The organism is Pseudomonas sp. NPDC089758, from assembly GCF_044748705.1.
Lineage (GTDB): Bacteria > Pseudomonadota > Gammaproteobacteria > Pseudomonadales > Pseudomonadaceae > Aquipseudomonas > Aquipseudomonas putida_X.
In genome coordinates, this window is record NZ_JBIVGN010000005.1 from 1 (window position 1) to 109568 (window position 109568).

Genomic DNA, 109568 nt, shown 5'->3' on the forward strand with positions numbered 1-109568 from the left:
CACAGTCTGTACTGCGTCAACAGTCAGAATCCGGCATTTAGTCCCACCACCCCTTCAAGTCTAACCATACAAGCCGGCTTGCCGGCGATGAGGCCCGTGCAGGCCACACAAAAACCGCTTTAGAAATACCCAGATTGTCTGTAGCCTTCGGCGTCCGATAATAATCCGCGCCCGCAGAGGGCCGTGGCGGCTTGCCTGCCGTCCGGCGCCCTTAGCCGATCTGTCAGGGCCGGGTGATACACTCGATTTGACGCGCATGCGCGCCTGCAGGTCCAGCGATCATGACCCAGATATCCGAACGCCTGTTGGTTCAGGCCCACCTCGACGCCAAGCAGCCCAACCCGCTGACAGCCGAGCAGGAGGCCGAATACCGTGCGGCCATTGCTGCCGAGCTCAAGGCGCAAAATGCCGTGCTGGTTGCCCATTACTACTGTGACCCGGTTATCCAGGCGCTCGCCGAAGAGACCGGCGGTTGCGTGTCCGACTCGCTGGAAATGGCCCGTTTCGGCAAGAACCACCCCGCCCAGACGGTGGTCGTCGCCGGTGTGCGCTTCATGGGCGAGACCGCGAAGATCCTCACCCCGGAAAAGCGCGTGCTGATGCCGACCCTGGAAGCCACTTGCTCGCTCGACCTGGGTTGCCCTGTCGAAGAGTTCTCGGCCTTCTGCGACCAGCACCCCGAGCGCACCGTGGTGGTGTATGCCAATACCTCTGCCGCCGTCAAAGCGCGGGCCGACTGGGTCGTGACCTCGAGCTGCGCGCTGGAAATTGTCGAAAGCCTGATGGACAACGGCGAGACCATCATCTGGGGCCCGGACCAGCACCTGGGCCGTTACATCCAGAAGCAGACCGGTGCCGACATGCTGCTGTGGGACGGTGCCTGCATCGTCCACGAAGAGTTCAAGTCGCGCCAGCTGGCAGACATGAAAGCGCTGTACCCCGATGCGGCGATCCTGGTGCACCCGGAGTCGCCAGAGGCAGTGATCGAGCTGGCCGATGCGGTAGGTTCCACCAGCCAGCTGATCAAGGCGGCGCAGACACTGCCCAACAAAACCTTCATCGTCGCCACCGACCGCGGCATCTTCTACAAGATGCAGCAGCTGTGCCCGGACAAGGAATTCGTCGAAGCCCCCACCGCCGGTAACGGCGCGGCCTGCCGCAGCTGCGCGCACTGCCCGTGGATGGCCATGAATACCCTGGAGCGGGTGCTGGAGTGCTTGCGCAAGGGGACTAATGAAATCTTCGTCGACCCGGCGCTGGTGCCGAAAGCCATCAAACCCTTGAACCGCATGCTGGACTTTACCCAGGCTGCTCGGCTGAAGCTGTCGGGTAACGCCTGAGGTTCAATCGCCGGCCCCTTGCTATGGACTGCCCCCAAGAAGTTGGACACCAATCCGACCCTTGGGGGAGCCACTGTCTTGCTCAACTTCTAAAAGCTGGCGCGATCCCTGTGGGAGCCGGCTTGCCGGCGATTGGGCTGCGAAAGCAGCCCCTTACCGCCCCATCATCTCCTGCACCATGCGCTGCTGCTCCATGATCTCGCGCTGACGCTGGTCGATCTGTGATGCCAGTGGGAAGTTGCTGCCGGCACGACGCTTGGCGTAATCCAGCTGCTGGATCGCCTGGTCGAAGTCCCCCACCAGGGTAAAGTACTCTGCCCGCGCCCGGTGCAAGCCAATGGTATTGCCCGCCAAGCCACGCACTTCGGCCATTTCGTACCAGACATCCGGGTCATCCGGGCGGTTCTTGATCAGGTCGTTCAGCACCTTTTCGGCCTCGGCGGGCTTGTTCTGCTTGATCAGCAGGTCGGCACGCACTTGCTTGAGCGGGTAGTTGCCCGGATACAGCCCTTGCATGCGCTCCGCCCGCTGCTGCGCATCGGCCAGGCGGTTGTTGGTGATGTCCAGGTCGATCTGCGCCAGGTTATAGGTGATGTCATTGGGCGCCTTGGCCAGCAGTGGCTTCAGGTTCTCACGCGCTTCGTTGAGCTGGCCGCCTTTGATCTGCGCCAGGGCCAGGCCATAGCGGGCAGCGTCCAGCTTCGGATCTTCATCCAGCTGCGCGCGGAAGCGTTTGGCGGCCAGGCCCGGTGTGCCTTCATAGATGAGGGCCACGCGGGCGCGGATCAACTGATAACGCTGGCTGTCCTCGACGCCGCCCTTGGGGGCCTGTTCGGCCCGGTTGCGGGTGTCGGCGATACGCGATTCGGTGACCGGGTGAGTCAGGAGGAATTCCGGTGGTTTGGCGTCGTAGCGGTACTGGCGCGCCAGGCGCTCGAACATGGTTGGCATGTTGCGCGGGTCGTAACCGGCCTTTTCCAGGTTCTGGATACCGACCCGGTCGGCTTCCTGCTCGTTCTGCCGCGAAAAGCGCCGCTGCTCCTGGATCGCCGCTGCCTGAGTGCCGGCAATCATGCCGATGCCAGCATCACCGGCGCCCCCAGCCGCCAGGACGATACCGGCCAGCAGCGCCGCCATCATCGGCAGCTGCATGCGTTGTTGGGCCTCCACGCCACGGGCGAAGTGGCGCTGCGACAAGTGCGCCAGTTCGTGAGCCAGTACCGAGGCGTATTCGCCCTCGGTCTGGGCGTTGAGGAACAGGCCGCCGTTGACCCCGACGATACCACCCGGGGCGGCGAAGGCGTTCAGCTCGCGGCTGTCGATGAGGATGAATTCCAGGCGCCGGTCCTGCAGCTGGCTGGTTTCGGCCAGGCGGTACACGGTGGTTTCGACGTAGTCCTTGAGCTGGGGGTCGTTCAGCTGGTTGACCTGGCCACGCAGCAGGCTGAGCCAGGCACGCCCGAGCTGGTGCTCCTGCTGCGGCGAGACGATCGCGGAACTGGCGTCGCCCAGTGAAGGCAGGTCGCTAGCATGGCCGGGAACGGCCATCAGGCAGGCCAGCGTCAACAGGGTAGGGCGCAGTAGATTCATGCACGAAGCTCGCGTCGGGTCAAAGCCCCTACTGTAGCCGGCTCACACGTTGGCGACCAGTGGCGGTATGCTAGCCAGCCTGTTACCAAAGACGTCTGTTCCACGTTTGGAGACCCCCTGATGACCAGCACCCTGACCTGCGACGCCGAACTCGACGCCAGCGGGCTGAACTGCCCCCTGCCTCTGCTCAAGGCGAAGATGGAGCTCAACCGACTGGCCAGTGGCGCGGTGCTGAAGGTCATTGCGACCGACGCAGGCTCCCAGCGCGATTTCCGCACTTTTGCCCAGCTGGCCGGTCATACGCTGCTGCATGAAGTGGCCGAGGCCGGCACCTATACCTACTGGCTGCGCAAGGCCTGACCCAACCAAGGATCGTCAATGTTCAAAGTGCTTCGCGACTGGATAGAGCGCTACTTCTCCGATGAGGAGGCTGTGGCGCTGGCGGTCCTGCTGTTTCTGGCCTTTACCGCGGTCCTGACCCTGGGCGGCATGCTTGCGCCGGTGCTGGCGGGCATGGTGCTGGCTTTTCTGATGCAGGGGCTGGTCAATGCCCTGGAGCGCCTTCGGGTGCCGACGCGGCTGGCGGTGATGGTGGTGTTCGCTCTGTTCATGAGCGCGCTGGCGGTGTTCCTGCTGGTGCTGGTGCCGTTGCTTTGGCATCAGTTGATCACGTTGTTCAACGAGTTACCGGGCATGCTCGGCAAGTGGCAGTCGCTGCTTCTGCTCCTGCCTGAGCGCTACCCGCACCTGGTGTCTGACGAGCAGGTGCTGCATGCCATCGAATCGGTGCGTGGCGAGATCGGCAAGTTCGGCCAATGGGCGCTGTCTTTTTCGCTGTCGAGCCTGCCGCTGCTGGTCAGTGCCATGATCTATCTGGTGCTGGTGCCGATTCTGGTGTTCTTCTTTCTCAAGGACCGGGAGCAGATCGGCCGTTGGGTCAGTGGCTACCTGCCGCGCCAGCGGACCTTGCTGAACCGGGTTGGCAATGAGATGAACCGGCAGATCGCCAACTACATCCGCGGTAAGGGCATCGAGATTCTGATCTGCGGTATTGCCACCTACATCGCGTTCATCAGCCTGGGCCTCAACTACGCGGCGTTGCTGGCGTTGCTGGTAGGCCTATCGGTGGTGGTGCCTTATGTAGGGGCGGTGGTGGTGACCGTGCCGGTGACGCTGATCGCGTTGTTCCAGTGGGGTTGGGGGGATCAGTTCATCTATCTGATGACGGTGTACGCCATCATCCAGGCGCTCGATGGCAACGTGCTGGTACCGCTGTTGTTCTCAGAGGCAGTGAGCCTGCACCCGGTGGCGATCATCTGCGCGGTATTGCTGTTTGGCGGGCTATGGGGCTTCTGGGGGATCTTCTTCGCCATCCCGCTGGCGACGCTGATCAAGGCCGTGCTCGATGCCTGGCCGCGGCACGAACCTGCCGTGGCGCCCATGCTGTGAGCTGAAGCGGCACGCTTCGAGCGGCAAGCTTCGAGCTGCAAGCTTCGAGCTGCAAGCTGCAAGTAAAAGCAGATGGCGGTGTCCATGCGATCCGCTTTAGCTTGAAGCTTGAAGCTTGAAGCTTGAAGCTTGAAGCTCAGCGCTGGTTCAGTGCCTGGGCCGCTGCCAGGACGGCATCCACATGGCCTGGTACCTTCACGCCACGCCACTCCTGGCGCAGTACGCCATCCTTGTCGATCAGGAAGGTGCTGCGGTCCACGCCCATGTATTCCTTGCCATACAGCTTCTTCAGCTTGATCACGTCGAACAGCTGGCACAGGGCCTCGTCCTTGTCGCTGATCAGCTCGAACGGGAAGCCCTGCTTGGCCTTGAAGTTTTCATGCGACTTGATGCCGTCGCGCGACACACCGAACACCACGGTGTTGGCCGCCTCGAACGCTGCGTGCTGGTCGCGGAAGCCCTGGCCTTCGGTGGTGCAGCCTGGGGTGCTGTCCTTCGGGTAGAAATACACGACTACCTGACGGCCCTTGAGCTCGGCCAGGCTGACGGACTGGCCGCCGGTGGCCTGGGCCTGGAAGTCGGCGACGGGTTGGTCGAGTGCTACTGCCATGGATGCATTCCTTAAACGGGGTTCTGTGGGCGCCAAGGCTCGATCAGCGCGTCCAGGTTGAGGGCGTCGGCAAAGTCGAGGAACTGGTCGCGCAGCCAGCTGATCTGGGTGCCGGCCGGCAGGATCACGGTGAACTGAGCGTTGAGCATGCTGCTGCCGGTCTGCGGTGCCAGGTAGGTGTCGCAGGTCATGGCTTCGAGCTCGACACGGTGGTCGAGGAAGAACTGGCACAGCTCGTTGATGATGTCCGGGCGGTAGGCCGCACTGACATAGGCCACATACGGCAGGGCCTGCGGGCGCACTTCCTGGTCGGCGCTGCGCACCACGTCGAGGGTCAGGCCGTGCTTCTTGCCCAGGCCGGGGAGGGTGGACTCAAGGCGTGCCAGGGCATCCCAGCTGCCACCGACCTGCAATACCAGGGCGCTGGTCTCGCCATGGCGGCTCAGGCGCGAGGTGACGACCGCGCAGCGGTTCTCGAAGGCAGCGCGGCTGAGGACGTTGGCCAGCTCCATGGGGTTGGGGCCCAGGGCACTGATGACAAGGAATTGTTCGCGGACGGTGGGGGTGGACATGCAGCATTCCTAAAGCGATGAGCGGTCGGCACAGGACGGGCGAAAGCCTCCTGTCGGCAGGGCCCGGGGCTCGCATGCGAGGACGTGGACGCTGGCCGGGGAGCAAGGTCGACGGCCCGGCGGGCCGCGCTGCACCGATCAAAGGGTCAAGGGTAGCGAAATAAGGCGCCGAGGGGAATGCTCCACCCGCCTGCTTCGCTTGTGCAAGGCCGATGCCCCCAGTACCATTACCGCTCTCTTTTTCCGGCAGGAGCGTTTACATGATTGCGGGCAGTATGGTGGCATTGGTCACACCCATGGATGCACAAGGGCGTCTTGATTGGGGCAGCCTCGGCAAACTTGTAGACTTCCACCTGGAAAACGGCACTCACGCGATCGTCGCCGTCGGCACCACCGGCGAGTCGGCCACCCTGAGCGTCGAAGAACACATCGAGGTCATCGAATTCGTGGTCAAGCGGGTCGCTGGCCGCATTCCGGTCATCGCCGGCACCGGTGCCAACTCCACGTCCGAAGCCGTGCACCTGACCCAGAACGCCAAGGATGCCGGCGCTGACGCCTGCCTGCTGGTGGTGCCGTACTACAACAAGCCGACCCAGGAAGGCCTGTACCTGCACTTCAAGCACATCGCCGAAGCCGTCGACATTCCGCAGATCCTCTACAACGTACCCGGCCGCACCTCCTGCGACATGCAGGCCGAGACCGTGATCCGTCTGTCGACCGTGCCCAACATCATCGGCATCAAGGAAGCCACGGGCGACCTGGCCCGTGCCAAGGCCATCCTCGATGGCGTCAGCGAGGACTTCATCGTCATGTCCGGCGACGACCCGACTGCCGTCGAGCTGATCCTGCTGGGTGGCAAAGGCAACATTTCGGTCACTGCCAACGTCGCCCCGCGCGAGATGGCCGACCTGTGCGAGGCCGCCCTTGCGGGCGATGCCGAGAAGGCCCGCGCGATCAACGAAAAACTCATGCCGCTGCACAAAGACCTGTTCTGCGAAGCCAACCCGATTCCGGTGAAATACGCGCTCGTCGAAATGGGCCTGATGCAAAAAGGCATTCGCCTGCCACTGACCTGGCTGAGCGAAGGTCGTCACGAAAAAGTCCGTACTGCCTTGCGCCAGTCCGGCGTACTGGTTTAATCGAGGAAGTACACCGCATGAAGCGACTGGCTGGTCTTTCCGCGCTCGCCCTGATCATTTCCAGCACCAGTGGGTGTGGCTGGCTGTGGGGCGAGGATGGCTATTTCCGCGACCGCGGCAGCGATTACCTGCAGGCGCACCCGACTGCACCGATGCAGCTCCCCCAGGACGTCAGCAACGTCAAGCGCCTTGACCCGCTGCTGCCGATCCCGCGCAACGTCGCCGACGACACCGCCAAGGGCGAGTTCGAAGTGCCGCGTCCGCAACCGCTGTCGGCTGGCGCCGACGTCAGCGATTTCAGCCTGCAGCGCAGCGGCAGCAGCCGTTGGGTGCTGGCCCAGCGTTCGCCGGCCGAAGTCTGGCCTGTAACGCATCAGTTCTTCGAAGACAATGGCTTCCGCATTGCCGAAGAGCGCCCGCAGACCGGCGAATTCACGACCACCTGGCAGCGTTTCGACGAACTGTCGGCATCGCTCGGCCAGCGTCTGGCGAGCACCACCAGCAGTGGTGACAGCGAAGTGCGCGTGCGTGTGCGCATGGAGCCTGGCGTACAACGCAATACCTCCGAGGTGTATGTCGTCAGTATCGAGCGCCCGGCGGGCAGCACTGCCGAGCCTGAGTTCCCGTCCACGTCCAGCAACACGGCCGCCGATGCGCTGCTGGTCGACGAAATGCTCGCCAGCATGAACCGCAGCGCCGAGAAGGGCGGTTCGGTGTCCTTGCTGGCTGCGCGCGACTTCGATGCGCCGAGCCGCGTCAGCCTGAGTGAAGACGGTAGCGGCAACCCGGTGCTGTTCCTCGGCGCCGACCTGGACCGCGCCTGGTCCGGTGTGGGGCGTGCCCTGGAGCAGGGCGGTCAATGGCGTGTGGAAGACATCAACCGCAGCCTGGGCCTGTACTACATCAACCTGTCTGAGAAGCCCGACGACAAGCAGAACCAGCCTGGCTTCTTCAGCCGGATGTTTGGCAGCGAGCCAACCAAGGAAGAGCTTGAGGCCCGCGCCGAGCGTTACCAGGTGCGCCTGAGCAAGGTTGGCGAAAGCGTGCAGGTTACCGTCGAGAAGAACATCAACACCGTGGCCCCGCCCGATGTCGCTCGCCGCGTGCTGAGCGCCATTCAGGACCACCTGGGTTAAGTGCGCTTCGCGGTACTGGGAAGCGGCAGCCAGGGAAATGGCACGCTGATCGCCAGTGGTGACACGTTCATCCTGGTCGATTGCGGGTTTTCACTGCGTGAAACCGAGCGGCGCCTGGCGCTGCTCGGGGTGCAGGCGTCTCAGCTGAGCGCCGTGCTGGTCACCCACGAACATGCCGACCATGTGCATGGGGTGGGGTTGCTGTCGCGGCGCTACAATGTACCGGTCTACCTCAGCCAGGGCACATTGCGCGGCATGCGCAAGCCGGTGGAGGCGGCCGGTTTTCTTGCTTGTGGCGACAGCCTGCATATCGGCAGCCTGCAGGTGAGTGCGGCGCGGGTCGAGCATGATGCCTATGAGCCGCTGCAGTACGTCATCAGTGACGGTCGCCGTCGCTTTGGCATGCTGACCGACCTGGGGTCGTACGACGCGCTGTTGCTCGAGCGCTATCAGGGCCTGGATGCACTGCTGATCGAGGCCAATCATTGCCGCGACATGCTGGCGCGCGGGCACTACCCGTACTTCCTCAAGCAGCGGGTCGGCGGCATGCAAGGACATTTGAACAACCACCAGGCCGCGCGCCTGGTGGACGAGTTGGGGTGGAGCAACCTGCAGCACCTGGTGCTGGCCCACCTCAGCAGCAAGAACAACCTGCCACATCTGGCCCGCCAGTGCTTCGTCGACACCCTTGGGTGCGACCCGGACTGGCTCCAGGTGGCGAATCAGGAACACGGGCTCGACTGGCGCGAAATCGCCTAGCCCACCCACTCAAGCAAGCGGAGCCCAATCATGGAAAAACGCGAAGAACTCTACCGCGGCAAGGCCAAATCGGTTTACAAGACCGACGACGCCGACCGCTTGATCCTGCTGTTCCGTAACGACACCTCGGCGTTCGACGGCAAGCGCATCGAACAACTGGACCGTAAAGGCATGGTGAACAACAAGTTCAATGCCTTCATCATGCAGAAGCTCGAAGAAGCCGGCGTGCCGACCCAGTTCGACAAGCTGCTGGGCGACAACGAGTGCCTGGTCAAGAAGCTGGACATGATCCCGGTCGAGTGCGTGGTGCGTAACTATGCCGCCGGCAGCCTGGTCAAGCGTCTGGGCGTGGAGGAGGGCATCAAGCTCGAGCCGTCCACCTTCGAACTGTTCCTGAAGAACGACGAGAAGGGCGACCCGTTCATCAACGAATCCCACGTTGTGGCGTTCGGCTGGGGCACTGCCGAGCAGCTGGCAGAGATGAAGAAGCTTTCGCTGAAGGTCAACGAAGTACTGAACAAACTGTTCGATGACGCCGGCCTGCTGCTGGTCGACTTCAAGCTGGAGTTCGGTGTATTCCACGGCCAGATCGTCCTGGGTGACGAGTTCAGCCCGGACGGCTGCCGCCTGTGGGACAAAGAAACCCGCAAGAAGATGGACAAGGACCGCTTCCGCCAGGGCTTGGGCGATGTGATCGAAGCTTACGAAGAAGTTGCCAAGCGCCTGGGCGTGCCGCTGTAAGCGGCGCATTCACGCAAGCGCCTGATACCACGCGATTTTTTTGAAAATAAAGGTTTGCGTTTTCAGAATTCGCTGGTATGATGCGCGGCATTGGAGAGATGCCGGAGTGGTCGAACGGGACGGATTCGAAATCCGTTGTACTGGCAACAGTACCTAGGGTTCAAATCCCTATCTCTCCGCCATACGCGAAGTAGCCGAAGCCCCCGAAAACGTTGATGTTTTCGGGGGCTTCGTCGTTTTAGGGGTGTCGGTTAGGGCAGATTTAGGGCAGATTTGCGGCCCATTAGGCCGCCTTAGGGCGGTTCAGTCCGCTGCAAAGCCCATCATCTTGGAGACGATATCTGCCATGCTTTTGGTGTCCTTCGAGATCCAGCGGCCGTAATGCTTGCGCACCATGGTCGTGTCGCTGTGGCCGAGTTGACGGGCGACCCACTCAATCGGGACGTAGCTCGACAGTGCTTGGCTCGCGAACGTGTGGCGTGCCTGGTTGGCGCCTCGATGGCGAATGCCCGCTTTCTCAAGGTGGGCGGTGAACCAGTTGCTGACGGTCTTGCCGTTCCACAGCAGGCCGCTTGTGGAGCTGCGGAATAGGAAGCGGACCCGCTCATGCTTCTTCGTGATGTTGTCTCGCTGCACTACCGTGATGTGCGTGGGCTCTGCAGCCTTCGCTTCAGCAACGATCATGGTCAGCAGTTCCAAGGCCGGCGCGATCAGTTCCACCGTGCGGATGCGCGAGCGCTCCTTCGGTACCTTGAATTCCCCTGCGACCAGAGCGCGTCGAATTGTCAGAGTGCCGGCCACCAGGTCGACGTCCTCTACGCTGGCCGCGATCAACTCGGACAGAGACAGCCCGGCCCAACAGTTGAAGACGATCATCCGGCTGTCTGTCATACGCCCAGGGTCTGCAGCAGCTATCCGCTCGATTTCGCTCCGGGTGAATGGGTCGGCGAATTCGCTGTCACTGTCGGACTGGATGTTCTCGATTCGCTCAAGGGGGTTGAGTTTGATGATCTCGTCGCTAAATGCGTCCCCCCACACCCCCCGTATAATCGTGAATACGTCATTTACGGTTTTCGGTTTGAGGCCATTAGTGAGTAGCTCGGCTTGGAATAATTCAAGCTCGCTCTTGGGGATGCTGGCGATCGTTCTACCTGCGAATTTCTTCCTAACGTGTTCGGACTTGCTCTTGTAATTGATAAATGTACTGTGGGCCTTTTTGACTTTGGCAACTTCAAGCCACTGCGCTATCCCTTCATCTACAGTCCTTTTGGCTGGCTCATTGGGAAGTTCCTGTCGAGCTTTGAGCCAAACCGAATCGGGGAAGTGTGCCGCGTAGTCGAAGCGGTTTTCCTTGATCTCCGCAAGTATCGTTCTGCGTTTATTGTCTGCATAGGCGATGGCGGCCTTGTTGATCTTGGCAACATTGCGTAGAGGCTCTCGGCGGCGTTCGCCTTCGTACATGAAGGCGATCCGCAGGTGGTTACCGTTGATGTCGACGCCCTTGGGTAGGGCGTCAACACCAGTTGGAAGTTTCACGCTCATGTACGGCCGGCCATCCAGTTCTCAATCTCTACACGGTTGTAGACAATCACATTGGCTGGGTCGGTGCGCCATTGCTTCTCTTCCAGCCAGATTCCCCGGTCACGGTACTTGCGTACGGCTTCAGTGCTCAGACCAAAGATTGGGAACAGCAACTCTTTGCGGATCCACACTGCTGGGGTTATCAAAAGTTGCACGGCATCGGAGGTCAAGTTGCTTGCTTCGTGGATGGGTTTAATTTGTGGCTTAGCCATTTGATGATTCTCCGATTCACCGAAGTGGTTGCGGGCGCTGAGGCTGCTGACGTTTTTTCGCGGCCACGTTGGCCATGTAGGATTCCCATTTTTCGCTTTCGCGCTGTTGCCGGATCTGGCTACATTTCGTGTGTCGACGGGTCGACCTGCCTTTGCCGCATATGTCGCATATAGCGGGCAGGTCGAGGCTGTGCGAGGCCATGGGTGGCCGGATGCGCTCAGTCATAACTCACTGCCTCGCTGCCATTGTTGATAGCGTCCAGCGCGGCTTGGTCAAGCAAGCGGTGCATTTGGTTAGTGCCTTGCTCGTCCTCGCGCTGCAGTTCGTGGATGATTTCCTGTATCAATAACGTGCCGTTCAGGATGCTGACTGGCTCGCCTCTGTAGTCGACCGGCCATTCCGGTGCACAAGTGACTGCGTGCAATAGGCACTCGGTGGTGATGCGGATAACCAGTTGGTCGCCTTCGACTGCCACCGTAGGCAGCGCGTCAGTCAGGTCGGCAGTTCGCTCAGCCGTTGGAGGGGGGATGCGATTCAGATCGTCTTCTGCTGGCTGTATGGCAATCGCAGTTGCGACGCCAAGTGACTGCTGGCGATCGAGGCGTTCGATCTCCGCGAGGATGAGTGCGCCGGCTTTTACGAGCATTGTTCGTTGATCGGTCGGTTTCCATTGATCTCGATGCCATGGCCAAGATGGAGGAACGGTAGTTACTTTGAAGTCCTGGATGTTGCAGGTTTGAGCCCAGAACGCATATGCACCTGCTGCGTCGGCCAGCTGGCCTGCGGTGTATTGGTCGTCACCTTCCGTTGTATACCCTTCGGTTTCGAGCTGGCGTCGCCGCTCCGCGAGAACAGCTTGAACGGCCGTGTCGCTTGGGCGCGTGGAGATGTTGAGGTCGGGCTTGCAGCCCTCCGCTGTGTCGAGGCTGCGGCATGGCGCTGCACCGGCGCAGGGGACGCCAGAGAGCAGGATGCTGTTGTCGGGCTTACAGCCCTCGGCGTTTATCTGGCGGTGGCGCTCGATCTCGGCGATCAAGCCCAGTACCGTCGCGGGCGGTACTGCCGTGCCGTAGTCATTCAGGGCTACGACGTCATACTGATTGGCGGCCGCAGCCGTGGCGAGTGTCTTCAGTTTGATAATGTCGATGGTCATGCCGTAGTCCTTCGGATGATGTTGAAACCAGCTGCCTGGCGGGTCTTGGAGCACTGGTCGTGATTGCCCTTTACGCGAGCCTTACCGCAGATGTCGCAAATAAACGACATGGCGGGGCGAAACATGGGCTGCATGCCCTTGCGCATACGGGTGGTGGGGGTATAAGTCGATGTGTCGATCACAGCGAATACCTCTCATGGATTCGGCGAGCGTTCGGGCTCAAGGCCAGGTGCTCAAGGTTTGTGGCGCTGTCTGCACTCGGCAGCGTGACTGTCACAGGGTGGCGGAGGCTGGTGCTGCTGTGATGCAGCTCGACCAAGGCAGCGATCAGTGCCACTGCGAGCGCAAGGCTGATCGCTTGCCAGGTGCGTGTTGGGTTAGGCACGTTGGCGGCCCTCATTGAGCTGGCTGAGCACCTGCTTGCTAGCTAGTTCGAACAGTTCGTTGGCGGATACTGGCGTGACGGATTGCTCGCAGTTGTGCACGGCGTCAAACCGAGTGCGGTACAGCCCGGCCTGGCCGAGCCAAGCGACGGCGCTGTGTTCGGCATTGGACACTGGGCAGCCGTGGGCTTCAGGGACAGTGCCTTCGTGGGTGCGCCTGCACTTCCTGCAGTGATACAGGCCACCGTCGTTGGCCTCGCTCATGTACCAATCATGGCGGTGCGTGCTCATGCGGCCTCCATGGGGCTTTCATGAACCCAGCTGCTGTCGCAGAGACCGTAGGCGCTGGAGCAGGCGGAGCTGTCTGCTTCTCCATCGCTGGCGATCAAGTCGTACTGGATCCCGCCGCGTGTGGTGCGGGACCACTCGACTGTTTGGTGGATGTTGGCAATGGCTACTAGCTCCGCGGGCGTCATGCCATTGGTGGACCCCCGCTGATGCTTGGCATTTGCTGCCGCGAAGAACGTCGCGCCACCACTTTTGCTTGCCTGACGAACCAGGTCCTCCCAATAGGCGATCCGCTCGATGTGCTCGGGAAAGCGGGCTGCGATCTCACGCAGCTCACCTTTGCGACAGTTGATGCAAGGCATGCATCCAACCCTTCCCATGCCTTGGCTATACAGGGGGTTTGGTTTGATGCCTTGATGCTTGTGTGCCTCGAAAACCGCTGCGACAGGCCAGTCGAGTATGGGACGGTAGTTGTAGAGCCCGCCCCCGACTGCATCCAATTCGGGAAGGTAGCGTCGGACGTCCGACTCCTCTCGGCGTACCCCTTGCCAAGACAGGACCATGTTTCTGCCGTCCAGCAGGGGAAGCATTGCCTGCTCGACGATCACATTCCGCTTGAGCTCTTCGGTGCAGAACTGAGCTTTCCGTGAGGGGAAGCGACCTTTCCAGAGGCAAAGGTCCAGAAACGGTATGCCTGTTGGTTGAAGCACCTGCAGGGCGCTCTCGATGAGGTTTTCGGCGACACCCTGCTCGCGCCACTTGGTGGAGATGAAATCGCGCTTGCGCGCGATCTGCTGGGTAAAGTCTGCGCGTAGTGTTTGGATCGGTATGCCGGTGACCGAGGTCAAGTAATCAACGTACTCCAGCGTGAGCTCGTGCTCATTGCCCGTGTCGGAGAAAACGCCACTTAGATTGGGGACTTCAAGGGCTCGGGCGAGTAGTAGCGTGGCGGTACTGTCCTTACCGCCCGAGACGCTCGCGATGTTGAACTGCTGGCCGTCGAGCTGATCGACCGCGTAGCCCTGGCCGTTCATCTTTACGGCGGTCATGCTGTCGCTTCCTGTTGGCGGGTGATCTGCATGGCCTGGTCGAAGGTTATCACGCGGCCATCGAAGTACCAGGCGGGATTGTCAGCGTTGGTCAGCACCAGGGTGTCCAGCAGCGGTACAGGGGCGCCAGCGTCCCAGTTGTCGAGGATCTGGCTAAGGCCGAGCGCTTTTGCGATGGCTGGGGCGTTGGTGGTCTTGCCGCATCCGGCGGGACCGTGAACGAGGCAGCTGCGAGGGGTCTTAGTAGTCATGCTGCAGCTCCTGCTGTAGCTGCGCTGGTCGGGGTGCTGCGCAGTTGGGCGTGGATGCGCTTGGCCAGATCGTCAATGACGTCGGCTTGGGCACCTGCTCGCGTTGCCTCGGCATCGGTCTTCAAGGCTTTGAAAGTGCGCTCAGCCAGGCGCATCGTGGACGAAGCGCTGACCAGCTTCTCGTAGTCCGCCTTGGTCACTGCGAGCCCTGTGTACGACATGATTCGGGCTTCAAGCTCCCTGATGCTTGCCTTGAGCGCAGTGATGCTCGCTCGGCGCGCGGCAAGCTCCAGATTTCCGGTTTGCTGAGTGCGCAGCAGCTCTGCGCGGAGATCGTCCAAGGCCTGTATGGCTTCCTTGAGTTGCAGGCTCAAGGTCTGGTCGTGGAAGGTTTTACCGGCCTCGAAGCCTCGGGCATAAGCAAGGCGGCGTGCTTTGGCGATCAGGAAAGGAAGGATGATCAGGGTGACCATCCAGCCGATGCCAGCGGCGAGTGCGTACTGATGAGGTTGCATGTGCTGTGCTCCTTCGTGGCCCGCCACCTTGCGGGGTGAGAGTCGGCGGCGGGCAGAGTGCCCCTGTTGGCCGGGGCCGCCTGGTTCAAGCGGATTGATTAGTGCGCTCTGCCTGGCGATCCAGATATGCGGCCAAGTTCTGCAGGTAAACCACGTGCTGGGCCTTCGCCGAGTTGTGTAACTTGCTCAGCTGCAGATCGATCTGGCCTTTGTTGATGAGCTCCCTCAGCCGTCGGTCTGTACCGATGTGAGCGAAATAGCGCTCCCTCACGGCGGACAGCGTCGGGCAAGGGGTGGCGAACTCACTGCGCAGTTGTTCTAGCGTGCTCATGCGCATTTCCCGAGGCCTTCGGGGCCGGGCTGAAGCTTTCCGCGCACTGCTGCAGCGAGGTGTTCTTTGCAGGCACCCGTGACGGCGACACAGACATCCCCTTGCTCGTTGGTCACTACGGCGCCAAGGGGCAGTTCGCGGTTGACTGTGGCGATGACATAGGCGGTTTGGCCGGTTTGGAGCACTTCTTCCACACTGACCTGCGCCTCCAAGAGTGCGAGTGCTTCTTCCGACTGGGCGCCAGAGTCAGCCCTGCCATTGGCCAGGTCCTGCAGAAAGTCTCGCAATGATTGGCACTTGGTCGAAAGTGCGCGAGGAAGGCTCAGGCTGCTGAGGAGCGGCCCAAGTGTCACCTTGATGCGGTGGTGAGTAGTGTCGTTCTCGATCTCAAGCTGAGCGTCAAGCGACACTTCCGGGCGCTGCAGTTTGCAGGTCGCTGAGCCGCCTTTGTCCAGGGTGTTCTGCAGCAGCATGATCTGGCGGAGAGGTATGTGGAACTCGCTCATGCTGCACCTCCGGTGGCCGTTACTGCATGGGCCTTACCATCCTGGGTGACGACCAACTGCAAGCCGGTGCTGCGCTGGAATGCCTGAATCTTTGCAAGGCTGCTGCAGGCGGTGGGGTGGATCAGGATCGCGACCGATCCTTTGTGCTGTGCTGATTTCATTCTTCCGTGTCCTTGATGTGAGAGAGGGGCACGGGGGTGAAATTAGCAAAGGCTAATTAATTGAGCAATAGCAAATGCTAAATTATCGAAGTGTGGCTACGCCCCAGCAAATGCCGGTAGGGCGCAGCTCGGGAGTTCGTTAGAGCTTCTTCGCGTTCCAGGCCAGCAGGACGCGGGCTTGGATGTGCATGCGCTCGATCATCGATTCATCGATGGTAATCGGTGGGTAGATGGGGTTGTCGGAGATCATTCGCAGCTGGCCTCCGGTAAGGCGCTGCAGGCGTTTGATGTAGAGATCGCCCTCAAGGGTGAAGACATATATCGCGTCTGTTTTCACCTCGGAAATCCCACGATCCACAAGCAGAGCGTCGCCGTCGGCGAACGTACCAGACATGCTGTCGCCATCTCCTGTGATGATGGCCAAGTTGTCTACATTCGAGAAGCTCAGGCCCTGCATCCTGAGCCAGTCGAGGTGAACCGTCATGTCGCGAATGACTTCAATGTGCATACCTGGGGCTGCCTTGCCATGCCCCATAGACGCCGCGATATCGAGGTGCGGAATCAGCACGAAGTTCTTGTCCTTTTCCGCCCTGGTGGGCAGGCGAACCACGTTGTCTGGGGCTGCGGTGGATGGCTCCTCGGATGGAGGAGATGTCAGCGTCCCTGCTGCGAGCCCAATCTTGAGCTCCAGATTTAGCGCAGCCTTTTCCCCCAGCTTGCGATGGCCGTTGAGCAGTTGTGACAGGTACGACGCGTCTAGGTCGTGAGCCTCAGCGAATTCCTTCTGGCTCAGTGCACCCATGATCGTACGGAGGGAGGCGATACGCCTTTCGTTGATATCCATGTGTCGATGATTGCTTTCCGTTAGCAAACAGTAAATTACTACTTGCTATTGCCTTGCGAATTAGCAATTGCTAATCTCGCCGGCAATGGAGGTGTCTATGACGCTTAGCGAGTACTTGAAGACGATGGACAAGGAAGGGCTCGAGGCTTTCGCGAAACGTTGCGGAACGTCTGTTGGGCAGTTGAAACAAGTCGCCTACGGCAACCGCCGCGCTAGTGCGGGATTGGCTGTTTGCCTGGATCGAGAAACGGAAGGGGCGATTCGTTGTGAAGCGCTGCGACCGGACATTGATTGGGCGTATTTGAGGCAAGCAAAGGAATAAGGTGCTGGACCAGGGACTCTCACCTCCCTGGCCCAGCGACGACGACGCACAGCACAGTACGGTCGTAGCTGTAGGATAGGTCCTACCTCATTCTCTGGCTACACCGTAAACCGAGGATTTACGGTTATGAGTCGCATTGATCTACTGCCGGATGCAGGTCCGGTTCTCGCCTTGCGGCAGGCGCTCTACCGCGCCGGTCGCGACTATCACGGCGGTATCACAAAGCTGGCCTTCGATATGGTCATGGACGTGGATGCCCTGCAGAAGAAACTTCACCCTACCGAAGAGCGCCGCTGGCCAAGCCCGGACGAGATCGAAGAAATCGTCCGCTGGACCGCTGACCCGCGTTTGCTTGATGCCTTGGTCCGTCCGGCCGGTGCCGTCTGGTATCGCCCGGAGCCGGTCCCAGCGACTAATGAAGCGCTGCAGGCAGTAGCCAAGCTCCTTGAAGAGTCCAGTGAGTTCGTCGGTAGCCTGCACGAAGGCGCCGCCGACAATGTCTGGACGGCTGGTGAAGTGGTCGACCTCGAGCAGCGCGGGATGGATGTTATCCGTCAAGTGCTAGCGATCATGGCGGGTGCCCGCCAAGCTATGGAGGATGAAGCTCATGGCTGATGTGATCGATGTGGCCAACGATCAAGCCGACTATCATCTGCAGGTAGCCCTTCAGCGCCGTATTCGCCCAGTGACGAAGCCGAGTGCGCAGTTTTGTGAAGACTGCGATGAACCAATCCCGGAGGTGCGTCAGCTGCTGGTGGCGGGGTGCGAGACTTGCATCAGCTGCCAGGAGCTGCGGGAGCGTCGGAGATGAGTGATCGCCCATCCTCTACCACAGCTGATTGGGCGCGGCGCTACATTGATGCCTTCGATCTTGCCCTGGTTCCCATTGAACCAGGTGAGAAGGGTCCGAAGGGTGCCGGCTGGAACAAGCCTGGTGGCTATTTCACGGATGCCTCGAAGGCTGAAGCGTTCTGGACTGCGAGCCCGAATCACAACCTTGGTGTTGTGCTCGGGCCGAGTCGTGTCTGCTCGCTCGACGTTGATGACGTTGAGCTGACCCGGCAGGTCTTGCAGCAGATCCTTGGGCTCGACGTTGACGCGCTCGCTGATGCGTTTCCCACCTCAGTAGGCAACCCTGAACGATTCCGCGTGATGTTCCGTGTTCCTGAGGGTGTTGACCTGACTCGCCACGCCTTGGTGTGGCCTAACAAAAACGACCCCGATGGCACCATCTACAAGGGGCTCATGGCGCAAGTGAAGGCCGCGCAGGACGAAGGCGATGCTGCCCGCGAGGCGGCTTTTCGCATGGCGGCTGAGCCCTTCAAGAAAGTGACGGTATTCGAGCTGCGGGGCGGGCTGGTGCAGGACGTCTTGCCGCCATCCATTCACCCAGGCACTCGTAAACCCTACACGTGGCGTACACCTCCGACTGCTGAGGGGCTGCCCGAATTGCCGGCTGACCTGCTGGGCATCTGGCAGGGTTGGGACGAGTTTAAACAGAAGGGGGAGGCTGTTTGCCCTTGGAAGCCGAAGGCGGCAGCACCTGCGGCTGCAGCTCGTCCCGTGGCCAGGCCATCACCAGCTGCTGCACGATCTGGTGATCGGCTCCCCGAAGTCATTCCCGAATTCAACCGCGTCCATGACATCGCCACGATGATTGAGGCGCACGGTTACAAGCACATCGATGGGAAATGGTTGAGCCCCCACAGTAGCTCCGGGATGCCCGGCGTCACTATCACTGAGGGCAAGCTGTATTCGCACCATACCTCGGACCCGCTGGCGAATGGGCACAAGAACGATGCGTTCGATGTGTTCTGCATCCTGATGCACGACGGCGATCAGAAGGCTGCGACCAGGGCGGCTGCTCAAATCCTTGGCATTGACGCAAAATCGCGCCCGCCGACACCGCCGCCATTGGGTGAACGTCCCCGTACCCCATTGGTGGTTGAGCAGACCGACCAGCCTATAGTCATCGAGAACGGCGCTGTAGACCCTCCCCAACCCCCATCGGACGATGAAGCCACCAGCCCGGCCGGCTCCTCGGCTACCGGGGGGGCAGGGGGTGGCGCCCTGGATATTGACGGCGCGATGCGTCGCTTCGCCCTGGTCGAAGGCACCACCAGCGTGTGGGACTTAGACAAGGGTCGGTCGATGAAGCGGACAGGCTTCGAGGCCTTGATCGGCAAGCCACTTGCGAAGGAGTGGATGGAGCGGACTGACAAGAAGCTCATCGCCACAGAGCAGGCTCAGGAGCTTGATCAGGCCAGGCGTTTGTCGACCAAGAAAGGCGGCGCGTTGAAGCTCGACCCCATCGAGCGGTACGTGTACATCGACGGCACCAAGGACGTGTGGGACAGGGAGAAGAAGCGTCGTGTCGCTGAGGGGGCCGTGAAAATGGCCATGGGGGAAGAGTACAAGTGGTGGCTCAACAGCCAAGATCGTCGCGTCGTGGATGTTGACCACATCGTATTCGACCCCACTATGACCAAGGATCCCAACCTCTACATCAACACTTTCGAGGGGCTCCCTTTGGAGCCTGTCCGTGATGACGCCGCGTGCGAAAATTTGCGCTGGTTGATTTCGTTTCTCTGCAACCATGACGAGGAAGCCTTGAGCTGGCTGACGAAGTGGTTGGCATACCCGCTGCAGAACATGGGGGCCAAGATGGATACGGCGGTCCTTATGCATTCCATCATGGAGGGCTCAGGCAAGAGCTTGTTGTTCGCGGACATTTTCGGCCAGTTGTATGGCCAGTACGCCGCGACCGTTGGCCAGACCCAGCTGGAGGGTAGCTTCAACGCCTGGCAAAGCCGGAAGTTGTGGGCTGTGTTTGAGGAGGTCGTGAGCCGGGATCAGCGCTACAACCAAGTTGGCAAAATCAAGCACATGATCACCGGCAAAACCGTACGCATGGAATCGAAGTTCATCAACGGTTGGGAAGAGGCCAACCATATGAATGCGGTCTTTCTGAGCAACGAAATCATGCCGTGGCCTATCAGCGAAGATGATCGCCGGATGCTTGTGATGTGGCCCTTGCAAACATTGCCCGTAGATCGCCAAAAGGCTATCGGTCGGGAGCTGAGCAACGGTGGAGTGGCGGCACTCTACGGTTGGCTGCTCGATGTCGAACTCGGAGACTTCAACCAGCGGACACGTCCTCCTAAGACCGAGGCGCGACAACGTTTGGTCGCGCTCAGCCGTACGGCATGGCAAACTTTCCTTCACCTCTGGCAAACTGGAGAGCTTGGGCGAGGTCTATGGGGGTGCTGTCTCGCAACCGACTTGTACGCGCTGTTCATCGAGTGGTGCTCGCGTAACAAGGAGCACGCCATGAGTCAGACGAAGTTCTCACTCATGCTTAGTGCTACGGTCGATAAAACGCGCTCAATTCCATGGACGGAGGGGAATAACCGCCGATTCGCGGCGTTCTTTTTCCCTGATGATCCCGAGGCTTCCCTGCCCCCATCGTTCAATGCGGCCGAGCTGGGGCAAGCTGTTATCACCTGGCGCAGCAAGGCGAAACTTGCAGGGTGGAACGTCGACGCTTGGGAACACGTGAAGGGGGTCGCTGCATGAGACCAAGAACCCCTGTGTTGGGTGTGTTGGGTTTGTGTTGGGTCTGTTTGAGCAACCCAACACGCGTAGAACCCGCTAAATTCAAGGCTTCCCGAGCCCTTGTGTTGGGTGTGTTGGGTTTGCGCGCACGCGCGCGTGCGGGCGACTTATTTCTCATGCTTCGTCGGGCCAACAAAAAAACCTATGCGAGAACTCAAAAACCCAACAAACCCAACACACTCAACACACCTACTGATAAAGCATTGAATTTATTAGTTTTTATCTGTGTTGGGTTTGTGTTGGGTTGGCTGATTGTGTGTTGGGTATGGAATTCGGAGGAGTGGCGATGACGGTGGAAGCGGGATTGCGCATTCAGCTCCTGGTGCAGATGGCCCAGCACCAGGCGGAAATGGCGGAATTGATTGATCCAGCCGAGCGCCTGCGTCTGGTTGGCGCTCTGATGCAGCACTGGGGCGAGCAGCGGCGTCAGCTTGGTTTGGGAGCCAGCCTTGGCAGCCAAATGGGGACGATCATGGAGTGGAAGGGATCAGCGCCTCGCACTGGCTCTTCTGGTGCGCGGATTCTGATGGCGGGTGCTGGTCTGGATCACGCCGCCTCTGAAGTAGATGCAGCTGTTGCTGAATTGGCTCGCGGGAACGACCGGGCGGCAACGCTGGCCAAGTTGGCCGCACTGCGTTACGTCCACCAAGTCACGATCAGGGAGCAGATGCGCGAGGTCGGGCTTGCCGAGCATGCTGATCGCACCTACCGGAACTGGGTCAAGTCACTGCACCTGCAGGTGTTTGCCGTGCTGGCTGCCCGCTCCGGCCGTGTTCGGCAACAGACCGTTCGTCGGGTAGGAATGCGACTTGCGTGCAACATCGATGCTACATAGGCGCCACATTGCGGAGTACCGAAAATCACCCCTTTTCGGTTTTTCCGGTGGCATGTAAAAAGGCCCCACGATATCAAAAGTGCGCTTAGGCGCTTCCCCCACAAGCACCGTGCTGCGCTACCCGCTCCGACCTGTCGGCGCACCGAGAACCCTGCCACCTGGCGGGGTTTTCTGTTTCTGGCGCCGTGCTTTGCCAATGAGGCTTACATGAACAGCGAGCAACAAGCGTTAGCCGAACTGCCGATCTGGATGGTGATCGTGCTGTCCCTGGTCGGCGGCGTATCGGGAGAGATGTGGCGAGCAGACAAGGCGGGTGCTCGCGGTTGGGGGCTGATTCGTCGGCTGGCCCTGCGCTCGGGTGCCTGCGTCACCTGCGGTTTGTCGACCAACATGCTGCTGTACGCGCTGGGCGTTTCGGTCTGGGCGTCTGCTGCCGTAGGTTGCCTTACCGCCATGGCCGGTGCCGATGTCGCGATCAACCTGTATGAGCGCTGGGCTGCGAAGCGTCTGGGCTTGGAGCAAGCCCCACCGGCAAACGGCGAGGTAGGGCAGTGACCCGGCCTGGGGTCGGGGTGGGGGCCTGTCGGCATTTGCCGATTTTTGGGTCCTCCCCCAGGGCCGCCCCCTACACGGGTGCGCAGACTCGCGGTTTCCCTGCAGCTGAAATTCCTGCAGGGATGTCCGTCTTTTCAAGGACTTAGTGATGGGCAAGACAGTCAGCAAGGTCGAACTGGGCGAGATCATAGGCCGAGACGAACGAACGCTGAGCCGCTGGCAAAAAGATGGGATGCCAGTAATCGAATTCGGCCTGGGGCGTGGCAACGAAAACCAGTACGACACCCAGGCGGTGGTCGAGTGGTTGATGCGTCAAGCCGCGTTGAACGGCAAGAAGGAATCAACACGTGATCGCCTCGACCGTATTCGTGGCGACCGCGAAGAGATCGCGCTGGCCCGTGAACTCGGTGAAGTTGTGATCGAGGCAGAAATGGTTGAGCGCTTCGAGGCGGTGATCACTGCCGCGAAGATCGAGCTGCTCAATACCTTTCCTGATGAGCTGGCGGCGACCTTGTCGGCCAAGTACGGCGTGCAGGTCGATGACCATCTGATCCGCGAGCCCATCGAATCAATACTGAGGAGGTTGTCCGCGTATGACGAGGATGACGATCTCGCTGGGGATCCTGACGAGTCGGACGACGAGGAGGGCTCTGAAGAAGTCGGCGAGTAAAGCGATGAGTCGGGTTTGCCGCAAATGGGCGCCCCCACCGAAAATGACCATCATCGAGTGGGCCGACAGATTTCGCTGGCTTGCCCCGGAGGAATCGGCAGCACCAGGTAAGTATCGCTTCGACATTACTCCGCACTTGATCTGGCCGGGTGGTCCGCTCGAGGCGCTAGACGATCCCAACGTCTCCGAGATCGTTGGACGTAAGTCGGCTCAGGTGGCCTGGACGTCGGGGGTGCTGGGCAACGCCATCGGCAAGTGGATTGACCTTGAACCATCTCCCATCTTGATCCTGTTCCCCAAGGCCGAAGCGGCGAAACAGTACGTCGCGGAAAAGCTGGAACCGATGATCGAGGCCACCAAGCGGCTGCGCAAGAAGGTGGATCTGCGAAGTCGCAAGCTGCAGCAACGGCAGGACTTCAAACGGTTCCCCGGCGGCTTTCTGAAAATGGTTGGCTCCAACAGCCCGGCCAGCGTGAAGTCCACGCCGGTTCCAAAGGTCGCCATCGAAGAGCCCGACGACTGCAATCTGAACCTGCGGGGGCAGGGGGACAGCATCAAGCTGGCCAAAGAGCGCCTCAAGACATTCCGTCGGTCGAAGATCATCATCGGCGGCACCCCCACCATCAAGGGCTTGTCGGCCATCGACGCGGAGCTGGAACTGTCCGACAAGCGTGTCGGTCTGGTGCCGTGTCACGGATGCGGACAGTCGCACGCGCTGAGCTTCGATCATCTGCACTGCGACGAGGACGACCATTACTTTCACGAGGTGTACGGCAAGCGGCGCCCGGAAACGGCGTACTACGCCTGCCCGCACTGCGGTGAGATTTGGGATGACCACCAGAAGAACGACAACCTGAAGCGTGGACGTTGGGAGGCTACTGCCGAGTTCCGAGGTATCGCCGGGTACATCCTCAACGAGTTGTATGCGACGTTCCACGGCTCCCGCTTCGAGGTGCTGATGGAAAAGAAGCTGCAGGCCGAGCACGCCATGCGGCTGGGAAACATCGGGCCGATGATCGCCTTCACCAACAGCTCGATGGGCGAGAGCTACGAGTTCAAGAGCGACGCGCCCAAGACCGACGAGCTGGAGAAGCGCGCCGAGCCTTATGCGGAGCTTACTGCCCCCAACGGCACGCTGCTCATTACGGTTGGCGTCGACGTCCAGGGCGACCGTCTCGCCCTAGTCATGGTTGGCTGGGGAAGGGGCGAAGAGTCCTGGCGTTTGTACTGGGGCGAGCTGCCAGGCAACCCCATTGATCCCCATGACCCTGTGTGGAGTGAGCTGGACAAGATCGTCGCAACGCCGATCCCTACCGAAAGCGGTGCGCAGCTCGCCGTCTCGGCTGTCAGCATCGATAGCTCCGACGGCAACACCAGCGATGCGGTGTACACCTACGTTCGAGATCGCCAGCGCTTCAACATCATGGCGATCAAGGGCGCGTCCATCGACAGCCGGGACCGGGAGATCTTCACCAAGCCGGCCCAGTCGGCGGACACCAGCCAGGACAACACCAAGGCGGCGAAGTACGGCCTGCGCGTGTTCATCGTCGGCACCCATAAGGCCAAGACGCTGATCGATGGCCGGATGAAGCTCAAGGGCGCGGGGCCAGGGCGGATGCACTGGTATAGCGAGATCCGCTCGGACTATTACGAGCAGGTGACCAACGAGGTGCTGGCTCCGCACCCACGCAACCCCAGCAAGATGGTCTGGCAGAAGAAGGCCGGCCGGCGTAACGAAGCCCTGGACTGCGAAGTGTATGCCTTACACGCGGCGCGCAGCATGAAAACTCACCTGCTGCGTGATCACGAATGGGACCAGCTCGAGCAGCAATTGCTTCAGCCCACCCTCTTCACTACTGAGCAGGCGGTGGCGCCGGTTCCTCGCCGTGCGGTTACACGCGGCAGGGGTACCCGCAGCCGCGTCAGCTAATCGAGGTTCAACATGACAGATGCACAACAACGCCTCGACGAGGTCAGGGCGGCGATCTCTCGCGTCCTGAAGAACGGGCAGCGCTTGCGCCGGCAGGACCGTGAGGTCCAACTGGCCGAGCTCAACAGCTTGCGCTTGCTGGAGAAACAGTACGCTGCTGAGGTCGCATCCGAGGCAGCAGCTAGGCAAGGCCGTGGCCGTAGCCGCGTTTCCTACGTGGGGATCTGACCATGTGGCCGTTCCAAAAGCAGGATTCGGCTGCTGAGCAGCTGATGAAGGAAGCAATCCGCATGGCCAGGGCTTCGGTCGACGGGCAGCAAATCGTTGCCCAAGGCGGCGGCGGTGGCGTCGAAACTCGCTGGCGGGGTGCTTCGCGGGTGCTGCGCAGCGTTGCTAGCTGGATACCTGGTCTGGGTAGCCCCCGGCGCGATTTCAACCACAGCGAACGCCGCATGCTGGTGGCTCGTTCCCGTGATGCCATGCGCAACCACCTGATCGCCCGTGCGGCGATTACACGGTTACGCACCAACGTAGTGGGTACCGGGCTGGTCTGTCGTGCCCAGGTCGACCATGAAGCGTTGGGCCTCACCGAAGAAGAAGCTGAGCAACTCAACGCTCAGCTGGACCGGTTGTGGTCTCTGTATGCCGATGATCCACGGGAGTGCGATGCAGAAGCATCGCTCAACCACTATCAGTTGCAAGCTCTGGTGCTTGTCTCGTCAATGGTGGCTGGCGACGTGTTTGTTGCCAGCCCCGACCAAGAGCGGCCTGGGTGCATCTTCAGCACGCGGTTGCAGTTGATCGAGTCCGACCGTGTCGGCAACCCGAACGGCGGCATGGACCGGGCAGACCTGGTGGAGGGCGTGGAGTTCGACGGGCTGGGTGCACCAGTGGCATACCACGTCTGCACTGGCTACCCCGGCGAGCATCTGCTGGGTAAGTCCCTGCAGTGGGAGCGGCTGACGGTGTTCGGCGCTGAGACCGGGCGCCGGCGGGTGCTCCACGTCATGGCTGACAAAGAACGGCCCGGCCAGAAGCGCGGGGCGCCTTACCTGTCACCGGTGCTGGAGCCTTTGCAGAAGCTGGAGCGGTACAGCAGCGCCGAACTGATGGCGGCGGTGATCTCGGCCATGTTCACCGTGTTCATCAAGAAGAGCGACGGTTTCAACACCAACAACCTGCCCATGTCTGCGCTGACGGAAGAGCAGCCAGGCGGTGATGACACTTCCGACGGTGCCATTGCGTTGGGCGAAGGCGCCATCGTTGATTTGGGCGTCGGTGAGGAACCGATGATCGCAAACCCCAGCCGGCCAAATGCGCAATTCGACCCGTTCTTCACCGCTGTGGTGAAGGAAATCGGTGCAGCGCTGGAGCTGCCGCTGGAGGAGTTGCTGTTGCATTACAGCAGCAGCTACAGCGCCGCCCGGGCAGCCATGCTGCAGGCGTGGCGTTTCTACAGCCTGCGCCGCTGGTGGCTGGCCTGTGACTTCTGCCAGCCGAGCCGCGAACTTGTCATTGACGAGGCGGTAGCCAGGGGCTTGGTGGACTTGCCCGGTTACAACGATCCGGCCAAGCGCAAAGCTTACTGCCAGGCCATCTGGATTGGGCCTGCCCGTGGCGCGATTGATGAACTCAAGGAAGCCAACGCTGCCGGCAAGCGCATCGAGATCGGCGTGAGCAACGAAACGCTGGAAACAGCGGCGATGACTGGCGAGCCCTGGCAGCAGGTGATCCGGCAGCGCACCCGTGAGGTCAGCTATCGCCGCGAGCACAACATACAGGCGCTGCCGAAGAGCGGGCTTGAGTCTCCGCCAGAACCCCAACCCAAAGAGGATTAAGCATGCCTCGAGCACTTGAGCTGGCTGCCTCGCAGCCCTGGCTGATGATGCCCGACGCCTTGGACAACCTGCTGACCATCTCCGACCGCATGGGCGATCCGGTGGCGCTGGCGACCAAGCGCGGCGAGCGGCTGGATGAAACCCGGCGCGTCACCATGCGCGGCAGTGTGGCGGTAGTGCCGGTCGTAGGGCCGATCTTCCGGTACGCGAACTTGTTTACCGAGATCAGCGGTGCCACCAGTACCCAGGTGTTGGCTACCGATATTCAGCGCGCCCTGGACGACCCCAAGGTCAAGTCCATCGTGCTCAACATCGACAGTCCTGGTGGTGTTGCCTCGGGCATCAACGAACTGGCCGAGATGATCTACGCAGGCCGCTCCCGTAAGAAAATCGTCGCTTACATCGGCGGCATCGGAGCTAGCGCGGCCTACTGGATCGCTTCGGCGGCGGGCGAGATTGTCATCGATGAGGCCAGCCTGGCCGGCAGCATCGGCGTTGTGGTCGAGGCTGTGATCGAGGATGAAAAGAAGGCCGGGCGTGCCCGCTACCAGATCGTCAGTCGCAATGCGCCGAACAAGCGGCCTGACCTCGGCACTGAGGAAGGCCGCGCCAAGATGGGCGAGACCATCGATGCGATGGCCGAAGTCTTCGAGGGCAAGGTCGCCCGCAATCTCGGCGTGGATGCGGCAAAGGTGCCCGAGATGGGCGACCACGGCGGCATCCGCGTCGGAGCCGACGCCGTCAAGCACGGCCTGGCCCACCGCGTGGGATCGCTGGAGTCCGTGATCACCGAACTGGCCAAGCCGGCCATCAACTCTACAAGGATACACACCATGACCACCGTCAAAACCACGGCAGAGCTGCGCACCGCGATTGCAGCGGGCACCGACCCCAACACCATCGAGATCGCTGCCGCCGATCAGCCTGATACCGCAGCAATTCGCACCGAAGCGGCAACCGCTGAGCGCGACCGCATCAAGGGAATCAATGCCCTGGCCGTCAAGGGCTTCGAGAAGGAAATCGAGGCTGCCATCGATGACGGTAGCTCGGTAGAAGCCACCGCTCTGGTGCTGTTCAAGGCTTCGCAAGATCGCGGTATCTCGCTGGCTGGCATCAAGGGTGATGCGCAAGGCGTCACCGGTATTACCCCGCCTGCAGGCGGCAAGGATGGCGAGCGTAAGGCCGCCGTCAGCGCAATCGTCTCTGGCGCCTCGCGCCGTTAACCAGGAGCCCATCATGGCAAACCCTCATACCCACACCTTCACGCTTTCCCAGCTCGAGGCGGGCGACTTCCCCATCGTGATGGACTCCGGCGTCATCGCCGCCGGCCAACAGCTTTCCCGCGGTGCGGTGCTGGGCCAGGTCACCGCGTCTGGAGAGTACCTGCTGTGTAAAGCAGCTGCCGAGGATGGCTCCCAGTCGCCCAGGGCGATCCTCGACCGTGATGTTGATACCAGCGCTGGCGCGCTAAGCGCACCGCTTCGCCTGACCGGCCAGGTGCTGGGCAGCCAGCTCACCCTCGGCGAGGGCCTGACCCTGGCGGCTGCGAAAGCCGCACTGCGTTCTCTCTGCATCTTCGTTCGTTAACTGGAGCACCTATGGATATCTTCGACACCCTGACCATGCTGGAAGCTGTTGAGCAGTTGGCTACGCCGCGCCGCTTCCTCATGAACACCTTCTTCAATGCCGGTGCCCCTGAAACCTTCCCAACCGAGACGGTGACCATCGACATCGTGAAAGGGCAGCGCAAAATGGCGCCGTTCGTTCACCCAACCCTGCCTGGCAGCGTTTCCCAGCGCACTGGCTTCGCCTCGTCCACCTACAAGCCTCCGTACATTCAGCCCAAGCGTGTCACCCGCGCTGAGCAGATCCTGAAACGCGGGGCGGGTGAAACCCCGTTTTCCACGCGTACCCCGCTTGAGCGTGCTGGCGAACGGCTTGGTCGTGATCTGGTGGAGCTCGAGGACGAGATCATTCGCCGCGAAGAGTGGATGTGCGCCCAGGCGCTCACTACTGGCCGCATTCGGGTTCAGGGCGATGGCGTAGATGACACCATCGACTTTCTCATGGAAGACACCCACAAAGTCACCCTGGCGACTGGCCGCTGGAACGCTTCCGGCTCTGACCCTATCGCCAACCTGCGTCAGTGGCGCCGCCTGATCGCCAAGGACTCTGGGCGTTCCGCTAACGTCGCGGTGCTGAGCGCTGAGGCGCAGGACGCCTTCCAAAGCAACGAGGCGGTGCTCAAGCAGTTGAACACTCGTCGGGTTGATATGGGACTGATCAAGCCAGAAGAGCTCCCTGACGGCGTGACCTATCTCGGTTACCTCAATGATCCTGGGGTGGACCTCTATGCGTACGACGAGTGGTACCTGGACGACGAAGCCGGCGAAAAGCCGCTGATCCCCGCCGGTAGCCTGATCCTGGGCTCGACCGCAACGCGCAACATCATGATGTATGCAGCGATTCAGGATCTGGACGCTATCGAGAGCGGCCTGGTCGAAGCTGCGCGCTTCCCCAAGAGCTGGGTTACTCAGGAACCAAGCCAGCGCTGGCTGAAACTCCAGGCCGCGCCCCTCGCTGGGCTGCTGGAACCGAACGCTTTCCTCTCCGCGAAGGTGGTGTGACATGGCTGCCAAAATCGAGTACGTGGTAGTGGCGGGCTGCATTCAGGAAGGCACCAAGGTTGTGCGCGAAGGTGAGGTTTACGTGCCTCCCTCCACCGAAGTTCGAGATGTCTTGCTCAAAGAAGGGGTCATCGCTCGTCGTGGCGCGCTAGAGCCTGCTCCCGAATCGGATGATTGAGCGTGGCCTGGCGCGAGCAGGTTGCGGACATGGATTTTTCTCTGCTGGATGAGCTGGGCGATGAGGTCGAGATCGAGGGTTTCGACGATCCGGTGAAGGGCTTCATGTCCGTTCCGTGGCAGCAACCGAAGGTCGGCACGATCAACACCGGGCTACGTCAGCCGGTGTTTTCCGTGCGTGTGAGCGATGCGGCAGGTATCAAGGAAGGCCTGCACCTGGTCTGTGACCTTGCTCCAGCAGACGGCGGGGGCCGCTACATCATTGCCAGGCGTGACCCGGACGGTACGGGCTGGATCAACTTCGCACTTCGGGAGGTTCGATGAGTGTTGGTAGCTACCACAAGCAGTCATCCAGCAGCGGACTGATCACGCTCCAGGCGAATCCACAGCAGGTCAAGGGCTTCGAGCGGTTCGCCGAGTTGCTGCCCAAAGCCATCAAGGCTGCCCAGCGCCGGGCAGTTAACAAGACCCTGCGCTGGCTGCGCACCCATGTTGCCCGGTCGGTAGGTCGACAGGAGCGCATCGCCATTGCAGCGGTACGCCAACGCCTGCTGGCCTATCCGGTCTCCAGCAGTGGTCAAGGAAAGCTGTGGTTTGGTCTCAACCCCATTGAAGCCAGCCGCGCAGGTCGGGTTAGAGAGACTAGAACAGGTGTATCAGTGGCGGGCCGGAAGTACCAGGGCGCGTTCTTCCGGCAGGTGTATGGCAGCAAACCAGACATCTGGATGCGCACCGCGAGCAAGCACTTCAGCGCGAACGACTACCCAGACAGTGAGGTATCTGGTCGGGGAAGTGCCAGCTCGGGGTGGATCGCCGAGAACAACAGTCGATTTCCGCTGGCGAAAGCCAAGATCTCCCTGGAGGACGTCAGGTCTCACTTCGAGTCATGGACGAACAAGGCCCACCAACGGCTGCTGGTGGTGATGGAGCAGGAGCTGAACTTCGAGCTGCACAAGCTCTCACGGAGTACCGGTAATGGGTGACGATCCTATCCCTCTGGCGGGGGTGTACGCCGCGATGGAGGAAACCATAAGTATGGCAATCCCTGGGCTGAACTACGTTGGCACGATGCCTGGGATGCTGCAGACGGTCGCGGTACCAGCGGTCGTGCTGGAGTTCGCTGGCTTCGAGCCTGCGGAGTTTGATCCTGGGACCGGCGAGGTTGCCATTGATGCCCGATTTGAGGCGCGGGCCATCGTAGGCACCGAGTACGACGACCATTTGCATGTGGTGGCCTTCATTGCGGCACAGCTCGCGGTGCTGCTGCGCATGCAGACGTGGGGCCTCAAGGTCGATACCGCCAAGTTGGTTCGGGCAGAGCCTGATTGGAGCCGGCCAGAGCTGGATTCGATGGCTGCTTGGGTTGTGGAATGGACGCAGGTCATCTACCTGGGCAAGGAAGAGTGGCCGTGGCCAGAGGAGCTCGGCCCGATCATGTTCGGCTTCGATCCGCAGACTGGCGCTGAGCATCTAGGCGACTACATGGCCCCCGAGGACATGGCATGAGCTACGTGTCTGCGCAACACGACCGCATGCTGGCCAGTACGGTGATTCCCTGTCGTGTGGTGGCCGTCGACCTACCGGTCGCCAGGGTGCGGGTATCCGATGGCAGCGGGTGGACTAGTGCCTGGGTGCGTTGGCATGCCGAGGCCGCCGGCAAGGCCCGCCACTGGCGTGCGCCGAGCCTGGGCGAGCAGGGCGTGCTGATTAGTCCGAGTGGTGAGCCGGCCCAAGGGACGTTTGTTCCGGGGCTGTACGGTGACGCCGGCGCGCCGCCGGACAACCGCGATCACGTTGAGGTTTGGCGCTTCGACGATGGTGGCTCGCTGGTCTACGACTGGCAGGCCAAGAGCTACACCATCACGCTCCCCAGTGGCACTGCCACGGTGAAGGTGGGCGGCACCGAGGTGGTGGTTACCGACAACGCTATCACCGCTAAGTCGGGAACTATCGACCTCACCGGCGCCGTCAAGATCAATGGCCCGTTACTAGTAACGGGCGATATCAACGGTGGCGCACGAATCATCGACACCGCCGGCAACACGCCCAATCACAAACATTGATAGCCCGCCCAGCGCGGGCTTTTTCTTGCCCGGAGGGGCGTATGAGCACCAAGAAAACCATTGCTGCGATCAACGCGCCGGCAGGCGTGACCTATCGCGATAAAAGCCACACCTCGCGGTCGCTGTTCATGCCCGACGGTCGCGAGCTGAAGGTGGTCGGCGGCCACCTTATGGTCCCAGAAGGAGACAACGAGACCATGGCTTACATGGATAGTCGCCGGGACTTCGAGCGCCCGGGTCAGGTGGAGTAACCCATGATTGGAATGGACCGCCGCACCGGTAAGCCGCTGTCGGGCCTGGCCCACTTGCGGCAGTCCATTGAGGACATTCTGACCACGCCGATTGGCTCGCGCCGCATGCGCCCGGAGTACGGGAGCAGCATGCGTCGTTACGTCGACCTGCCCGTCAACGAGGGGTGGAAAAGCGCGGTACAGGCTGAGGTTGCCCGCGCGCTGGGCCGATGGGAGCCGCGCTTGAGGCTGGAGCGGGTCAAAGTGGTTTCGGTCGTCGGCGGACAAATCACCCTGCAGCTGTCCGGGGTTTACCTGGGCGACAGCACGGTACTGGAGGTAAGCGCATGACGATTGATCTAACCGCGCTGCCGGCGCCGGCGGTGCTGGAGGCGCTGGACTTTGAAGACACCTATCAGGGCGAGCTGGCCACGTTTGAAGCGCTGATGGGGGAGGGGTGGTCGGCGCCGCTGGAAAGCGATCCGGTGGTCAAGCTGCTGGAACAAGGCGCCTATCGACGCCTGCAGACACGGGCGCGGGTCAATGATGCGGCCAAGGCGTTGCTGCTGGCCTACGCCAAGGGCTCGGACCTCGAGCAGTTGGCCGCCAACGTCAACCTGCAGCGCCTGGTGGTGCAGGCTGAGGATCTGAATGCAGTGCCGCCGGTCCCGGCGGTGATGGAGGAAGAAGATGCCCTTCGTGAGCGGGTGCAGCTCGCGTATGAGGGGTTGACCACGGCCGGCCCGCGAAACAGCTACATCCTGCATGCCCGCAATGCCTCGGGCCTGGTAGCTGACGCCACGGCCGAAAGCCCCTCGCCGGCGGTGGTGGTGGTCACGGTGCTTTCCCAAGACGGCAACGGCGCCGCCTCGGCTGAATTGCTCGATACCGTGTCTGCCTATCTGAATGACGACGACGTCCGGCCGGTTGCGGACCGGCTCACGGTGCAGAGCGCGCAGGTACTGCCGTATCGGATCGACGCCAAGGTCTACATGGTTGGCAACGGTCCGGAGAACGAGGCCATTCTGACCCAGTGCCAAGCGCGCCTGCAGGCCTGGATAAACCCGCGCCGTCGCTTGGGCGTTGAGGTGGCCCGTTCGGGTATTGATGCCCAGTTGCATATCGACGGGGTAACTCGCGTCGAGCTGACGGGGTGGGTGGATATCAAGCCGACCAAGGCCCAAGCGGCATGGTGTGAGGGCTTCACCGTTGTGCGGGGTACGTGATGGCCAGCTTGCTCCCGAACAACGCCACGCCGCTAGAGCGTGCCGTAGAGGCCGCCGACGCTGAAACCGCCGTGATACCGCTGCGCGATCTGTACAACCCCGATACCTGCCCAGCGCACCTGCTGTCCCAGCTGGCCTGGGCGTGGTCGGTGGATCGCTGGGATGACGGGTGGCCTGAGGCCGTCAAGCGCTCGGTGATCAGGTCGGCGTTTTACATCCACAAGCACAAGGGAACCATTGGCGCGCTGCGTCGAGTGGTCGAGCCGTTCGGCTACCTGATCGAGGTTGTCGAGTGGTGGAACATGACCCCCGAAGGCGTGCCCGGCACCTTCGCGCTCAAGGTCGGCGTATCCGACTCCGGCATCAGCGATGACACCTACCGCGAGTTATCGGCCCTGCTCGATGACGCCCGGCCGGTAAGCCGCCACATGGTCGGCCTGGAAATCAGCCTTGAAGCCAACGGCCGTTACTACGTCGGCGCGAGCCTGAGCGAAGGCGACATTCTCGACGTGTACCCGCCCATGCAGCGCGACATTGAGGTCACCGGCGTGATTCGACGCGGTGGCCGTGAAACCACAATCGACACTCTGGATATTGCACATGGTTGACCAGAACTCACAGTTCTACGCGATCCTCACCAACGTGGGCGCCGCCAAGCAAGCCAACGCCGATGCCTTGGGCTTGGCGTGGAAGATCACCCAAATGGCGATTGGCGATGCCAACGGCACCGACCCAACGCCAAGCGCTACGCAAACCAGCCTGATCAACGAATGGCGCCGGGCGCCGCTCAACCAGCTTAAGGTTGACGATAACGACCCGTCGATCATCGTGGCCGAACAGGTTATCCCGGCCGACATTGGCGGCAAGTGGATTCGCGAAATCAGCCTGATCGACGAAGACGGCGATACGGTGGCGGTGGCCAACTGCGCACCGACCTACAAGCCGTTGCTGTCGCAAGGCTCGGGCCGTACCCAAGTCGTGCGCATGAGCCTGGTGGTCAGCAGCGCCGCCAACGTCCAGCTCAAGATTGACCCCAGTGTGGTATTGGCCACCCGTGAATGGGTCACCGAGGAACTGGCCCGCCAAGATTTCAAGCACTCGGTGCTGGTGGCCACCACGGCCGGCATCAACTTGACCGGCCTGCAGACTGTCGACGGCGTAGCGCTGACCGCCGGCGCGCGGGTGCTGGTAAAGAACCAGACCACTGCCAAGGAAAACGGGATTTACACCGTAGTCTCTGGCGGTCCTTGGACGCGTGCTGTCGATGCCAATAGCAATGCCAAGGTCGCCCCCGGCCTGCTCGTTCTGGTCGAGAAGGGCACGGTCAATAGCGATAGCGCTTGGCAGCTGGTGACGGACGCGCCGATTAGCCTGGACGTAACCGCTTTAACCTTTGAAATGGCGTTCGGTCGCAGTGGCGTAACGGCAGGCACCTACCGCAGCGTGCAGGTGGACAAGTATGGCCGGGTGGTGGCTGCCACCAACCCGACCACCGTGGCGGGTTACGGGCTGACCGATGTGTACACCAAGGCGGAAACCTACAGCCGCACGGAGATTACCCAGGCCATCGTCGGCGCCGTGGCTACAGCTGTATCTGGTCTGGTAGATGCTGCCCCAGGCGCGCTGGATACGCTCAAGGAGCTGGCGTCCGCCATTGGCAACGATCCGAACTTTGCCACCACCATGGTCAACGAGTTGGCCAAAAAGGCGCCGCTGGCCTCGCCGAAGTTCACAGGCTCGCCTGAAACACCGACCCCTGCAGTCGGCAGCACGGGCTTGCAGGTGGCCAACATGAGCGCCCTGGCCACTGCTGTGGCGACGGCCGCACGACAGTTCAAGTCGGCGATCATCGGCGTTAACACCAACTTGACCTTGACGGCTGCGCAGATGGGCAATGCCGTGCAGTTCAATACGGGGCCTGTAACGCTGACGCTGCCAGCGCTGGCCGATGTGGGCAATGGCGCGTCGGTGATGCTGCGCAACCCGTCTTCTTCGGCTACGCAAACCATTACCGTGGCGTCCTCTGGCTCTATCGTGGACGCCGGCAGCACTGTGACCAGTACCACCATCAAGCCATTCGAGTGGATGGAATTGGCGTCGTCTGGTTCGGCCTGGTTTATCGTCGGGCGGGGCAAGCTCAAAGAAGTGGCTGAGCTGGATTCGCCGAAGTTTACGGGCGTGCCGGAAGCACCGACGGCGCCGGTCGGCACCAACACTGCGCAGGTCGCTACCATGGCGGCTGTACTGGCTGCGCTCCAAGCGTTCGGCTTGGGCACCACCATTGGGGTGATGGTCACTGACTTTGATGCGGTAGAGCAGACCAGCCTGTTTCGCGTTGAGGGTGGCGCGCTGCATTCGCCCTTTCCCGGCGCTTCAATGGTGGCCCTGCACATCCAGTACAACCAGACCGGATGTTTTCAGCTGGCGGCAGGCTGCAGCAGCAATATTGGTAATGCTCGGTTGTTCTGGCGGACCAAAGCTGGCGGGGCATGGGCAGACTGGCAGGCTGTCAGCCGGCTGGACTCCCCTAACTTAAGCGGCATTCCCACCGCGCCCACGGCGGGGGTCGGCACCAACACTGCGCAGATCGCGACCATGGCGGCGCTGCTGCAAGGGATCAATGCCTTCAAGCGCAATTACAGCGGGAACGTGGTAGGTGTTGGGGCAAACCTTGCCCTGACTGGAAGTCAGACGGGCTATGCGTTCAACGCAACGGCGCCGGTCACGATTACCTTGCCGCCAGCGGCTGAGGCGGGTTCGGGCGGCACTTACGTTATCCGTAACGTTAGTTCCGGCAATGTCACTTTGTCTTACCCTTCTGCAGGATCGATTTACGAGAAGAACGCCGGGGCCAACAGCGCCATTATCAGTCCTGGCGAATGGGTGGAGATTCAAGCGTCGACCAGTAGCTACTTCATCAACAAGCGCGGCCCGTTGAATGATGTGGGCAAGCTGATCGCCGACGCGTTGGCGGCGGTTGGATTGGGCACCGACCAAGCGCCGATTTGCGCTGATGTGGACGCACAGTCCACAAGCGGTTTCTTCTTCGTCAGTACCTCGTCGTCGTTGAATATGCCGTATGCCAACAATGGGTTCTTGCTGCAGTTTCCCTGGAATGGCACCTCGGCAGCGCTGCAGTTCTACGTTGCGGCTTCGGTAGACAAGCTGATGTACCGAGCAAAGTCTTCTGGTACCTGGCGTCCTTGGAAAGATCTGCCCTCACTCGATGGCGTAATTACCGCGATCAACAACGTATCGCGCAGCTTTCGAGCGCAGCCGATCATCGGAATTGCAGCCAACATGTCGTTGAACACCACGACGCACCTCGGTGCCGTGTTCCAGTTCAATGCCAACGCTTTGACCGTCACGCTGCCATCTTCGGTAACTGTCGCAGATGGCTCCGTGGTGACGCTGCGCAACCCTCGGGCTGCGACACAAACCCTGGCGGTTGCGGCCGGTTCCGTGGTTGAAGAGGGTGTAACCGGCGACAAGCTGATATTGGAGGCTTATGAGTGGGTCGAAATGGCTTCCTCGGGAGCCTCCTGGTTTGTCACTGCACGCGGCAAGGTCAAAGAGTCGGCTACGGTAGAGCAGTTGAACGCCGCCGTTGTCAGCGCTGCGCCTCCTGGCATGGTCGCCCACTTCGCGCGCAGTACGCCGCCGTCCGGCTGGCTCAAACGCAATGGTGCGGCGGTCTCGCGCACTACCTACGCCGCACTGTTTGCCGAGATCGGCACCCAGTTTGGCGCCGGTGACGGCTCGACCACTTTCAACTTGCCGGATGACCGCGAGCTAATCGACCGGGCGTGGACGGATGGCCTCAATGCGGCTGACGCGGGACGAGCCCTATTCTCGCCCCAGGCTGGTCAGCTTGAGTCGCACGAGCACGCCGCGCGCACCGGTTATGGGGGAGGTCACTCGCATACGACCAACTTCGTTCGCGAACGGATCGCGGCTGAGATGGTGGCGACGGGAGGGAACGCAGTCTTCGGTGACCAGCAAAGTGATGGTACGCAGACGCTCACTTCCTCGTCTGTGCCGAACCACATGCACACCGTTACGGTAGATCCGACAGGCGGCAACGAGACACGTATGGCTAACCGGGCCTATCTGGCCTGCATCAAGTATTGAGGTAACCATGAGCGACGAAGTCGAAGATGTTCTTGAAGGCGTAGAGCTGCAGGAACCGCTAGAGCTGGTGCCCTGGTGGCAGCAGCCAGGCGTAGAGCCGCCAGTGTTGTGCAATGTGCATCGGGGAACCGGCGAGTTCATATGCACCTCGGCCGCCGACCCTAGCCCCCTGGAGCCTGGTGTGTGGCTGTTTCCGGCATACAGCTATGAAATTGAGCCGCCCCAGGCTGAGGCCGGCTTTGCCGCGCTGATCAATCGTGACGGTAACGGCTGGGAGCGAGTCGCCGACCATCGCGGCGCCACGGTGTACAGCACCGAAACTGGCGAGCCGCGCCAGTGGCTGGCCTTGGGTGATCTGCCCGAGGGCTACACCCTGCAGGCCCCCGAGTCGGCGTTTGACGCCTGGAAGGATGACAAGTGGGTGCTGGATGAAGCCGCACAGGCCGAAGCGCTGCGCAGCGCTGCCTACCGCAAGCAGGCCTTGGCCAACCAGTACGCCACGGGCCGCATCGCCACGCTGCAGGATGCCGTCGACCTCAAGATGGCCACCGAGGATGAAGCCGCCGCGCTGCTGGCCTGGAAGGCTTACCGCGTCGAGCTGAGCCGCTTGGATATCACCACCAGTGCGCCGGCCGATGACGACTGGCCGAGCAGCCCCAACGACGAAGCCCTGGCCGCCTGGCTGGCCTCGCAAACCGAATAGACGCCCCGCACTGACGGGGCGTTTTCTTTTCTGCTGTACCCAAGGCCCCGCACGCGGGGCTTTCTCATATCTGGAGAATGGCTTTATGAGTGGTTTCTTTCACGGCGTTACCGTAACGAACGTCGACACCGGCGCGCGCAGCATTGCCTTGCCATCGTCCTCAATCATTGGTTTGGTCGACACCTTCACCCCTGGCGTGGGTGTCACGGCCAACCCCAATGACCTGGTGCTGATCACCAGCGAGCGCGAGGCGGTGGCCGCCTTCGGCGCGGGTTCGGCAATCGCCAAGGCCTGCCAAGCCATCTACACCCGCGCCAAGGCGGTGATCGTCGCGTGTGGCGTGGCCAAGGTCGATGACCTGGCCGAGCAAACCTCGGCAATCATTGGCGGCGTACTGGCGGATGGTAAGCGTACCGGCCTGCAGGCGCTGCTCGATGGTAAAAGCCGGTTCAACGCCCAACCGCGGCTGCTGGTCACTCCCAAGCACAGCGCGACCCAGGCGGTCGGCACTGCCCTGGTGGCCTTGGCTGACAAGCTGCGCGGTATCGCGATCATCGACGGCCCCAACACCACCGACGAGGCGGCCATTGATTACGCGGCGGGCTTCGGCGCCAAGCGTGCGTTTCTGGTCGATCCGGGTGTGCAGTACTGGGACACCACCGCAGATGCCACTGTCGACGCGCCCAGCTCGGCCTGGGTGGCTGGCCTCTTTGCCTGGACTGACAGCGAATACGGTTTCTGGGCCTCGCCGTCGAACAAAGAGTTCGTCGGCATCACCGGTACCACGCGCCCGATTGAGTTCTTGGATGGCGACGAGACGTGCCGGGCCAACCTGCTGAACAACGCCAATATCGCGACCATCATTCGCGATGACGGTTACCGCCTGTGGGGCAACCGCACGTTGTCGAGCGATCCGAAATGGGCGTTCGTCACCCGCGTGCGGACCATGGACATCGTCATGGACGCGATCCTGTACGGGCACAAATGGGCGGTCGACCGCTCGATCACCGCGACGTACGTCAAGGACGTGACCGAGGGGCTACAGAACTTCATGCGCGACCTGAAAGCCCAGGGCGCAATCATCAACTTTGAGGTGTACGCGGACACCGAGTTGAACACGGCCAGCCAGCTGGAGCAGGGCAAGGTGTACTGGAACATCCGTTTCACCGACGTGCCGCCGGCCGAAAACCCCAATTTCCGCGTTGAAGTCACCAACCAATGGCTGACCGAAGTCCTCGACACCGCCGCTTAAGGAGCGCACTTACATGGCAATGATTCCCGAAACCCTGGCCAACCTGAACCTGTTCGTGGATGGCGTCAGCTTCCAGGGCGACGTACCCAGCCTGACCCTGCCCAAGCTCACCCTCAAGATGGAGGAGCACCGCCCCGGCGGCATGGACATGCCGGTTGAGCTGGACATGGGCATGGAAAAGCAAGAAGCGAACTTCACCACCACCGGCGTGCGCCGCGAGGCCTTGAAGTTCTTCGGCCTGGCCGATGGCACCGCCTTCAACGGCACGTTTCGTGGCGCCTTCAAGGGCCTGAAAGGGGCGATCAAGCCGGTGGTCGTCACCCTGCGCGGCTCGATGAAAGAGATCGACATGGGCGACTGGAAAGCCGGCGACAAGGCCGAGATCAAGCACGGCGTTGCCGTTACCTACTACAAGCTGGAGGTCGATGGCCGCGTGGTTTACGAGATCGATGCGCTGGGCATGAAGCGCGTGATCGATGGCGTCGACCAGCTGGCCGCCCAGCGCTCTGCGCTCGGCCTGTAACCCTACTCCCTGAACAAAAGGACACCGCACTATGAGCAAGCCACTCCCGAAGTACCTGGCCCTGGCCGCCGACCGCGTTACCGTAACGCTGAGCAAGCCCACCGAGCTGAACGGCATCACGCTCGACGCCATCACCCTGCGCGCACCGACCGTGCGTGATATTCGTAACGCGCAGACCACCGCCGCCGGCAACGAGGAGCAGGCCGAGCTGAACCTGTTCGCCAGCCTGGCCGAGGTCGGCGCCAAGGATCTGGAGGGCATGGCCCTCAAGGACTACACCCGCCTGCAGGCCGGATACTTTCGCCTGGTGCAAGACGACGAACTTTGATCCCCAGGTGCAGAAGGGGCTGGCCAAGCGGCTGGCCCGTGAGCTGGGTTTTTCAGCGGCTGAAATCACCGGTATGCCCTGGGCCGATATGGTCTGGTGGCTGTCGGATTGAGCCGCTAAGGGGGTAACCGATGGCAGGCAAGCTGGCGTTATCGCTGGTGATTGGCGGCGCCGTCGCGTCGTCAGTCGGTGCGGCTTTCCGCACCGTAGACAGTGGCATCGACAAGCTCAAGCGAAAGGGCGACAAGGCCAAGGTGCTGCAAAGCACCATTGGCGAAACCATGAAGCTGCAGGCGGAGTGGAAGCGGGCGCACGACACCGGCGCCGCCGGGGCTGACAAGCTGCTGCGCAAGCTCAACGGCAACTTGGATGCGTTGCGCAAGCAGGGCGTAGAGGTTGGGCGCCTGGGCCGCGAGTACCAGCGCCTGGGTCGTGACGCCAAGGCGGCAGACCTGCAGGTCAAGGGACATAACCAAATCGCCGCCGGCAAGTCGTCGCTCAAAACCACCATGGGCGCGGCGGCGGTCGGCATCGGCCTGACGGCTGTGCCCACCAAGATCAGCGCGGACTATCAAGCGATCATCCGTGACATTGCGATCAAGGCCGATGCGGCCGGCAAGCCGCAAGAGGTGCAGCTGAGTCGGTCGGTGATCCACACGGCCAATGACACGGGCATGGCCCGCAACGACGTGGCCGACCTGATTAACCAGCTGGTCGGCGCTGGCATGGACCTGGACAAGGCCATGTCCTACGCGTCGACGGCGGCCAAGTTCGCGGTTGGTCAAGGCGCCTCTGGCGTCGACACGGCCAGCATGATCATGGCGCTGCAGCAAAACGCCAAGATCACCGACCCGAAGGTCATGCAGCAAGCCCTTGAGGCGATTGCCTACCAAGGCCAGGCGGGCAGCTTCGAGGCCAGCGACATGGCCAAGTGGTTCCCCCAGCTGCTCGCGGGCATGGAGAAAAGTGGTATCACCGGCTTGGATGCGGTGACGTCGCTGGGCTCAATGCTGCAAGTGCAGATGAAGACCGCCGGCAGTTCGGACGAAGCGGCGAACAACTTCAAGAACTGGATGGAGAAGCTGGGCGCCGGCGACATCAAGAAAAACTATGAAAAGGCCGGGATCGACTATCAGGCCTCGTTGAACACTGGCCTGCAGAAGGGCATGAACGTCATTGAGGCGTCCATGGACCTGGCCATGAAGTATGTGCAGGCCACTGACCCGGCCAAGGCGCAAAAGATCAAGGATGCCCAGGCCAACATTGACAAGGAAGTCGACCCGGAGAAAGCCCGGGCGGCGCTGGAAGCCCTGGAGAAGACCCTGCGCACCGGCGATATCTTCGCCGACATGCAGGTCAAGGCGGCGCTGACCGCCTACGGCCAGAACCGAGGTCTGTACAACGACCTCAAGGCCGAATCGCTCAAGGCCACCGGCATCCTCGACAAGAACCTGGCCGAGCGCCGCGAAACGTCGTCGCAGCGCTGGGCCGAGTTGCTGCAGTCCACCGATGACGCGATGCGCAGCATTGGCGATGCGATCCGCCCAGCCACCGATGCCTTTGCCCAAGGTGCCACCACCGTGGTGCAGGGCATCACCAAACTGTCGGACAAGCTGCCCGAGGTGGTTCTCGGCCTGGCTGGCTTGGCCACGGCTATCGGCGCGCTGTTCGCGGCGCGTGGTGCCGCCAGGGTCGGCCGTGGCGTGATCAACGTGGCGCGTGGCCGCGCACTGGGTTACCGCCGGGGCGGCCCGGCTGGCCAGGGCCCTGCCGAGGCGCTGCCCAAGACCGGCAATCCCGTGGTCGACGCCGGCCTGGGCGCCTTGGGTAAAGTGCTGGGAGGGCCAGCCAGTAACGATGGCGGCCAGGCGCCCAGCAGCGAGCCGCAGCGCGTGTTCGTGGTCAATTCCGATGCCTTCGGCGGGATCGGCGCGCGCGGGGCTAATAACGGCCCTGCAGGGCCTGCTGAAAGTCGCCGCGCTCGCCGTCGTCGGCGCCGGCGTGCCGGCTCAATGAACGATGCGCGCCCAGCACCGAGCGCGCCGCCCGTCAAGGCGGTGGCCGCTACGGCAGAGGTGGCGGCCGAGGCGGGTAAGTTCGGGCGCATGGTGCGCGGGGTGCGGGGCGTGACTCGCATGGCCGGCAAGGTGCCGGGCGGTCGCTTGCTCGACGTGGTGCCGGGCGTGCTCGATACCGCGCTGAATGCGCAGACCCGCGACGAGAAGGCCGAGGGGTATGGCGGCCTGGCCGGCGGTATGGCCGGTGCCTGGGCGGGGGCTACGGCCGGCGCTGCTATTGGTTCGGTGGTGCCGGTGATCGGCACCGCGATTGGTGGCGCCATCGGGATGGCCTTGGGCGGCTTGGGTGGTGAATCGCTGGGCGGCTGGCTGGGTAAGGCCTGGTTTGGCGAGGATGAGGCCAAGCCGGGATCGCCAACGGCTGAGGCGCCGGTACAGGTTGCCGGTGCGCCCGAGGCTGTGGCGCCGCCGCCGGTGGTGGTTCCGCCGGCACCGTTGCGACCCACTCTGCAGCCAGGCGCTGCGACGGGGCCAGAGTCGGTGGTGAAAGCGCCGGCGCCGGTGTCTGTCGCCCCTTCGGTGGTGGCTGCGCCGCCGGCGCCCGTGGTGCAGGGTGTGGCCGTCGCGCGGGTCGAGGCCCCAGGTGGCCAAGCAAGGGTTGACGGCGCTGCGCCGGCATCGAAACCGGAACTCGGCAAGGCGGTGCGACCGGTTGAGCCAGTGGCCAGCGCGCCGGCCATGGTCCCGCCGGCCGTGCCGAGAGCGCGTGAGCGCACGCGGCCTGAGCTGTCGCGGGGTGGTCAGGGTCAGCCCTTGGAGCGCGCCGACGCCGTAGGCGAGGTGGTGCGCTCGCTGGTCGAGGCGGTGCAGCCGGCCGTTGCGCCGCCGGCGCCGGTGAAGCCAGCAGAGCCGCCCAAGCCCGAAGCGCCGAAGGTCGACCAGACGTTTCAAATCGCGCTGAGCATGCCGGTAACGGTGGAAGGGAACATGGATGACCCTTATCAAATCGTGGCCAAGCTCGAAGCGCCGATTCGGTCGCTGCTGGATCGCGTGCAGCGTGAGTTTGCGAGCCGCCAGTTCAGCGTCGAGCTGTACGACGCGCCACATGTTTAAGGAGGTGCCATGGCTTACATGGATTTGATGAAAAGCACCCTGTCGTCACTGGTGGCGGCCGGCGAGGCCGGCCGTACCAGCCTTGACGGCATGCTGGGGCCGTTGAATGGCGCTGTCAGTGATATGACCGGCGCGGCGTCTGAGTTGGAAAGTTTGCCGATCATCGGCCCGGCGGTCGGCGCCAAGCTGCAACGCACCATGCGTGCGATCAACGCGGCGCAGTCCACCGTGGGCATGGTGGCGTCGAAGTACAGCCAGGTCACCAGCGCCGCCTCGCAGGTACAGGCGCGCCTGGGCTCGCTGGGGGAGCAGGCCAGCAAAGCCGGCACGGCGATCAATCGCATGGCCGGCAAGGTCAGCCCGTCACTGGGTAGCATCTTCCCCAGCAGCGCCTTGACCACCGACAAGACGCCGGCGGCCGCTGCAGTGACGCCGTTCCCACACCTGCTGATTCTGCAGCCGCTCAAGGCGGGTTCGCAGCCGTACTACTTCAACCTAGACACGGCGGCCTTTGATGAGCTGCAGCGCAAGACGGCGTACCGCTGGGCGGGGCAGGAACGCCTGACCCGCGATATCGCCCAGCAGGCAGTCGGGCAGGGCGAAGACACGTTGACCATCAAGGGCGCCGTATTCCCGTTGTTCAAGGGCGGTATCAGCCAGCTGGACGCGCTACGGGTCATCGGCAAGCAGTTGTTGCCGGTGAGCCTGACCACGGGCTATGGCGCCGTACTCGGCACCTGGTGCTTGAAAAACATTGATGAGGACCAATCGGCGCTGCTCGCCGGGGGCATCCCGCGTAAACAAGCCTTCTCATTGGAGTTCGTGAAATATGGCGATGACCTGCAGAACGTCTGACGGCGACCTGCTCGACACCCTGTGCCAGGCCTACTACGGCCACCTGCTCGGCACGGTGGAGGCGGTCATGGAGGCCAACCAAGGGCTGGCCGATGAGCCGCAGCCGTACCGCGCCGGGGTGCTGATCCACTTCCCCGACCTGGTGGCGGCCGAAGCCGAGCAAGTCACCTTGTGGGATTGATCCCGCGTTACGCGTAACGAGCCCCGCCTTTAGCGGGGCTTTCTATTTCTGGAGTGCGCATGCAACCCACGTTTCGCATCGTCGCGGACGGCCGCGATATCACCACGCTGATCAACGACCGCTTATTGCTGCTGCGCGTTTCGGACAAGCCCGGCATGGAGTCGGACGAATTCGAGTTGCGTATCGATGACCGCGACCAAGCCGTTACGCTGCCCAAACGCGGGGCCAAGATCGAGATTTTCCTGGGCTATGTTGGGCAGTCGCTGGCGCGCCTGGGCAGCTATGCCGTGGATGAAATCGAGGTGACCGGCCCGCCGGATACCATCACCTTGCGCGGCAAGGCCAGCGACATGCGCGGCTGCGGCAAGACCATTCGCAGCGGCAGTTGGGAGGCCGTATCGCTTGCGCAGATCGTCAGCGATGTGGCCGCCCGGAATGGCTGGAAACCGGGCTGCACCGTGCAAACCAAGGTGCCGCGCGTCGATCAGCGCAACGAATCCGATTTCAATTTCATCACCCGCCTGGCCAAGCAGTACGACTGCACTGCCAAGGTGGGCGATGGCCAGTTGCTGGTGATGCCGCGCCAGGGCGGCACTACCCCCGGCGGCAAGGCGTTTGGCGCTGTCACCCTGACCCGCGCCGACGTTAGCCGCTACTCGTTCCGCCTCTCGGATCGCAACACGCAAAAGGCGGTTAATACCCAGTACCAAGACAAGAGCGCCGGTGTGCTCAAGGTCGTGGAGCTGAACAACGACGAGGCCCCCGAGGGCCTGCCGGCAGTGCATACCGACCGCCATATCTACCCCGACAAAACCGCCGCCGAGCAGGCCGCCAAAGCGCGCTTGGCTGCGTTCAATCGCAGCACCGCTGCCGTGCGCTTGGAAATGGTCGGGCGTACTGACCTGTTTGCCGAACGCTCGATCAGTGCCCAGGGGTTCAAGAATGGCCTGGATGGCGAGTACCTAGTGGACAGCGTGGAGCATGTCTTTACCGCCTCGGGCTGGTCCACGACGGTCGAGTGCAATGGCGGCAAACAGGGTAAGGCGAAAGCCAAGGGCAATAAGAAGAAGCAAACCAAACCACTGCGCACGGTCGATCTAGCACCGGCGTAACCAACATAGATTGGAGAAAGCGATGCCTATTAACGAAAAACAGTTGCTGCAGATCCTTCCCAACGCCGGCCGCCAAGCCGGCGTTTTTGTTCCCGGCCTCAACGCCACCATGGGCAAGTTCGCCATCATCACGCGCCTGCGGATGGCCGCTTTCCTCGCTCAGATCGGACACGAGTCGGGCCAGCTGCAGTACGTGCGCGAGCTTGGCAATGACAAGTACCTGTCGAAGTACGATACCGGTCGCCTGGCACAGCGCCTGGGCAACACGCCGGAGGCTGACGGTGATGGCCAACTCTACCGGGGGCGTGGGCTCATCCAGGTGACGGGCCGATTCAACTACGAAGCGTGCAGTGAAGCGCTGTTCGGTGACAGCCGGCTGCTCAATACCCCGGAGCTGCTCGAGCAACCGGTCTATGCATCCATGTCGGCCGGTTGGTTCTGGCAGAAGGAAGGCCTGAACAGCTTGGCCGACAAAGGTGACATCCTCGCCATTACGAAGCGGATCAACGGCGGTACCCATGGTTTGGATGACCGCAAGGCCATCTATAAGCGAGCGCTTGAGGTGCTGCAGTGAGCGTTTGGGCTATGCGCCTGGTTGTTCTGGCGGGGCTGTTGATCGCCTGCGCCGGCGGCGCCCGGGCAGCCTGGGTGTGGCAAGCCAACACATACACCGCAAAGCTCGCCAAGCAGGCCGAGGACCTCGGCAAGCAGCTGGCGGAGAAGGACCGTGCACACGGCCGTGAGCGTGAGGAGGCTGCTGCAGCGGCGCTCAATCAACTGGCAGAGCAGCAGGGTGCGCGCCTTGCCCTGGAGGCTCGCCTACAGGATCAGACCAAAACGCACTGGAAGGAAATGAATGATGCTCAACAAGCTCAGGCTCGTCTGCGTGACCGGCTTGCTACCGCTGATCTGCGGCTGTCAGTCCTTGTCGACGCCGGAACCCTCGCCAGCCCGGGTTGTGACGGTGGGCTGCGAGAAACCGCCGGCACCGGAGGCGTGGTACATGGCGCCGTACGCGCCCAACTTGACCGAGCGCATGCTCAACGAATTGTCGCCATCACCGACGAAGGCGACCGGGGGCTGATCGCGTTGCAGGCCTGCCAGGCCTACGTCCGCGCAGTCACCCAGTAGTAAAGAGGCGAGCCGGGACGGATGCGTCAACATCCAGCCCGGCCCACCGAACCCGCAGACCCTTCCTGCAAGTCCAGCCGTGGCCCCTGCCTTGTGCACAAAGCGCGGCGAGCCTAACACCTGTTTATCCATACAGTAAAGACTTGCATACCTATGACCTCTCCAATCATCCCCTGGATGGGTGGCAAACGCCGCCTGGCCGACCGTTTGATCCCTCTCTTTCCCCCTCATGAATGCTACGTCGAAGTCTTCGCCGGCGGTGCCGCGTTGTTCTTCATGCGCCCCCAGCCCGCCCCTGTGGAGGTGCTGAACGATCTCAACGGTGACCTGGTTACCCTGTACCGCGTTGTGCAAAACCACCTGGAAGAGTTCGTGCGCCAGTTCAAGTGGGCGCTCAGCTCCCGGCAGATCTTCGAGTGGCAGAAGATGACCCGCCCCGAGACTCTGACCGACATTCAGCGCGCTGCCCGGTTCTTCTATCTGCAGCAGCACGCATTCGGTGGCAAGGTCACCGGGCAAACCTTCGGTACCGCCACAACTGGGCCGGCTATCAACCTGCTGCGCATCGAGGAGAACCTTTCCGCTGCCTGGCAGCGCCTCGCCGGCACCTACGTTGAGAATCTATCTTGGCTGGCCTGCGCCGAGCGCTATGATCGAGCGCACACGTTTTTCTACATGGACCCTCCTTACTGGCAGACCGCTGGTTATGGCGCGGATTTCCCTTTCCAGGAGTACGAACGCATGGCCGATTTCATGCGCCGGTGCAAGGGCAGGGTGATGGTCAGCATCAACGATCACCCGGATATCCGGCGCGCCTTCGATGGCTTCCACTTCGAATATCTGGATATTCGCTACACCAACACGAACCAGCGCCAAGGCAAGGCGGAAGTGACCGGCGAGCTGGTGATCATGAACTGGCAGCCAGCCTCGCTGGGTGCTCTGTTCTGAACTCGAAGGGCTGCCTAGGGTAGCCAGATCGATTACACGAGCTTGTCGCTGCCAGCTCGACCGATTGTTTTCTTTCGAAGCTATCGACAAGGATGTCTTCCTCCTTAACAACTGACGCTTCTCCTGAGCAAGGGCGCGCGGTGCCTCAGGAGAGTTGTTGTCCGGCTTCTTGAATTAGCTACCTGGTTGAGGCGGTAATCCTGAGAGCATTGCATAAGCAGTAATTGCTCGTTCCAAAAGATCGTCGAACGTTAGAAATTCATCGATGCTATACTGGTCCATAATAAGGCCCATGTAATTTCGCGCATCAGAAATGTTTTTGAAGTGCTGTTGAGTAAGGCGGCTCATAATTACAGAGGTTCTGCACTTCGATTGGATGCCTGGGTAGCGTTTAGCGATTATCGAGTAATGAGTTTTAATATAGTTTTTCCACTCAGCTGTTTGGAATACGGCTTGGCCAACCTCCGCTCTTGGTTGCCCTTGGCTTGTGGCAACTGGCTTAGAGGGGCGCTCAATCTCGATCATTTTGTAAGATTCATCAGGGTATCGAATTATGAAATCCGGCTGTAGCTTTGTTTTTCCAATGGGCGAGGTTTGACCATGAGGGTAAGCGAGCTCTGGTTTGCTTTCACACGTACCATATACATCTAACAAAATCGGATGATCTTCCAATATCTGATGGAATACCGATTCGACTCCGTCAGGTTGGAATCTAAGTGCTTCCCCGAGTGCTCTGATCGCAGTGCTTAAAGATTCTAGTTTGTTGTTGTAGGATTCGAGCCATCGCGTTTCCCCAAAGGACATAGAGCCGCCTTGTGCATCACCGCCCGCAGTCGCTAGGGCAGATCCAATGTCTCGGCGCAAATCCTGTTGCACTCGAAGGTTTATAATTCGCAGATCCCAAGCGGCTTCATCAGCGTGGCTAAAAATTTCGAAGTGTTTAAAGAATCTCCTATTATTCAAATCTGCGGGGAAAAAACCTAAATTCTTTATAGTGTGAGACTTTCCAAAGTCAGAGCTACTGTTTCCTAGGTGCGGGTCTAGGACTGAGCCGAATGCGCCAAATGTCAAAATGTTAACTAGTTTTTTGAAGTCTGAATTGATTTGCTTGAGTTTCAGTTTTAAGCCAAGTTTTTCATCGGTGATGGTGAGCTCTCTTTGAATATCTTGAATTCTGCCGCGCCATACACAGGATGCCAAAGGGGAATCGGAGACTATTCTATGAATGCCGGTCGATTTTCCCAAGAGCTTATTTTCTGCAAGATACTTAGTAACTGAGGTTGGGGTCTTGGTCGGCTCATAATCGACCTGCAAGGCGGGTCCTCCAGCGATATACCACTGATGTGGAGGTTCGAGTTCAGCAGATATAATCACTCCATCTAGCGCTACATAAACTTGAATCTCGTTCGATTCGATGTATATAGATTGAACAAGTTTCGGATAGCCAGGGCCATCTGGCTGCGGTGCGGTCGCCTCGTTGTAAGATTTGCGATATCTATGTGTATAGGCAAAGATAAATTCTGCGACTTGCTCTACTGTGACTGACATGGTCTCTAGCTCCTGAATAATCATTCCAAAATCAGGTTATGGCTTGTGGGGGCCACCTTCTAATTGCATTGACGAGCTGGCAGACCCTAGTGCGTCGAATGTAAGATGCTATAGCCTATTGGGTAGGTAGAAGCAAGCGTTATGTCCAGTGGGCTGTAGCAAACAACTGCGGTTAGTGCGGCTATGGCTTAATACTTTACAAAAGTTGGCTGTTATAGGTCAGCCAAGTGGTATAGGAAACCCACAACCAATAACCTCAGCGGAGGCCCCCTCTACATCGTCATTGGTAGATTGTTGAAAGACAGTTGAGAGAGAGCATCGACAGCCAGCTCGGCCAGCCGCTGGAGCTTCGTCTCACCTACGGGTGAGGTTTGTCGAGGTGCAGCCACATATGCACCTATGTAGGTAGCCGACATGAGATGGTACGAAATTGGTACGGGTTTTGATTATGCAGCCTGGAGGTCAATTAAGTAGAGGCTTCCATGAAGAGCAGCCCCAATCCACCTTTGCGCCTCGGTTCTGCCCGACAGGAGAGATGTTGTAAAGCCCTCAGCTCGACCTATTTGCTGCTGCCGATGGGGCAAAAATGGGGCAAACCAAGCGCCATCCAATGCCAATCTATGCCACTTTATACGCTTATGCTGGAAGGTTAAACGGCGCTTAACCTCCAGTTTTACGGGCTTGTGCGCCTTTTTATGTTGGTACTCCAGCACAATCGGGGTGTGTTGCAAACCTCTAGCAAGCGCTAGAGGCTCAGCAAATTCTGAAGGGGCGTCGATCATGCGTCGCATGTCCCAATCATGGCTGTGTAAACATTGTCTCGACTTCAACCCAGTGTTCAGTTCAACTGGGCCTCACGGCCACGAATAAACTCAACAACTGGCGTAAGAATTCGTGCGATTTCATCAGATTTGTGAATTACGGCTGATAGAAGCTCTCTTGTTGTTTCAACATCAGAGTACTTTCCCTTCGCTGATGGACGCATTTTTAAGACCTGTTGTTTGATATAGCGTTGCAGTGAAACCTTGAGCATTTTACCAGGGAAGTTTTCGATTGCGGAGCCTGGTAAGTCAAAGTTGGCTTGATAGTACTCATCTGCTGCTTCACGAGCTTCAGCGGTTGGTAGCAATGTTCTCACGAGCTCATCAATTTTTGCGTTGCACAAGTGCCAACTGCTATTTTCGCATAGGAATGTGTCGCTCCAGGCTGGTCGTTCACCTTCGATATTTTTTGATAAAACTTTTTGATAATAGTATATGGCTTTGATAAGTTCTTCAGTTGCGGCGGAAATAAAATCGCTAAATTCGCTCAAGTCGAAGGCGTCAAAAGCATCTTTAAATTTGCAGTTGAGCGCGAACTTCAATGAATGGCTTATGACTTGAGAGCATATAAAATAATTTTCGATTGAGTAGCGGTCAAGTGTGACGAGTCGAGGGTCTTCTATTTCTATGTCTTGAAAGTCTCGATCAATGATGAAGATTGCATTATGTGCTTGATGAGCTAGCAAGAATTCTCGTATCGCTGTTTTTCCGTCAGTAAATACGATGTCGTATTTAGAGCAGTCTTGGGCCATGTGGCTTAAGCAAGACTCATAAATTGGTACGTCATCTACACCCTCCACTACAACGAAGGTTGTAGATTTCTGCATTTTGATTCGCCGAAGATTTTCGACGCCGTTGTATTTAGGAATGGCGCCCATCAACGGCACTCCTCGAGATCAATCTCGTTAGCGCCTCTAGCATTAATAGCAGGGGAGTGCGTGGCTACAATTATCTGCGACTTAGGAGATAGCCTGATGATTGATGGCATGATCATTCGTTGCCAATCTAGGTGCAACGAAAGCTCTGGCTCGTCCGCTATAAAAACTGCCCCATCTTGACGGCTGAGTGCTGCCTTGCCGAGGATGGTAAGAATGTGTTTTTCTCCAGAGGACAGATCGCTAAGCTCTACGGTTCTCTTATTGGATTTTACGGAGAATACGCCATCCTCATTGATATTAAATATCTTTTTGGGTTGAAAGTAAGAGTTCACTTCATTTTCGTAGTCCCGGAATGATTTCGTCGCCTCTAGTTTTTCAAACTGCATTTTTTCAACGTCCTCGGTAATTGAAAGGAATCGGTCGTTGAATGTGGTCATGGCTAGAAGGGCGAAATATGAATTATTGAACCTTTCAAGCGACTGTTGAAACTTCTTGTTGTCGCTTTCAGACTCTTTTGCGTGTTCGCGGAGAGTGTCCATGGCTGCGTAAGAGTCGCGGACGTTGTCGTTTAGTTTCTTCCAGGTTACAAAGTGCTCTCGAATCTTTTCTTCCGGGATACTAACTTGTGCATCTTTAAATTTTTTAATGTGGGCAGAGACATCTACGTCTTCAACCTTGGTGTGCAGTGCTTTGGAAACTTGCCCGATAGTCTTGGAGGCTCGCTGAGCTAATGCATCATCAATCATGACTTTTTCAAGAATTTTTGACTTGAGTGTCTCCAGTTTGCCGGTGATGACTTTTCGAGCCTCGTTAGCTTCAGCAATGAATTGTCGCTGTAGTGAAGTGAGAACCCTTACGCTCGGATCTAAGATTTCATTGATCTGACTTGAGCTCAAATTTCTAGTTCTGAGCATTGAGTGCAGAAACTCATCGCGTTCGTCGCGCAAGCCAAATAGCTCAGAGTCATGCATCCGCAGCAGTGGTACATGAGTTAGGTTGATGTATTTAAAGATTTTATGCTTCAGACTGTCGGTCAGTTCGTTGCTTATCTCGTTGCTTCGGGCGCGCGGAGAAATTATGAATGTCTTGCTTTCTTCGTTGAAAATCTCATAGCTTATTACGGTGCCTGAGATGTCTTGATTTCTAGTGACTTTCAGAAAGCTAGCAGGCCTGATCTGTTTGCTTTTTGCAAGGTGTATTGAAATAGTGCTGAAGGGGGTCTTCGCTATTCGATCGATTTCTGCGTTCAAACATGAAACGATCAAGTTAATGATTGTGGTCTTGCCGGTGCCGTTGCCACCATAAATGCAATTGCATCCTTCGGTGAGATCAATCTTATAATCATTCTTGCTCTCAAAGAGATCCTGAATGGTCACGCGCCTTATGTAGTAATCCATGTTTTTCCTTAAGATGCTTGCTGGTGGCCACATGCCTGCATAGCATCATATTTTTGCGTGGGTTGCCATCCTTTGTAGTGATCTGGTTCGAAGATCGGCAGCGGCCGCCCCGTCCTTCACGCACAGCGAAAGCTTACCTAATTCATCATCCGGCTAGAGAGGGGACAATGTTAGCGGGGATCCGTTAAAGCGGCTGTTCAGTCTGAGCGAGATTAGGATCGAAGGCGTTCTATCCCGGATGAGATCGCCTCAGCTTGGATGTCGAGGGTCGCTAACGCTGTCATGACGTTTTCATGTATGTGGACTGAGCCGCGATGGCTAACCCATAGCGAGAGCTCCTCCAGAGCTGCTCTGATGGCGATCTGGTTCAAATGTAGCAGCTCAAGGGTGTCAGCAGTCGTTGAGGCTTGGTCATCCATGCGTATGCTCCAGGGGTGAGAGTTCTTAGGGCAAATTTAGGGCAAATCCTAGGGCGTGTTAGGCCCATGCAGGCCATCAACCAAAGCCACAATAGCCCTTTATGCTGGCCTACGGGGGCCTGATGAGATCCTCGGGCGGGTTCAAATCCCTATCTCTCCGCCATACATGTAGTAGAAAAGCCCCTGAAAGCGATGAGCTTTCAGGGGCTTTTTCGTTGTGCCCCGCCTACTTCCCATATCACTGCCTTGCGATGTCGCCGTTAGCGGCGGGGCCTGCCGGATCACAACGCCAGGGAGGCCGTTGCTGCGAACTCGTCACGCCTATCCTCAGTGCTCGCCCAGTCGTCGTGCAATAAGCGCCTCCAGTTTGCTTTGGTCCGCCGCAAACCCCCGAATCCCTTCAGCCAGCTGCTCGGTTGCCATCGTGTCTTCGTTCATCTGCCAGCGAAAATCGGCCTCGCTCAGTGGCGAGGACGGTGCCTGATGTTCGACGGGGGCGGCGAGCGCGGCCTGCAGGCTGCCCTTGGTCACTGCCATCTCTTCCAGCAAGGCGGGGCTGATCGTTAGCCGATCGCAGCCTGCCAGCGCTACGATTTCACCGACGTTGCGAAAGCTTGCACCCATCACTGAAGTTGCGTAACCGTGACGTCGCATGAAGCGGTAACTGGCCGCCACCAACTGAACCCCAGGCTCCGATGCCGGCGCGTACTCCCTGCCCGGGTAAGTGCGCCGATGCCAGTCCAGTACCCGGCCAACAAAAGGTGAGATCAGGAATGCGCCTGCTTCGGCGCAGGCGCGTGCCTGGGCAAGGCTGAAGATCAACGTCAAGTTGCACTGGATGCCCTCACGCTCCAGCTCGTGGGCCGCGCGAATGCCCTCCCAAGTGGCGGCGAGCTTAATGAGAAAGCGCTGGCGTGGTACGCCCGCCGCCTCGTACAGCGCAACCAAGCGCCTGGCCTTGGCCAGGCTCGCCTGTGTATCGAAGGACAGCCGCGCATCGACCTCACTCGATACCCGGCCGGGAACGTGCTGCAACAAGTCGCAGCCCAAAGCCACGATCAGCTGGTCGGACAGTTGCTCGATTGCCTGCGCATGCGGTAGGTCGGCAGCTTTGGCCAGGGCGCAGAGGTCGTGGAGCAATGTGTCGTAGTGTCCCGTCACCACGGCTTTGAGCACCAGCGAGGGGTTGGTGGTTGCATCGCGAGGGGCGAAGCGGCGAACGGCCTGAAGATCGCCGGTGTCGGCGACCACTGTGCTGTACTGCTCCAACTGGCTGAGCAAAGTTGGCATGGTGGAACCCTTTGGTGGTTGATGTCAGACAGCCGTGGGCTGTACGGAACCTGATGGCTCGGGCAGGTGTGTGGCCTGGTCTGCCAGCCCATGCATGATGGGTTTCAGGGCGTGGTAGGCCGCGCAGTAATGAACGAACATCCGGTCATACAGGGCTTTGTTGGCGAGGTTGGGATCGGCTCGGCGTCGCAGGGTGCGCCAGTCGCGGATGGTTGCGACGTCCTCGATGGCGCCAATTGCCAGTGCCGCGAGCATGGCACCGCCCAGCGGCGCTTCGACCTGCTCCTCGATGGTGAACACGGTGTAGCCGGTAATATCGGCGATTATCTGCATCCACAGGTCCGAGGCCGTGCCACCCCCTACCACGATCAAATGCGGATCAAGCTGCAGCCCTGCCTGTTCACCCACCTGCATGTTGTGGCGCAAGGCAAACGCCAGGCCTTCCAGTAGTGCGCGGTACAGGTGCGCCTTGTGATGGAACAGCGACAGCCCTATATAGGCCCCCGATGCCTTGGCATCCCAGATGGGGCTGCGCTCGCCCATGAGGTAGGGCAGGAAAAACAGGCCGTCTGCACCGGGCGGTGTGTTGGCAGCGTCCTGCTCCATCAGTTGGTGCACATCGGCGCCGGGTGACAGGGCAGCTGCCTGCTTTTCCTGTGCGCAGAACTGCTCACGGAACCAGCTGATTGCTGCACCGGCGGTAATGGCGCCGCCGAAACTGTAGATGTTGTCGCCAGCGTCGTAGACGTAAGGCATGTTGATCAGCCCTTTGCAGGCATCGGTGCGCTGCTTGATAAAGCCCCAGCACATGCTGGTGCCCAGCATTGCGACATGGTTGCCTGGCGCAAAGACCCCTGCAGCGAGTGTGGCCATGGCTGCATCGACTCCGCCGGCAACTACCTTTGTGCCTGGCTGGAGCCCTAGCCGTTGCGCCGCAGCCGGTAGCAGGCTGCCAATGACCTGCCCGGGTGCAACCAGGCGTTGCGGCATCAGACGGGCGTCGATGCCCAGGGCATCGAGCATCAGAGGCGACCAGCCACGCGTTGCGAGGTCGTAGATGCCGCCGATATTGCCCGCTGAACTGTGGTCCACGGCCAGCTCGCCGGTCAGGTGGTATTGCACAAAGCTGTTGGGCGGCAGCAGGTAGCGTGCGTTGGCCCAGGCCTCTGGCTGGTTGCGCTTGATCCAGAGCATCTTGGTGTAGCCGTAGTAGCTGTCGACACCATTGCCCGTTATGCGCTGCAACTGCTCGACATCCACGTTTTCGCGGACCCAGTCGGCTTCGGCGATGGCTCGGCGGTCCATCCAGATGAGGCAGGGGTGTAAGGGGTTGATGTCGGCATCCACCGGGATGCCCGAGCCACCGTAGAGACTGCTGATGCAGATGGCTTTGACCTGGGCGGCTGGTATTTGGCTGCGGCGGATGCTGGTCGCGACCGCTTCGTACACAGCGTCCAGCCACACCTGCGGCCATTGCTGCGCCCATAATGGGCGAGGTTGCTCGACCTGGTAACTGACGCAGGCTTGGGCCAGTATTCCACCCTCGGTAGACATCAAGAGAGCCTTGGTACTTTGCGTGCCGATGTCGACACCAATCACGTAGTCCATTGTTGTCCCTTTTATTATTGGCGTGGGGTCTATGTAGACGATTACATGTTTTAGCGCTTTTTAACCGATGGCAGGTTTAGTTGTGTCCGATCTATCCTTGGTTGCAAATGTCAACGTCAACATTTTAAAACGCTAGCACAACGCAATTGTCACCACAATATGCATGGCACGGTTGTGGCCTGGAGTACAATCGCTGAAAATCATGGCGCCCGCAGCCAGCCACCATCGAGCGTTCATGACCAGACCAGGCAAAGCCACCATCACCGACATCGCCAAGCGCGTGAACATGACTACTGTCACAGTGTCGCGGGCGCTCAACCAGCCAGAGAAGGTCAAGAAGCAGACGCTGGAGCTCATCCTCAAGGTGGCCAAAGAGCTCAACTATGTGCCCAATGCCTTTGCCCGCAACCTCAAGAACCGCGAGAGCCGCCTGCTGGGCCTGGTCACGGCAAGCCTGGAAAACCCGTTCTACGGCGAGATCATCAAGGCGATAACGCGCGAGGCGAAGAAGCGCGACTATACCTTGATGCTATTCGATACCGATGGCTCACCAGAGCTGGAGGCGCGGGCTATCGACACGCTGCTCAGCTATCAGGTTGCCGGGCTGATCCTCTCGGTGATCAGCGACGACGACCATTACCAGCCGAGCTATCTGGCCAAGCTGGAGATGGCCGCCATCCCGGTCGTCCAGATCGATCGGCAGCTTACCGGTGCGCCGTTTGCCGGCGTTTATCTGGACAACGAGCAAAGCGGTTATCAGGGGGCTCGTGCCTTGTTGGCCCAAGGGCGGCGCCGGCTGCTGGTCGTGGCTGGGCCGCAACGCTCAAAGATTTCCCTGGCGCGGTTGGCAGGCATTCGCCGCGCGTTGGAGCAGTGGCCAGAGCCCACCGTGCTGGAGGTCGTGCATGGTGATTACACCCAGGCGCCAGCACGTGATGTGGTGCGTGACTACCTGCAAAGTGGCAAGTGGCCCGATGTCATCTTTGGCCTCAATGCGCTCATGACCTTGGGTGCGCTGCAGGCCATGCGCGAGGTTGGCTTGAGCCGCAATGACATCGCACTGTTCAGCATCGACCAGGTGCACTATGCCGAGATCTACGGCCAACCCATCCCTTGCATCAGCCATAGCAGCGTCGAGTTGGGGGTTGGCGCAATCAACCTGTTGCTTGGCCAGATCGACGATCCGTCGCAACCGCTGCGCGATCAGGTCATTGAAGGGCAGCTACTGCTCTGACCTCCAACGGTAGGCAGGTACATATCTGGTTAAAAATGTAGACGTTGACATTTGGCGCACAAGTGGCGTCAGATTGAACTCGAAATCGAGTTGAGTGATATGTAAACGTCTACATAAAAATAATCAAAGTGCTCTTGTACGTCAGGGGCAGGGAGGTGGCGAATGGCAACGCAACTCGAAGGTAAAGTGGCAGCGGTTACCGGCGCTGCGTCAGGAATAGGCCTGGCATCGGCCGAGGCGATGGTGGCGGCCGGCGCCAGGGTGGTCATGATCGATCGGGATGAAGCCGCATTGGCCAGCGCATGTGAGCGCCTGGGTAAGGCGGCCATGCCGCTTGTGATCGACCTGCTGGTGCCTGAACGCTGTGCAACGTTGCTGCCGGGGGTGCTGGCGAAGGCCGGCCAACTCGACATTCTGTATGCCAACGCAGGTTGCTACGTGGGCGGTGATCTGGCTGATACGGATGTGGCGGCCATCGACCGCATGCTGAATCTCAACGTCAATGCCGTGATCAAGAATGTGCATGATGTGTTGCCGCACATGATTGAGAGGGGCACGGGCGACATTCTGGTCACAGGCTCGGTGGCTGGTCACTTTCCGGTTCCCTGGGAGCCGGTGTACTCGGCCTCCAAGTGGGCGGTCAACTGCTTCGTGCAGACGGTACGCCGCCAGGTCAAGGCTCACGGTATCCGGGTCGGCGCCGTGTCGCCTGGCCCGGTCAGCAGTGCACTGCTGGCCGATTGGCCGGAAGAAAACCTGAAAAAGGCCAAGGCGAGCGGTAGCCTGATCGAACCATCCGACATAGCCGATGCAGTCATGTACATGCTCACGCGTCCGCGTAATGTGACTATTCGGGACATGATTGTGCTGCCTTCGGCATTTGATATGTAACGATTGCTCTCAGCATCAACCGCTGCAGGGTGATCTTATCGATGCAGGCCTGCGGCGTAAGTTGGCCTGCAGTATTGCGTCTTTCAACGGGCTACCGAAACGCGCTGAGCTGCTCCAAAGCCCCCAGTCATGCACATGGCTGGGGGCTTTTGTGTTTCTGGCGTGACAACCTGCCGCTGGGACAACCTGCCGCCTTGCTTACCCGCTCGCAATTTGTTTGTGCTGGCATTTCAGATACAATCAGCGAAACGATTCAGCCCTGTCGGTCAATACGACAAAAGCCTGGGTCGTTTTCTGGTTCTTTAAGCCGCTGAACAATGATCACAAAAAGCCTGCGCACAAGAACACGAAGCACCTGGGCCAGCCACAGGCCCGTCCTCCGTTCTACAGACTGGAATTGATCAATGTTCAAGAAAGCTGGCAAAACCTTGCTGGGTTTGGCTGTCGCTGCGAGCTTCATGCAAGCGCACGCCGCAGAAACCAAAAAAGTCGATGTGCTGCTGGTCGGCGGCGGCATCATGAGCTCCACCCTGGCCGTGTGGCTGCACGAGCTGGAGCCAAGCTGGTCGATGGAAATGGTCGAGCGCCTGGATGGCGTCGCCGAAGAAAGCTCCAACGGCTGGAACAACGCCGGCACCGGCCACTCCGCGCTGGCTGAGCTGAACTACACCCCGGAAGACAAAGACGGCAACGTCAACATCTCCAAGGCCATCGAAATCAACGAAGCCTTCCAGATCTCCCGCCAGTTCTGGTCGTGGCAGGTCCGTCAGGGCGTGCTGAAGAACCCGCATTCGTTCATCAACACCACTCCGCACATGAGCTTCGTGTGGGGCGATGACAACATCAAGTTCCTCAAGAAGCGTTATGACGCGCTGCAGGCGAGCCCGCTGTTCCGCTCGATGGAGTACTCCGAGGACCACGCGCAGATCGCCAAGTGGGTCCCGCTGATGATGGAAGGCCGCGACCCGAACCAGAAGCTGGCCGTGACCTGGACGCCATTGGGCACCGACGTCAACTTCGGCGAGATCACCCGCCAGTTCGTCGGCCACCTGAAGACCCAGGACAACTTCACCTTGAAGCTGTCCAGCGAAGTCCAGGACATCACCCGCAACGAAGACGGCTCCTGGCACGTCGAGTACAAGAACCTGAAGGACGGAACCGAGTCGGCCACCGACGCCAAGTTCCTGTTCATCGGTGCCGGCGGCGGCGCGCTGAAGTTGCTGCAGAAATCGGGCATTCCTGAAGCCAAGGAATACGCAGGCTTCCCGGTCGGCGGTTCGTTCCTGGTGACCGAGAACCCGACCATCGCCATGCAGCACATGGCTAAGGCCTATGGCATCGCCTCGACGGGCGCGCCACCCATGTCGGTACCGCACCTGGACACCCGTGTGCTGGACGGCAAGCGCGTGATCCTGTTCGGGCCATTCGCCACCTTCTCGACCAAGTTCCTGAAGAACGGTTCGTACCTGGACCTGCTCAGCAGCACCACGATGCACAACGTGTGGCCGATGACCAAGGTCGGCATCGATCAGTACCCGCTGGTCGAGTACCTCGCTGGCCAGCTGATGCTGTCGGACGACGACCGCTTCGAAGCGCTGCGCACCTACTTCCCGAACGCCAAGAAGGAAGACTGGAAGCTGTGGCAGGCCGGTCAGCGCGTGCAGATCATCAAGCGTGACGCCGACAAGGGCGGCGTGCTCAAGCTGGGTACCGAAGTGGTGGCCTCGCAAGACCGCACCATCGCCGGCTTGCTGGGCGCATCGCCAGGTGCCTCGACCGCTGCGCCGATCATGCTGCACGTGCTGGAAACCGTGTTCAAAGACAAAGTCGCCACCCCGCAATGGCAAGCCAAGATCAAAGAGATCGTGCCGAGCTACGGCACCAAGCTCAACGATTCGGCAGCGGCCACGCAGAAAGAGTGGAACTACACCGCTGAAGTCCTGCAGCTGCAGAAGCCGCCGGTCATCGACCAGAGCGTCGAAACCAGCACAGGTGCCAGCCAGCCGGTTGAAAGCAAGCCAGAGAACGACATGGCGCTGTAAGCGTTAGTGTTGTGAACGAAAAGCCACGGGGGAGACCTCGTGGTTTTTTTTTGCCTGTTCCGGCCGCGCTGTCAGCCTTGGCTCAGCGCTGACGCAAAATGCACTCCAGCAAACCGGGGAAGCGTGCCTCGAGCATTTCGCTGCGCAGTGAGTTCATATGCGTGGTGCCCACATTGCGTGTCTGCACCAGCCCCGCATCGCGCAGCACACGAAAATGATGGGACATGCTGGACTTCGGCCGGCCACCGTCCAGCTCGCCGCAGCTGGCTTCCGCCACGCCCGCCAGGTGGCGCACGATTTCCATACGTACAGGGTCGCTCAGCGCATACAGCAGGCGCTCGAGGATCAGGTCTTCAGCGGTGGGATGTTTGTAGGCTCGCATGGGCGTCATGATAACGGGGGTTTCATTAATTGCCATAGTTCGATTATGATCGAACTATCGTATTCGGATGACCCCGGAGTTTTCCATGTCTGCACTGTTCGAACCCTATACCCTCAAAGACGTGACCTTGCGTAACCGCATCGCCATTCCGCCGATGTGCCAGTACATGGCCGAGGACGGTGTCATCAACGATTGGCATCAGGTGCATTATGCTGGCCTGGCCCGTGGTGGCGCCGGCCTGCTGGTGGTCGAGGCCACTGCGGTGGCGCCAGAAGGGCGCATCACCCCTGGTTGTGCCGGTATCTGGAGCGACGCCCATGCCCAGGCCTTCGTGCCGGTGGTGCAGGCGATCAAGGCGGCAGGCTCGGTGCCGGGCATCCAGATTGCCCACGCGGGGCGCAAGGCCAGTGCCAACCGCCCGTGGGAAGGTGACGACCATATCGCTGCGGATGACGCGCGAGGCTGGGCCACCATCGCCCCGTCGGCCATCGCTTTCGGCGCCAACCTGCCGAAAGTGCCACGTGAAATGACCGTGGACGACATTGCCCGGGTCAAGCAGGACTTCGTCGATGCGGCACGCCGGGCGCGTGATGCAGGCTTTGAATGGATCGAGCTGCACTTCGCTCACGGGTACCTGGGGCAGAGCTTCTTCTCCGAGCACTCCAACCAGCGCACCGATGCCTACGGCGGCAACTTCGAGAACCGCAGCCGCTTCCTGCTGGAAACCCTGGCAGCCGTGCGCGAGGTGTGGCCGGAAAACCTGCCGTTGACCGCCCGCTTTGGCGTGCTGGAATACGACGGCCGTGATGAGCAGACGCTGGAGGAGTCCATCGAGTTGGCCCGGCTGTTCAAGGCTGGTGGTCTGGACCTGCTCAGTGTCAGCGTTGGCTTCACCATCCCGGAAACCAACATTCCATGGGGCCCGGCCTTTATGGGGCCGATCGCTGAACGTGTGCGTCGTGAGGCGGGTTTGCCAGTGACTTCGGCGTGGGGCTTCGGTACGCCGCAGTTGGCGGAGGGGGCGTTGAAGGCCAATCAGCTCGACCTGGTGTCGGTGGGGCGTGCGCACCTGGCCGACCCGCACTGGGCATATTTCGCGGCCAAGGAACTGGGCGTCGACAAAGCTTCGTGGACGTTGCCTGCGCCTTACGCGCACTGGCTTGAGCGTTATCGCTGATTGCTGCAGGGGCCGCACAGCGGCCCCGTCTCAAAACCGATCCAGCCGGTAACGCTTCAACTCGGCCCGAGGCTCCCGTTCAGCCAACCCACCCACCCATTCCGCTGTCACCGCCGCCTGGGTCAAGCCCAGGTGCTGATGCCCAAACGCTAACAGCACGCGCCCATCACACACCCGGTCGATCACCGGCAGCGAATCCGGCAGCGAAGGCCGAAACCCCATCCACGGCGTCGCGCCTTCGGCATTCAATTCGCGCTGGAACAAACCCTTGCTCAAGCGGTGCAACTGCCACGCCCGCTGCATGCTCGGCGGTGCATCGAGCCCGGCGAACTCCACCGTGCCAGCCAGGCGCAAGCCCTCGGCCATCGGCGTCATGATGAACTTGCGCTCCAGCGAGGTGACGGCGAATGGCAAGCGCTGGTGCTCGCCAGGCAGCATCAGGTGATAGCCACGCTCGGTATCCAGCGGGACGCTTATGCCGGTCAGAGCCGTGGTCAGTTGCGCTGAGTGCGCGCCGCAACTGATCAGCACCTGGCGCGCGTGGAACGTACCCTGAACGCTGTTGAGCTGCACGCCATTGCCATTGAGTTGCCCGCCATCGACCTGCGCCTGGACGAAGCGTACGCCAGCCGCCTTGGCGGCTTCGAACAACTCAATGACTACACGGTAAGGGTCGATGAAATGCCCGGTGCGGGGGAAAAACAAGCCACCGAGGATGGACGGGGTCAACTCCGGCGCAGCAGCGCGCACCGTGTCGGCCGACCAGAATTCGGCCGGCACCGCCTGTTGCTGCATCCGGGCCAACAACGCCTCCAGAGCCGAGCGCGAATCGGCGCGCTCGAACACCAATAACGAGCCGTCTTCCTTGAACAGCTCGCTGCGGCCGATGGAGCCGAGCAAACGCTGCCAGGCGCCCAGACTGCCTTCGTTCAACGTACGGATGCCGGCCACGCTGCGCTGGAGTGGCTCCGGGCGCAGGTTGAGCAGCAGGCGGGCGAACCAGGGCAGGGCCTTGGGCAGGTATTTCCAGTCCAACCGCAGTGGGCCCATCGGGTCCAGCAGCATGCGTGGCAGGCGCTTGAGTATCGATAGGTCGGCGATGGGGAACACCTGCTCGGTGGCCAGGTGCCCGGCGTTGCCGTACGAGGCTCCGTGGCCGGGCGGTTGGCGGTCGAACAGCACGACCTGGCGCCCCTGGCGGGCCAGTTGCAGGGCGCAGGCGACGCCGACAATGCCGGCGCCGACCACGGCGATGTCGGCTTCAGAGGTGTCGACCATGTTCAGCCTTCCCGGGTGCCGTCGAGCAGGCGCCGCAGCTGCAGCGGGTTGCCGTGTTTCAACGCCGGCGGCAGCAGCGCATCGGGGAAGTCCTGGTAGCACACCGGGCGCAGGAAGCGCAGGATCGCCGCCGTGCCCACCGAGGTGGTGCGGGCATCGGAGGTGGCCGGGAACGGCCCGCCGTGGACCATGGCATCGCACACCTCGACACCGGTCGGCCAGCCATTGACCAGAATGCGCCCGGCCTTGCGTTCAAGGGTTGGCAACAGCGCGCGGGCGCGGTCGATGTCGGCATCGTCCAGTTGCAAGGTCGCGGTCAATTGGCCCTCCAGATGCTCAGCCACCTGGCGTACCTGTTCATCGCTCGCGCAGGCCACCACCAGTGACGATGGGCCGAACACCTCGGCCTGCAAGGTTGGGTCGGCCAGGAAGGCTTCGGCCTCGGTCACGAACAACTGCGCCTGGCATTGGTTAGGGCCTTGTCCAGCCTGACCATTGGCCGCAACCCGGGCATTGGCGTTTTCCGCCATGCCACCGACACCGGCTTGGTAAGCACTGAAGATGCCCGGTGTGAGCATGGTTTGCCCAGCGGCCTGGCCAACGTGTTCGCTTGCCGCGTCGATGAACCGCTGTAACGCCGGCCCTTGGCGGGCGATCACCAGGCCGGGGTTGGTGCAGAACTGGCCGGCACCTTGGGTCAGTGAGGCGACGAAGCCTTGTGCCAGCGCCTCGGCGCGGGCCTGCAGGGCGGCCTGGAACAGGAACACCGGGTTGATCGAGCTCATTTCCGCGTACACCGGGATCGGTTCCGGGCGTGCCTGGGCCACCTTGCACAGCGCGATACCACCGCTGCGAGAGCCGGTAAAACCAACGGCTTTGATGCGTGGGTCGCTGACCAGCGCAACGCCGACTTCATGGCCGCAGCCATACAACAGCGAAAATACGCCGGCCGGCAAATCGCACAGCTGCACCGCTTGCGCTACTGCCTGGCCAACCAGTTCGCTGGTACCCGGGTGGGCGCTATGGGCCTTGACCACCACTGGGCAGCCGGCAGCCAACGCCGAGGCGGTGTCGCCACCGGCCACCGAGAAGGCCAGCGGGAAATTGCTGGCACCGAACACGGCTACCGGCCCAAGGGCGACCTGGCGCTGGCGCAGGTCGGCGCGCGGCAAGGGCTGGCGTTCTGGCAGGGCGCTGTCGACTCGCACATCCAGCCATTCACCGGCCCGCACTACACGGGCGAAGGTGCGCAACTGGGTACAGGTACGGCCACGCTCGCCCTGGATGCGCGCTTTCGGCAGGCCGCTCTCGGCCACCGCGCGGTCGATCAGGGGCTCGCCCAGCGCTTCGATCTGCGTGGCGATGGTTTCGAGAAACTGTGCCCGTTGTTCGAGCGTGGTTTCGCGGTACGCATCGAACGCCGCCCAGGCCAGGGCGCAGGCCTGGGCCACGTGCTCATCGCTGGCGCCCAGGTAGGCCGGTTCCAGCGCCTGGCCGGTGGCCGGGTCGATGGCGCGGATGGCTTCGCGGCTGCCGGTTACCGGCGTTTGGCCGATCAGCAGGTTGCCTGTGAGGGGCATGTAGCCTCCTTGGAAATCAGATTCGGGTATCAAGGGCGTCGTGGGGGCGGGCAAGGCCGCTCCCACAGAGAAAGCACTGGCGGCTCAGGCGATGTTCTGTTCGGCCGACCAGCTCGCATACCAGTTGCGGAACAGCGCGTACTGCTGTTCGGCATAGTTGCGCTGGGCGTCGGTCAGCACATCGGTTTCGTTGAAGTGCAGGCTGTACTCGCTGTCGCCGTTCAGCACCATCAGGTGCTTGTAATACAGCACCAGGTCGCAGCCTTCATCGAACGACGACAGCACCGCCAGCGCCGCTTCCAGCTCGCGGGCCAGGCGACGGGCCTGCGCATCGCCCTTGGCCGCCTGCTTGCTCAGGCTTACCAGGTGCAGCACCTCACGCGGCAGGGCGTTACCGATGCCAGTAATGGCGCCGGTGGCGTTGCAGTTGACGAAGCCATGCACCACTTGGGTGTCCACACCCACCATCAGGGTCACGTCGTCATCCTTGGAGGTGATGTGCTCGGCGGCGTAGCGCAGGTCGGCACCACCGCCGAACTCCTTGAAGCCGATCAGGTTCGGGTATTCGCGGCGCAGCTCGAAGAACAGGTCGGCGCGTGTAGCAAAGCCATAGTAGGGGCTGTTGTAGATCACCGCTGGCAGCTTGGGTGCGGCAGCGAGGATGGCCGAAAAGTGGTGCTTCTGGGCGATCGGCGAGGCACCGCGGCTTAGCACACGGGGGATGACCATCAGGCCGGCGGCACCGACCTTGGCCGCGTGAGCGGCATGAGAGACCGCTTCACGGGTGTTCACCGCGCCGGTGCCGACGATGGTCGGGATGCCGGCGGCCACCAGGCGGGCCACACCCTCCTGGCGCTCGGCTTCGGTGAGCAGTGGCCAGTCGCCCATCGAACCGCAGTACACCACGGCGCTCATGCCGGCCTCGATCAGCTCGCGGCCTTTGCGCACCAAGGCGTCGAAGTCCGGTTTGCGCGCGGCGGTGCACGGGGTCATCAGGGCGGGCATGGTGCCGGTGAAGATGCTATCAGTCATTGTTGATACTCCTGGCGAAAAGGGGCGAAAACGTCGGGGCTCAGATGCCCCAGGCGAAGGGGTCTTGTTCGTCGATCAGCAGCGTGCTGTCGGCGGTCATGTAGGCGCGGCCGGTGATGAACGGGCGAATGCGCTCGCCGTCGCGCTCGTAACGGGCATGGAACTGGCTACCGGTGATGCTGGCCTGGACCCAGGTCTGGCCTTCGCCAAGCTTGCCGTCGGCGGCCAGGCAGGCAAGCTTGGCGCTGGTGCCGGTGCCGCAGGGTGAGCGGTCGTAGGCTTTACCGGGGCACATCACGAAGTTGCGGCTGTCGGCGTTGGCGTCGTCGGCGAACAGTTCGACGTGGTCGATGGCTGCGCCGTTTTCACCGGTGATGCCCTGCTGTTCGAGTGCCTTGAGCATGGCCCAGGTGTACTCGGTCAGGGCCTCACGGTTGTCCAGCTCGATACGTTGGCCGTGTTCGGAAACGAGGAAGAACCAGTTGCCGCCCCAGGCGATGTCGCCGCGCACCAGGCCATGGCCGGGCACGTCCACTGCAACCTGCTGGCGATAGCGGTAGGAGGGCACGTTACCGATGGTGATGGCGCCGTCTTCATGCAGGGTCGCGCTGACCTGGCCGACCGGGGTGTCGATCGTGTGCACGCCCGGTGCGATCAGGCCCAGGTGCTGCAACGAGGCGACCAGGCCGATGGTGCCGTGGCCGCACATGTTCAGGTAGCCGGCGTTGTTGAAGAAGATCACCCCGCAGGTCGCGTCGGCCGAAACCGGTGGGCAGTACAGCGCGCCGACCAGGACATCGTTGCCACGTGGCTCCAGCAGGCAGGCGCGGCGCCATGGGTCGTGCAGCTCGCGCAGTTCGTCGCGCTGTTCGGCCATGCTGCGGCCGTGCAGTGGCGGGAAACCCTTCATCACCAGGCGGGTCGGTTCGCCGCCAGTGTGAGAGTCGATGACGTGAATCTGTTTCATGGCTTGTCCCTTGCGTAAAAGATCAGGAAGCAACGGCAGCAGGGTTGCAGGTAGAGGTGTCAGCGCTGGCTTCGCTTTCGTCTTCACCTTCCAGGCGCACAAGGTGGGCAGGCACGCCAGTCGCGGCGCCCCAGTAGTAGATGCCCAGCGCGCAGGCCGCGACGACTACGGTGTCAAACGGGTGGCCGATCACGCCCAGGCCGCCGAAACTGCCAAGCCACGACAGCAGGATGGTCACCGCGTAAAAGCCGATCAGCCAGGCGCTGGAGCGCACCTGCTGGGCCAGCGACAGGTGCTGGGTGGGGACGAAACGAGCAAACAGCAGGTACAGCACGAACATCACGATCTGCAGGGCCAGCAGCCACGACACGGTGTTCCAGCCCGACCAGTACACGATCAGCGCGGCGATGATGAAAGACAGCGGGCCGAGTACGGCCATGCCCTTGACCCGGAACGGGCGCGGCATCTGTGGCGCATTGCGGCGCAGGGCGGCAACGGTGACCGGGGCCACGGCGTAGCTCAAGACCAGGGCAGCGGATACCACGTTGATCAGCGCTTCCCACGAGGGGAACGGCAGGGTCCAGAACACCGACAGGCCGAAGGTCAACCACAGGGCCGGGCGCGGGATGCCGGATTCTGCATCGATGCGGGTGAAGTACTTGAAGAAGGTGCCGGTCTGGGCCCAGCCGTAGACCACACGCGGCGTGGCATTCATGTAGATGTTGCCGCAGCCGCTGGGGGAGATCACCGCATCGGCCACCACCAGGTAGGCCAGCCAGCCTACGCCCAGTGCCAGGGCGATGTCGCGGTAGGGCAAGGCCAGTTCCTTGGTCACCGCAGCCCAGCCGTCACTCAGCATTTCGGTTGGCACGCTGCCGAGGAAGGCCAGTTGCAACAGCGCATAGATCGCGGTGGACAGCAGCACGGAGAGGATCAGCGCGATGGGGATGGTGCGCTGTGGGTTCTTGACTTCACTTGCCACCGAGATGATCGGTGTCAGGCCCAGGTAAGCGAAGATGATGCCGCCCGCTGACACAGCCATTTCCACCCCGGACATGCCGAACGGGGCGAAGCCCTGGACCTCGAAGTTCTCTGGCTTGAAGAAGCTGAACAGCACGCCGATCACCAGCAGCGGCACGATGAACTTGAACACGCTGACCAGGTTGTTGGCCTTGGCGAAGGTCTTGACGCTGCGGTAGTTCAGGAAGAAGAACAGCCCCAGCAGGGCGAACTGCACCAACCAGCCGAGCACGGTGGGGTCACTGGAGCCGGCCTCGGTCAGCCCGGGGAACCAGGCCGCCGCGTACTGGCGAGAGGCGACCACTTCGATGGCGATCAGGCTAGAAAAGGCGATCAGGGTGATGAACCCCATCAGGTAGCCGAGCAGTGGGCCGTGCGAGTACACCGGGTAGCGCACCACACCCCCGGCGCGTGGCAGCGCGGCGCCGAGCTCGCAGTACACGATGCCCAGTAGCAGTACGGCGAAGCCGCCGAGGAACCAGGAGAGGATGCCGGCCGGCCCGGCAATGGCCGACACGTGGCTGGCGGCGAACAGCCAGCCGGAGCCGAAGATGGCGCCGAGGCCGATGAACGTGAGGTCCAGCAAGGACAGCTGTTTCTTGAATTTGCCTGACATGGGGTCGCCTTTTTGTAGGTTTTGGATAGGCAGGTCTGATGTCACCAGGTGCGGCTTCTGGGGCCGCGCTCTTGTAGGTCTTGGACGGCTTGCGTGGGGCATAGAGTGGACCGAACGGGGCCACGGTTCTTGATGGTTTTCTGCAGGGGGGATGACGAAATCGGCACAATTGCAGAAAAGGCTGGCGCGCCGTTCGCCAGGCTCGATAGGCTGGAGGGCCTGTTGTTCAAGGGCTTGAGAGTTTTGCCGGCGATGGCGCCGGTGCCCCTACCAGAGAGTTGAACGATGGCCGACGCCACACTGGCAGCCCTGTACCAGAACCTCGACCAGCATCGCCCCGCTAGCTTGCAGGACCTGCTCGCGGGGGTATCCTTGCTGCTGCCGATCCTCGATGCCATCCCCAACGCCGCGATCTTCATCAAGGATCCGGATGCCCGCTATGTGCTGGCCAACAACACCCTGGTCCAGCGCTGCGGCCTCAAGCGCCTGCAACCGCTGTTGGGCAAGACCAGCGCCGAAGTCTTCCCGGCGCAACTGGGGCCCGGCTATACCGAGCAGGACCTCCGCGTGCTCAAGGATGGGCTGGTGCTGGAAGACCAGCTTGAGTTGCACCTGTACGGCAGCCGTGAACCAGGCTGGTGCCTGACCCACAAGCGCCCGCTGTACAACCAGGCGGGCGAGATACTCGGCTTGGTCGGCATTTCGGTCGACCTGCAATCAGCCGCCGACAGCCACCCCGCCTATCAACGCCTGGCCGCGGTGGACGAGCACATTCGCCAGCACTTTCACCAGCCGATCAGTATGGGCGAGCTCACCCGCATCGCCGGTATTTCCGTGGCCCAGCTGGAGCGCTACTGCAAGAGGGTGTTCCACCTCACGCCCCGGCAAATGATTCACAAGGCGCGGCTGGAACATGCTCATCGGCTACTGCACAGCGACTTGCCGATCACCGAAGTGGCGCTGCAGTGCGGCTACACCGACCACAGCGCTTTCAGCCGGCAGTTCAAGCAACTCACCGGTTTTACCCCGCGCCAGTACCGCCAGGCGACTGCGGCTCAGGAGGGTTGAAACAGGGTGCGGGCCTCGTCAAAGCACTGTTCGGCAATGGCCGAGCGCGGCTCGCTACGGCGCAGCAGCAGGCCGACGGGGCTGTGGATGCTGGCGTCGGTGATCGGGACGATGCGCATGTGCTCGCTCAGGTCTTCCAACCCGCAATCGAGCGGCATGATTGCGCAGCACACCCCGGTGTTGGTGGCTTGGACCAACTGGAAGCTCGAGTCGCTTTCCAGCACGGCATTGGGTTCCAGGCTGCGGCTGCGAAAGCTCAGGTCGAGCGACTGACGGTAGTGCATCCCCTTGCTCAGCAGGCCCAGAGGGATATCGCCCAGGTCCTCCCAACGCAAGGTGTCGGCCTCGAACTGGAAATGCCGGGTATCGTGCAGCAGGCCCATGGTGGTGGTGCCCAGTTCGATCACCTCGAAGAAGTTGGCGTTGACCTGGTCCAGATAGCAGATCCCCAAATCGAGCTGGTTGCGGCTCAGGCCATCCATGATCTGTTCGGTGCTGTGGGAGCTGAGCTGAAACTGCAGCTCCGGGTATTTTTCGCGCAGCGGCAGCAGCAACTGCATGGGGTTGAAGCTGGCCAGCGGTACTGTGCCCAAGCGCAGGCTACCAACCACTTGGCCACGGCAACTGGCCGCCTCGGCCTGCAGGCCATCATGCGCGGCGAGCAGGGTGCGGGCCCAGGCCAGGATGCGCTCGCCGGCTTCGGTGAAGCCCTCGAAGCGTTGGCCGCGCTTGACCAGCACCAGGTCCAGTTCGTCCTCCAGGTTGCGCAGGCGCATGGACAGGGTCGGCTGGGTGATATGGCACAGCGCCGCGGCCTGGCCGAAGTGGCGGGTCTGGTCGAGGGCGATGAGAAACTTGAGCTGCTTGATGTCCATGGGAGTGCCTGGGGCCTTGGTGTGCTGACCTTAACCAAGTCAGCGATAGATGTCATTGATCGGGCGGTACGGCATATCGATTGGACGCGCTCTGGTCATGCCTCTAGCGTAACGACCCTGCCATACAAGGAGCTCTCTGTGCGTGTTCAACCCGATGCGGTCTTCGTACCGCTCAATATCGCCGTCCTGACGGTCAGCGACACCCGCACCTACGAAAACGACACCTCCGGTGAGCTGCTCGCCAGCCGCCCGGTGCAGGTCGGCCATCGCCTGGTGGCGCGCGCGCTGCTCAAGGACGACCTGTACAAGGTTCGCGCCCAGGTGGCCACCTGGATTGCCGATGACCAGGTGCAGGTGGTGCTGATCACCGGCGGCACCGGCTTCACCGGCCGGGACAGCACACCCGAAGCGGTGGAGTGCTTGTTCGATCGGCGTATCGACGGTTTCGGCGAGCTGTTCCGCGCGTTGTCGATTCTCGATGTCGGTAGCTCGACCTTGCAGAGCCGCGCCTCGGCCGGGATGGCCAATGGCACCCTGGTGTGTTGCCTGCCGGGTTCTACCGGTGCCTGCCGCACGGCGTGGGAAGGCATCCTGGCAGAGCAACTGGATGCGCGGCACCAGCCTTGTAATTTTGTGAAGCACCTCAAGCCCATCGCGCCTTGCGCAACGCGCGGTTGAACAGCCCCGGCGCTAGGGCCAGTCAGCTCAGCACATGCTCCACTGGCTGCAACGCCGGTGGTAGCGGCTCCACGCCCAAGGCCCCCAGCACATCCCGCTCGACCGTGCGCACCATGGCATCGGTCGGCAGGTCGTTCTCGTCTCGCCCGAACGGGTCTTCCAGTTCATTGCCGATGGCATCCAGCCCGAAGAAGGTGTACCCCACGATGGTGGTAAACAGCGGCGCCAGCCAGCCCAGCGGCTCGGCCAGGGCGAACGGCAGCAGCAGGCAGAAGATGTAGATGGTACGGTGCAGCAGCAGGGTATAGGGGAAGGGCAGCGGTGTGCCCTTGATCCGCTCGCAGGTGGCCTGCACCTCCGACAGCCCGACCAGGCGTTGCTCCAACAGGCTGTAGCGCCATTCACTGATGTGCTGCTGCTCGGCCAGGCGTGAGCAGTGGGCGCCAACCTCCTGCAAGATACCGTCGCAGACATTGTGCGGGCGGATCGCAGCGGGGTTGGCCAGCCACGGCTGGGCGGCGGCCACTTCATCCTCATTGCGCAACCGGGCATTGAGCGCATGGGCAAAGCCGCACAGGCTGCGCAGCAACTCGGCGCGCAGCTTTTCATCGGTGATCACCCCGCTTTCACGTATGAACGAGCGGGCCTCGATGATCATCTTCCCCCAGGCCTTGCGCCCCTCCCACCAGCGGTCGTAACAGGCGTTGTTGCGAAAGCTCATGAAGATCGACAGCGACAGGCCAAGCAGCGTGAAGGGGGTAGCGCTGACGGGGTAGAAAAACGCCGGGAAGTGGCGTTCGACCAGCACGATCAGGGCGGCGAGCAAGGTGACCGTCAGGCAGCGCAAGGCAATGCGCTTGACGATCGAACCCTTGAGGGTGAACAGCACGCGCAACACGTCGGGGCGGGAGTGGACGATCATGGCGATCCAGAGACGGCCGGTCAGCCGCCGGTCATGTTCATGAAGCGCAGGATCTGCACGTCGCCACCGACCTCGAAATGATGGCGATAGGGCTTGAGGTGCAGCGAATCGCGGATGGCTTTTTCCAGCCGCTCGGCATCACCCGGGTGGGCACGCAGCACCTGTTTGAGGTCCATCGAATGTTCATTGCCCAGGCACAACAACAGCCGGCCTTCGACGGTCAGGCGCACACGGTTGCAGGTGGCGCAGAAGTTGTGGCTGTGCGGCGAGATGAAGCCGACACGGGTGCTCGGCGCTTCTGCCAGGCGCCAGTAGCGCGCCGGGCCCTGGGACGACTCGGTCGATTCGATCAGGGTGAAATGTTCGGCCAGCCGCGCGCGTACTTCGTCGCTGGAGCAGAACGACTCGCCGCGTTCGTGCTCGCTGATCACGCCCAGCGGCATTTCTTCGATGAAGGTGATGTCCAGTTCGCGGTCGATTGCAAAGCGCACCAGGTCGACCAGCTCATCGTCATTACGCCCCTTGAGCACCACGCAATTGAGTTTGATGCGCTGAAACCCCGCGCGGCGGGCCGCGTCGATACCGGCAATCACCTGGGCCAGGTCGCCGGTGCGGGTCAGTTGCTTGAAACGTTCTGCATCGAGGCTGTCGAGGCTGATGTTCAGGCGTGACAGGCCTGCGTCGAACAGCGGCTGGGCCAGGCGCGGGAGCTGCGAGCCGTTGCTGGTCATGCACAGCTCTCGCAGGCCGGGCAGGGCGGCAATGCGCCCGCACAGGTCGACGATGCCCTGGCGTACCAGCGGCTCGCCACCGGTAAGGCGGATCTTGCGAGTGCCTAAGGCGACGAAACGTTCGGCTACCTGAAACAGTTCCTCAAGGCTGAGGATCTGCTGGCGCGGCAGGAACTGCATGTCTTCGGCCATGCAATAGACACAACGGAAGTCGCAGCGGTCTGTTACCGACATCCGCAGGTAGTCGATTTTCCGGTTGAAGCCGTCGATCAGGGCCCGGCTGTTCTGTTCCACGTTCGCGCTCGGCAAGGGAGGGGACTGGTTCCACGCTATAACCTGCGGTGTTCGCCGTCAAATTGCTTTGCCCGACCGTTTGATCAATCTCATCTATCACGGCCCACCGCGGTGGATGGCGCCAAGTGCACCCCATCATCGAAACGGCCTATCACCCCGTAAGACATTTCGATTGGACGGCCCCCCGACTGTCTCCATAGGCTGGAAAAAAGCAGCGGACGACACGATCCGTTGCACTATTCGATGCCCGCGTGAGGATTGACCGCATGAGCCAGGACGAACATATCAGGGACTACAAGGGGCCTGCCGCCGGCTGGGGCGCGCTCAAGAGCGTGACCAAGAGCTGGCTGGGCAGTGACAACGCCTTCAAGAACCTGCGGGCCATGCTCAAGACCAACCAGAACGGCGGGTTCGACTGCCCCGGCTGCGCCTGGGGCGAGTCGCCGGAAAGCGACATGGTCAAGTTCTGCGAAAACGGCGCCAAGGCGGTCAACTGGGAAGCGACCGGTCGCTCGGTCGACCCGGCCTTCTTCGCCAGATACAGCGTAAGCGCGCTGAAGGACCAGACCGACTACTGGCTCGAATACCAAGGCCGCCTCACGCACCCGATGCTTTACGACGCTGCCACCGATCACTATGTGCAAACCACCTGGGAAGAGGCCTTTGCCTTGATCGCCCGGCACTTGCAGGCGCTGGATTCGCCCGATGAGGCTGAGTTCTACACCTCCGGCCGGGCCAGCAACGAAGCGGCATTCCTCTACCAGCTGTTCGTCCGCGCCTACGGCACCAACAACTTCCCCGACTGCTCGAACATGTGCCACGAGGCCAGTGGCGTGGGCATGTCGGAAACCCTCGGCGTAGGCAAGGGCACGGTCGTGTTCCATGACCTGGAGCTGGCCGACGCGATCTTCGTCATTGGCCAGAACCCCGGTACCAACCACCCGCGCATGCTCGAACCGCTGCGTGAAGCGGTCAAGCGCGGCGCCCAGGTGGTGTGTTTCAACCCGCTCAAAGAGCGTGGCCTGGAGCGCTTCCAGCACCCGCAGCACCCGTTCGAAATGCTCAGCAACGGCTCCGAACCGACCAATACCGCCTACTTCCGCCCAGCCCTGGGCGGCGACATGGCGGCCATGCGCGGCATTGCCAAGTACCTGCTGCAATGGGAGCGCGAAGCCCAGGCCAAGGGGGAACCAGCGGTATTCGACCATGGCTTCATCGCCGCGCATACCAGCGGTGTGGACGCCTACCTGGCGGCCGTGGATGCCACCTCGTGGGACCATATCGTCGAGCAGTCCGGCCTGACCCTGGCCGAAATCGAGCTGGCGGCGCGGATGTACCGCAAGGCCGAGCGGGTGATCATGTGCTGGGCGATGGGCGTCACCCAGCACCGTCACTCGGTGCCTACCGTGCAGGAAATCGTCAACCTGCAACTGTTGCGCGGCAACGTCGGCAAGCCCGGCGCGGGCCTTTCGCCAGTGCGTGGCCACAGCAACGTGCAAGGCGACCGCACCATGGGGATCGACGAGAAACCCAAGGCGGCGTTGCTCGATGCCTTGGAAAAACGCTTCCAGTTCCGCGTACCTCGCGCCCATGGACATAACGCGGTGCTGGCAATCCAGGCCATGGAGCAACAGCGCGCCAAGGTGTTCATCGCGCTGGGTGGCAACTTCGCCCAGGCGACGCCGGATACGCCCCGCACCCACGCGGCCCTGCGCAACTGTGCGCTGACGGTGCAGATATCCACCAAACTCAACCGTTCGCACCTGGTCACTGGCCGCGATGCGCTGATCCTGCCCTGCCTGGGGCGCACCGAGATCGACATGCAGGCCGGCGGGCCGCAGGGCGTGACCGTGGAAGACACCTTCAGCATGGTGCATATCTCCCATGGCCAGCTGCGCCCGCGTTCACCCCACATGCGGTCCGAACCCTGGATCATCGCCGGCATGGCCAAGGCCACGCTGGGCAACAAGCCCATCGATTGGGAATACGCGGTGGCCGACTATGGCCGTATTCGCAGCATGATCGCCGATGTCATCCCCGGTTTCGCCAACTTCAATGAGCGGCTGCAGCACCCAGGTGGTTTCCACCTGGGCAACAGTGCTGCCGAGCGCAACTGGCGCACGGCAACCGGCAAGGCGCGCTTCAGTGCCAGCCCGTTGCCCGAGCATCTGGTCAACGCCCAGGTGCTCGCCCGCGGCGACAAGCCGGACCTCATCCTGCAGACGATGCGCTCGCACGACCAGTACAACACCACGCTGTATGGGCTGGACGATCGTTACCGGGGCGTGTTTGGCCTGCGGGAAGTGGTGTTCGTCAGCGAGGCCGACATCCGCCGCCTGGGCTTCGAGCCGGGTGAGCATGTCGATCTGGTGTCGCTGTGGGAGGACGGTGTCGAACGCCGGGTGTCGGGGTTCCGCCTGGTGCCCTACGACATCCCCGATGGGCAGGCGGCGGCCTACTACCCGGAGACCAACCCGCTGGTGCCGCTGGAAAGTTACGGCGAAGGCACCTATACGCCGACCTCCAAATTCATTGCGATTCGGCTCGAGAAGGCCAAGGCGGGGAACCGGATCGAAGCGGTGGCGGCGCAGTGAAGGGGGGCTGAGGCTGGCACCGATCAGGGCCTGTGGACCGGGTAAGCCGTGGTGTATTTCATCTGTTCCATGGCAAAGCTGGACGTGATGTTGGAGAGCCCATCGGTGCTGGTGATCAGCTTTTTATAGAACCGGTCGTAGGCAGCGATATCGCCCACCACCACCCGCAGCATGTAATCCCAGTCCCCGGACATGCGATAGAACTCCATCACCTCCTCAAAGCCTTTCACCGTCTCGGCGAATTGCTCCAGCCAGGCACTGTCGTGGCGCTGGGTCTTGAGCTGGACGAACACCGTCAGGCCCAGGCCCAGGCGTTCGGGGTCGAGCAGGGCGACGCGGCCGAGGATGTAGCCATCCTCTTCCAGGCGCTTGACCCGCTTCCAGCAGGGGGTGGTGGACAGGTTGACGGCTTCGGCCAAATCCTTGAGCGAGAGCGACGCGTCGCGCTGGAGCAGGGTGAGGATGTGCTGGTCGAAACTGTCCATGGAAACCCGCTGGCGGTCAGTAAAATATTCCCCAGATTACCCCAACGATAGAAAAAATTCCCGCTACCACGGGCGTTGTGGCGGCAGGTGATTGTGCGATAGTTGCGCACTTACATCTGCCAAATGGGCCTGACCATGTCCGACAAGCCGCGCAATTTCGCCACCCGTACCATTCACGCCGGTGAGCAGTTCAGTGTCGCCGACAACGCGATCTTCCCGCCTATCTACACCGCCAGCTCGTATATCAAGCGCAGCCTCGATGACAACCCGGAATACGCCTACAGCCGTGTGGGCAACCCGACCCGGCATGCCTATGAAAGTTGTGTCGCGGCACTTGAAGAGGGTGTGGGCGCGGTGGCGTGTGCCTCCGGTGTAAACGCCACCGCCACGGTGCTGGAGCTGCTCCCCAAGGACGCTCATGTGGTGGTGATGAACGGTGTGTACGGCGGCACCTTCCGCATTCTGGAAGACTACCGAGCACGCACCTCGGGCCTTACCACCACCTATGTCGACCTCAACGATGTGACGGCCGTAGCGGCGGCGATCAAACCCGAAACCCAGCTGATCTGGATCGAGTCGCCGACCAACCCGTTGCTGCACCTGGTCGACATCAAGGCGGTCTGCGACCTGGCTCGGGCGCGGGGTATTCTGACCTGCATCGACAACACCTTCTGCTCGCCGTGGAACCAGCGGCCAATCACCCTGGGTGTGGACCTGGTGATGCATTCGGCCAGCAAATACATTGGCGGCCACTCCGACCTGACCGGCGGCGTGGTGGTGGCTGCCAACGATGACTTGCTGGGGCGCCTGCGCAAGATCAGCATGGCCGTGGGGGCGATCCAGGGCCCGTTCGACTGTTACCTGGCCTTGCGCGGCCTGAAAACCCTCGACGTGCGCATGGAGCGTCAGTGTGCCAATGCCCTGCAGGTGGCACGCTTCCTGGAAAGCCATCCGCAGATCGAGCAGGTGTATTACCCGGGGCTGGAAAGCCACCCGCAGCACGCACTGTGCAAGCGCCAGATGCGCGCTGGCGGAGCGGTGGTGGCAATGAAGGTCAGGAACGGTGACCGGGCGGCGCTCAATCGCCTGGTGGAGGCCTTGCAGATATTTGTCCTGGCCGACTCGTTGGGGGGTGTGGAGAGCATGATCAACCACTCCTGGAGCATGTCGCACAATTCACTGAGCCCGGAACAGAAGGGGCTGATGGGCATCAGTGAGCGCTTGTTGCGGCTGTCGATCGGGATCGAGGATTACCGGGACCTGATCGAAGACCTGGACCGGGCCTTGAACGCATCGGCTGGCATGTAACGGTTGCAGGCCCTGTCGCCAGCGAGCCGGCTTGCCGGCGACAGGGCGGTTGATTCAGCAGAAAGCCATCAGGATTTCGGCGGATGAATGATTCGCTCGATCTTGTCCTTGATCAGCAGGCGCTCCTTGCGCAGGCGGTTGACGGCATCGTCGTTGGTGCCATTGCCTTCGGCGGCCACCACCTCCTTGTCTTTGGCGTTGTATTCCTTGTGCAGGGCATGCAGCGTCGGGTCCTTGTCTATCAGTGCCTGGAATGCATCGGCGGTAACGTGCAAGTCAGCGAGCAGATCATGCGGAACTGGCATTTCTTCACCTCTGTCAGGGTTGTCAGTAAGGTCCTGACCTTTGAGGATAGCCGCCTTTGCGCGGCTAGGGGACTGGGGTAGGCTGTCGCTTCCCCCAACGCCTGGAACCTGTGCCATGCCTCACCTGAACCTGGAATACAGCGACAACCTGCGCGAGCTCAATGTCGAGGTACTGCTGCTGCGCCTGAATCACGCCCTGGTCGGCAGCGGCCAGTTCGCCGATGAGGCAGACATCAAAAGCCGGGCCCAGGCGTTCGCCCATTACCGGGTGGGCACTGCGCCGGCCGAGCGGGCGTTCGCCCATGTGCGCCTGGCCATCCTCAGCGGGCGCCCGGCGGAGGTAAAGAAACAATTGTCGGCCAGCTTGCTGGAGATACTGCGTGAGGCCATACCGGCGCAGTCTGGCCTAGACCTGCAATTGTGTGTGGAAGTGCTGGATATCGACCGCGAGCCTTACGCCAAGCATCGCTTGCCAGGCTGACCGGCAGCGCAAGCTACCCGGCGGCCGGCGCGGATGTCAGTCAGGTTTCACCCGCAGTGCCCGCGCCGTATATACTGCGCGCCAATGTTTGTGGGAGAGCCTCGTGGCCATCGAAATACACTGGATCCGTGACGACCAGACCCTGGCCGAACTCTGCCAGAGGTGGCGCACACTGCCCTTCGTGGCGCTCGACACCGAATTCATGCGGGTCGACACCTTTTATCCGAAAGCTGGCCTGATCCAGATCGGTGACGGCGAGCGCGCTTTTCTCATCGACCCGTTGCTGATCGGCAACTGGCAGCCTTTGGCCGACCTGCTGGAAGACAGCGGTGTGGTCAAGGTGCTGCACGCCTGCAGCGAAGACCTCGAAGTGCTGCTGCGCCTGACCGGCAAGCTGCCGCAGCCACTGTTCGACACGCAGTTGGCCGCGGGCTACCTGAACCTGGGCTTCTCCATGGGCTATTCGCGCCTGGTTCAGGAAGTGCTGGGCCTTGAACTGCCCAAGGGTGAGACCCGCTCGGACTGGCTGCAGCGCCCGCTGTCGGACACCCAGATCAGCTACGCAGCCGAAGATGCCGTCCACCTGGCCGAACTGTTTGCCGCCCTGCGCCCACGTCTGTCGGACGACAAGTACGCGTGGGTGCTGGAAGACGGTGCCGAACTGGTCGCGGCCTTGCGCCGCGAGGTCGAGCCCGAAACCCTGTACCGCGATGTGAAGCTGGCCTGGAAGCTGGGCCGCCAGCAACTGGCGGTGCTGCGGGAACTGTGCGCCTGGCGCGAGCGTGAAGCACGCAGCCGCGATGTGCCGCGCAACCGCATTCTCAAGGAGCACTCGCTGTGGCCGATGGCCAAGAACCAGCCGGACAACCTGTCGGCCCTGGCCAAGATCGACGACATGCATCCGCGCACCATCCGCCAGGATGGCGCCTGCTTGGTCGAGCTGATCAAACGTGCCGCCAGCCTGCCGCCTGAGCAATGGCCGGCGACGCTGCCCGAACCGCTTCCGATCGAAGCGGCCGGCATCCTCAAGCGCCTGCGCGCCATCGGCCAGGCCGAAGGCGAGCGTCTGGGCATTGCCCCGGAGTTGATGCTGCGCAAAAAGGCCCTGGAAGCCTTGCTCAAGAGCGGCTACCCCAATGGCCCCTATCAACTGCCCGATTCGCTGCGCGGCTGGCGCCGAGAGCGGATGGGCCAGGCCCTGCTGGACGAACTGGCGGGCGCCGGAGAAACCCGATGAAACGTATCTGCTCGATCTACAAGAGCCCGCGCAAGAACGAGATGTACCTCTACGTACTCAAGGCCGAGGGCCTGGAGCGCGTGCCCGAGGCGCTGCTGCCCTTCTTCGGCACGCCCGTACATGCCTTCGACCTGGTGCTGAGCCCCGAGCGCAAGCTCGCCCGCGAGGACATCGCCAAGGTGCTGGACAATCTTGATAACCAGGGTTACCACCTGCAGATGCCACCGGCCGAGGACGAGTACATCGAACATTTGCCGGAAGAGCTTCTGCGCCGTAACGACCCGGTCTGATCCGGCCACGATCCCTCCACACCCTCAGGTGGCCTGCATGCCGGGCCGCCTTCGTTGTCTGCCAAGGTTGTCACTTTGATGCGCGTTCTGATCGCTGAGCAGGATCATGCCAATTATGCCCGGCTGCTGGCTGGCGCGGCCCCGGACCTGGAAATCCTGACCAGCGGCGATTCCGCCGAGCTGGCCTTGCAGGCACCCCAGTGTTCGGTCTGGCTGGGCCAGCCAGACTTGCTGGCGAGTCTGCTGCGCCAAGGCCACAAGCCGGCCTGGATGCAATCGACCTGGGCCGGCATCACGCCCTTGCTGGCCGATGGCCTGCCGCGTGATTACCGCCTGACCCGTGCGGTCGGCATCTTTGGCCAAGTGATGGCCGAGTATATGCTCACCTACATGCTGGGGCACGAGCGCGAAGTGCTGTCTCGCCTGGTGAGCCAGGTAGAGCGCCGGTGGGACGACCGCCCGGGGGGGACGCTCGAAGGGCGCAAGGTGCTGATCGTGGGCACCGGCGATATCGGCCAGCGTGTCGCCGAATGCCTCTTGCCGTTTGGCGTGACCCTGTATGGCATCGCCAGCACGCCCCGCGAGCAGGCGCCGTTCGTCGAGGTCGCCGGGTTGGCTGATCTGCCGCGGATGGTCGGGCAGGCCGATTACGTGCTCAACCTGTTGCCGGATACGCCGGCAACCCATGATCTTTATGATGCCGCACTGTTCAAGTGTTTCCAGCCCAGCGCGCTGTTCATCAATGCCGGGCGTGGTGTGGCGGTGGTCGATGCCGACCTGGTCCAGGCGCTGAAGCAGGGCGACCTGGCGGGCGCGGTGATCGATGTGTGCCGGCAGGAGCCGTTGCCGCAGCGTCACCCGTTCTGGACCGCGTGGGGGTTGTTGCTGACCGGGCACAGCTCGGCACCGACTTCGCCAGCGGCGATGGTACGGTTGTTTGTCGAGAACGTGCGGCACTACCAGGCAGGGCAAGGTTTGCGTGGCGAAGTGGATTTCGCGCGGGGCTATTGAACTGCAGCCTAGGGCACTGACAAGCGGTCTGGCATTGCCCAAGGCCAGGCTCTAGACTGGCGCCGCCATGGCGCCAAGCTCAAAACCACAGAACGAAGCCGTATGCGCCGCAATTTGCCTGGAGCCTCCAGCGTGAAGCTTGGCGCAGGCCCAATGCAGGAAACCCGTGTGATGATCGCTGAAAGCGCGCCGTTCTGGCGGCGCAAGACCCTCGAACAACTCGACCCGCAAGAGTGGGAATCGTTGTGTGACGGCTGTGGCCTTTGCTGCCTGCAAAAGCTCGAGGACGAGGACGACAACAGTGTCTATTACACCCGTATCGCCTGCAAGCTGCTGGACATGAACACCTGCCAGTGCAGCGATTACCCCAACCGTTTCGCCCAGGTGCCCGATTGTATTCAGCTCACCCCGGGCAAAGCTGACCAGTTCAAGTGGCTGCCGAGCACCTGCGGGTATCGCCTGGTCAGCGAGGGCAAGGACCTGCCGGCCTGGCACCACCTGGTCTGTGGCGATCGCACCCAGGTACATGAACAGCGCATATCCCAGTCCGGGCGTATGCTCAGGGAGCAGGATGTGGACGAAGACGACTGGGAAGACCACCTGATTTTTCGCGCCAGCTGAGCGGCACCCTCCGTCGCCTCTGGGGAACAAGGAGTTTCTGTATGCGTTGCCAGCTGTTGCTCCTGCTGGGCCTCGTGGCCTGCTCGCCGGCCTGGGCGAAGAAAGTCGACCTCGACTATCAGGTGCGGCTGCTGCCTGCCAATGGCCAGGCCGAAGTGCGCCTGACCCTGGCAGACGGCAGTGCCGTGCGTAGCCTGGACTTCGACCTGGGCAAGCAGGGGGCGTACAGCGGCTTCCAGGCGGACGGCCAGTGGCAGGCGCAGGGGGAGCGCGGCGTGTGGCACCCGGCAGCGGGCAAGACCAGCCTCAGCTACCGGGTCAAGCTGGACCAGAAGGTGCGCAGCGGCGCCTATTCCTCACGCATCACGCCCCACTGGGCGTTGTTCCTGGGTGACCAGTTGGTGCCACCGGCACGCCTCGACCAGCAAGACGGCACCGAACTGGTGGCGCGCCTGTCGGTCGACCTGCCCGAAGGCTGGAAGAGCATCGAAACCTCCTGGCCGCGTATCGGCAAGGACAAGTTCCGTATCGACAACGTGTCGCGCCTGTTCGATCGCCCGACTGGCTGGATGCTGGCCGGCGACCTTGGCAGCCGACGTGCGCGCCTGGGCGAGACGGACGTGACGGTGGCGGCACCGGTAGGGCAGGGCATGCGCCGCATGGACAGTCTCACCCTGTTGACCTTCGTCTGGCCGCACCTGCAGGCCGTATTCCCCCGCGACCCGGCAAAGTTGCTGCTGGTGGGGGCGCGCGATGGCATGTGGCGCGGAGCAATGTCAGCGCGGGGCTCGCTGTACCTGCACAGCGCGCGGCCCATGGTCAGTGAGAGCGGTAACAGCCCGTTGCTGCGTGAACTGGTGCAGCTGTTTGCGCAGATCCGTGTGAGTGCTGACAGCGACTGGCTGGGCCAAAGCCTCAGCGATTATTACGCCAACGAGTTGCTGCGCCGGGCGGGGGGTGTGAGCGATGACCGCTATCAGGTGTGGCAGGCGCGTTTGCAGAAGCAGGGTGCCAAGGTCAGCCAGCTGCGTGGCGAGCGGGCAAGCCCGGCCCAGGTTGCCCGTGGGGTGTTGCTGCTGCAGGCGCTGGACAAGGAAATACGCATCCACACCCAGGCCAAGCGCTCGCTGGATGATGTGACGCAGGCGCTGATGCGCTTGCCGAAGGTGAGCACCGAGGAATTCGTGCAGATCAGTGAGAACGTGCTGGGGCGCCGATCCGAAGTGTTGCAGAGCAAGGCGTTGCGTTAGCGCCAGGCTGGCTCAGCCGGCCCTGTCGCCGGCAGGCCTGCTTCCACTTCTGCCACACCGTTTCAACGGTCAGGGCAGTGCGGGCGGGTGCAGGCTTGCCGGCGACAGGGCCCGTACAAGCCGCTGATCAACTACCCGTGAGCGGGTCTTTCCCCGTTACCGTCACCCCCTCCGTCGCCGCCTCGGCACTGCGTTTGAGCGCCTCCAGCTCGGTGGCACTGCGTTCGATGTCCGAGCGCAAACGGTGATATTCCTGTCGATGCTTCTGCCACCAGGCCTTGGTCGAGCAATGGCCACTGACCCCGCGCGCCACCGCAATGCCACCGACCACCATCTGCAGTAGCCCGACCAGCCCGCCGTGGCGCATACCCTTGGTGAACATCAGCGCACCACCGGCCAGTGAACCGACCCGCTCCAGGCCCTGTACGTTATGGTCCTGTGACGCCGTAGTGGAATGAATATCGAGCATGGCAAGCCCTCCATCTGAAGTGTAAGCAGCTGACCAGAGGCTTGCTGCTCACGTTCAGTCGGTTTGCCAGGTGGTCACATTTGCCCAAGCCGGCAGGGGTTGCGCTATTTGAACTTGGGCCCCGAGCGGGTATTGAGGCCCTTGGCCAAACGGTCGTACAACACCACGTTCACCGTCGCGGCCAGGTTCATGCAGCCTTCGGTGGGGATATAGATGGTTTCTTCGCACCACGCGCGCACGTTCGCATCGAGGCTGCCGTCTTCCGGCCCGAAGATGTAGATGGCGCGATCAGGGTGGGTGTATTCAGGCAAGGGCCGAGCGCCTTCCACCAACTCCACTGCAACGGGTGTGCAACCCAGCGGGATGATGCGCTGCAGGTCGTCGATGCCGATCAACGGAATATCGTAGTGCACGCGCTTGGTGTCAGTGACGAAGTCGCGGGCGCGCTCGTAGCGCTTGCCGGTGTAGAACACCGAGTTCACGCCGTAGCAACCCGCTGCGCGCATCACCGAGCCTACGTTCTCTGCAGATTTTGGGTTGAACAGGCCGATGCAACTGTACCGTTTGTTAGCCACGTGCCGGGGCCCTTCGCAAAAAAAGCGCGATTATACGGGCTCGCCGGCGGCAGCGGGGGGCTCTGTCGACAGTCAGTCTTTCTTCAGCAAGCCAGCCAGCCCGGCGAACGGGTTGTGCGTGGCCTTGGCAATGCTCGGGGTGCTGGTGGAGCCTTCGCTGAAGTACTGCTGGTCGGTATAGCGCGAATGCTCGTTGTCGTGGCAGTACAGGCACAGCAGCTCCCAGTTGGAGCCGTCCTGGGGGTTGTTGTCGTGGTTGTGGTCACGGTGATGAACGGTCAGCTCGCTCAGGCGCTTGCCGGCGAACTCACGGGCGCAACGGCCGCACACGTGCGGGTACATTCTCAAGGCTTTGTCGCGGTAGCCCATCTCTTTGTCGCGCTTGGCGTCGGCGAGGATACGGTCGAGGCGGGCGGTGGCGGCGGACGTGGATGCCGAACTCATGGTGTTTCCTTTGTTCTGATCAGGCAGGTAACGGTTATGCCAATGAGTCTAGCGCGCTTGCAGGGCAAGCGGACAGGCGAAAACGTGTATTAAGGCGTAGCCTGTAGAAATGTTCAGACAGGAGGTTGCTGATGTTTCGTGCGATCCTCGCCGCGCTGCTTTTAGCCGGCCTGCCCTTGGTGCATGCCGCCGGCACGCCGCCACGTATCACCACACCGGTGCCGGGAGCACCTGGCACAGCAACGCCCACGCCGTACCCTCAGATTACCCCGAGCACTGCCCCCAAGGCCTATGACAGGCAGCCCGGCGCGCCGCTGCTGCCGCCCGTTCCGCTGCCAGGGCCGCCGAAGGATCAGCCACTGCCTGGGTTGCGCACCGAACCTGACAAGCCGGCTGCGAACGATGATTAAAGCGCCAGGCGCTGCCCGTCCTGCATCCGTAGGCGTTTCGACAAGGCTACGGCCAATGCGCGGATGATCCGCGCGGCGATGCGTGGGGCTTCGTTGAGCATCTTTTCCAGCGAATCCTTGCCCAAGGTCAGCAGCAGGCAGTCGCTGGCAGCCATGCAACTGGCCGAGCGGCGCTCGCCGTCCAGCACAGCCATTTCGCCGAAGGCGCGGCCACTGCGCAGCGTGGCGATCTCCACTTGGGCACCGTGGGCGTCGGTCTTGCGCACTGAAATCACCCCCCGGTGCAGGATGCACATGAAGGTGCCGGCATCGCCTTCGTTGAAGATGGTTTCGCCTTCGACCAGGGTGGCGAGGCTGAAGTAGCCTGCGGCGGTATGGAAGTCACCGGGCTGCAAGGTGTCGAACAGGTCGCAGTCCATGAGCATGTCGCGGATTTCGGCGCTGAGATGGGTCTGGTCGGGCATGTGTCGTTCTTCTTGGCGGGTGTTGTCCGAAAGTTCTGGGCCGCCCTGATCGTCGGCTTGCCGGCAATCAGGGCCATTGGCCCTCGAAGCTATGACAACGAAAAGCGCGTTTTAAACCACGCCCAGCTCATTGAAGACGAACGCATACTCCAGTGCCACGTCTCGCAACCCCTGGTAGCGCCCGCTCATACCGCCGTGGCCGGCTCCCATCTCGGTCTTGAGCAGCAGCAGGTTGCTGTCGGTCTTGAGTGTACGCAGGCGCGCCACCCACTTGGCTGCCTCCCAATACTGCACGCGGCTGTCGTTATAGCCAGCGACCACCAGCATGGCCGGGTAGGCCTGGGCGCTGACATTCTCGTAGGGCGCGTAGGCCTTGATCCGCTCGTACACCTGTGGCTCTTGCGGGTTGCCCCATTCGTCGTACTCGGTGACGGTCAATGGCAGCTCGGGGTCGAGCATGGTGTTGAGCACGTCGACGAACGGCACTTCGGCGATGGCGCAGCGGAACAGCTCCGGGCGCAGGTTGAGCACGGCACCGATCAGCAGGCCACCGGCGCTGCCGCCACTGATGGCCAAGCGGTCGGAGGCTGTCACGCCCTGGGCGATCAGGTGCTCGGCGCACGCGATGAAGTCGCTGAAGCTGTTGGGCTTGTGCTCCTGCTTGCCGGCGCGATACCAGGCTTCACCCAGCTCGCCGCCACCGCGCACATGGGCGATGGCAAAGGCCACACCGCGTTGCAGCAGGCTCAGGCGGGCATGCGAGAACCACGGGTCGAGGCTCTCACCGTAGGCACCGTAACCGTACAGGTACAGAGGTACCGTCTTGCCCTGGTCTTGTTTGCGGCGTACCAGGCTGATCGGCACCTGGGTGCCATCGGCGGCGGTGGCCCACAGGCGTTCGCTGACGTAGTCATCGGCATCGAAATCGCCCAGCACCGGGGTTTGCTTGAGCACCGCCTGCGCGCCCGTGGCCAGGTCCAGCTGACGCACCTGGGCCGGGCGGTTGAGCGCCTCGTAGCGCAGGCGGATGCGCGTGCTGGCGAACTCCAGGCTGTCCTGCACGTACAGGCTATAGGCCGCGTCAGGCAGTTCGACGCGGTAGGCCGGCGTGCCTTGCGGGCGCACTTCGATGATCGGTAGCCCGCCTTCACGCAGGCTCAAGGTGAGGGCGCTGGCGTTGAGGCTCAGGCCTTCGAGCATGACCTCGTCGCGGTGTGGTACCAGCACCTGCCATTGCTCACGGGTGGGCACCTGGTCTGCCGCTGCCTGGTACAGGGCGAAGTTGATACCGTCCTGATTGCTGCGGATGAACCATCGCCACTGGCCATCGAGCTGGCCGTGGTCGGGGAAGTACTCGTGGCCCTCGGCGCGCGGTGCCAGGCAGGTGAATGCCGCCCGCGGCGTTTCAGCGTCCAGCACCCAGGCCTCGCTGGTGGTCTTGCTGTTGAGCAGCAAAACCAGCTGGCGCTCGGAGCTGGCGCGGTAACAGTGCAGGAAAAAACGCCCGTCCGGCTCTTCGAATACGGTCTGCGCGCCGGTTTCGCCCAGCGTGTGACGGCGCAGCCGCCACGGGCGGTGGGTATCGTCCAGTTCGGCGAAGAACAGCGTCTGGCTGTCATTGGCCCAGGTCAGGCTGCCGTCGCAGTCGTCGAAGGGCAGGGCGGTCAGGTTGCCGCTGGCCAGGTCCTTGACGTACAGGGTGTAGACCTCGTCGCCGCTGGTGTCGAGGCTGTAGGCCAGCAGGCGGTGATCGGGGCTGACGCTGAAGCCGCCAAGGGCCAGAAAGCCGCCGTTGGCCAGGGCGTTGGGGTCGAGCAGCAGCTGTTCCTGGCGTTCGTCCACTGTGTTGCCGTCATCGGCAGGCCGTGGGCAGCGATAGTGGCGCGGGTACTCATCGCCCGCTGTGGTGCGGGTGTAATACAGGTACGGGCCCCAGGGGGAGGGCAATGACAGGTCAGTTTCCAGGATACGGCCCTTGATCTCTTCGAACAGCTGTTCGCGCAGGGGCGCCTGGTCGGCCAGGCAGGCTTGCTGGTAGGCGTTTTCGGCCTGCAGGTACTCAAGCACCTCAGGGGTGTCGCGCTGTTGCAACCAGGCGTAAGGGTCGGCGGCCTGGTCTTGGCGGGCGATGGGGGGCTGGAGCGCGTTGGGCATCGGGGATCTCTTGGCTGGGGGGGCGCCTGCGCCCGGAAAAGTGTTTATCATAGGCAACTCTTTGCCTGGCTTGCACGATCACCATGACCGAGAACGACTATACCCTCGCCTGGGGCCTTTACGCTGTTGCTGCCCTGGGTTGTCTCTGGGTGGGTTTCAAACTCACTGGCTGGATGTGGCGCTGGCTGCGCGAGCCGCTGCGGGTGATCCTCGCGGTCCTGTTATTGACCCCGACCGTCGTTGACCCCGGTAAGGATGCCATGGCCCCGGCCATCGCCATCACTGCCCTGGACGTTGCCTTCAAGGTGGGCAACAACGCCTGGCGCGCGGTATCGGATTTTGCCATGTACGGCCTGATCGCCTTTGGCCTGTACCTGGCCTTCGTGCTGCTGCGCTGGCCGCTGGAAAAGCGTGCCCGCGAGCGCCGCGAGCAGCAGGAGGCCGCGGCCAAGCGCCTGGCTGCCGAGGACGACCAAGTGGGCGTCGGGGCACCGCTGGCCGCCGAACGCGGTGACCGTTACCGCAATGACCCACCGCCTGCCGCGGCTTCTGGTGGCCGGGTCGAGCCACGTCTGTAAGCGGAGGCAGCACCATGTGCGAACTGCTGGGCATGAGCGCCAACGTTCCCACCGACATCGTCTTCAGCTTCACCGGCCTGATGCAGCGTGGCGGCCGCACCGGCCCGCACCGTGACGGTTGGGGCATCGGCTTCTACGAAGGTCGCGGCCTGCGACTGTTCCAGGACCCGGCAGCGAGCAGCGAGTCGGAAGTCGCCAACCTGGTGCAGCGTTATCCGATCAAGAGCGAAGTGGTCATCGGCCATATCCGCCAGGCCAATGTGGGCCAGGTGTGCCTGTCCAATACGCACCCGTTCGAGCGCGAAATGTGGGGCCGTAACTGGTGCTTCGCCCACAACGGCCAGCTAGGGGCGTTCCAGGGTGAGGCAACCTTCTACCGGCCGGTGGGTGACACCGACAGCGAAGCCGCCTTTTGCGACTTGCTCAACCGCATCCGTGCCGCTTTCCCTGAGCCGGTCGCGGTGGAACAGCTGCTGCCGGTGTTGGTCGAAGCCTGTGCCGAGTACCGCGGCAAGGGCGTGTTCAACTGCCTGCTCAGCAATGGTGACTGGCTGTTCTGTTTCTGTTCGACCAAGCTGGTACACATTACCCGTCGCGCCCCCTTTGGCGCGGCGCGGTTGAAGGATGTCGACCTGATCGTCGACTTTCACACCCAAACCACCCCCAATGACGTGGTCACGGTGATTGCCACCGAGGCCTTGACCGAGAACGAGTCCTGGCGGCGCTACGAACCGGGCCAATGGGGCCTGTGGCGGCACGGAGAGTGCGTTACGCAAGGCCAGAGCTAAGGACGCTGCATGTTCAGAAGTTACCTGCGGTTGCTGCTGTTCACTTTCGGCCTGCTGGCCGGTATCCAGGTGCCTGGGCTGGTCAAGGACTACAGCCAGCGGGTCGAGGCGCACCTGTTCGAATCGCGCCAGGCACTCGATGGCTTCAAACAGACCGCCGAACGTTTCTTCAAGGGGGATTTGCAGGCGCTGGTGCGGCATTACCGCAGCAGTGACGATGTGGTGTTCAACAGCGATGCCAACAGCATCGAAAGCCTGCTGATCCGCAACCAGATGCTCGAGAACGAATGGCAGGCCTTGCAAGGCTCGTGGGTCAGCCGCACCTGGCATGTGCTGGTGCAGCCTGATCCGCAGATGCGCGACGAGACGCTCAAGGGGTACAGCTATCAGATTCTCCTGGTGCCGGAGGCGATTGGCTGGGGCGTGGGGGCAGGGTTTGTGCTGGCGTTTGTCGTCGAAAGCCTGTTGCTGGGAATTGGCTGGGTGATTCTTGGTGGGCGGCGTAAGGTGGTTAAAGAGAGTTGGCGTTGATCCATAGCACTTCCAGATTTACATCAAAAACTAACATGCTGATAAGTACATTAAATTGCCCTTTTACAACGAAGCACGGCGCCACTTATCATCATAAGTCAAAATTTCTTTCTTTTTAATTTTCCAATCTTCGCCTTTACGCACCAGATAAATTCTAGAGCAAGTCTCAGCTCCCTTGACTTGCTGAACTTGAACAACGATTTCATCTGTATTTTTACTTACCACTTCGAATTTATCAGACTCAGGATCATAAGTTGCCGGCCTTACACACCCTAAATCTATGAGCCGGCCGTAATTTGATTTATCTTTAATTGCATATTTATCGAGAATATTTTCCAGCTTCTTAGTGTACTCACGATTCAATTCAGAGTTTTCCACTCCTTGACTAACAAGCTCCTTCCGTCGCTCAAAAAAATCCACCTCCCAGAAATTCATTTTTTGCAAAAACTTAGCGAATTCAGCCGGCATATCTTCGATATTGATCTTATTGGTCATAATTAGTTCCAAAAAATACCACGATAACTAGCCAATTATATGACCTGCATCAGCATCTGGATGTCCCATCATTCGAGCCCAAGCCCTTGATGTCCCATTAGTGGCTGCCCCCCCTTTTTCACATCATTCAATGTGAGAGTAGCTATTGCCTTCAAGGGTTGCCCTGCGGGCCCTCGCACGACATTTGTATTGACACACCTTCACTCAGGCGAATCGCTTTGTCGTACTCGTAACGAATGAACTGCCCTTTGGCATCCTGGCGGCTGCTGGGCAGGCCACGCGAAGTACGTTGCAAGCGCGTGGTCTGGCCTTTGCCGTCGGTGTGGGTCAGCACCTGGCCGAGGGCGTTGTAGGTAAAGGATTCGGCGGTGTCATCCGGATGGCAGATGCGCAGCACTTCGCCGTCGGGTTTGCGCTCCAGCGTCGTGGGCTGCTCCAGCGCATCGGTGACGGCGATCAGGTGCTGCCGCTCATCGTAGCGGTAGTAGGTGCTTTTGCCCGAGCAGTCCTCGAAACGATCGCCCTGGGCGTAGGCGTTTGACCACAGTTACTTGGCCTGGCAGTTGGCATCGATGATCCGTGCCGTAGCGCTCGCCGCCGAAGTCGCGGCTGGCAATGACACGGAGGCCTTCGTTGTATTGTGTCTCCAACTCGCGGACCAGTATATCGGTGACCCAACTGGTGGACTGGGCGACGTCGTAGCGGATAATGGTAATGCTCTCCGTCGCTGGTCCAGTCTTCGACTGTACAGCTCATACTAACGGGCAGTGTTAGATACACATGAGTCACTACTATACACACTTGGTTATTAAAGAGCGTAATCACGCTAAATCCAAGTTGCATGTGGCAAAGCAGAAACTCACAAGCAACGAATTTAGCGCGCCTCATTTAAACTCAATAAGGTGCGAAAACTTAATCAGAACATCTTTGTATTTCTGCAAGTTCACAGACCTCACGACAACCTTCCCAGGCTCACTTAATATCGACTTTAAGTGCACGACCGACGAATCAATTCCCAACATTTTCTTTATGTCAACCACCTCGTCAAGAGTGGGCTTGCAGCTGCCTATGGTTGTTATGTCTCCCATCCCACTAATCGAGCTACCCTCCTCAGCATCGTCTACTATAAAATCTAAGAGTTTATCGAGAGTTCCAAATTTATCGGAACCTTCTAGCGAAACACTTCCCGAATCCACGAGAAAAATACTGCCCGATCCGTTTTTATCTATCAATAAAACCCGACCGCCAGAGTCATCCCCAACGGCAATCATGCCTCTGAAGTTCCTATCAATTTCAAATGTCCGATTACGTTCTTCAACGTCACTTACCGAATAGATCGTAACCTGATCATTCAGGAGAGCCCCATCGCTTTTCCTCCAGAAATCGACGATCCAAGACGCGCTGGAAATACCAAGGCGCTTACATAAAGCTTCAACTCTTACTTCAGAGGCACCATCCTGGCTCTCGGAAAGAATCATCATCACTTAAGTGCTCCCAGAGCTTCGTAGTATTTATATGATTTACTTGCTGCACGCTGGACTAACTCCGGCGTCGATCATTTCCCTGTACGCGGCGTTGAACTCGTCGCGTAATGTCCCTCTAAATCCTGAAGCCACACTTCTGATTTGGGTGCAAACTAGCCTGTACCGGCCCCTTCGCTTGGTGCTGCGCTCTCTGCATGAGCACGATGTCCTTGGGTGACTGGGCGTTATGGTGACAAGAGTGATTCGGTGGGCACCGGTCGATGAAACCGTCCCTTGGGCCTGGCTGAATATGCTCAACTACTTCAGCAGGCAAAGTGGCTTTAAGTTCAGAATGCTTTAACGTACGCTTATAGAGCTCGTCATTAGCATTTTTGAAGTGAACCCCTCTACTCAATCCATGAATCTCTTGAGCCATCTCTATACTATTCAAAACACCATATTGAGAACTGGAGAGTGGGCGACCACTACCATCAACATCAGTCCAACCCAGCGGATCAATCCAAGTGATTGGATTCAATGCATAGGAATATAAGTTAAATCCACCAGAGAGCCCAATCGGATCTTGAGTTAGGAGACGCTCGACTCCAGGACCATAATATCGAAAGGTACTGTAGTTCAGACCTGACTCATGGTCACAATACTGCGCTTGGAATTGCAGCCCTTGGCGTCGTAGCGGCACTGCGACACGCTGCCGTCCGGGAACTGGGTTGCGGTCACAAGTTGGGTAGCGAGGTGATGCTTGTAGCGGATTGTGCGGCCCAGCGGTCGTTTTCTACGACCAGGCGGCCAAAATAGTCGTACTTGAGTGTCAAGCAATTAACATACGGCAAGGGAAGCGAGCGAGTTACGCATCGATTGGAATACCCGGAAACGCTATTAGACTCACTAAAAATTGATTGGTTGCAACTCGGTGAGCGCGAGTTCAATCGACTAAAGCGCGTCCGCGCATCAATAAGGATCAGTTTTTAAAGAACCTCAACGCATTCGCATCAGTACTGCTGCAAGAATCGCTCGACGAGGGCATAGCCTGAAACCCCCATTAGCAAGTGATTCTGGTATTCGTCAATTGACAACAGTCTAACAGGCTCTCCTCGCCGATACAAAATTCCAGCCATATTAAACTCAAAGCTCTCCCAAGAAGAGTCGCACAACGACCCTGGACGCAAGATCGGCCACTCACCGGACTTCAAATTATCTACCGCTGTGAATATCACAGCAAAAGATTCCTTATGATCTTTAAAGCTTAGATATTGAGTGCTCTCAGGAACAGTCTTCTCCCTTCCAATGGATAAGACCCCGAGAGCAAAGATTTTTTTGAATTTCTGCTCTTTACTTTCAATACCCATCCAAATAACCTGGCTGACAGCAAACCGACCGTCTTCCATGGGTATCAAAAAATAGTCACCACTTTGCATAAAGTTTTTCTCCAGTCACAAACCTAAACCTTTCATTTTTGCCAACGTCATACCTGAGGCGCCGGGTCAGGTTGTTCACCCGCACTTCTTCACTCATGCGGTCCGAAGCGTCATAGGCAAAGCGGTAAGCCGCGCTGTTTTCGTTGACCAACGCAGTCAGGCGAATCGCTTTGTCGTACTCGTAACGAATGAACTGCCCTTTGGCATCCTGGCGGCTGCTGGGCAGGCCACGCGAAGTACGTTGCAAGCGCGTGGTCTGGCCTTTGCCGTCGGTGTGGGTCAGCACCTGGCCGAGGGCGTTGTAGGTAAAGGATTCGGCGGTGCCATCTGAATGGCAGATGCGCAGCACTTCGCCGTCGGGTTTGCGCTCCAGTGTTGTAGTCTGGTTCAGCGCATCGGTGACGGCAACCAGGTGTTGCCGCTCATCGTAGCGGTAGTAGGTGCTTTTGCCTGAGCAGTCCTCGAAACGATCGACCTGGGCGTAGGCGTTCCACCAGAGGTACTTGGACTTAAAGTTCGCATCGATGATCGTGTGCGGCAGGCCGTCTTCGCCGTTGAGGTACTCGGTCATCTTGCCCAGCGCATCGGACTCGCCAGCAGGTTGCCCTGGTCGTCGTAGCGCGCCTGCCACGTGTTGCCGTCCGGGTAGGTTATCTTGGTCAGCAGCACGGTGTGCAGGTACAAACGGATGCCGCTAGGGGGGGCTGCTGTCGGCCAGCGTGCCTCACAATTATCAAGCGACAATCCTGCCACCTCAAAAATGCAACTGTTAACTGTTAAAGAACGATAAAACAAAATAATGAGGTGCAGCATAGTCTCTATGCAATCTGCACGAAGAAGCAGCCTTCAGCCATATCGTTACCCATTTGCTTATTAACAAGAAGATAACCTACAGCATCAGTTACATATAATGCACCCTGAAATGGAGCTGGGAAGTCAGACGACTATTTTTGGCAGAAAAAATTAAAAGTCGACTCCAGTACTTTGGGAATCACCGCCCCACATGGGGCTTCACTGGAGACCAAAGATGCGACTGAGATCTCATCATCCTTAACAGTGGAGGCTTCAAGATTTGCGTATTGGAGAGGAATTGACAATCCAGGCGACTTGGTTGTAGCAACCTGATCATGGCCTACCTAAGTGTAGGATGCCCTCTTTTTTTTGAATTTCATCAAAGGTTAAAAATCGAGAAAATAATTTTCTTTATCGCAAGTAGAGAGCTCATGTATGAATCCAGAATCTGGGAGATCCAATCTATCAAGCTGCTGCCTCGCAGCTTAAGAGCTTATAGTGAAGAACAGCAGTAAATTGTGATTATCCAGACCTTTGGCCGCGCTGAGATACGCACTATCTCCACCAAATTAAAAAACGAAATCTCACTCGAGCACTTAACCGTTATCCTGCGTATAAAAACTATTCACCACACTGAGTATCAATTTTACTTTGCAAGTGCTAGTGCCGATTTTACGGCAATTAAATATTTTTCATCATCGCGCCTAAAAATACTCTCACCCTCAAGAAGATACGCCTTGCATAAATAGTCCACTGCATCAGGGGCTGCTTGTTCGTAAAGGCATTGGCCTAGACGAAAGATCACAAAGCAATTCTGAGGTCCGTTTGGACCATTCATAGCATCAAAAAATTCACACGTCGCGCGGTGGTAGTCTCCCATGAAAAAATAGGCATCACCAATACTTGCTTTCAGCCAAACGTACGCTTCCCACTGATCGATAGGCTCAGGTAGCTTCCTCAACGCAGCAGTAAACATCTGTGCAGCGGCTGCGTAGTTATTCCGATCCATTAGAGTGTTACCCTGCTCGCTTTTCAGCGTAATTTCGTCATATAACTGATCCGAAAGTTCCTGCACATCACTAACCATTGAAATGGACGACGAAATTCAGATATTTTTTATCGAAGCCTTGAAAAGCTCTATCGCCTCCCATGTCGAAAGCCGTCTTGAAGGAATCAAATGCAGGCTTATTTTCGCCCAGCCCAAGCAAAGAGGCACCCAGAATTATCAAGCTAGACGTTTCTCGGGTGGGTTTGGACTCAACAGCCTTTAACGCCCATTCTTTAGCATTTTTGTAGTCGTGCCTTTTCAAATAAACCTCAGAATTACATTTGGAAATCCAATGATATAAATCCCATTTTTCCTTTGGCTCTGGAAGCATGTCCCATGATTCACTATATTTCTGTAGCGCAGCATCGTAGTCACCCGACTCTTCTAGTTCGTTACCAGACTCAACAGTATCTACGATTTTTTGAGATAACTGCAGATTCGCTTCCGAAAGATCATTCATAGACACCTCAATATTGAAAGATTTCATGCGGGGTAATAATATTATCTGGTGACCTATGAAATTGATTCAGCTTTGCACCAGCGGACCTGTTGTACGAGTAATGCTCTAGTTCGTAGTTCTTGGGGTCAAGCATCCACTTGCGACTTTCTTTAGGTTTAGTGCCGAAGAACCCACCCCTATCATTCCAATATGTCACCGCATCATATTTGTGTCACCTATCAGCTTCTCGAACCGGATACCACTGCTTGTCTGTTGCGCTTTTGAACTCCATCGAGTCACCTCGGCCTCTAATCCTACCCTCATTCCTCATGTTTTCAATTACTTTTCTGCCGGTTTTGCTCGACTTGCCCGGAGTTCTACCCAAATATTCAGTGCGACAGCTCAGTCCCCATGGATCAATCCATCCTGTGGAATTAGGTGCAAAAAGATATAAGTTATCTCCACCTAACAAACTTATAGGGTCTTGCGCGGTAAATCGTCCCACCTGTGGATCGTAATACCTAAACGTATTGTTGTGCAGGCCGGTTTCACTATCAAAATACTGGCCCTGAAACCTTAGATTCTGTTCGATTTCATTGACCGCCAGCTGCTCAATCGCTTCCCAAGATCGATAGGTCGCCTACCAGACAATTTGGCCTTCGCGATCAGTCAGCTCCAGAGGCGTTCCAATCTGGTCAGTATGGAAGTAGTTGACCCTTTTCTCTTGTCCCTCCGCCTGATCAACCCGTGCCAACGGCACATAGCTACCAGGCTCATAGACATACAGGATGCTCTGCTCACGCGACCGAGGGGGGCAAGTAATGCAGGTGCACCCGCACACCGCCGGGCGCGCTGATGTCGGTCAGGCGCTGCTCGGCATCGCGGGTGAACTGCAGGTAGTGACCCAGTGTGTTTTCCAGCCGGTACAGCGGTACGGCGGTGTTATCGTCCGGTACCTCACCGAAGTAGAAGAACACATTGTCCAGGGTCTGCAGCAGGTAGTAGCCACCTACCGTGCGGACCAGATGGATTTTCTGAGTGAAACCTAGATCTCTGCCATAAAATTCAATGGTTAAGATGGGGCGCTTAAAAGAGCCCCCTTTTTACCTAAATTATTAGAGAGCAATTAGCTAAAGATTGCAGCAGTCAAAATAGGCCGACACGACTGATACGATAACGCGCACTGCACCATGCAATGGCCTGCCAACTCTCTATCATTACGCCGCATGACCAACAGGCTAGATAATATCGAAATGAATGCCGGTGGAAGCAAAGCGACTGGGTAGTGAGCTCGAACTTAATCGACCCATGAGCAATCCCTCGAGCACGGCAGTCAAAGTACCTTTAAAATATTCAACTTCTGGCGATCTAGAGGCAATAATCGCCACCTGCCACTCGTCGCTATTCTGCATCGAGGTCACAACCCAAAAAATATAATCCCCATTATCCGTTACTCCTACCGGAATTAGTCCATTCTCTACAGGGTAAAGAGGGTAGTTAAAATAATCCCTATCAGACGCTACCAAATCATTAAAATTACCTAAAACTAAATTAAATTGATCAAAAAAATTAATATCTTCATTTTGACTAAAAGGATTAAATACAACCAAAAAATCCGCTATCCTCCCTGACCCATATACATTTATGAATTCAACATAGTCTGACGGGAAAAACATCCCATCAATCATTGGCCACTGTTTCCCTGCACCCGCGTCATTAGGTGTGATAGGAGGCCGCAATACTGCATGAAGATTATTTATTGACATGATCGCATCCCTGGAAGTTTCAGAGCTGTAACATGCTCAAAAAGACCCCGTCCCCTCCGCCTTGACAGTAACCCCGGCGGGAATCCTTGAGGTACCGTGGTAAATAGGTGCGATATTAACATCCACAACCTGACCCTGCTCCAAAGCCTTACGAATCCGCCCTCAGCTGCACACATAACAAGTGTAATAGCCGGTCGCTGCTGGATAGTAATTAGGTTTCTGACATCATCTCCTGAGCCGCCTAGCTGACGGCCCAATCAGTGGCCGCGAGCCCTGTTTGGGCCTGCTCCGGCAATGAACCCTGGAAGCTGTATGCCAGGTTTCCATGTATACCTTAAATTTGCATCGAGTCGCGCTTGCGTAGGTTTTGATATTCTCGCGCGCGGCAATGAGATCGACAAAACCCCTATTGCAGATTTAAACGGATCTCAATCAATCGGGGCGTTACCGCCCCACATATATCATCTCCTATTTCAAAGAGCATCACCTCTATTTGGCTTGTAGAAAAACAAATTTTTTAGCGCTAAAGCGCCTCCAATTAAGCATCAGCCGCCCCATCCTGCCATGATTTCACTTAACGTCGACAAAACCTATAATTTGACCAGCATATTTTTTTGCATTTGGAATTCTAGATTTTTTTAAATATTCAAGCAAAGGCTCGAACCCTTTGATAGCTAAAGCGTACTCTATGGTGTTGGTAACCAAAAAGCCTTGCGAATACTTGCCTACTTCGATTGTTTTGCTTCTCTCATCATCAGGGGGAGCCAGTCCCGGAGAATACTCTTCATCATCTTCATCTTTGGGAAGTGCAGATAGTTTAATTATGGAATATTGTTTTATGGCGTCATATTTTTCGCTCATAAAAACCATTACATCTTGAGCGCTTAGACCCGCCCTAACTAGCTTCGCTGCATCGAGCCTTGCGAAGATCTCAGCATATTCTGACTCGATCTCAATTTTAGTGACGCTAGTTAACTCCGAGATCATTTTCTGATAGAGCTCAGAGCCAACAATTTGCACCAGATTCGAATCAACTTCGGTCACCATGTATCAACTCCTTTAATAATGCGAATTAGATCTGACCCTACATGTCTAAATTGGTCTACTGCCTCATGCTCCCACGGAGTAAGTGCCAGCAAGTTAGACGGATCATGTACCCCCGCGCCACCCACTCGCTGCGGGATATCATTATGATGTAACTCCATACTCATTTCTTTTATGGAAATCTTATCTGATTTTCGGGAAATTACTTCTATCGTCATTTTAGGAGCTTTACCCTCCGCCATCCGGGCAAGGTTTGCTGGAGAGTATGTACGGCTTGGAGCTTTAGCTTCCGCTTTCCAATAGTTTTTACGGCCAGTGCTCCAGCACTCCCACCCCCAGGGATCAATCCATCCAGTCGGACTCGGAACGTAGCGATAGAGATTAAAGCCACCATCTAAACCAATTGGATCTTGAGTGACGAAACGTCCAACTCCAGAGTCGTAATACCTAAATGTGTTGTAGTGCAAGCCAGTTTCAGCATCAGAGTACTGCCCTTGGAATCGCAGATTCTGCTCGATTTCATTGACCGTCAGTTGCTCAATCGCCCCCCACGAACGATACGTCGCCTGCCAAACGATCTCACCTTCACAATTGCTCATTTCAAGGGGCGTGCCGATCTGATCGGTGTGGAAGTAGTAGACCTTCTGCTCTTGGCCCTCCGCCTGATCAACCCGAGCCAACGGTGCATAGCTGCCCGGCTCATAGAAATACAGAATACTCTGCTCAGGCGTCTCCTCACGCAGCATCCTCAGCCCTTGCCAGAGGAAGCGCTTCTGCTCCGTGATGCCGTTGATCTCCGATTGCTTGGCTACCCGGCGCCCCAGGCTGTCATAGCCATACGTGCCGGTGCTTTCCAACTTGCCATTGACCAGCGTCTCAGCCCGAACCAGCCGGTTCTCGCAGTCATAGCTAAAGCTCTGCAGCTTGCTGTGCTCCGAGTGCTTCTCGATCAGGTTGCCCCACGGGTCATAGCGGTACTCCTGATCCCGCCAACGCTTGATGCGGTTGTCTTGGACCTTCTCAAACTGACGCGCATTGAAGTCCAGCCTGTTGGCGGCCGGGTCGTAGCGGAACTCTTCACTACCTACGAGGGATCCGGTATCACGGCTGTGCAACTGGCCGTTGGCTTCGTACTCGTATTTGATTTCGCCACGCAATTTGTCGAGGGTGCGTACCAACTCCCCAGCCGGGTCGTACTGGTAACGGCGGTGAATCGGGTTGTACGCATGCTCCACCAGCAACGACGTATTGATCCCGGGGTTGTGCACTTGCGACAGCTTTTCCGCTGGCAAGGTCGACGCAAACTGCCACGCCTTGCGCCCCATGGCATCGTAACCAAAGCAACTGGTGAGCTTGCCCTGCGTGCGATACACCTCGCGGTGCAGGTCATCCCGTTCCATGTCGCTGATGACCTGGCCGTCCAGGTTCAGTTGGTGCAGGTGACCGCTGCCGTAGTACAGGTGGTTGACCTTGCGCCCGTCTGGCAGGGTCAGTGTGGTCAAGTTGCTGAGCGGGTCGTACTTATAATCCAGTGCTCCGCTCGGGGTCAGTTCCTGAGTCAAGCGTCCCAGCAAGTCATAGCGGTAACTCAGCTTTTCATCCGTGATACCCAACTGCTTGCCCAAACTGCTCGGCGTGCGCTGAATGCTCAGCAGCCGGTCGGCCTCGTCGTACTCGAAATCTTGACGGGCATCACGGTTGACCTTGGCCAGCAAGCGGCCAATCGCGTCACGCTCGAACAGCGTATTGCGTTCCGGGCGCTCGCCGTTTTCGCCATAGCCGATTTCGTCCAGGCGAACCAGATTTCCGCCCGCGTCATAGCTGAAGCGCCGGGTCAGGTTGTCCACCCGCACTTCTTCACTCAGGCGGTCCGAGGCGTCATAGGCAAAGCGGTAGGCCGCGCTGTTTTCGTTGACCAACGCAGTCAGGCGAATCGCTTTGTCGTACTCGTAACGAATGAACTGCCCTTTGGCATCCTGGCGGCTGCTGGGCAGGCCACGCGAAGTACGTTGCAGGCGCGTGATCTGGCCTTTGCCGTCTGTGTGGGTCAGCACTTGGCCGAGGGCGTTGTAGGTAAAGGATTCGGCGGTGCCATCCGGATGACAGATGCGCAGCACTTCGCCGTCGGGTTTGCGCTCCAGCGTCGTGGTCTGGTTCAGCGCGTCGGTGACGGCGATCAGGTGCTGCCGCTCATCGTAGCGGTAGTAGGTGCTTTTGCCTGAGCAGTCCTCGAAACGCTCGACCTGGGCGTAGGCGTTCCACCACAGGTACTTGGACTTGAAGGTCGCATCGATGATCGTGTGCGGCAGGCCGTCTTCGCCGTTGAGGTACTCGGTCTTGTGGCCCAGGGGATCGATTTCGGCGATCAGGTTGCCCTTGGAATCGTAACGAGATTTCCAGATGCTGCCATCGGGGAAGCGGGTTTCAGTCACCAGTGGCGTGGCGAGGTGATGTTTGTAGCTGATCTTGCGGCCCAGTGGGTCGGTTTCCTCGACCAGCCTGCCAAAGTCGTCGTACTTGAGCGCCAGGTGATTACCGTCCGGCAAGGTGAAGCCAATGATGTTGCCGAACGCATCGAATTCCATGGCGTAGCGCTCGCCGCCAAAGTCACGGCTGGCGACGACCCGGTGGTCTTCGTTGTAGTGGATCTCCAGCTCCCGGCCCAGTACGTCCGTGGCCCAGCTCGTGCGCAGGGCGAAGTCGTAGCGGAAATGGTAATGCTCGCCGTCGGTGGTCGAGTGTTCGACCACCCGGGGTTGGCCATCGATGACTTGCCAGAGGTACTCGCTGATCAGGCCAAGGGCATTGGTGTGGCGGCACATCAGGCCGTCGGCGTAGGAAAACGTGCGGGTGGTATCGCCGTTGCGGTTGACCACCTGGGCAAGCTGCCCCTTGTTGTCGTAGCTATAACGCACCAAGGTCTCGACGGCTGCGTCGGCAATGATGCGCTTGACCGAGGCCAGTCGGCCAAAGGGGGCCTCGTAGTGCAGGTGCAGCCGTATGCCGCCTGGTGCGCTGATGTCGGTGAGGCAGCCATCGGCGTTGCGTGTGAAGTGCAGGTAGTGGCCCAAAGCGTTTTCCATACGCTGCAGGGGCACTTCCTGGTTGTCGTTGGGTACTTCGCCGAAGTAGAAAAACAGGTTGTCGAGTGTCTGCAGGATGTAATGGCCACCGAGGGTGCGCACCAGCGTCAACTGCTCGTGTGGATTGTAGATGCGCTCGCCCGGCTCGACATCGGCGAAAGGAACACTGCGCCCCTGGTTGTCCTTGAGGTAAACGAAGCACCCATTGCGGCGCAGGCTCTGCTCCCAGGGCAGAGTCCAGCCGGGCCCGAGCACGCTGCCGGTATCGAGGTCGCTGGCGTAGAAGCGTGACCACTCGATGGGCATGAGGCCGGGGATGACGAAATCAGTTTCGTCGGCCAGTACCTTGCGCCCGCGGGTGAGGTCAACCGGGTGGCCGACGAAACCAGCGATGGCCCGCTCCACGGCAGGGCCGATCAGGTAGCGGCCTGCCAGATAGCTGCCGGCGATGGTCACCCCAACCTGCAAGGCGCAGGGCCCTGCGGCCTTGAGACCTGCCTGCAAACCCATGGTCGCGACGTTGAATACTGAGCGGCCCATGGAGGCCACGACCATCAGCACATCGACGGTGACGCGCAGCTCGTCCGGCACTTCCTCACTGACCTTGAGGTAGCGCTGCGTGCCGCCGCCGATGAATACGTTGTTCGACCCAGCTGCGATGCTGGCACCACAGGTCAGCTTGTCACCCTTGCGTGCCGCCGCGACGCCGTTGATGAACACGTTGCTGGACCCCTCGGCAACTTGTACGGGGGCTGGGTGCTGCTCGCATACGGCGGTACTTTCGGTGACATGCGCAGCGTTGCGGCCGTTGATGAAGACGTTCGGGGAACAACCGGGCTGCTCGATCTGCCCTGTGGGTGAGCCAAAGGTCGAACCGAGATCCTCACCCAGACCGGGCAGGGCGCTCGCGCCCAGGCCAACGACCATGAGCAGCAGAAAAGCACCCAACCCGCCTGTACAGACCATGAACGTTGCGGCTGCAACCAGCGCCAACCCCGCAACCGCTCCGGCAAGGAACCCTGTGAGGGCTGAGGTGTGCTCGATGTCGTCACCCCAGCGTGCTGCTTCGAACATGGCAACTACTCCCGGGCCACGGCTGGCGCGCTGGTGATGTTGGCCAGCATGGCATCGAAGGTGATCAACCAGCTGGACAAGGGCTCGTGATCGGGGTCGACGATGGTGGTGAGCGTGAGCGCCTGCGCTTCCTGGCCAACACGTTCAGGCACCAGAATCATTACCGCTCGACAGTGGCGGGCCTCTGGGCCATTGGTGAAGCGGTAGTCGAGATTGAGCGCGTCGTGCCCTGCCAACGTGCAGGGGTGCTTGCGGATAAGGGTGACTTCCGTATAGCGCTGAAGCGCCTCTGCCAGATGCTGTTCAAGCAGATGGTCGAGTGTTTGCCCTTTTGCAACGCTTTGGCGTTTTGCAGCCAGGGTCACCTGGTGCGGACCCAGTTGCAGCGTCGTGATGGACTCGTGGAGGTTCAGGCCTGGCGGCATGACCAGGCGCAACCCGGCAGCATGCAGTTCGTTGTGATCGGCTACCAGTGGCAAAGGTCGGGCGCGCTCGGCAAGTGTTGCCGCTTGCAAGGCCGCTTCAGCGGCGGCCTGTCGTTCTGCTTCTTCCTTGGCGAGTGCTTCAGCGGCTTCGCGCCTTTGTGAGAGGCGGTCGTACATGTTCCCTTTAATCATGGCCTACCGCTCTTGTTCAACGGTGCTGAGACGGCCATGCGCAGTATTGCAATACTCATATCAGACGTATCTCCCTGTCAGTATGGCCAGCCCGTCAATGCGGTGCTCCGTGCTCTGGCCTTGAAACGGGGGAAAGTAAATACCTGGATAGACAGAGCTGTCAACGCGGGCATCCAGCAAAATCGCGGCATTCATGGAGGTTACGAGATATCGAATTGCCGCTTTGGCTAGGGTTCAAGCGATGTTGTGTCCACCACGAGAGAGGAGGGGGAGGGCGAATTTCAGAAGGGTCTGTAGGATGTGTTACTGCACGTCGGGGGCTGTTCCCCACCCGCATTCGTGGCTCGGGGCAGGGGTTCTGCTACAACGTCGGCAAGATCATCGCCGCGATGTTCCCCTTGCTGATCGGCCTGCTTGGCCAGAAGGTGCCGCTGGGGCTGGGCATTGGCGGGTTCGCCGCGGTGTCGTACGGTGTGGTGATCCTGGCGGCCTTGAGCCTGCCGGAAACCCGCGGCAAACACCTTCAGGCGCGTTAAGGTAGGCACATGAACATCGACACGGGAGCTCGCCAGGTGAAACGCCTGCTACTCAATTGTGACATGGGGGAAAGCTTTGGCAGCTGGCGCATGGGCCTGGATGCCGAGGTGATGCCCTACATCGACTGCGCCAACATCGCCTGCGGCTACCATGCCGGCGACCCCGGCACCATGCGCCGGACCGTGGCGCTGGCCCTGCAGTATGGCGTGACCATCGGCGCCCACCCGGCCTACCCGGACATGGTCGGCTTCGGTCGCCGCTCCATGGCCTGCAGTACCGAGGAAATTCGCGACCTGCTGCACTATCAGATCGGTGCTCTCGACGGTATCTGCAAGGTCCAGGGTGGCCGCGTGGCCTACATCAAGCCCCACGGCGCGCTCTACAACGACATGATGGCCGACCCGCTCAAGCTGCGTGCCGTGCTCGAAGCCGTGGCGGGGTATGACCCCAGTTTGCCCTTGATGCTCATGGCCACTGCCGACGACAGCGCAGCACGGGCCTTGGGTGACGAGGTTGGCGTGCCGTTGTGGTTCGAGGCATTCGCCGACCGCGCCTACACCGCCAGCGGCCATTTGCTGTCGCGGCGCCTGCCGGGTGCGGTTCATCACGATTCGGCCCTGGTGGTCGAGCAGGCCTTGCGCCTGGCCCGTGGTGAAACGCTGGTGGCCGACGATGGCAGTGCCTTGCGCCTGCAGGCGAGTACGTTGTGCGTGCACGGTGACAATGACAGCTCGGTAGCGGCGGTGCGGCAGATCCGCCAGGCGCTCGATGCGCTGGGGTCGGCATGAAGCTGCGTATCGAGGCGGTCGCGATCGATAGCCTGATGGTGCGCCTGTTCGACCGTATCGACGAGGCCAACATGCCGTGGCTGCTCGCGGCGAGCCAACGTTTGAGTGCCGCCTTCGGTGAGCACCTGGTGGACCTGGTGCCGTCCTATACCACGCTGATGGTGCAGTTCGATATGCCGCCAGGGCAGGCGAAGGCGTTGATTGGCCAGGCGCTGGAGGGGCTGCAGCCAGGCTCGGGCAGCAGCGGCCGCCGGCACGAGATTGCCGTGTGGTACGACGCCTCTGTGGGCCCTGAGCTGCCGTTGCTGGCCGCACGCAGTGGCTTGAGCGAGCAAGCGGTGATCCGCTTGCACAGCGAGCGCGAGTACCCGGTGTTCGCCCTTGGCTTCGCTCCGGGGTTCGGCTTCATGGGGCTGGTGGACGAACGCCTGGCCTCCCCGCGGCTGAGCACTCCGCGCAAGCGCGTGGCGGCCGGCAGTGTCGGTATTGCCGAGCGCCAGACAGCGGCCTATCCGGCGGTGTCGCCGGGCGGCTGGAACCTGATCGGGCGTACCCCGGTTCGCCTGTTCGATCGCGAGCGCGAAGGCTACAGCCTGCTGCAGCCGGGTGATCGGGTGCGTTTCGTGGCGGTGTCCCATGCCGAGTTCCTGGCATTGGGCGGCGATGACAGCCCGTTGGAGGCACAGGCATGACGCTGTTGAAGATCGAAGCCAGCACTGCCTTGTGCCAGTTGCAGGACGCCGGGCGCTTTGGCGTGCGGCACCTGGGGGTGACCCAAGGCGGGGCGCTGGACTGGGTGGCGATGCATTGGGCCAACTGGCTGCTGGGCAACCCGCTGGGCGCGCCGGTGGTCGAGGTGGCGCTGGGCGGCTTCACCGTGGTGGCCGCGCAGGATTGCGTGCTGGCCCTGGCCGGTGCCGACCTGGATGCTCGCGTCGATGACCAGCCGCTGGCACCCTGGCGCAGCTTTGCCTTGGCCAAGGGCCAGCGGCTGACCTTGAAACAACCCCGGCAGGGCGTGCGTGCTTACCTTGCGGCGCCGGGCGGCTTCGAAGCTGAAGCCGTGCTGGGTAGCTGCGCCACTGTTGTGCGTGAAGCACTGGGTGGCATCGATGGGCGAGGGGCGGCGCTGGGCAAAGGGCAATCGCTGGCGTTCGCCGGCCCGCAGCCAGCCCTGCGCGAAGTGCCGGAGGTGCTGCGGCCCTGTTATCCACAAAAGCCCGTGCTCGATCTGGTCATTGGCGCGCAGATCGGTGATTTCAGCGGTAACAGCCTGTTCGAGGCGTTCAACCGTGACTGGACGCTGGACAGCCGAGCAGACCGTATGGGCATTCGGTTGCTCGGGCCGCAGTTGGTTTATCAGGGCGCGCCGATGATTTCGGAGGGTATTGCGCTGGGGGCGGTGCAGGTGCCACCGGATGGTCAGCCGATCGTGCTGCTCAATGACCGGCAGACCATAGGTGGCTATCCGCGGCTGGGGGCGCTGACGCCGTTGGCGTTGGCGCAGCTGGCGCAGTGCATGCCGGGGGCGTCGGTGCGGTTCAGGGCGGTGGTGCAGGAAGAGGCTTGGCGGGAGCAGCAGGCTTGTCTGAACCGGTGGCGGTGACCCGACCGGCCCTATCGCCGGCAAGCCGGCTCCCACCGCGACCGCACAGTTCTTCAGGCCTGCACCAGGCAGCTGTCTTGCGCAATTTCTGAAAGCCGGCGTAATCCATGTGGGAGCCGGCTTGCCGGCGATAGGGCCGGTACAGGCGAAACTACTTGGACAGATACCGCATCCCATCCTCCAACCCTTGCAAGGTCAGCGGATACATCTTGTCCTCGATCAGGTCACGCACCAGGTGTGTCGATGCGGTGTAATCCCACGCCTGTTTCGGGTAAGGGTTGATCCAGATGATCTTCTTGAATTTCTCCATGAAGCGCTGCATCCACACATACCCGGCCTCTTCGTTCCAGTGCTCCACACTGCCACCGGGCTGGGTGATCTCATAAGGCGCCATGGCGGCGTCGCCGACGAACACCACCTTGTAGTCATCGCCATACTTGTGCAGCAGGTCGAAGGTGGAGAAGCGCTCCGAAGTACGCCGCAGATTGTTCTTCCACACCGACTCGTAAACGAAGTTGTGGAAGTAGTAGTACTCCAGGTGCTTGAACTCGGTCTTGCAGGCCGAAAACAGCTCTTCGCAGACTTTGACATGGGCGTCCATCGAGCCGCCGATGTCGAACAGCAACAGCAGCTTGACCGTGTTGCGCCGCTCAGGGCGCATCTGGATGTTCAACAGCCCGGCGTCACGTGCGGTATGGTCGATGGTGCCATCGATGTCCAGCTCTTCGGCGGCGCCTTCGCGGGCGAACTTGCGCAGCCGGCGCAGGGCCAGCTTGATGTTGCGCGTGCCCAACTCCACTTGGTCGTCGAGGTTCTTGTACTCGCGCTGGTCCCAGACCTTCACCGCCTTGCCCTGACGTTTGCCGGCGTCGCCCACGCGGATGCCTTCAGGGTTGAAACCGCCAGAGCCGAAGGGGCTGGTACCGCCGGTGCCGATCCACTTGTTGCCACCGGCGTGGCGCTCCTTCTGCTCTTCGAGGCGTTTCTTGAATTCCTCGATGAGTTTGTCCAGGCCGCCCAGCGACTGGATCTGCGCCCGCTCTTCATCGCTGAGCGAGCGTTCGAATTCCTTGCGCAGCCAGTCTTCGGGGATCAGTGCTTCCAAGTGCCGGTCGAGGTTCTCCAGGCCCTTGAAGTAAGCCGAGAACGCCCGGTCGAACTTGTCGAATTGGCGCTCGTCCTTCACCAGGATGGCCCGTGCCAGGTAGTAGAACTCGTCCATGTCGGCGAACACCACACGCTGTTGCAGGGCGTTGAGCAGGTCGAGCAGTTCGCGCACCGATACCGGCACCTTGGCCGCACGCATTTCGTTGAACAGGTTGAGCAGCATGGCCGGCTCCTGTCAGCGGTTGCCGCGCCGGCTCATGAAGGCCAGGCGTTCGAGCAGTTGAACGTCCTGCTCATTTTTCACCAGGGCCCCGGCCAGCGGCGGGATGGCCTTGGTCGGGTCGCGCTCGCGCAGTACCGCTTCGCCGATGTTGTCGGCCATCAACAGCTTGAGCCAGTCGACCAGCTCGCTGGTGGAGGGCTTTTTCTTCAGCCCCGGCACCTTGCGCACGTCGAAGAACACGTCAAGCGCTTCGCTGACCAGCGATTGCTTGATGTTGGGGTAGTGCACATCGACGATCCGCTGCAGGGTGTCGCGGTCCGGGAAGGCGATGTAGTGGAAGAAGCAGCGGCGCAAGAACGCGTCGGGCAGCTCTTTTTCGTTGTTGGAGGTGATGATGATGATCGGGCGTTGCTTGGCCTTGATGGTTTCGTCGATTTCATAGACGTAGAACTCCATCTTGTCGAGTTCCTGCAACAGGTCGTTGGGGAACTCGATATCGGCCTTGTCGATCTCGTCGATCAACAGGATGACCCGCTCTTCGGCCTCGAAGGCTTCCCAGAGCTTGCCCTTCTTCAGGTAGTTGCGCACATCGTGGACTTTTTCAGTGCCCAGCTGCGAGTCGCGCAGGCGGCTGACCGCGTCGTACTCATAGAGGCCCTGGTGGGCCTTGGTGGTGGATTTGATGTGCCAGGTGATCAGGCGCGCGCCGAACGAGGCGGCCAGCTGTTCGGCAAGCATGGTCTTGCCGGTGCCTGGCTCGCCCTTGACCAGCAATGGGCGTTCGAGGGTGATGGCCGCGTTGACCGCCAGTTTCAGGTCGTCTGTGGCGACGTAGTCGCGGGTGCCTTCGAACTTCATTGGGAATGTCCTCTGCGGGGTGCCTGTTGCGGCCCTGTCGCCGGCAAGCCGGCTCCCACAGGTACCCATCGCCCTTGAGCTCAGGGAGGCTACTGTAGGAGCCGGCTTGCCGGCGATAGGGCCAGTACAGGCAACACATGTTTATCATTTGTCAGCGACTATACCCCGGCCCCAGGCGGCTGCAAACGCAGACCGGGTATTCAGTCCCTGAATGGCTCGTCACGCCTGTTCAGTCGGAATCAGGCGCAGGCTGCTCATAGCGTGCGTTGAATGCCTGGACGAAGCCGTTGCGCAAAATCTGCAAAAACGCCTCGAAGGCGCTGATGTTCTGCTGGTGCACGCTGCCGCTGAGCTCCACACGGGTGGCGAACTGGTTTTTCGGCTGGTTCTTCAACACCGTTTCGCTGGCCCCGACCAGTGCTTCCCACACCGATCGGAAAAACCCCTTGTCCTTGTCCTCTATGTCCTGCTGCCAGTTGAACACGTCCACGTCGCGCAGCAACGGCTTGATGTAGCCGTTGAGCCGGCCGTTTTCCGCCTGGGCCTCGATCACCACATCGCCGTGCCCGGCATTGAAATCGAACTTGCCATAGGCACTGGCGAAGTCGTTCAGCCTGCGCAGCTCCATGCCAGTTGCGCGCAGCCGGAATTCGAAATCATCGAAGTCGCTGAACGGGTCGAAGGTCGCGCGGCTCTCGACCTTGGCGTCGCCCAGCAGCAGGGCCTTGGCTTCGAAACTGGCATCGCGCCGGCCTTTTTCGTCACGTACGTTGGTCAGGTTGCGGATGTTGGCGTCGAGCCGGGTGGCCCTGAGATCGACCGGGGGCTTGGAGTTGAAGTTGTGAAACGTGAGCGTGCCGTCATCGATGCGCACATCGTTGAGGGTGATCGGCAGCAGCTTCTCCAGTTGTTGGCGCCAGTCTGTACCTTGGCCGGTCTGAGAGTCCTGCTTGTCGCCGCCGTCGACGAAGTTGAGCTCGGGGCGTAGGAAGGTGACTTCGGCCACCACGGCATGGTCGTACCACAGCGCGTGCCAGCTCACCGACAGGTCGATCAGTGGCGCATCGAGCAGCGGCACCGGGACTTTGCCGCTGGTCTTGACGATCTTCAAGCCCTCGATCTGGTAGGCACCGCGCCACCAGGCCAGCTCGACGTCCGTGACCTGGCCACGGTACTCACCCATGTCTGCCAGCTTGTCGTTGAGGTAGTCGCGCACCAGGTAAGGCAGCGCCAGGTGCAGTGCCACCAACAGCACGACCAGGCTGGCCAGACCGACCAGTGGCCAGCGATAACGGGCTTTCATCGCAGCAATCTCCAAGGCGGGTTGTGAGGTTGACCGCACGCCGCCTGGGCGAGTTCGAACGGACTTTACGGGCCAACGGGGCAGGCTTACCCTTTAAGTCTTTCCCTGCCACTTCATGCCAAGGACCCTGCCATGAGCCGTATCTACGCAGACAACGCCCATTCCATCGGCAATACGCCGCTGGTGCAGATCAACCGCATCGCCCCGCGCGGGGTGACCATCCTTGCCAAGATCGAAGGGCGCAACCCTGGGTACTCGGTCAAGTGCCGCATCGGCGCGAGCATGGTCTGGGACGCCGAGGGCAGCGGCAAGCTCAAGCCCGGCATGACCATCGTCGAGCCGACTTCGGGCAACACCGGTATCGGCCTGGCATTCGTTGCCGCCGCCCGTGGCTACAAGCTGGTCCTGACCATGCCGGCGTCGATGAGCCTGGAGCGGCGCAAGGTGCTCAAGGCCCTGGGTGCCGAACTGGTGCTCACCGAGCCTGCCAAAGGCATGAAAGGCGCGATCGAAAAGGCCAACGAGATCGTTGCCTCGGACCCGGCGCAGTACTTTTTGCCTGGCCAGTTCGACAACCCGGCCAACCCGGCCATCCATGAAAAGACCACAGGCCCGGAAATCTGGAACGACACCGACGGCGCTGTCGACGTGCTGGTGGCCGGCGTCGGCACGGGCGGCACCATTACCGGTGTGTCGCGCTACATCAAGCACACCCAGGGCAAGTCGATCCTGTCGGTGGCGGTGGAGCCGGTGGCCTCGCCGCTGATCAGCCAGACCCTGGCCGGCGAAGAGCTCAAGCCCAGCCCGCACAAGATTCAGGGCATCGGCGCCGGTTTCGTGCCGAAAAACCTCGACCTGTCGATTGTCGACCAGGTCGAGACCGTGACTGACGATGAATCCAAGGCCATGGCCATCCGCCTGATGCAGGAGGAGGGCATTCTTTGCGGTATTTCCTGTGGCGCGGCCATGGCGGCAGCCGTGCGCCTGGCGGAAAAACCGGAAATGCAGGGTAAGACCATCGTCGTAATCCTGCCCGACTCTGGCGAGCGCTACCTGTCGAGCATGCTGTTCAGCGACCTGTTCAGCGAGCAGGAAAACCAGCAGTAATCAGCTTTGCCGCTGACCCGGGGCAACGTTCGGCGGCGTGGTTTATTGCAAAATCTTCATGAGTGAGATCCCGCCCGGGTTGTTTTTACCCGGGCGGGAAGGGTTTATGATGGCCGGATGATTTTTCTGGAGGCAGGCAGCGCTGGCCTGCTTCCATTCCAAGGAGTGTTGCATGACCTTTTCCTTTGTCGCCAAGGCCGGTGTCCTGCTGGTGTTTTTCGGCAGCGTGCTCTACGTGCACCTGCGCGGCAAGGCGCGCCTGCCGGTACTGCGCCAGTTCGTCAACCATTCGGCGCTGTTCGCCCCCTATAACAGCCTCATGTACCTGTTTTCCGGTGTGCCGTCCAAACCCTACCTGGACCGCCAGCGCTTCCCCGAGCTGGACGTGCTCAAGGACAACTGGCAGGTGATCCGTGAAGAGGCCATGCGCCTGTTCGACGAGGGTTACATCCGCGCCGCGGAGAAAGACAACGACGCAGGTTTTGGTTCGTTCTTCAAGAAGGGCTGGAAGCGTTTTTACCTGAAGTGGTACGACAAACCGCTGCCGTCTGCCGAAACGCTGTGCCCGAAGACCGTCGAGCTGGTCAGCAGTATCCCCAACGTCAAAGGCGCGATGTTCGCCCTGCTGCCCGGCGGCAGCCACCTCAACCCGCACCGCGACCCGTTTGCCGGTTCCCTGCGTTACCACCTGGGCCTGTCGACGCCGAACTCCGACGACTGCCGTATCTACGTCGACGGCCAGGTCTACGCCTGGCGTGATGGCGAAGACGTGATGTTCGACGAAACCTATGTGCACTGGGTGAAGAACGAAACCGACGTCACCCGGGTGATCCTGTTCTGCGACATCGAGCGCCCGCTGAGCAGCCCGCTGATGACCCGCATCAACCGCAAGGTCAGTGCCTTCCTCGGCCGCGCCACCGCGCCGCAGAACACCGACGACGAGCGCGTGGGCGGGATCAACCAGGCGTATGCCTGGAGCAAGCGCTTCAGCAACAAGATCAGCACCCGCGTGAAGCAGTTCAAACGCGCCAACCCCAAGGCCTAC

The 109568-nt window shown here is 60.4% G+C and carries 115 protein-coding genes, 1 tRNA gene and 5 pseudogenes (1 of these 121 running past the window's edge); 66 read left to right on the forward strand and 55 right to left on the reverse strand.

Features of this window, described 5'->3' with window-relative positions:
* The first annotated feature begins 281 nt into the window (after positions 1 to 281).
* Positions 282 to 1340 carry a quinolinate synthase NadA gene (gene nadA, locus ACIPZH_RS08305; protein ID WP_267818079.1) on the forward strand — a complete coding sequence of 353 codons (1059 nt, stop codon included), beginning with the start codon at positions 282 to 284 and terminating at the stop codon, positions 1338 to 1340.
* Between the two features lie 153 nt (positions 1341 to 1493).
* On the opposite strand, the gene ACIPZH_RS08310 is transcribed toward nadA, so the two are convergent.
* The gene (locus ACIPZH_RS08310; RefSeq protein ID WP_241805986.1) at positions 1494 to 2930 is read right to left on the reverse strand and encodes a M48 family metalloprotease; all 1437 of its coding nucleotides are present in this window, start codon (positions 2928 to 2930) and stop codon (positions 1494 to 1496) included.
* Positions 2931 to 3050: 120 nt separating this feature from the next.
* Here ACIPZH_RS08310 and ACIPZH_RS08315 point away from each other — a divergent pair, with 120 nt between their 5' ends.
* The gene (locus ACIPZH_RS08315; RefSeq protein WP_241805987.1) at positions 3051 to 3290 is read left to right on the forward strand and encodes a sulfurtransferase TusA family protein; all 240 of its coding nucleotides are present in this window, start codon (positions 3051 to 3053) and stop codon (positions 3288 to 3290) included.
* Between the two features lie 18 nt (positions 3291 to 3308).
* The gene (locus ACIPZH_RS08320; RefSeq protein WP_400635891.1) at positions 3309 to 4379 is read left to right on the forward strand and encodes an AI-2E family transporter; all 1071 of its coding nucleotides are present in this window, start codon (positions 3309 to 3311) and stop codon (positions 4377 to 4379) included.
* A 136-nt stretch (positions 4380 to 4515) separates the two neighbouring features.
* Here ACIPZH_RS08320 and ACIPZH_RS08325 read toward each other — a convergent pair whose 3' ends face one another.
* The gene (locus ACIPZH_RS08325) at positions 4516 to 4989 is read right to left on the reverse strand and encodes a peroxiredoxin (RefSeq protein ID WP_241805989.1); all 474 of its coding nucleotides are present in this window, start codon (positions 4987 to 4989) and stop codon (positions 4516 to 4518) included.
* Positions 4990 to 5000: 11 nt separating this feature from the next.
* Positions 5001 to 5561 carry a glycine cleavage system protein R gene (locus tag ACIPZH_RS08330; protein ID WP_008097509.1) on the reverse strand — a complete coding sequence of 187 codons (561 nt, stop codon included), beginning with the start codon at positions 5559 to 5561 and terminating at the stop codon, positions 5001 to 5003.
* A gap of 260 nt (positions 5562 to 5821) precedes the next feature.
* On the opposite strand from ACIPZH_RS08330, the gene dapA reads away from it, so the two are divergent.
* The 5 genes from dapA to ACIPZH_RS08355 all read left to right on the forward strand — a co-directional run bounded on the left by dapA (position 5822) and on the right by ACIPZH_RS08355 (position 9518).
* Positions 5822 to 6700 (forward strand): 4-hydroxy-tetrahydrodipicolinate synthase, encoded by an 879-nt coding sequence (gene dapA / locus ACIPZH_RS08335; protein ID WP_400635892.1) that lies wholly within the window; start codon positions 5822 to 5824, stop codon positions 6698 to 6700.
* Between the two features lie 17 nt (positions 6701 to 6717).
* Positions 6718 to 7836: an outer membrane protein assembly factor BamC gene (gene bamC, locus ACIPZH_RS08340; RefSeq protein WP_400629981.1), complete on the forward strand. Its 1119-nt coding sequence runs from the start codon at positions 6718 to 6720 to the stop codon at positions 7834 to 7836.
* Positions 7837 to 8595 (forward strand): MBL fold metallo-hydrolase, encoded by a 759-nt coding sequence (locus tag ACIPZH_RS08345; RefSeq protein ID WP_241805992.1) that lies wholly within the window; start codon positions 7837 to 7839, stop codon positions 8593 to 8595. It begins immediately after the preceding gene.
* A gap of 30 nt (positions 8596 to 8625) precedes the next feature.
* Positions 8626 to 9336 carry a phosphoribosylaminoimidazolesuccinocarboxamide synthase gene (gene purC / locus ACIPZH_RS08350; protein ID WP_012315794.1) on the forward strand — a complete coding sequence of 237 codons (711 nt, stop codon included), beginning with the start codon at positions 8626 to 8628 and terminating at the stop codon, positions 9334 to 9336.
* Between the two features lie 92 nt (positions 9337 to 9428).
* Positions 9429 to 9518 (forward strand) — tRNA-Ser (locus tag ACIPZH_RS08355).
* A 121-nt stretch (positions 9519 to 9639) separates the two neighbouring features.
* Here the strand turns inward: ACIPZH_RS08355 and ACIPZH_RS08360 are convergent.
* The 12 genes from ACIPZH_RS08360 to ACIPZH_RS08415 all read right to left on the reverse strand — a co-directional run bounded on the left by ACIPZH_RS08360 (position 9640) and on the right by ACIPZH_RS08415 (position 16611).
* Positions 9640 to 10878: an Arm DNA-binding domain-containing protein gene (locus ACIPZH_RS08360; RefSeq protein ID WP_400635893.1), complete on the reverse strand. Its 1239-nt coding sequence runs from the start codon at positions 10876 to 10878 to the stop codon at positions 9640 to 9642.
* Complete coding sequence (locus tag ACIPZH_RS08365) at positions 10875 to 11129, reverse strand: hypothetical protein (RefSeq protein ID WP_400635894.1); 255 nt, start codon at positions 11127 to 11129, stop codon at positions 10875 to 10877. Before ACIPZH_RS08365 ends, ACIPZH_RS08360 begins: the two co-directional genes overlap by 4 nt.
* Positions 11130 to 11145: 16 nt before the next feature.
* On the reverse strand, positions 11146 to 11355 hold the full coding sequence (locus tag ACIPZH_RS08370) for a hypothetical protein (RefSeq protein WP_238739203.1): 210 nt from the start codon (positions 11353 to 11355) through the stop codon (positions 11146 to 11148).
* Entirely contained in the window at positions 11348 to 12283 is a 936-nt protein-coding gene (locus ACIPZH_RS08375; RefSeq protein WP_400635895.1) for a hypothetical protein, read from the reverse strand. Before ACIPZH_RS08375 ends, ACIPZH_RS08370 begins: the two co-directional genes overlap by 8 nt.
* 377 nt (positions 12284 to 12660) lie before the next feature.
* The gene (locus ACIPZH_RS08380) at positions 12661 to 12957 is read right to left on the reverse strand and encodes a hypothetical protein (RefSeq protein ID WP_400635896.1); all 297 of its coding nucleotides are present in this window, start codon (positions 12955 to 12957) and stop codon (positions 12661 to 12663) included.
* Positions 12954 to 14003 (reverse strand): phosphoadenosine phosphosulfate reductase family protein, encoded by a 1050-nt coding sequence (locus ACIPZH_RS08385; protein WP_400635897.1) that lies wholly within the window; start codon positions 14001 to 14003, stop codon positions 12954 to 12956. The genes ACIPZH_RS08380 and ACIPZH_RS08385 overlap by 4 nt, the downstream gene beginning before the upstream one ends.
* A complete protein-coding gene (locus tag ACIPZH_RS08390) occupies positions 14000 to 14254 on the reverse strand; it encodes an AAA family ATPase (RefSeq protein ID WP_400635898.1) in 255 nt (84 codons plus the stop codon). Before ACIPZH_RS08390 ends, ACIPZH_RS08385 begins: the two co-directional genes overlap by 4 nt.
* Complete coding sequence (locus ACIPZH_RS08395) at positions 14251 to 14769, reverse strand: hypothetical protein (protein WP_400635899.1); 519 nt, start codon at positions 14767 to 14769, stop codon at positions 14251 to 14253. Before ACIPZH_RS08395 ends, ACIPZH_RS08390 begins: the two co-directional genes overlap by 4 nt.
* A gap of 85 nt (positions 14770 to 14854) precedes the next feature.
* The gene (locus tag ACIPZH_RS08400; RefSeq protein WP_185279670.1) at positions 14855 to 15100 is read right to left on the reverse strand and encodes a pyocin activator PrtN family protein; all 246 of its coding nucleotides are present in this window, start codon (positions 15098 to 15100) and stop codon (positions 14855 to 14857) included.
* Positions 15097 to 15606 carry a hypothetical protein gene (locus ACIPZH_RS08405; protein WP_400635900.1) on the reverse strand — a complete coding sequence of 170 codons (510 nt, stop codon included), beginning with the start codon at positions 15604 to 15606 and terminating at the stop codon, positions 15097 to 15099. The genes ACIPZH_RS08400 and ACIPZH_RS08405 overlap by 4 nt, the downstream gene beginning before the upstream one ends.
* Positions 15603 to 15767: a hypothetical protein gene (locus tag ACIPZH_RS08410; protein WP_400635901.1), complete on the reverse strand. Its 165-nt coding sequence runs from the start codon at positions 15765 to 15767 to the stop codon at positions 15603 to 15605. Before ACIPZH_RS08410 ends, ACIPZH_RS08405 begins: the two co-directional genes overlap by 4 nt.
* A gap of 139 nt (positions 15768 to 15906) precedes the next feature.
* Complete coding sequence (locus ACIPZH_RS08415; protein ID WP_185279667.1) at positions 15907 to 16611, reverse strand: S24 family peptidase; 705 nt, start codon at positions 16609 to 16611, stop codon at positions 15907 to 15909.
* Positions 16612 to 16708: 97 nt separating this feature from the next.
* Here ACIPZH_RS08415 and ACIPZH_RS08420 point away from each other — a divergent pair, with 97 nt between their 5' ends.
* The 34 genes from ACIPZH_RS08420 (at position 16709) to ACIPZH_RS08585 (ending at position 46994) form a co-directional block, all read left to right on the forward strand.
* Positions 16709 to 16933: a helix-turn-helix domain-containing protein gene (locus tag ACIPZH_RS08420; protein WP_258703218.1), complete on the forward strand. Its 225-nt coding sequence runs from the start codon at positions 16709 to 16711 to the stop codon at positions 16931 to 16933.
* Between the two features lie 126 nt (positions 16934 to 17059).
* Entirely contained in the window at positions 17060 to 17548 is a 489-nt protein-coding gene (locus ACIPZH_RS08425) for a phage regulatory CII family protein (RefSeq protein WP_185279665.1), read from the forward strand.
* Positions 17541 to 17744 carry a TraR/DksA C4-type zinc finger protein gene (locus ACIPZH_RS08430; RefSeq protein ID WP_185279664.1) on the forward strand — a complete coding sequence of 68 codons (204 nt, stop codon included), beginning with the start codon at positions 17541 to 17543 and terminating at the stop codon, positions 17742 to 17744. Before ACIPZH_RS08425 ends, ACIPZH_RS08430 begins: the two co-directional genes overlap by 8 nt.
* Positions 17741 to 20509 (forward strand): bifunctional DNA primase/polymerase, encoded by a 2769-nt coding sequence (locus tag ACIPZH_RS08435; RefSeq protein WP_400635902.1) that lies wholly within the window; start codon positions 17741 to 17743, stop codon positions 20507 to 20509. The genes ACIPZH_RS08430 and ACIPZH_RS08435 overlap by 4 nt, the downstream gene beginning before the upstream one ends.
* Positions 20510 to 20834: 325 nt before the next feature.
* Positions 20835 to 21383, forward strand: coding sequence for a hypothetical protein (locus ACIPZH_RS08440; RefSeq protein ID WP_400635903.1), 549 nt, complete (start codon positions 20835 to 20837; stop codon positions 21381 to 21383).
* A 207-nt stretch (positions 21384 to 21590) separates the two neighbouring features.
* Complete coding sequence (locus ACIPZH_RS08445; protein WP_185279662.1) at positions 21591 to 21938, forward strand: phage holin family protein; 348 nt, start codon at positions 21591 to 21593, stop codon at positions 21936 to 21938.
* Positions 21939 to 22086: 148 nt separating this feature from the next.
* Complete coding sequence (locus tag ACIPZH_RS08450; protein WP_400635904.1) at positions 22087 to 22608, forward strand: terminase small subunit; 522 nt, start codon at positions 22087 to 22089, stop codon at positions 22606 to 22608.
* A gap of 43 nt (positions 22609 to 22651) precedes the next feature.
* Complete coding sequence (locus tag ACIPZH_RS08455) at positions 22652 to 24538, forward strand: phage terminase large subunit family protein (protein ID WP_400635905.1); 1887 nt, start codon at positions 22652 to 22654, stop codon at positions 24536 to 24538.
* Between the two features lie 12 nt (positions 24539 to 24550).
* Entirely contained in the window at positions 24551 to 24766 is a 216-nt protein-coding gene (locus ACIPZH_RS08460) for a hypothetical protein (RefSeq protein WP_400635906.1), read from the forward strand.
* Positions 24767 to 24768: 2 nt separating this feature from the next.
* A complete protein-coding gene (locus ACIPZH_RS08465) occupies positions 24769 to 26376 on the forward strand; it encodes a phage portal protein (RefSeq protein ID WP_400635907.1) in 1608 nt (535 codons plus the stop codon).
* Positions 26377 to 26378: 2 nt separating this feature from the next.
* Positions 26379 to 27599, forward strand: coding sequence for a S49 family peptidase (locus ACIPZH_RS08470; RefSeq protein ID WP_400635908.1), 1221 nt, complete (start codon positions 26379 to 26381; stop codon positions 27597 to 27599).
* 13 nt (positions 27600 to 27612) lie between these two features.
* Entirely contained in the window at positions 27613 to 27963 is a 351-nt protein-coding gene (locus ACIPZH_RS08475) for a head decoration protein (protein WP_400635909.1), read from the forward strand.
* Between the two features lie 11 nt (positions 27964 to 27974).
* Positions 27975 to 29003: a major capsid protein gene (locus tag ACIPZH_RS08480; protein WP_400635910.1), complete on the forward strand. Its 1029-nt coding sequence runs from the start codon at positions 27975 to 27977 to the stop codon at positions 29001 to 29003.
* Between the two features lies 1 nt (position 29004).
* Complete coding sequence (locus ACIPZH_RS08485; protein WP_400635911.1) at positions 29005 to 29181, forward strand: hypothetical protein; 177 nt, start codon at positions 29005 to 29007, stop codon at positions 29179 to 29181.
* A 29-nt stretch (positions 29182 to 29210) separates the two neighbouring features.
* Positions 29211 to 29504 carry a hypothetical protein gene (locus ACIPZH_RS08490; protein WP_400635912.1) on the forward strand — a complete coding sequence of 98 codons (294 nt, stop codon included), beginning with the start codon at positions 29211 to 29213 and terminating at the stop codon, positions 29502 to 29504.
* On the forward strand, positions 29501 to 30163 hold the full coding sequence (locus ACIPZH_RS08495) for a hypothetical protein (protein ID WP_400635913.1): 663 nt from the start codon (positions 29501 to 29503) through the stop codon (positions 30161 to 30163). The genes ACIPZH_RS08490 and ACIPZH_RS08495 overlap by 4 nt, the downstream gene beginning before the upstream one ends.
* Positions 30156 to 30686: a hypothetical protein gene (locus tag ACIPZH_RS08500; RefSeq protein WP_400635914.1), complete on the forward strand. Its 531-nt coding sequence runs from the start codon at positions 30156 to 30158 to the stop codon at positions 30684 to 30686. Before ACIPZH_RS08495 ends, ACIPZH_RS08500 begins: the two co-directional genes overlap by 8 nt.
* Positions 30683 to 31243 (forward strand): phage baseplate assembly protein V, encoded by a 561-nt coding sequence (locus ACIPZH_RS08505; protein ID WP_400635915.1) that lies wholly within the window; start codon positions 30683 to 30685, stop codon positions 31241 to 31243. Before ACIPZH_RS08500 ends, ACIPZH_RS08505 begins: the two co-directional genes overlap by 4 nt.
* A 41-nt stretch (positions 31244 to 31284) precedes the next feature.
* On the forward strand, positions 31285 to 31494 hold the full coding sequence (locus tag ACIPZH_RS08510) for a hypothetical protein (RefSeq protein ID WP_400635916.1): 210 nt from the start codon (positions 31285 to 31287) through the stop codon (positions 31492 to 31494).
* A 3-nt stretch (positions 31495 to 31497) separates the two neighbouring features.
* Positions 31498 to 31824: a GPW/gp25 family protein gene (locus ACIPZH_RS08515; RefSeq protein WP_400635917.1), complete on the forward strand. Its 327-nt coding sequence runs from the start codon at positions 31498 to 31500 to the stop codon at positions 31822 to 31824.
* On the forward strand, positions 31821 to 32699 hold the full coding sequence (locus ACIPZH_RS08520; protein ID WP_400635918.1) for a baseplate J/gp47 family protein: 879 nt from the start codon (positions 31821 to 31823) through the stop codon (positions 32697 to 32699). The genes ACIPZH_RS08515 and ACIPZH_RS08520 overlap by 4 nt, the downstream gene beginning before the upstream one ends.
* On the forward strand, positions 32699 to 33307 hold the full coding sequence (locus ACIPZH_RS08525) for a phage tail protein I (RefSeq protein WP_400635919.1): 609 nt from the start codon (positions 32699 to 32701) through the stop codon (positions 33305 to 33307). The genes ACIPZH_RS08520 and ACIPZH_RS08525 overlap by 1 nt, the downstream gene beginning before the upstream one ends.
* The gene (locus tag ACIPZH_RS08530; protein WP_400635920.1) at positions 33300 to 36830 is read left to right on the forward strand and encodes a phage tail protein; all 3531 of its coding nucleotides are present in this window, start codon (positions 33300 to 33302) and stop codon (positions 36828 to 36830) included. The genes ACIPZH_RS08525 and ACIPZH_RS08530 overlap by 8 nt, the downstream gene beginning before the upstream one ends.
* Before the next feature lie 7 nt (positions 36831 to 36837).
* The gene (locus ACIPZH_RS08535; protein ID WP_400635921.1) at positions 36838 to 37533 is read left to right on the forward strand and encodes a tail fiber assembly protein; all 696 of its coding nucleotides are present in this window, start codon (positions 36838 to 36840) and stop codon (positions 37531 to 37533) included.
* An 85-nt stretch (positions 37534 to 37618) separates the two neighbouring features.
* Entirely contained in the window at positions 37619 to 38785 is a 1167-nt protein-coding gene (locus ACIPZH_RS08540) for a phage tail sheath subtilisin-like domain-containing protein (protein WP_400635922.1), read from the forward strand.
* Positions 38786 to 38798: 13 nt separating this feature from the next.
* Entirely contained in the window at positions 38799 to 39308 is a 510-nt protein-coding gene (locus ACIPZH_RS08545; RefSeq protein ID WP_400635923.1) for a phage major tail tube protein, read from the forward strand.
* 31 nt (positions 39309 to 39339) lie between these two features.
* Complete coding sequence (locus ACIPZH_RS08550) at positions 39340 to 39636, forward strand: phage tail assembly protein (protein ID WP_400635924.1); 297 nt, start codon at positions 39340 to 39342, stop codon at positions 39634 to 39636.
* Positions 39637 to 39767: 131 nt separating this feature from the next.
* Positions 39768 to 42767: a phage tail tape measure protein gene (locus tag ACIPZH_RS08555; RefSeq protein WP_400635925.1), complete on the forward strand. Its 3000-nt coding sequence runs from the start codon at positions 39768 to 39770 to the stop codon at positions 42765 to 42767.
* A gap of 9 nt (positions 42768 to 42776) precedes the next feature.
* Positions 42777 to 43622, forward strand: coding sequence for a phage tail protein (locus ACIPZH_RS08560; RefSeq protein ID WP_400635926.1), 846 nt, complete (start codon positions 42777 to 42779; stop codon positions 43620 to 43622).
* Positions 43597 to 43803, forward strand: a complete 207-nt coding sequence (locus ACIPZH_RS08565; RefSeq protein ID WP_400635927.1) for a tail protein X — start codon at positions 43597 to 43599, stop codon at positions 43801 to 43803. Before ACIPZH_RS08560 ends, ACIPZH_RS08565 begins: the two co-directional genes overlap by 26 nt.
* Before the next feature lie 59 nt (positions 43804 to 43862).
* Positions 43863 to 44915 (forward strand): phage late control D family protein, encoded by a 1053-nt coding sequence (locus tag ACIPZH_RS08570; RefSeq protein ID WP_400635928.1) that lies wholly within the window; start codon positions 43863 to 43865, stop codon positions 44913 to 44915.
* A 22-nt stretch (positions 44916 to 44937) separates the two neighbouring features.
* Positions 44938 to 45489: a glycoside hydrolase family 19 protein gene (locus ACIPZH_RS08575; RefSeq protein WP_400635929.1), complete on the forward strand. Its 552-nt coding sequence runs from the start codon at positions 44938 to 44940 to the stop codon at positions 45487 to 45489.
* Positions 45490 to 45500: 11 nt separating this feature from the next.
* Positions 45501 to 46046 (forward strand): lysis protein, encoded by a 546-nt coding sequence (locus tag ACIPZH_RS08580; RefSeq protein ID WP_400636081.1) that lies wholly within the window; start codon positions 45501 to 45503, stop codon positions 46044 to 46046.
* Between the two features lie 153 nt (positions 46047 to 46199).
* Complete coding sequence (locus tag ACIPZH_RS08585) at positions 46200 to 46994, forward strand: DNA adenine methylase (RefSeq protein ID WP_400635930.1); 795 nt, start codon at positions 46200 to 46202, stop codon at positions 46992 to 46994.
* 174 nt (positions 46995 to 47168) lie between these two features.
* On the opposite strand, the gene ACIPZH_RS08590 is transcribed toward ACIPZH_RS08585, so the two are convergent.
* The 6 genes from ACIPZH_RS08590 to ACIPZH_RS08615 form a co-directional block, all read right to left on the reverse strand.
* Positions 47169 to 48542 (reverse strand): Shedu anti-phage system protein SduA domain-containing protein, encoded by a 1374-nt coding sequence (locus ACIPZH_RS08590; protein WP_400635931.1) that lies wholly within the window; start codon positions 48540 to 48542, stop codon positions 47169 to 47171.
* A gap of 446 nt (positions 48543 to 48988) precedes the next feature.
* Positions 48989 to 49324 carry a hypothetical protein gene (locus tag ACIPZH_RS08595; protein ID WP_400635932.1) on the reverse strand — a complete coding sequence of 112 codons (336 nt, stop codon included), beginning with the start codon at positions 49322 to 49324 and terminating at the stop codon, positions 48989 to 48991.
* Between the two features lie 56 nt (positions 49325 to 49380).
* Entirely contained in the window at positions 49381 to 50241 is an 861-nt protein-coding gene (locus ACIPZH_RS08600) for a DUF4435 domain-containing protein (protein WP_400635933.1), read from the reverse strand.
* Entirely contained in the window at positions 50241 to 51638 is a 1398-nt protein-coding gene (locus ACIPZH_RS08605) for an AAA family ATPase (RefSeq protein ID WP_400635934.1), read from the reverse strand. The genes ACIPZH_RS08600 and ACIPZH_RS08605 overlap by 1 nt, the downstream gene beginning before the upstream one ends.
* Positions 51639 to 52384: 746 nt before the next feature.
* Positions 52385 to 53347: a transaldolase gene (gene tal / locus ACIPZH_RS08610; protein ID WP_400635935.1), complete on the reverse strand. Its 963-nt coding sequence runs from the start codon at positions 53345 to 53347 to the stop codon at positions 52385 to 52387.
* 24 nt (positions 53348 to 53371) lie between these two features.
* Complete coding sequence (locus ACIPZH_RS08615) at positions 53372 to 54955, reverse strand: FGGY-family carbohydrate kinase (protein ID WP_400635936.1); 1584 nt, start codon at positions 54953 to 54955, stop codon at positions 53372 to 53374.
* A gap of 235 nt (positions 54956 to 55190) precedes the next feature.
* Here ACIPZH_RS08615 and ACIPZH_RS08620 point away from each other — a divergent pair, with 235 nt between their 5' ends.
* From ACIPZH_RS08620 to mqo, 3 genes are all read left to right on the forward strand, one after another.
* Positions 55191 to 56189 carry a LacI family DNA-binding transcriptional regulator gene (locus ACIPZH_RS08620; RefSeq protein ID WP_241805995.1) on the forward strand — a complete coding sequence of 333 codons (999 nt, stop codon included), beginning with the start codon at positions 55191 to 55193 and terminating at the stop codon, positions 56187 to 56189.
* 162 nt (positions 56190 to 56351) lie between these two features.
* Complete coding sequence (locus ACIPZH_RS08625) at positions 56352 to 57080, forward strand: SDR family oxidoreductase (RefSeq protein WP_400635937.1); 729 nt, start codon at positions 56352 to 56354, stop codon at positions 57078 to 57080.
* A 404-nt stretch (positions 57081 to 57484) separates the two neighbouring features.
* Positions 57485 to 59122, forward strand: a complete 1638-nt coding sequence (mqo, locus tag ACIPZH_RS08630) for a malate dehydrogenase (quinone) (RefSeq protein WP_267818069.1) — start codon at positions 57485 to 57487, stop codon at positions 59120 to 59122.
* Positions 59123 to 59204: 82 nt separating this feature from the next.
* On the opposite strand, the gene ACIPZH_RS08635 is transcribed toward mqo, so the two are convergent.
* Positions 59205 to 59540, reverse strand: coding sequence for a helix-turn-helix transcriptional regulator (locus ACIPZH_RS08635; RefSeq protein WP_267818067.1), 336 nt, complete (start codon positions 59538 to 59540; stop codon positions 59205 to 59207).
* A 49-nt stretch (positions 59541 to 59589) separates the two neighbouring features.
* Here ACIPZH_RS08635 and xenA point away from each other — a divergent pair, with 49 nt between their 5' ends.
* Complete coding sequence (gene xenA / locus ACIPZH_RS08640; RefSeq protein ID WP_400630205.1) at positions 59590 to 60681, forward strand: xenobiotic reductase XenA; 1092 nt, start codon at positions 59590 to 59592, stop codon at positions 60679 to 60681.
* 30 nt (positions 60682 to 60711) lie between these two features.
* On the opposite strand, the gene ACIPZH_RS08645 is transcribed toward xenA, so the two are convergent.
* From ACIPZH_RS08645 to ACIPZH_RS08665, 5 genes are all read right to left on the reverse strand, one after another.
* Positions 60712 to 61959 carry an NAD(P)/FAD-dependent oxidoreductase gene (locus ACIPZH_RS08645; protein ID WP_400635938.1) on the reverse strand — a complete coding sequence of 416 codons (1248 nt, stop codon included), beginning with the start codon at positions 61957 to 61959 and terminating at the stop codon, positions 60712 to 60714.
* Positions 61960 to 61961: 2 nt separating this feature from the next.
* Entirely contained in the window at positions 61962 to 63539 is a 1578-nt protein-coding gene (locus ACIPZH_RS08650; RefSeq protein WP_400635939.1) for an aldehyde dehydrogenase (NADP(+)), read from the reverse strand.
* A gap of 84 nt (positions 63540 to 63623) precedes the next feature.
* Positions 63624 to 64571, reverse strand: coding sequence for a dihydrodipicolinate synthase family protein (locus tag ACIPZH_RS08655; protein ID WP_400635940.1), 948 nt, complete (start codon positions 64569 to 64571; stop codon positions 63624 to 63626).
* A 40-nt stretch (positions 64572 to 64611) separates the two neighbouring features.
* A complete protein-coding gene (locus ACIPZH_RS08660) occupies positions 64612 to 65538 on the reverse strand; it encodes a 4-hydroxyproline epimerase (RefSeq protein WP_241806003.1) in 927 nt (308 codons plus the stop codon).
* 22 nt (positions 65539 to 65560) lie between these two features.
* Positions 65561 to 67174 carry an APC family permease gene (locus ACIPZH_RS08665; protein ID WP_400635941.1) on the reverse strand — a complete coding sequence of 538 codons (1614 nt, stop codon included), beginning with the start codon at positions 67172 to 67174 and terminating at the stop codon, positions 65561 to 65563.
* A gap of 285 nt (positions 67175 to 67459) precedes the next feature.
* Between ACIPZH_RS08665 and ACIPZH_RS08670 the strand changes: the two genes are divergently transcribed.
* Complete coding sequence (locus ACIPZH_RS08670; RefSeq protein WP_400635942.1) at positions 67460 to 68242, forward strand: helix-turn-helix domain-containing protein; 783 nt, start codon at positions 67460 to 67462, stop codon at positions 68240 to 68242.
* On the opposite strand, the gene ACIPZH_RS08675 is transcribed toward ACIPZH_RS08670, so the two are convergent.
* Positions 68230 to 69117 carry a LysR family transcriptional regulator gene (locus ACIPZH_RS08675; RefSeq protein ID WP_400635943.1) on the reverse strand — a complete coding sequence of 296 codons (888 nt, stop codon included), beginning with the start codon at positions 69115 to 69117 and terminating at the stop codon, positions 68230 to 68232. The genes ACIPZH_RS08670 and ACIPZH_RS08675 overlap by 13 nt on opposite strands.
* A 138-nt stretch (positions 69118 to 69255) precedes the next feature.
* Here ACIPZH_RS08675 and moaB point away from each other — a divergent pair, with 138 nt between their 5' ends.
* A complete protein-coding gene (moaB, locus tag ACIPZH_RS08680; RefSeq protein WP_400635944.1) occupies positions 69256 to 69795 on the forward strand; it encodes a molybdenum cofactor biosynthesis protein B in 540 nt (179 codons plus the stop codon).
* Positions 69796 to 69817: 22 nt separating this feature from the next.
* On the opposite strand, the gene ACIPZH_RS08685 is transcribed toward moaB, so the two are convergent.
* A complete protein-coding gene (locus tag ACIPZH_RS08685; RefSeq protein WP_400635945.1) occupies positions 69818 to 70717 on the reverse strand; it encodes a bestrophin family protein in 900 nt (299 codons plus the stop codon).
* Between the two features lie 20 nt (positions 70718 to 70737).
* Positions 70738 to 71742, reverse strand: coding sequence for a GTP 3',8-cyclase MoaA (gene moaA, locus ACIPZH_RS08690; protein WP_241806009.1), 1005 nt, complete (start codon positions 71740 to 71742; stop codon positions 70738 to 70740).
* Positions 71743 to 72008: 266 nt separating this feature from the next.
* Here moaA and ACIPZH_RS08695 point away from each other — a divergent pair, with 266 nt between their 5' ends.
* The gene (locus ACIPZH_RS08695) at positions 72009 to 74336 is read left to right on the forward strand and encodes an FdhF/YdeP family oxidoreductase (RefSeq protein WP_400635946.1); all 2328 of its coding nucleotides are present in this window, start codon (positions 72009 to 72011) and stop codon (positions 74334 to 74336) included.
* Between the two features lie 23 nt (positions 74337 to 74359).
* Here the strand turns inward: ACIPZH_RS08695 and ACIPZH_RS08700 are convergent, their stop codons facing one another.
* Positions 74360 to 74821 (reverse strand): Lrp/AsnC family transcriptional regulator, encoded by a 462-nt coding sequence (locus tag ACIPZH_RS08700; protein ID WP_241806011.1) that lies wholly within the window; start codon positions 74819 to 74821, stop codon positions 74360 to 74362.
* A gap of 123 nt (positions 74822 to 74944) precedes the next feature.
* Here ACIPZH_RS08700 and ACIPZH_RS08705 point away from each other — a divergent pair, with 123 nt between their 5' ends.
* A complete protein-coding gene (locus ACIPZH_RS08705) occupies positions 74945 to 76129 on the forward strand; it encodes a trans-sulfuration enzyme family protein (RefSeq protein WP_400636082.1) in 1185 nt (394 codons plus the stop codon).
* Positions 76130 to 76197: 68 nt separating this feature from the next.
* Here the strand turns inward: ACIPZH_RS08705 and ACIPZH_RS08710 are convergent, their stop codons facing one another.
* The gene (locus ACIPZH_RS08710) at positions 76198 to 76434 is read right to left on the reverse strand and encodes a YdcH family protein (RefSeq protein WP_241806012.1); all 237 of its coding nucleotides are present in this window, start codon (positions 76432 to 76434) and stop codon (positions 76198 to 76200) included.
* A gap of 115 nt (positions 76435 to 76549) precedes the next feature.
* Here ACIPZH_RS08710 and ACIPZH_RS08715 point away from each other — a divergent pair, with 115 nt between their 5' ends.
* From ACIPZH_RS08715 to ACIPZH_RS08740, 6 genes are all read left to right on the forward strand, one after another.
* On the forward strand, positions 76550 to 76915 hold the full coding sequence (locus ACIPZH_RS08715) for a 5-carboxymethyl-2-hydroxymuconate Delta-isomerase (protein WP_400635947.1): 366 nt from the start codon (positions 76550 to 76552) through the stop codon (positions 76913 to 76915).
* Between the two features lie 103 nt (positions 76916 to 77018).
* The gene (gene rnd / locus ACIPZH_RS08720) at positions 77019 to 78152 is read left to right on the forward strand and encodes a ribonuclease D (protein WP_241806014.1); all 1134 of its coding nucleotides are present in this window, start codon (positions 77019 to 77021) and stop codon (positions 78150 to 78152) included.
* The gene (locus tag ACIPZH_RS08725) at positions 78149 to 78442 is read left to right on the forward strand and encodes a YcgL domain-containing protein (protein ID WP_241806015.1); all 294 of its coding nucleotides are present in this window, start codon (positions 78149 to 78151) and stop codon (positions 78440 to 78442) included. Before rnd ends, ACIPZH_RS08725 begins: the two co-directional genes overlap by 4 nt.
* A gap of 78 nt (positions 78443 to 78520) precedes the next feature.
* Positions 78521 to 79453: a D-2-hydroxyacid dehydrogenase gene (locus tag ACIPZH_RS08730; RefSeq protein ID WP_400635948.1), complete on the forward strand. Its 933-nt coding sequence runs from the start codon at positions 78521 to 78523 to the stop codon at positions 79451 to 79453.
* A gap of 171 nt (positions 79454 to 79624) precedes the next feature.
* Positions 79625 to 80074: a YcgN family cysteine cluster protein gene (locus ACIPZH_RS08735; protein ID WP_241806017.1), complete on the forward strand. Its 450-nt coding sequence runs from the start codon at positions 79625 to 79627 to the stop codon at positions 80072 to 80074.
* Positions 80075 to 80115: 41 nt separating this feature from the next.
* On the forward strand, positions 80116 to 81324 hold the full coding sequence (locus ACIPZH_RS08740) for a hypothetical protein (RefSeq protein WP_400635949.1): 1209 nt from the start codon (positions 80116 to 80118) through the stop codon (positions 81322 to 81324).
* 127 nt (positions 81325 to 81451) lie between these two features.
* Here the strand turns inward: ACIPZH_RS08740 and ACIPZH_RS08745 are convergent, their stop codons facing one another.
* The 3 genes from ACIPZH_RS08745 to ACIPZH_RS08755 all read right to left on the reverse strand — a co-directional run bounded on the left by ACIPZH_RS08745 (position 81452) and on the right by ACIPZH_RS08755 (position 82812).
* Positions 81452 to 81793 carry a DUF2892 domain-containing protein gene (locus ACIPZH_RS08745; protein ID WP_400635950.1) on the reverse strand — a complete coding sequence of 114 codons (342 nt, stop codon included), beginning with the start codon at positions 81791 to 81793 and terminating at the stop codon, positions 81452 to 81454.
* 104 nt (positions 81794 to 81897) lie between these two features.
* Positions 81898 to 82368, reverse strand: coding sequence for an RNA methyltransferase (locus tag ACIPZH_RS08750; RefSeq protein ID WP_039602101.1), 471 nt, complete (start codon positions 82366 to 82368; stop codon positions 81898 to 81900).
* 72 nt (positions 82369 to 82440) lie between these two features.
* Positions 82441 to 82812, reverse strand: coding sequence for a YajD family HNH nuclease (locus ACIPZH_RS08755; RefSeq protein ID WP_012315716.1), 372 nt, complete (start codon positions 82810 to 82812; stop codon positions 82441 to 82443).
* Between the two features lie 131 nt (positions 82813 to 82943).
* Between ACIPZH_RS08755 and ACIPZH_RS08760 the strand changes: the two genes are divergently transcribed.
* Entirely contained in the window at positions 82944 to 83222 is a 279-nt protein-coding gene (locus ACIPZH_RS08760; RefSeq protein ID WP_400635951.1) for a hypothetical protein, read from the forward strand.
* On the opposite strand, the gene ACIPZH_RS08765 is transcribed toward ACIPZH_RS08760, so the two are convergent.
* Together ACIPZH_RS08765 and ACIPZH_RS08770 are read right to left on the reverse strand one after the other, a co-directional pair.
* Complete coding sequence (locus tag ACIPZH_RS08765; protein ID WP_400635952.1) at positions 83219 to 83686, reverse strand: cyclic nucleotide-binding domain-containing protein; 468 nt, start codon at positions 83684 to 83686, stop codon at positions 83219 to 83221. The genes ACIPZH_RS08760 and ACIPZH_RS08765 overlap by 4 nt on opposite strands.
* Positions 83687 to 83797: 111 nt before the next feature.
* Positions 83798 to 85840, reverse strand: coding sequence for a S9 family peptidase (locus ACIPZH_RS08770; RefSeq protein ID WP_241806022.1), 2043 nt, complete (start codon positions 85838 to 85840; stop codon positions 83798 to 83800).
* A gap of 83 nt (positions 85841 to 85923) precedes the next feature.
* Between ACIPZH_RS08770 and ACIPZH_RS08775 the strand changes: the two genes are divergently transcribed.
* From ACIPZH_RS08775 to ACIPZH_RS08785, 3 genes are read left to right on the forward strand one after another with little or no spacing between them, the layout of a single operon-like run.
* Positions 85924 to 86418, forward strand: coding sequence for an MFS transporter (locus ACIPZH_RS08775; RefSeq protein ID WP_400630171.1), 495 nt, complete (start codon positions 85924 to 85926; stop codon positions 86416 to 86418).
* A 14-nt stretch (positions 86419 to 86432) separates the two neighbouring features.
* Positions 86433 to 87206 (forward strand): class II glutamine amidotransferase, encoded by a 774-nt coding sequence (locus tag ACIPZH_RS08780; RefSeq protein WP_400635953.1) that lies wholly within the window; start codon positions 86433 to 86435, stop codon positions 87204 to 87206.
* 9 nt (positions 87207 to 87215) lie between these two features.
* Positions 87216 to 87737: a DUF2937 family protein gene (locus ACIPZH_RS08785; protein ID WP_349974690.1), complete on the forward strand. Its 522-nt coding sequence runs from the start codon at positions 87216 to 87218 to the stop codon at positions 87735 to 87737.
* Positions 87738 to 87800: 63 nt separating this feature from the next.
* On the opposite strand, the gene ACIPZH_RS08790 is transcribed toward ACIPZH_RS08785, so the two are convergent.
* The 15 genes and pseudogenes from ACIPZH_RS08790 to ACIPZH_RS08860 all read right to left on the reverse strand — a co-directional run bounded on the left by ACIPZH_RS08790 (position 87801) and on the right by ACIPZH_RS08860 (position 100994).
* Positions 87801 to 88232 (reverse strand): NTF2 fold immunity protein, encoded by a 432-nt coding sequence (locus ACIPZH_RS08790; RefSeq protein ID WP_400635954.1) that lies wholly within the window; start codon positions 88230 to 88232, stop codon positions 87801 to 87803.
* A gap of 202 nt (positions 88233 to 88434) precedes the next feature.
* Positions 88435 to 88976 (reverse strand): annotated as a pseudogene (locus ACIPZH_RS08795) (type IV secretion protein Rhs); the annotation flags it as partial.
* Positions 88977 to 89116: 140 nt separating this feature from the next.
* Entirely contained in the window at positions 89117 to 89713 is a 597-nt protein-coding gene (locus ACIPZH_RS08800; protein ID WP_400636083.1) for an SMI1/KNR4 family protein, read from the reverse strand.
* A 39-nt stretch (positions 89714 to 89752) separates the two neighbouring features.
* Positions 89753 to 90013, reverse strand: a complete 261-nt coding sequence (locus ACIPZH_RS08805; RefSeq protein ID WP_400636084.1) for a hypothetical protein — start codon at positions 90011 to 90013, stop codon at positions 89753 to 89755.
* A gap of 247 nt (positions 90014 to 90260) precedes the next feature.
* Positions 90261 to 90395: pseudogene (locus ACIPZH_RS08810) on the reverse strand (RHS repeat-associated core domain-containing protein); the annotation flags it as partial.
* Between the two features lie 310 nt (positions 90396 to 90705).
* Positions 90706 to 91131: an Imm26 family immunity protein gene (locus tag ACIPZH_RS08815; protein ID WP_400635955.1), complete on the reverse strand. Its 426-nt coding sequence runs from the start codon at positions 91129 to 91131 to the stop codon at positions 90706 to 90708.
* A gap of 40 nt (positions 91132 to 91171) precedes the next feature.
* Positions 91172 to 91803: pseudogene (locus ACIPZH_RS08820) on the reverse strand (type IV secretion protein Rhs); the annotation flags it as partial.
* A gap of 766 nt (positions 91804 to 92569) precedes the next feature.
* A complete protein-coding gene (locus ACIPZH_RS08825) occupies positions 92570 to 92998 on the reverse strand; it encodes a hypothetical protein (protein WP_400635956.1) in 429 nt (142 codons plus the stop codon).
* A gap of 4 nt (positions 92999 to 93002) precedes the next feature.
* Entirely contained in the window at positions 93003 to 93431 is a 429-nt protein-coding gene (locus ACIPZH_RS08830) for a hypothetical protein (RefSeq protein ID WP_349974678.1), read from the reverse strand.
* A 372-nt stretch (positions 93432 to 93803) separates the two neighbouring features.
* Positions 93804 to 94206, reverse strand: a pseudogene (locus ACIPZH_RS08835) (RHS repeat domain-containing protein); the annotation flags it as partial.
* A gap of 1 nt (position 94207) precedes the next feature.
* Positions 94208 to 94387 (reverse strand): hypothetical protein, encoded by a 180-nt coding sequence (locus ACIPZH_RS08840; protein WP_400635957.1) that lies wholly within the window; start codon positions 94385 to 94387, stop codon positions 94208 to 94210.
* 261 nt (positions 94388 to 94648) lie between these two features.
* Entirely contained in the window at positions 94649 to 95176 is a 528-nt protein-coding gene (locus ACIPZH_RS08845; RefSeq protein WP_400635958.1) for an SMI1/KNR4 family protein, read from the reverse strand.
* 570 nt (positions 95177 to 95746) lie between these two features.
* A complete protein-coding gene (locus ACIPZH_RS08850; RefSeq protein ID WP_400635959.1) occupies positions 95747 to 96223 on the reverse strand; it encodes a hypothetical protein in 477 nt (158 codons plus the stop codon).
* Entirely contained in the window at positions 96217 to 100377 is a 4161-nt protein-coding gene (locus ACIPZH_RS08855) for an RHS repeat-associated core domain-containing protein (RefSeq protein ID WP_400635960.1), read from the reverse strand. Before ACIPZH_RS08855 ends, ACIPZH_RS08850 begins: the two co-directional genes overlap by 7 nt.
* A 5-nt stretch (positions 100378 to 100382) precedes the next feature.
* Complete coding sequence (locus ACIPZH_RS08860) at positions 100383 to 100994, reverse strand: hypothetical protein (protein WP_400635961.1); 612 nt, start codon at positions 100992 to 100994, stop codon at positions 100383 to 100385.
* 320 nt (positions 100995 to 101314) lie between these two features.
* Between ACIPZH_RS08860 and ACIPZH_RS08865 the strand changes: the two are divergent.
* From ACIPZH_RS08865 to ACIPZH_RS08880, 4 genes and pseudogenes are all read left to right on the forward strand, one after another.
* Positions 101315 to 101530, forward strand: a pseudogene (locus ACIPZH_RS08865) (MFS transporter); the annotation flags it as partial.
* A 9-nt stretch (positions 101531 to 101539) separates the two neighbouring features.
* Positions 101540 to 102319, forward strand: coding sequence for a 5-oxoprolinase subunit PxpA (locus ACIPZH_RS08870; RefSeq protein ID WP_400635962.1), 780 nt, complete (start codon positions 101540 to 101542; stop codon positions 102317 to 102319).
* Positions 102316 to 103011, forward strand: a complete 696-nt coding sequence (gene pxpB / locus ACIPZH_RS08875; RefSeq protein ID WP_400635963.1) for a 5-oxoprolinase subunit PxpB — start codon at positions 102316 to 102318, stop codon at positions 103009 to 103011. Before ACIPZH_RS08870 ends, pxpB begins: the two co-directional genes overlap by 4 nt.
* Positions 103008 to 103925 (forward strand): biotin-dependent carboxyltransferase family protein, encoded by a 918-nt coding sequence (locus tag ACIPZH_RS08880; RefSeq protein ID WP_400635964.1) that lies wholly within the window; start codon positions 103008 to 103010, stop codon positions 103923 to 103925. The genes pxpB and ACIPZH_RS08880 overlap by 4 nt, the downstream gene beginning before the upstream one ends.
* A 151-nt stretch (positions 103926 to 104076) precedes the next feature.
* On the opposite strand, the gene ACIPZH_RS08885 is transcribed toward ACIPZH_RS08880, so the two are convergent.
* The 3 genes from ACIPZH_RS08885 to ACIPZH_RS08895 all read right to left on the reverse strand — a co-directional run bounded on the left by ACIPZH_RS08885 (position 104077) and on the right by ACIPZH_RS08895 (position 107416).
* Positions 104077 to 105255, reverse strand: coding sequence for a VWA domain-containing protein (locus ACIPZH_RS08885; protein ID WP_400635965.1), 1179 nt, complete (start codon positions 105253 to 105255; stop codon positions 104077 to 104079).
* Between the two features lie 12 nt (positions 105256 to 105267).
* On the reverse strand, positions 105268 to 106113 hold the full coding sequence (locus tag ACIPZH_RS08890; protein ID WP_349974671.1) for a MoxR family ATPase: 846 nt from the start codon (positions 106111 to 106113) through the stop codon (positions 105268 to 105270).
* Between the two features lie 229 nt (positions 106114 to 106342).
* Positions 106343 to 107416, reverse strand: a complete 1074-nt coding sequence (locus tag ACIPZH_RS08895; RefSeq protein ID WP_400635966.1) for a DUF748 domain-containing protein — start codon at positions 107414 to 107416, stop codon at positions 106343 to 106345.
* Between the two features lie 132 nt (positions 107417 to 107548).
* Here ACIPZH_RS08895 and cysK point away from each other — a divergent pair, with 132 nt between their 5' ends.
* A complete protein-coding gene (gene cysK, locus ACIPZH_RS08900) occupies positions 107549 to 108523 on the forward strand; it encodes a cysteine synthase A (protein WP_400635967.1) in 975 nt (324 codons plus the stop codon).
* Positions 108524 to 108695: 172 nt separating this feature from the next.
* On the forward strand, positions 108696 to 109568 hold the 5' portion of the coding sequence (locus tag ACIPZH_RS08905) for an aspartyl/asparaginyl beta-hydroxylase domain-containing protein (protein WP_387528766.1). It continues 63 nt past the right edge of the window; the window shows 873 of its 936 coding nt (coding positions 1-873); the start codon lies at positions 108696 to 108698; its stop codon lies off the right edge, out of view.

What these genes read in the sequence shown, in the direction of transcription:
- nadA (WP_267818079.1), top strand. Translation starts at nt 282, where the DNA reads ATGACCCAGATATCCGAACGCCTGTTGGTTCAGGCCCACCTCGACGCC.
- ACIPZH_RS08310 (WP_241805986.1), bottom strand. Translation starts at nt 2,930, where the DNA reads ATGAATCTACTGCGCCCTACCCTGTTGACGCTGGCCTGCCTGATGGCC.
- ACIPZH_RS08315 (WP_241805987.1), top strand. Translation starts at nt 3,051, where the DNA reads ATGACCAGCACCCTGACCTGCGACGCCGAACTCGACGCCAGCGGGCTG.
- ACIPZH_RS08320 (WP_400635891.1), top strand. Translation starts at nt 3,309, where the DNA reads ATGTTCAAAGTGCTTCGCGACTGGATAGAGCGCTACTTCTCCGATGAG.
- ACIPZH_RS08325 (WP_241805989.1), bottom strand. Translation starts at nt 4,989, where the DNA reads ATGGCAGTAGCACTCGACCAACCCGTCGCCGACTTCCAGGCCCAGGCC.
- ACIPZH_RS08330 (WP_008097509.1), bottom strand. Translation starts at nt 5,561, where the DNA reads ATGTCCACCCCCACCGTCCGCGAACAATTCCTTGTCATCAGTGCCCTG.
- dapA (WP_400635892.1), top strand. Translation starts at nt 5,822, where the DNA reads ATGATTGCGGGCAGTATGGTGGCATTGGTCACACCCATGGATGCACAA.
- bamC (WP_400629981.1), top strand. Translation starts at nt 6,718, where the DNA reads ATGAAGCGACTGGCTGGTCTTTCCGCGCTCGCCCTGATCATTTCCAGC.
- purC (WP_012315794.1), top strand. Translation starts at nt 8,626, where the DNA reads ATGGAAAAACGCGAAGAACTCTACCGCGGCAAGGCCAAATCGGTTTAC.
- ACIPZH_RS08360 (WP_400635893.1), bottom strand. Translation starts at nt 10,878, where the DNA reads ATGAGCGTGAAACTTCCAACTGGTGTTGACGCCCTACCCAAGGGCGTC.
- ACIPZH_RS08365 (WP_400635894.1), bottom strand. Translation starts at nt 11,129, where the DNA reads ATGGCTAAGCCACAAATTAAACCCATCCACGAAGCAAGCAACTTGACC.
- ACIPZH_RS08370 (WP_238739203.1), bottom strand. Translation starts at nt 11,355, where the DNA reads ATGACTGAGCGCATCCGGCCACCCATGGCCTCGCACAGCCTCGACCTG.
- ACIPZH_RS08375 (WP_400635895.1), bottom strand. Translation starts at nt 12,283, where the DNA reads ATGACCATCGACATTATCAAACTGAAGACACTCGCCACGGCTGCGGCC.
- ACIPZH_RS08380 (WP_400635896.1), bottom strand. Translation starts at nt 12,957, where the DNA reads ATGAGCACGCACCGCCATGATTGGTACATGAGCGAGGCCAACGACGGT.
- ACIPZH_RS08385 (WP_400635897.1), bottom strand. Translation starts at nt 14,003, where the DNA reads ATGACCGCCGTAAAGATGAACGGCCAGGGCTACGCGGTCGATCAGCTC.
- ACIPZH_RS08390 (WP_400635898.1), bottom strand. Translation starts at nt 14,254, where the DNA reads ATGACTACTAAGACCCCTCGCAGCTGCCTCGTTCACGGTCCCGCCGGA.
- ACIPZH_RS08395 (WP_400635899.1), bottom strand. Translation starts at nt 14,769, where the DNA reads ATGCAACCTCATCAGTACGCACTCGCCGCTGGCATCGGCTGGATGGTC.
- ACIPZH_RS08400 (WP_185279670.1), bottom strand. Translation starts at nt 15,100, where the DNA reads ATGAGCACGCTAGAACAACTGCGCAGTGAGTTCGCCACCCCTTGCCCG.
- ACIPZH_RS08405 (WP_400635900.1), bottom strand. Translation starts at nt 15,606, where the DNA reads ATGAGCGAGTTCCACATACCTCTCCGCCAGATCATGCTGCTGCAGAAC.
- ACIPZH_RS08410 (WP_400635901.1), bottom strand. Translation starts at nt 15,767, where the DNA reads ATGAAATCAGCACAGCACAAAGGATCGGTCGCGATCCTGATCCACCCC.
- ACIPZH_RS08415 (WP_185279667.1), bottom strand. Translation starts at nt 16,611, where the DNA reads ATGGATATCAACGAAAGGCGTATCGCCTCCCTCCGTACGATCATGGGT.
- ACIPZH_RS08420 (WP_258703218.1), top strand. Translation starts at nt 16,709, where the DNA reads ATGACGCTTAGCGAGTACTTGAAGACGATGGACAAGGAAGGGCTCGAG.
- ACIPZH_RS08425 (WP_185279665.1), top strand. Translation starts at nt 17,060, where the DNA reads ATGAGTCGCATTGATCTACTGCCGGATGCAGGTCCGGTTCTCGCCTTG.
- ACIPZH_RS08430 (WP_185279664.1), top strand. Translation starts at nt 17,541, where the DNA reads ATGGCTGATGTGATCGATGTGGCCAACGATCAAGCCGACTATCATCTG.
- ACIPZH_RS08435 (WP_400635902.1), top strand. Translation starts at nt 17,741, where the DNA reads ATGAGTGATCGCCCATCCTCTACCACAGCTGATTGGGCGCGGCGCTAC.
- ACIPZH_RS08440 (WP_400635903.1), top strand. Translation starts at nt 20,835, where the DNA reads ATGACGGTGGAAGCGGGATTGCGCATTCAGCTCCTGGTGCAGATGGCC.
- ACIPZH_RS08445 (WP_185279662.1), top strand. Translation starts at nt 21,591, where the DNA reads ATGAACAGCGAGCAACAAGCGTTAGCCGAACTGCCGATCTGGATGGTG.
- ACIPZH_RS08450 (WP_400635904.1), top strand. Translation starts at nt 22,087, where the DNA reads ATGGGCAAGACAGTCAGCAAGGTCGAACTGGGCGAGATCATAGGCCGA.
- ACIPZH_RS08455 (WP_400635905.1), top strand. Translation starts at nt 22,652, where the DNA reads ATGACCATCATCGAGTGGGCCGACAGATTTCGCTGGCTTGCCCCGGAG.
- ACIPZH_RS08460 (WP_400635906.1), top strand. Translation starts at nt 24,551, where the DNA reads ATGACAGATGCACAACAACGCCTCGACGAGGTCAGGGCGGCGATCTCT.
- ACIPZH_RS08465 (WP_400635907.1), top strand. Translation starts at nt 24,769, where the DNA reads ATGTGGCCGTTCCAAAAGCAGGATTCGGCTGCTGAGCAGCTGATGAAG.
- ACIPZH_RS08470 (WP_400635908.1), top strand. Translation starts at nt 26,379, where the DNA reads ATGCCTCGAGCACTTGAGCTGGCTGCCTCGCAGCCCTGGCTGATGATG.
- ACIPZH_RS08475 (WP_400635909.1), top strand. Translation starts at nt 27,613, where the DNA reads ATGGCAAACCCTCATACCCACACCTTCACGCTTTCCCAGCTCGAGGCG.
- ACIPZH_RS08480 (WP_400635910.1), top strand. Translation starts at nt 27,975, where the DNA reads ATGGATATCTTCGACACCCTGACCATGCTGGAAGCTGTTGAGCAGTTG.
- ACIPZH_RS08485 (WP_400635911.1), top strand. Translation starts at nt 29,005, where the DNA reads ATGGCTGCCAAAATCGAGTACGTGGTAGTGGCGGGCTGCATTCAGGAA.
- ACIPZH_RS08490 (WP_400635912.1), top strand. Translation starts at nt 29,211, where the DNA reads ATGGATTTTTCTCTGCTGGATGAGCTGGGCGATGAGGTCGAGATCGAG.
- ACIPZH_RS08495 (WP_400635913.1), top strand. Translation starts at nt 29,501, where the DNA reads ATGAGTGTTGGTAGCTACCACAAGCAGTCATCCAGCAGCGGACTGATC.
- ACIPZH_RS08500 (WP_400635914.1), top strand. Translation starts at nt 30,156, where the DNA reads ATGGGTGACGATCCTATCCCTCTGGCGGGGGTGTACGCCGCGATGGAG.
- ACIPZH_RS08505 (WP_400635915.1), top strand. Translation starts at nt 30,683, where the DNA reads ATGAGCTACGTGTCTGCGCAACACGACCGCATGCTGGCCAGTACGGTG.
- ACIPZH_RS08510 (WP_400635916.1), top strand. Translation starts at nt 31,285, where the DNA reads ATGAGCACCAAGAAAACCATTGCTGCGATCAACGCGCCGGCAGGCGTG.
- ACIPZH_RS08515 (WP_400635917.1), top strand. Translation starts at nt 31,498, where the DNA reads ATGATTGGAATGGACCGCCGCACCGGTAAGCCGCTGTCGGGCCTGGCC.
- ACIPZH_RS08520 (WP_400635918.1), top strand. Translation starts at nt 31,821, where the DNA reads ATGACGATTGATCTAACCGCGCTGCCGGCGCCGGCGGTGCTGGAGGCG.
- ACIPZH_RS08525 (WP_400635919.1), top strand. Translation starts at nt 32,699, where the DNA reads ATGGCCAGCTTGCTCCCGAACAACGCCACGCCGCTAGAGCGTGCCGTA.
- ACIPZH_RS08530 (WP_400635920.1), top strand. Translation starts at nt 33,300, where the DNA reads ATGGTTGACCAGAACTCACAGTTCTACGCGATCCTCACCAACGTGGGC.
- ACIPZH_RS08535 (WP_400635921.1), top strand. Translation starts at nt 36,838, where the DNA reads ATGAGCGACGAAGTCGAAGATGTTCTTGAAGGCGTAGAGCTGCAGGAA.
- ACIPZH_RS08540 (WP_400635922.1), top strand. Translation starts at nt 37,619, where the DNA reads ATGAGTGGTTTCTTTCACGGCGTTACCGTAACGAACGTCGACACCGGC.
- ACIPZH_RS08545 (WP_400635923.1), top strand. Translation starts at nt 38,799, where the DNA reads ATGGCAATGATTCCCGAAACCCTGGCCAACCTGAACCTGTTCGTGGAT.
- ACIPZH_RS08550 (WP_400635924.1), top strand. Translation starts at nt 39,340, where the DNA reads ATGAGCAAGCCACTCCCGAAGTACCTGGCCCTGGCCGCCGACCGCGTT.
- ACIPZH_RS08555 (WP_400635925.1), top strand. Translation starts at nt 39,768, where the DNA reads ATGGCAGGCAAGCTGGCGTTATCGCTGGTGATTGGCGGCGCCGTCGCG.
- ACIPZH_RS08560 (WP_400635926.1), top strand. Translation starts at nt 42,777, where the DNA reads ATGGCTTACATGGATTTGATGAAAAGCACCCTGTCGTCACTGGTGGCG.
- ACIPZH_RS08565 (WP_400635927.1), top strand. Translation starts at nt 43,597, where the DNA reads ATGGCGATGACCTGCAGAACGTCTGACGGCGACCTGCTCGACACCCTG.
- ACIPZH_RS08570 (WP_400635928.1), top strand. Translation starts at nt 43,863, where the DNA reads ATGCAACCCACGTTTCGCATCGTCGCGGACGGCCGCGATATCACCACG.
- ACIPZH_RS08575 (WP_400635929.1), top strand. Translation starts at nt 44,938, where the DNA reads ATGCCTATTAACGAAAAACAGTTGCTGCAGATCCTTCCCAACGCCGGC.
- ACIPZH_RS08580 (WP_400636081.1), top strand. Translation starts at nt 45,501, where the DNA reads ATGCGCCTGGTTGTTCTGGCGGGGCTGTTGATCGCCTGCGCCGGCGGC.
- ACIPZH_RS08585 (WP_400635930.1), top strand. Translation starts at nt 46,200, where the DNA reads ATGACCTCTCCAATCATCCCCTGGATGGGTGGCAAACGCCGCCTGGCC.
- ACIPZH_RS08590 (WP_400635931.1), bottom strand. Translation starts at nt 48,542, where the DNA reads ATGTCAGTCACAGTAGAGCAAGTCGCAGAATTTATCTTTGCCTATACA.
- ACIPZH_RS08595 (WP_400635932.1), bottom strand. Translation starts at nt 49,324, where the DNA reads ATGATCGACGCCCCTTCAGAATTTGCTGAGCCTCTAGCGCTTGCTAGA.
- ACIPZH_RS08600 (WP_400635933.1), bottom strand. Translation starts at nt 50,241, where the DNA reads ATGGGCGCCATTCCTAAATACAACGGCGTCGAAAATCTTCGGCGAATC.
- ACIPZH_RS08605 (WP_400635934.1), bottom strand. Translation starts at nt 51,638, where the DNA reads ATGGATTACTACATAAGGCGCGTGACCATTCAGGATCTCTTTGAGAGC.
- tal (WP_400635935.1), bottom strand. Translation starts at nt 53,347, where the DNA reads ATGCCAACTTTGCTCAGCCAGTTGGAGCAGTACAGCACAGTGGTCGCC.
- ACIPZH_RS08615 (WP_400635936.1), bottom strand. Translation starts at nt 54,955, where the DNA reads ATGGACTACGTGATTGGTGTCGACATCGGCACGCAAAGTACCAAGGCT.
- ACIPZH_RS08620 (WP_241805995.1), top strand. Translation starts at nt 55,191, where the DNA reads ATGACCAGACCAGGCAAAGCCACCATCACCGACATCGCCAAGCGCGTG.
- ACIPZH_RS08625 (WP_400635937.1), top strand. Translation starts at nt 56,352, where the DNA reads ATGGCAACGCAACTCGAAGGTAAAGTGGCAGCGGTTACCGGCGCTGCG.
- mqo (WP_267818069.1), top strand. Translation starts at nt 57,485, where the DNA reads ATGTTCAAGAAAGCTGGCAAAACCTTGCTGGGTTTGGCTGTCGCTGCG.
- ACIPZH_RS08635 (WP_267818067.1), bottom strand. Translation starts at nt 59,540, where the DNA reads ATGGCAATTAATGAAACCCCCGTTATCATGACGCCCATGCGAGCCTAC.
- xenA (WP_400630205.1), top strand. Translation starts at nt 59,590, where the DNA reads ATGTCTGCACTGTTCGAACCCTATACCCTCAAAGACGTGACCTTGCGT.
- ACIPZH_RS08645 (WP_400635938.1), bottom strand. Translation starts at nt 61,959, where the DNA reads ATGGTCGACACCTCTGAAGCCGACATCGCCGTGGTCGGCGCCGGCATT.
- ACIPZH_RS08650 (WP_400635939.1), bottom strand. Translation starts at nt 63,539, where the DNA reads ATGCCCCTCACAGGCAACCTGCTGATCGGCCAAACGCCGGTAACCGGC.
- ACIPZH_RS08655 (WP_400635940.1), bottom strand. Translation starts at nt 64,571, where the DNA reads ATGACTGATAGCATCTTCACCGGCACCATGCCCGCCCTGATGACCCCG.
- ACIPZH_RS08660 (WP_241806003.1), bottom strand. Translation starts at nt 65,538, where the DNA reads ATGAAACAGATTCACGTCATCGACTCTCACACTGGCGGCGAACCGACC.
- ACIPZH_RS08665 (WP_400635941.1), bottom strand. Translation starts at nt 67,174, where the DNA reads ATGTCAGGCAAATTCAAGAAACAGCTGTCCTTGCTGGACCTCACGTTC.
- ACIPZH_RS08670 (WP_400635942.1), top strand. Translation starts at nt 67,460, where the DNA reads ATGGCCGACGCCACACTGGCAGCCCTGTACCAGAACCTCGACCAGCAT.
- ACIPZH_RS08675 (WP_400635943.1), bottom strand. Translation starts at nt 69,117, where the DNA reads ATGGACATCAAGCAGCTCAAGTTTCTCATCGCCCTCGACCAGACCCGC.
- ACIPZH_RS08685 (WP_400635945.1), bottom strand. Translation starts at nt 70,717, where the DNA reads ATGATCGTCCACTCCCGCCCCGACGTGTTGCGCGTGCTGTTCACCCTC.
- ACIPZH_RS08695 (WP_400635946.1), top strand. Translation starts at nt 72,009, where the DNA reads ATGAGCCAGGACGAACATATCAGGGACTACAAGGGGCCTGCCGCCGGC.
- ACIPZH_RS08700 (WP_241806011.1), bottom strand. Translation starts at nt 74,821, where the DNA reads ATGGACAGTTTCGACCAGCACATCCTCACCCTGCTCCAGCGCGACGCG.
- ACIPZH_RS08705 (WP_400636082.1), top strand. Translation starts at nt 74,945, where the DNA reads ATGGGCCTGACCATGTCCGACAAGCCGCGCAATTTCGCCACCCGTACC.
- ACIPZH_RS08710 (WP_241806012.1), bottom strand. Translation starts at nt 76,434, where the DNA reads ATGCCAGTTCCGCATGATCTGCTCGCTGACTTGCACGTTACCGCCGAT.
- ACIPZH_RS08715 (WP_400635947.1), top strand. Translation starts at nt 76,550, where the DNA reads ATGCCTCACCTGAACCTGGAATACAGCGACAACCTGCGCGAGCTCAAT.
- ACIPZH_RS08725 (WP_241806015.1), top strand. Translation starts at nt 78,149, where the DNA reads ATGAAACGTATCTGCTCGATCTACAAGAGCCCGCGCAAGAACGAGATG.
- ACIPZH_RS08730 (WP_400635948.1), top strand. Translation starts at nt 78,521, where the DNA reads ATGCGCGTTCTGATCGCTGAGCAGGATCATGCCAATTATGCCCGGCTG.
- ACIPZH_RS08735 (WP_241806017.1), top strand. Translation starts at nt 79,625, where the DNA reads ATGATCGCTGAAAGCGCGCCGTTCTGGCGGCGCAAGACCCTCGAACAA.
- ACIPZH_RS08740 (WP_400635949.1), top strand. Translation starts at nt 80,116, where the DNA reads ATGCGTTGCCAGCTGTTGCTCCTGCTGGGCCTCGTGGCCTGCTCGCCG.
- ACIPZH_RS08745 (WP_400635950.1), bottom strand. Translation starts at nt 81,793, where the DNA reads ATGCTCGATATTCATTCCACTACGGCGTCACAGGACCATAACGTACAG.
- ACIPZH_RS08755 (WP_012315716.1), bottom strand. Translation starts at nt 82,812, where the DNA reads ATGAGTTCGGCATCCACGTCCGCCGCCACCGCCCGCCTCGACCGTATC.
- ACIPZH_RS08760 (WP_400635951.1), top strand. Translation starts at nt 82,944, where the DNA reads ATGTTTCGTGCGATCCTCGCCGCGCTGCTTTTAGCCGGCCTGCCCTTG.
- ACIPZH_RS08765 (WP_400635952.1), bottom strand. Translation starts at nt 83,686, where the DNA reads ATGCCCGACCAGACCCATCTCAGCGCCGAAATCCGCGACATGCTCATG.
- ACIPZH_RS08770 (WP_241806022.1), bottom strand. Translation starts at nt 85,840, where the DNA reads ATGCCCAACGCGCTCCAGCCCCCCATCGCCCGCCAAGACCAGGCCGCC.
- ACIPZH_RS08775 (WP_400630171.1), top strand. Translation starts at nt 85,924, where the DNA reads ATGACCGAGAACGACTATACCCTCGCCTGGGGCCTTTACGCTGTTGCT.
- ACIPZH_RS08780 (WP_400635953.1), top strand. Translation starts at nt 86,433, where the DNA reads ATGTGCGAACTGCTGGGCATGAGCGCCAACGTTCCCACCGACATCGTC.
- ACIPZH_RS08785 (WP_349974690.1), top strand. Translation starts at nt 87,216, where the DNA reads ATGTTCAGAAGTTACCTGCGGTTGCTGCTGTTCACTTTCGGCCTGCTG.
- ACIPZH_RS08790 (WP_400635954.1), bottom strand. Translation starts at nt 88,232, where the DNA reads ATGACCAATAAGATCAATATCGAAGATATGCCGGCTGAATTCGCTAAG.
- ACIPZH_RS08800 (WP_400636083.1), bottom strand. Translation starts at nt 89,713, where the DNA reads ATGATGATTCTTTCCGAGAGCCAGGATGGTGCCTCTGAAGTAAGAGTT.
- ACIPZH_RS08815 (WP_400635955.1), bottom strand. Translation starts at nt 91,131, where the DNA reads ATGCAAAGTGGTGACTATTTTTTGATACCCATGGAAGACGGTCGGTTT.
- ACIPZH_RS08830 (WP_349974678.1), bottom strand. Translation starts at nt 93,431, where the DNA reads ATGAATGATCTTTCGGAAGCGAATCTGCAGTTATCTCAAAAAATCGTA.
- ACIPZH_RS08845 (WP_400635958.1), bottom strand. Translation starts at nt 95,176, where the DNA reads ATGTCAATAAATAATCTTCATGCAGTATTGCGGCCTCCTATCACACCT.
- ACIPZH_RS08850 (WP_400635959.1), bottom strand. Translation starts at nt 96,223, where the DNA reads ATGGTGACCGAAGTTGATTCGAATCTGGTGCAAATTGTTGGCTCTGAG.
- ACIPZH_RS08855 (WP_400635960.1), bottom strand. Translation starts at nt 100,377, where the DNA reads ATGTTCGAAGCAGCACGCTGGGGTGACGACATCGAGCACACCTCAGCC.
- ACIPZH_RS08860 (WP_400635961.1), bottom strand. Translation starts at nt 100,994, where the DNA reads ATGATTAAAGGGAACATGTACGACCGCCTCTCACAAAGGCGCGAAGCC.
- ACIPZH_RS08870 (WP_400635962.1), top strand. Translation starts at nt 101,540, where the DNA reads ATGAACATCGACACGGGAGCTCGCCAGGTGAAACGCCTGCTACTCAAT.
- pxpB (WP_400635963.1), top strand. Translation starts at nt 102,316, where the DNA reads ATGAAGCTGCGTATCGAGGCGGTCGCGATCGATAGCCTGATGGTGCGC.
- ACIPZH_RS08880 (WP_400635964.1), top strand. Translation starts at nt 103,008, where the DNA reads ATGACGCTGTTGAAGATCGAAGCCAGCACTGCCTTGTGCCAGTTGCAG.
- ACIPZH_RS08885 (WP_400635965.1), bottom strand. Translation starts at nt 105,255, where the DNA reads ATGCTGCTCAACCTGTTCAACGAAATGCGTGCGGCCAAGGTGCCGGTA.
- ACIPZH_RS08890 (WP_349974671.1), bottom strand. Translation starts at nt 106,113, where the DNA reads ATGAAGTTCGAAGGCACCCGCGACTACGTCGCCACAGACGACCTGAAA.
- ACIPZH_RS08895 (WP_400635966.1), bottom strand. Translation starts at nt 107,416, where the DNA reads ATGAAAGCCCGTTATCGCTGGCCACTGGTCGGTCTGGCCAGCCTGGTC.
- cysK (WP_400635967.1), top strand. Translation starts at nt 107,549, where the DNA reads ATGAGCCGTATCTACGCAGACAACGCCCATTCCATCGGCAATACGCCG.